105 protein-coding genes, 1 tRNA gene and 1 other RNA gene (2 of these 107 cut by a window edge) are annotated in these 115,343 nt (G+C 38.0%); 60 read left to right on the forward strand and 47 right to left on the reverse strand.

Annotated elements, in window-relative coordinates; all coding sequences use genetic code 11:
• Window positions 1-1,754, forward strand: partial view of a cation-translocating P-type ATPase gene (locus ACQ334_RS11845; protein WP_430988431.1) — the 3' portion only. It extends 748 nt beyond the left edge of the window; 1,754 of the gene's 2,502 nt are visible here — the last part of the coding sequence; its start codon lies off the left edge, out of view; its stop codon occupies window positions 1,752-1,754.
• 33 nt (window positions 1,755-1,787) lie between these two features.
• On the opposite strand, the gene ACQ334_RS11850 is transcribed toward ACQ334_RS11845, so the two are convergent.
• The 4 genes from ACQ334_RS11850 to ACQ334_RS11865 all read right to left on the reverse strand — a co-directional run bounded on the left by ACQ334_RS11850 (window position 1,788) and on the right by ACQ334_RS11865 (window position 6,072).
• Window positions 1,788-2,231: a cold-shock protein gene (locus tag ACQ334_RS11850; protein ID WP_430988432.1), complete on the reverse strand. Its 444-nt coding sequence runs from the start codon at window positions 2,229-2,231 to the stop codon at window positions 1,788-1,790.
• Window positions 2,232-2,754: 523 nt separating this feature from the next.
• Complete coding sequence (purT, locus tag ACQ334_RS11855; protein WP_430988433.1) at window positions 2,755-3,915, reverse strand: formate-dependent phosphoribosylglycinamide formyltransferase; 1,161 nt, start codon at window positions 3,913-3,915, stop codon at window positions 2,755-2,757.
• A gap of 437 nt (window positions 3,916-4,352) precedes the next feature.
• Window positions 4,353-5,345 carry a hypothetical protein gene (locus tag ACQ334_RS11860; protein WP_430988434.1) on the reverse strand — a complete coding sequence of 331 codons (993 nt, stop codon included), beginning with the start codon at window positions 5,343-5,345 and terminating at the stop codon, window positions 4,353-4,355.
• Window positions 5,346-5,568: 223 nt separating this feature from the next.
• Complete coding sequence (locus ACQ334_RS11865; protein ID WP_430988435.1) at window positions 5,569-6,072, reverse strand: hypothetical protein; 504 nt, start codon at window positions 6,070-6,072, stop codon at window positions 5,569-5,571.
• A gap of 277 nt (window positions 6,073-6,349) precedes the next feature.
• On the opposite strand from ACQ334_RS11865, the gene lepA reads away from it, so the two are divergent.
• The 3 genes from lepA (at window position 6,350) to ACQ334_RS11880 (ending at window position 9,447) form a co-directional block, all read left to right on the forward strand.
• Entirely contained in the window at window positions 6,350-8,140 is a 1,791-nt protein-coding gene (lepA, locus tag ACQ334_RS11870) for a translation elongation factor 4 (RefSeq protein WP_430988436.1), read from the forward strand.
• A gap of 204 nt (window positions 8,141-8,344) precedes the next feature.
• Window positions 8,345-8,911 (forward strand): hypothetical protein, encoded by a 567-nt coding sequence (locus ACQ334_RS11875; RefSeq protein WP_430988437.1) that lies wholly within the window; start codon window positions 8,345-8,347, stop codon window positions 8,909-8,911.
• A 2-nt stretch (window positions 8,912-8,913) separates the two neighbouring features.
• On the forward strand, window positions 8,914-9,447 hold the full coding sequence (locus ACQ334_RS11880) for a hypothetical protein (protein WP_430988438.1): 534 nt from the start codon (window positions 8,914-8,916) through the stop codon (window positions 9,445-9,447).
• Here ACQ334_RS11880 and ACQ334_RS11885 read toward each other — a convergent pair.
• From ACQ334_RS11885 to ACQ334_RS11935, 11 genes are all read right to left on the reverse strand, one after another.
• On the reverse strand, window positions 9,441-10,109 hold the full coding sequence (locus ACQ334_RS11885; protein WP_430988439.1) for a hypothetical protein: 669 nt from the start codon (window positions 10,107-10,109) through the stop codon (window positions 9,441-9,443). The two genes, ACQ334_RS11880 and ACQ334_RS11885, sit on opposite strands and share 7 nt — an antisense overlap.
• Window positions 10,110-10,156: 47 nt before the next feature.
• Entirely contained in the window at window positions 10,157-10,855 is a 699-nt protein-coding gene (locus tag ACQ334_RS11890) for a hypothetical protein (protein WP_430988440.1), read from the reverse strand.
• Window positions 10,856-10,891: 36 nt separating this feature from the next.
• Complete coding sequence (locus ACQ334_RS11895; protein WP_430988441.1) at window positions 10,892-11,905, reverse strand: hypothetical protein; 1,014 nt, start codon at window positions 11,903-11,905, stop codon at window positions 10,892-10,894.
• A gap of 127 nt (window positions 11,906-12,032) precedes the next feature.
• Window positions 12,033-12,575, reverse strand: coding sequence for a D-glycero-alpha-D-manno-heptose-1,7-bisphosphate 7-phosphatase (locus ACQ334_RS11900; protein WP_430988442.1), 543 nt, complete (start codon window positions 12,573-12,575; stop codon window positions 12,033-12,035).
• Between the two features lie 4 nt (window positions 12,576-12,579).
• Window positions 12,580-13,362, reverse strand: coding sequence for a nucleotidyltransferase family protein (locus ACQ334_RS11905; protein WP_430988443.1), 783 nt, complete (start codon window positions 13,360-13,362; stop codon window positions 12,580-12,582).
• Complete coding sequence (gene gmhA, locus ACQ334_RS11910; RefSeq protein ID WP_430988444.1) at window positions 13,359-13,934, reverse strand: D-sedoheptulose 7-phosphate isomerase; 576 nt, start codon at window positions 13,932-13,934, stop codon at window positions 13,359-13,361. Before gmhA ends, ACQ334_RS11905 begins: the two co-directional genes overlap by 4 nt.
• 308 nt (window positions 13,935-14,242) lie before the next feature.
• Window positions 14,243-15,265, reverse strand: coding sequence for a dehydrogenase (locus ACQ334_RS11915; protein WP_430988445.1), 1,023 nt, complete (start codon window positions 15,263-15,265; stop codon window positions 14,243-14,245).
• A 36-nt stretch (window positions 15,266-15,301) separates the two neighbouring features.
• Window positions 15,302-16,441: a glycosyltransferase gene (locus ACQ334_RS11920; protein WP_430988446.1), complete on the reverse strand. Its 1,140-nt coding sequence runs from the start codon at window positions 16,439-16,441 to the stop codon at window positions 15,302-15,304.
• A gap of 2 nt (window positions 16,442-16,443) precedes the next feature.
• A complete protein-coding gene (locus tag ACQ334_RS11925) occupies window positions 16,444-17,388 on the reverse strand; it encodes a glycosyltransferase family 2 protein (protein WP_430988447.1) in 945 nt (314 codons plus the stop codon).
• Between the two features lie 22 nt (window positions 17,389-17,410).
• Window positions 17,411-17,908, reverse strand: a complete 498-nt coding sequence (locus ACQ334_RS11930) for a DUF4199 domain-containing protein (RefSeq protein ID WP_430988448.1) — start codon at window positions 17,906-17,908, stop codon at window positions 17,411-17,413.
• On the reverse strand, window positions 17,905-19,167 hold the full coding sequence (locus ACQ334_RS11935; RefSeq protein ID WP_430988449.1) for a dihydroorotase: 1,263 nt from the start codon (window positions 19,165-19,167) through the stop codon (window positions 17,905-17,907). Before ACQ334_RS11935 ends, ACQ334_RS11930 begins: the two co-directional genes overlap by 4 nt.
• A gap of 137 nt (window positions 19,168-19,304) precedes the next feature.
• Here ACQ334_RS11935 and ACQ334_RS11940 point away from each other — a divergent pair.
• Window positions 19,305-19,378 (forward strand) — tRNA-Pro (locus tag ACQ334_RS11940).
• 117 nt (window positions 19,379-19,495) lie between these two features.
• On the opposite strand, the gene ACQ334_RS11945 is transcribed toward ACQ334_RS11940, so the two are convergent.
• The 3 genes from ACQ334_RS11945 to ACQ334_RS11955 all read right to left on the reverse strand — a co-directional run bounded on the left by ACQ334_RS11945 (window position 19,496) and on the right by ACQ334_RS11955 (window position 23,649).
• Window positions 19,496-20,548, reverse strand: coding sequence for a hypothetical protein (locus ACQ334_RS11945; protein WP_430988450.1), 1,053 nt, complete (start codon window positions 20,546-20,548; stop codon window positions 19,496-19,498).
• A gap of 543 nt (window positions 20,549-21,091) precedes the next feature.
• Window positions 21,092-21,706, reverse strand: a complete 615-nt coding sequence (locus ACQ334_RS11950; protein WP_430988451.1) for a response regulator — start codon at window positions 21,704-21,706, stop codon at window positions 21,092-21,094.
• A complete protein-coding gene (locus ACQ334_RS11955) occupies window positions 21,706-23,649 on the reverse strand; it encodes an ATP-binding protein (protein ID WP_430988452.1) in 1,944 nt (647 codons plus the stop codon). The genes ACQ334_RS11950 and ACQ334_RS11955 overlap by 1 nt, the downstream gene beginning before the upstream one ends.
• 160 nt (window positions 23,650-23,809) lie before the next feature.
• Between ACQ334_RS11955 and ACQ334_RS11960 the strand changes: the two genes are divergently transcribed.
• From ACQ334_RS11960 to ACQ334_RS11975, 4 genes are read left to right on the forward strand one after another with little or no spacing between them, the layout of a single operon-like run.
• Entirely contained in the window at window positions 23,810-24,787 is a 978-nt protein-coding gene (locus ACQ334_RS11960) for a CARDB domain-containing protein (RefSeq protein ID WP_430988453.1), read from the forward strand.
• 42 nt (window positions 24,788-24,829) lie between these two features.
• Window positions 24,830-26,197 (forward strand): hypothetical protein, encoded by a 1,368-nt coding sequence (locus tag ACQ334_RS11965; protein WP_430988454.1) that lies wholly within the window; start codon window positions 24,830-24,832, stop codon window positions 26,195-26,197.
• 34 nt (window positions 26,198-26,231) lie between these two features.
• Window positions 26,232-28,310 carry a tetratricopeptide repeat protein gene (locus ACQ334_RS11970; RefSeq protein ID WP_430988455.1) on the forward strand — a complete coding sequence of 693 codons (2,079 nt, stop codon included), beginning with the start codon at window positions 26,232-26,234 and terminating at the stop codon, window positions 28,308-28,310.
• Between the two features lie 14 nt (window positions 28,311-28,324).
• Window positions 28,325-29,626, forward strand: a complete 1,302-nt coding sequence (locus ACQ334_RS11975; RefSeq protein WP_430988456.1) for a hypothetical protein — start codon at window positions 28,325-28,327, stop codon at window positions 29,624-29,626.
• A gap of 50 nt (window positions 29,627-29,676) precedes the next feature.
• Here ACQ334_RS11975 and ACQ334_RS11980 read toward each other — a convergent pair whose 3' ends face one another.
• Window positions 29,677-29,847: a hypothetical protein gene (locus ACQ334_RS11980; protein ID WP_430988457.1), complete on the reverse strand. Its 171-nt coding sequence runs from the start codon at window positions 29,845-29,847 to the stop codon at window positions 29,677-29,679.
• 326 nt (window positions 29,848-30,173) lie between these two features.
• On the opposite strand from ACQ334_RS11980, the gene ACQ334_RS11985 reads away from it, so the two are divergent.
• The gene (locus ACQ334_RS11985; RefSeq protein ID WP_430988458.1) at window positions 30,174-31,352 is read left to right on the forward strand and encodes a Gfo/Idh/MocA family protein; all 1,179 of its coding nucleotides are present in this window, start codon (window positions 30,174-30,176) and stop codon (window positions 31,350-31,352) included.
• 155 nt (window positions 31,353-31,507) lie between these two features.
• Here ACQ334_RS11985 and ACQ334_RS11990 read toward each other — a convergent pair whose 3' ends face one another.
• From ACQ334_RS11990 to ACQ334_RS12000, 3 genes are all read right to left on the reverse strand, one after another.
• Window positions 31,508-32,380: an OmpA family protein gene (locus ACQ334_RS11990; RefSeq protein WP_430988459.1), complete on the reverse strand. Its 873-nt coding sequence runs from the start codon at window positions 32,378-32,380 to the stop codon at window positions 31,508-31,510.
• 182 nt (window positions 32,381-32,562) lie between these two features.
• Entirely contained in the window at window positions 32,563-33,075 is a 513-nt protein-coding gene (locus tag ACQ334_RS11995) for a hypothetical protein (protein ID WP_430988460.1), read from the reverse strand.
• An 80-nt stretch (window positions 33,076-33,155) separates the two neighbouring features.
• Window positions 33,156-33,512, reverse strand: a complete 357-nt coding sequence (locus ACQ334_RS12000; protein ID WP_430988461.1) for a hypothetical protein — start codon at window positions 33,510-33,512, stop codon at window positions 33,156-33,158.
• Window positions 33,513-33,739: 227 nt separating this feature from the next.
• Between ACQ334_RS12000 and ACQ334_RS12005 the strand changes: the two genes are divergently transcribed.
• From ACQ334_RS12005 to ACQ334_RS12070, 14 genes are all read left to right on the forward strand, one after another.
• On the forward strand, window positions 33,740-34,312 hold the full coding sequence (locus tag ACQ334_RS12005; RefSeq protein WP_430988462.1) for an RNA polymerase sigma-70 factor: 573 nt from the start codon (window positions 33,740-33,742) through the stop codon (window positions 34,310-34,312).
• 67 nt (window positions 34,313-34,379) lie between these two features.
• The gene (locus ACQ334_RS12010) at window positions 34,380-35,423 is read left to right on the forward strand and encodes a FecR family protein (RefSeq protein WP_430988463.1); all 1,044 of its coding nucleotides are present in this window, start codon (window positions 34,380-34,382) and stop codon (window positions 35,421-35,423) included.
• Window positions 35,424-35,601: 178 nt separating this feature from the next.
• The gene (locus tag ACQ334_RS12015) at window positions 35,602-39,060 is read left to right on the forward strand and encodes a SusC/RagA family TonB-linked outer membrane protein (protein ID WP_430988464.1); all 3,459 of its coding nucleotides are present in this window, start codon (window positions 35,602-35,604) and stop codon (window positions 39,058-39,060) included.
• A gap of 13 nt (window positions 39,061-39,073) precedes the next feature.
• The gene (locus ACQ334_RS12020) at window positions 39,074-40,732 is read left to right on the forward strand and encodes a RagB/SusD family nutrient uptake outer membrane protein (protein ID WP_430988465.1); all 1,659 of its coding nucleotides are present in this window, start codon (window positions 39,074-39,076) and stop codon (window positions 40,730-40,732) included.
• A 21-nt stretch (window positions 40,733-40,753) separates the two neighbouring features.
• Window positions 40,754-41,260, forward strand: coding sequence for a hypothetical protein (locus ACQ334_RS12025; protein ID WP_430988466.1), 507 nt, complete (start codon window positions 40,754-40,756; stop codon window positions 41,258-41,260).
• 179 nt (window positions 41,261-41,439) lie between these two features.
• The gene (locus tag ACQ334_RS12030) at window positions 41,440-43,911 is read left to right on the forward strand and encodes a glycoside hydrolase family 2 TIM barrel-domain containing protein (RefSeq protein WP_430988467.1); all 2,472 of its coding nucleotides are present in this window, start codon (window positions 41,440-41,442) and stop codon (window positions 43,909-43,911) included.
• Between the two features lie 11 nt (window positions 43,912-43,922).
• Window positions 43,923-45,116, forward strand: coding sequence for an alginate lyase family protein (locus tag ACQ334_RS12035; protein ID WP_430988468.1), 1,194 nt, complete (start codon window positions 43,923-43,925; stop codon window positions 45,114-45,116).
• 131 nt (window positions 45,117-45,247) lie between these two features.
• Window positions 45,248-46,306, forward strand: coding sequence for a glycoside hydrolase family 88 protein (locus ACQ334_RS12040; RefSeq protein ID WP_430988469.1), 1,059 nt, complete (start codon window positions 45,248-45,250; stop codon window positions 46,304-46,306).
• 21 nt (window positions 46,307-46,327) lie between these two features.
• On the forward strand, window positions 46,328-47,845 hold the full coding sequence (locus tag ACQ334_RS12045; protein ID WP_430988470.1) for a hypothetical protein: 1,518 nt from the start codon (window positions 46,328-46,330) through the stop codon (window positions 47,843-47,845).
• A gap of 198 nt (window positions 47,846-48,043) precedes the next feature.
• Window positions 48,044-49,753, forward strand: a complete 1,710-nt coding sequence (locus tag ACQ334_RS12050; protein ID WP_430988471.1) for a hypothetical protein — start codon at window positions 48,044-48,046, stop codon at window positions 49,751-49,753.
• Between the two features lie 224 nt (window positions 49,754-49,977).
• Entirely contained in the window at window positions 49,978-51,009 is a 1,032-nt protein-coding gene (locus tag ACQ334_RS12055; protein WP_430988472.1) for a PmoA family protein, read from the forward strand.
• A gap of 150 nt (window positions 51,010-51,159) precedes the next feature.
• Window positions 51,160-51,783 carry a hypothetical protein gene (locus tag ACQ334_RS12060; protein WP_430988473.1) on the forward strand — a complete coding sequence of 208 codons (624 nt, stop codon included), beginning with the start codon at window positions 51,160-51,162 and terminating at the stop codon, window positions 51,781-51,783.
• Window positions 51,784-51,866: 83 nt separating this feature from the next.
• Complete coding sequence (locus tag ACQ334_RS12065) at window positions 51,867-53,450, forward strand: aldehyde dehydrogenase (NADP(+)) (RefSeq protein WP_430988474.1); 1,584 nt, start codon at window positions 51,867-51,869, stop codon at window positions 53,448-53,450.
• A gap of 44 nt (window positions 53,451-53,494) precedes the next feature.
• Entirely contained in the window at window positions 53,495-54,532 is a 1,038-nt protein-coding gene (locus ACQ334_RS12070; RefSeq protein WP_430988475.1) for a phosphotransferase enzyme family protein, read from the forward strand.
• Between the two features lie 4 nt (window positions 54,533-54,536).
• Here ACQ334_RS12070 and ACQ334_RS12075 read toward each other — a convergent pair whose 3' ends face one another.
• Window positions 54,537-55,229 carry a DUF4846 domain-containing protein gene (locus ACQ334_RS12075; RefSeq protein ID WP_430988476.1) on the reverse strand — a complete coding sequence of 231 codons (693 nt, stop codon included), beginning with the start codon at window positions 55,227-55,229 and terminating at the stop codon, window positions 54,537-54,539.
• 174 nt (window positions 55,230-55,403) lie between these two features.
• On the opposite strand from ACQ334_RS12075, the gene ACQ334_RS12080 reads away from it, so the two are divergent.
• The 4 genes from ACQ334_RS12080 to ACQ334_RS12095 all read left to right on the forward strand — a co-directional run bounded on the left by ACQ334_RS12080 (window position 55,404) and on the right by ACQ334_RS12095 (window position 60,632).
• Window positions 55,404-56,567 carry a sigma-54-dependent transcriptional regulator gene (locus ACQ334_RS12080; protein ID WP_430988477.1) on the forward strand — a complete coding sequence of 388 codons (1,164 nt, stop codon included), beginning with the start codon at window positions 55,404-55,406 and terminating at the stop codon, window positions 56,565-56,567.
• 187 nt (window positions 56,568-56,754) lie between these two features.
• Window positions 56,755-58,260, forward strand: coding sequence for a S26 family signal peptidase (locus ACQ334_RS12085; RefSeq protein ID WP_430988478.1), 1,506 nt, complete (start codon window positions 56,755-56,757; stop codon window positions 58,258-58,260).
• Window positions 58,261-58,461: 201 nt separating this feature from the next.
• A complete protein-coding gene (gene lepB / locus ACQ334_RS12090) occupies window positions 58,462-59,961 on the forward strand; it encodes a signal peptidase I (protein WP_430988479.1) in 1,500 nt (499 codons plus the stop codon).
• A 185-nt stretch (window positions 59,962-60,146) separates the two neighbouring features.
• Window positions 60,147-60,632 carry a cytidine deaminase gene (locus ACQ334_RS12095; protein ID WP_430988480.1) on the forward strand — a complete coding sequence of 162 codons (486 nt, stop codon included), beginning with the start codon at window positions 60,147-60,149 and terminating at the stop codon, window positions 60,630-60,632.
• Window positions 60,633-61,436: 804 nt separating this feature from the next.
• Here ACQ334_RS12095 and ACQ334_RS12100 read toward each other — a convergent pair.
• Both ACQ334_RS12100 and ACQ334_RS12105 read right to left on the reverse strand, forming a co-directional pair.
• Entirely contained in the window at window positions 61,437-61,949 is a 513-nt protein-coding gene (locus ACQ334_RS12100) for a methylated-DNA--[protein]-cysteine S-methyltransferase (RefSeq protein ID WP_430988481.1), read from the reverse strand.
• 146 nt (window positions 61,950-62,095) lie between these two features.
• Entirely contained in the window at window positions 62,096-62,425 is a 330-nt protein-coding gene (locus tag ACQ334_RS12105; RefSeq protein ID WP_430988482.1) for a tRNA-binding protein, read from the reverse strand.
• A 55-nt stretch (window positions 62,426-62,480) separates the two neighbouring features.
• Between ACQ334_RS12105 and ACQ334_RS12110 the strand changes: the two genes are divergently transcribed.
• A complete protein-coding gene (locus ACQ334_RS12110) occupies window positions 62,481-62,927 on the forward strand; it encodes a GNAT family N-acetyltransferase (protein WP_430988483.1) in 447 nt (148 codons plus the stop codon).
• 25 nt (window positions 62,928-62,952) lie between these two features.
• On the opposite strand, the gene ACQ334_RS12115 is transcribed toward ACQ334_RS12110, so the two are convergent.
• The 5 genes from ACQ334_RS12115 to lon all read right to left on the reverse strand — a co-directional run bounded on the left by ACQ334_RS12115 (window position 62,953) and on the right by lon (window position 68,011).
• Window positions 62,953-63,273 (reverse strand): hypothetical protein, encoded by a 321-nt coding sequence (locus ACQ334_RS12115; protein ID WP_430988484.1) that lies wholly within the window; start codon window positions 63,271-63,273, stop codon window positions 62,953-62,955.
• 82 nt (window positions 63,274-63,355) lie between these two features.
• Window positions 63,356-64,036, reverse strand: coding sequence for a DUF6000 family protein (locus ACQ334_RS12120; protein ID WP_430988485.1), 681 nt, complete (start codon window positions 64,034-64,036; stop codon window positions 63,356-63,358).
• Window positions 64,037-64,055: 19 nt separating this feature from the next.
• Complete coding sequence (locus ACQ334_RS12125) at window positions 64,056-64,349, reverse strand: DUF952 domain-containing protein (protein WP_430988486.1); 294 nt, start codon at window positions 64,347-64,349, stop codon at window positions 64,056-64,058.
• Window positions 64,330-65,214 (reverse strand): transglutaminase-like domain-containing protein, encoded by an 885-nt coding sequence (locus ACQ334_RS12130; RefSeq protein ID WP_430988487.1) that lies wholly within the window; start codon window positions 65,212-65,214, stop codon window positions 64,330-64,332. The genes ACQ334_RS12125 and ACQ334_RS12130 overlap by 20 nt, the downstream gene beginning before the upstream one ends.
• Window positions 65,215-65,611: 397 nt before the next feature.
• A complete protein-coding gene (lon, locus tag ACQ334_RS12135) occupies window positions 65,612-68,011 on the reverse strand; it encodes an endopeptidase La (RefSeq protein ID WP_430988488.1) in 2,400 nt (799 codons plus the stop codon).
• Between the two features lie 252 nt (window positions 68,012-68,263).
• On the opposite strand from lon, the gene ACQ334_RS12140 reads away from it, so the two are divergent.
• From ACQ334_RS12140 to miaA, 4 genes are read left to right on the forward strand one after another with little or no spacing between them, the layout of a single operon-like run.
• Window positions 68,264-69,679, forward strand: coding sequence for a CCA tRNA nucleotidyltransferase (locus tag ACQ334_RS12140; RefSeq protein ID WP_430988489.1), 1,416 nt, complete (start codon window positions 68,264-68,266; stop codon window positions 69,677-69,679).
• A 27-nt stretch (window positions 69,680-69,706) separates the two neighbouring features.
• Window positions 69,707-70,285, forward strand: a complete 579-nt coding sequence (locus ACQ334_RS12145; RefSeq protein WP_430988490.1) for an IS1096 element passenger TnpR family protein — start codon at window positions 69,707-69,709, stop codon at window positions 70,283-70,285.
• 51 nt (window positions 70,286-70,336) lie between these two features.
• Window positions 70,337-70,843, forward strand: coding sequence for a DUF2846 domain-containing protein (locus ACQ334_RS12150; protein WP_430988491.1), 507 nt, complete (start codon window positions 70,337-70,339; stop codon window positions 70,841-70,843).
• A 54-nt stretch (window positions 70,844-70,897) separates the two neighbouring features.
• Entirely contained in the window at window positions 70,898-71,797 is a 900-nt protein-coding gene (gene miaA / locus ACQ334_RS12155) for a tRNA (adenosine(37)-N6)-dimethylallyltransferase MiaA (RefSeq protein WP_430988492.1), read from the forward strand.
• On the opposite strand, the gene ACQ334_RS12160 is transcribed toward miaA, so the two are convergent.
• The 3 genes from ACQ334_RS12160 to ACQ334_RS12170 all read right to left on the reverse strand — a co-directional run bounded on the left by ACQ334_RS12160 (window position 71,745) and on the right by ACQ334_RS12170 (window position 74,598).
• Window positions 71,745-72,155 carry a hypothetical protein gene (locus tag ACQ334_RS12160; RefSeq protein WP_430988493.1) on the reverse strand — a complete coding sequence of 137 codons (411 nt, stop codon included), beginning with the start codon at window positions 72,153-72,155 and terminating at the stop codon, window positions 71,745-71,747. The two genes, miaA and ACQ334_RS12160, sit on opposite strands and share 53 nt — an antisense overlap.
• A 69-nt stretch (window positions 72,156-72,224) precedes the next feature.
• Window positions 72,225-73,805 carry a hypothetical protein gene (locus ACQ334_RS12165; protein ID WP_430988494.1) on the reverse strand — a complete coding sequence of 527 codons (1,581 nt, stop codon included), beginning with the start codon at window positions 73,803-73,805 and terminating at the stop codon, window positions 72,225-72,227.
• Window positions 73,806-73,902: 97 nt separating this feature from the next.
• Window positions 73,903-74,598, reverse strand: coding sequence for a hypothetical protein (locus ACQ334_RS12170; protein ID WP_430988495.1), 696 nt, complete (start codon window positions 74,596-74,598; stop codon window positions 73,903-73,905).
• Window positions 74,599-74,802: 204 nt separating this feature from the next.
• Here ACQ334_RS12170 and proS point away from each other — a divergent pair, with 204 nt between their 5' ends.
• On the forward strand, window positions 74,803-76,281 hold the full coding sequence (gene proS / locus ACQ334_RS12175) for a proline--tRNA ligase (RefSeq protein ID WP_430988496.1): 1,479 nt from the start codon (window positions 74,803-74,805) through the stop codon (window positions 76,279-76,281).
• 100 nt (window positions 76,282-76,381) lie between these two features.
• Here proS and ACQ334_RS12180 read toward each other — a convergent pair whose 3' ends face one another.
• Window positions 76,382-77,395, reverse strand: a complete 1,014-nt coding sequence (locus ACQ334_RS12180) for a hypothetical protein (protein WP_430988497.1) — start codon at window positions 77,393-77,395, stop codon at window positions 76,382-76,384.
• Window positions 77,396-77,468: 73 nt separating this feature from the next.
• Here ACQ334_RS12180 and ACQ334_RS12185 point away from each other — a divergent pair, with 73 nt between their 5' ends.
• From ACQ334_RS12185 to ACQ334_RS12210, 6 genes are all read left to right on the forward strand, one after another.
• A complete protein-coding gene (locus ACQ334_RS12185) occupies window positions 77,469-78,614 on the forward strand; it encodes an IS1595 family transposase (protein WP_430988498.1) in 1,146 nt (381 codons plus the stop codon).
• 9 nt (window positions 78,615-78,623) lie between these two features.
• Entirely contained in the window at window positions 78,624-78,749 is a 126-nt protein-coding gene (locus ACQ334_RS12190; RefSeq protein ID WP_430988499.1) for a hypothetical protein, read from the forward strand.
• Window positions 78,750-78,781: 32 nt separating this feature from the next.
• Window positions 78,782-79,240: a hypothetical protein gene (locus ACQ334_RS12195; RefSeq protein ID WP_430988500.1), complete on the forward strand. Its 459-nt coding sequence runs from the start codon at window positions 78,782-78,784 to the stop codon at window positions 79,238-79,240.
• 104 nt (window positions 79,241-79,344) lie between these two features.
• Window positions 79,345-79,920 carry a hypothetical protein gene (locus tag ACQ334_RS12200; RefSeq protein ID WP_430988501.1) on the forward strand — a complete coding sequence of 192 codons (576 nt, stop codon included), beginning with the start codon at window positions 79,345-79,347 and terminating at the stop codon, window positions 79,918-79,920.
• Window positions 79,921-80,103: 183 nt separating this feature from the next.
• Window positions 80,104-80,544 (forward strand): hypothetical protein, encoded by a 441-nt coding sequence (locus ACQ334_RS12205; RefSeq protein ID WP_430988502.1) that lies wholly within the window; start codon window positions 80,104-80,106, stop codon window positions 80,542-80,544.
• Window positions 80,545-80,555: 11 nt separating this feature from the next.
• Window positions 80,556-80,996, forward strand: coding sequence for a hypothetical protein (locus tag ACQ334_RS12210; RefSeq protein WP_430988503.1), 441 nt, complete (start codon window positions 80,556-80,558; stop codon window positions 80,994-80,996).
• A gap of 21 nt (window positions 80,997-81,017) precedes the next feature.
• Here ACQ334_RS12210 and ACQ334_RS12215 read toward each other — a convergent pair whose 3' ends face one another.
• On the reverse strand, window positions 81,018-81,791 hold the full coding sequence (locus ACQ334_RS12215) for an RDD family protein (RefSeq protein WP_430988504.1): 774 nt from the start codon (window positions 81,789-81,791) through the stop codon (window positions 81,018-81,020).
• Between the two features lie 111 nt (window positions 81,792-81,902).
• Between ACQ334_RS12215 and ACQ334_RS12220 the strand changes: the two genes are divergently transcribed.
• From ACQ334_RS12220 to truB, 7 genes are all read left to right on the forward strand, one after another.
• A complete protein-coding gene (locus ACQ334_RS12220) occupies window positions 81,903-82,925 on the forward strand; it encodes a stage II sporulation protein M (RefSeq protein ID WP_430988505.1) in 1,023 nt (340 codons plus the stop codon).
• 22 nt (window positions 82,926-82,947) lie between these two features.
• Window positions 82,948-83,715: a DUF4129 domain-containing protein gene (locus tag ACQ334_RS12225; RefSeq protein ID WP_430988506.1), complete on the forward strand. Its 768-nt coding sequence runs from the start codon at window positions 82,948-82,950 to the stop codon at window positions 83,713-83,715.
• Between the two features lie 8 nt (window positions 83,716-83,723).
• Entirely contained in the window at window positions 83,724-84,920 is a 1,197-nt protein-coding gene (locus ACQ334_RS12230) for a DUF4350 domain-containing protein (protein WP_430988507.1), read from the forward strand.
• A gap of 2 nt (window positions 84,921-84,922) precedes the next feature.
• Window positions 84,923-85,900, forward strand: a complete 978-nt coding sequence (locus ACQ334_RS12235; protein ID WP_430988508.1) for an AAA family ATPase — start codon at window positions 84,923-84,925, stop codon at window positions 85,898-85,900.
• Window positions 85,901-85,939: 39 nt separating this feature from the next.
• Window positions 85,940-87,283: a DUF58 domain-containing protein gene (locus ACQ334_RS12240; protein WP_430988509.1), complete on the forward strand. Its 1,344-nt coding sequence runs from the start codon at window positions 85,940-85,942 to the stop codon at window positions 87,281-87,283.
• 32 nt (window positions 87,284-87,315) lie between these two features.
• Complete coding sequence (locus ACQ334_RS12245) at window positions 87,316-87,873, forward strand: GNAT family N-acetyltransferase (RefSeq protein ID WP_430988510.1); 558 nt, start codon at window positions 87,316-87,318, stop codon at window positions 87,871-87,873.
• A gap of 61 nt (window positions 87,874-87,934) precedes the next feature.
• Window positions 87,935-88,750 (forward strand): tRNA pseudouridine(55) synthase TruB, encoded by an 816-nt coding sequence (gene truB, locus ACQ334_RS12250; RefSeq protein ID WP_430988511.1) that lies wholly within the window; start codon window positions 87,935-87,937, stop codon window positions 88,748-88,750.
• Here truB and ACQ334_RS12255 read toward each other — a convergent pair.
• Window positions 88,728-91,223, reverse strand: a complete 2,496-nt coding sequence (locus ACQ334_RS12255) for a BamA/TamA family outer membrane protein (protein ID WP_430988512.1) — start codon at window positions 91,221-91,223, stop codon at window positions 88,728-88,730. The two genes, truB and ACQ334_RS12255, sit on opposite strands and share 23 nt — an antisense overlap.
• Window positions 91,224-91,241: 18 nt before the next feature.
• On the opposite strand from ACQ334_RS12255, the gene ACQ334_RS12260 reads away from it, so the two are divergent.
• On the forward strand, window positions 91,242-91,985 hold the full coding sequence (locus ACQ334_RS12260; protein ID WP_430988513.1) for a TrmH family RNA methyltransferase: 744 nt from the start codon (window positions 91,242-91,244) through the stop codon (window positions 91,983-91,985).
• A gap of 27 nt (window positions 91,986-92,012) precedes the next feature.
• Here the strand turns inward: ACQ334_RS12260 and ACQ334_RS12265 are convergent, their stop codons facing one another.
• Both ACQ334_RS12265 and ACQ334_RS12270 read right to left on the reverse strand, forming a co-directional pair.
• Window positions 92,013-92,693 (reverse strand): hypothetical protein, encoded by a 681-nt coding sequence (locus ACQ334_RS12265; protein ID WP_430988514.1) that lies wholly within the window; start codon window positions 92,691-92,693, stop codon window positions 92,013-92,015.
• 58 nt (window positions 92,694-92,751) lie between these two features.
• Window positions 92,752-93,999 carry an ABC transporter permease gene (locus ACQ334_RS12270; protein WP_430988515.1) on the reverse strand — a complete coding sequence of 416 codons (1,248 nt, stop codon included), beginning with the start codon at window positions 93,997-93,999 and terminating at the stop codon, window positions 92,752-92,754.
• A gap of 126 nt (window positions 94,000-94,125) precedes the next feature.
• On the opposite strand from ACQ334_RS12270, the gene ACQ334_RS12275 reads away from it, so the two are divergent.
• From ACQ334_RS12275 to fsa, 3 genes are all read left to right on the forward strand, one after another.
• Entirely contained in the window at window positions 94,126-95,412 is a 1,287-nt protein-coding gene (locus ACQ334_RS12275; RefSeq protein WP_430988516.1) for a DUF5103 domain-containing protein, read from the forward strand.
• A 388-nt stretch (window positions 95,413-95,800) separates the two neighbouring features.
• An RNA gene (gene ffs / locus ACQ334_RS12280) (signal recognition particle sRNA small type) lies at window positions 95,801-95,899 on the forward strand.
• A 35-nt stretch (window positions 95,900-95,934) separates the two neighbouring features.
• Window positions 95,935-96,588, forward strand: a complete 654-nt coding sequence (gene fsa / locus ACQ334_RS12285) for a fructose-6-phosphate aldolase (protein ID WP_430988517.1) — start codon at window positions 95,935-95,937, stop codon at window positions 96,586-96,588.
• Between the two features lie 133 nt (window positions 96,589-96,721).
• Here the strand turns inward: fsa and ACQ334_RS12290 are convergent, their stop codons facing one another.
• From ACQ334_RS12290 to ACQ334_RS12305, 4 genes are all read right to left on the reverse strand, one after another.
• Window positions 96,722-97,126 carry a hypothetical protein gene (locus ACQ334_RS12290; RefSeq protein ID WP_430988518.1) on the reverse strand — a complete coding sequence of 135 codons (405 nt, stop codon included), beginning with the start codon at window positions 97,124-97,126 and terminating at the stop codon, window positions 96,722-96,724.
• Between the two features lie 132 nt (window positions 97,127-97,258).
• Window positions 97,259-97,723, reverse strand: coding sequence for an HAD domain-containing protein (locus ACQ334_RS12295; protein WP_430988519.1), 465 nt, complete (start codon window positions 97,721-97,723; stop codon window positions 97,259-97,261).
• Window positions 97,724-97,758: 35 nt separating this feature from the next.
• Window positions 97,759-98,115, reverse strand: a complete 357-nt coding sequence (locus ACQ334_RS12300) for a hypothetical protein (RefSeq protein WP_430988520.1) — start codon at window positions 98,113-98,115, stop codon at window positions 97,759-97,761.
• Between the two features lie 63 nt (window positions 98,116-98,178).
• Entirely contained in the window at window positions 98,179-98,760 is a 582-nt protein-coding gene (locus tag ACQ334_RS12305; RefSeq protein WP_430988521.1) for a Crp/Fnr family transcriptional regulator, read from the reverse strand.
• 107 nt (window positions 98,761-98,867) lie between these two features.
• Between ACQ334_RS12305 and ACQ334_RS12310 the strand changes: the two genes are divergently transcribed.
• Complete coding sequence (locus tag ACQ334_RS12310) at window positions 98,868-99,875, forward strand: acyl-ACP desaturase (RefSeq protein ID WP_430988522.1); 1,008 nt, start codon at window positions 98,868-98,870, stop codon at window positions 99,873-99,875.
• An 8-nt stretch (window positions 99,876-99,883) separates the two neighbouring features.
• Here ACQ334_RS12310 and ACQ334_RS12315 read toward each other — a convergent pair whose 3' ends face one another.
• Genes ACQ334_RS12315 through ACQ334_RS12325 form a run of 3 tightly spaced genes read right to left on the reverse strand, consistent with a single transcriptional unit; the run spans window position 99,884 to window position 101,776 of the window.
• Entirely contained in the window at window positions 99,884-100,297 is a 414-nt protein-coding gene (locus ACQ334_RS12315) for a DUF1801 domain-containing protein (RefSeq protein ID WP_430988523.1), read from the reverse strand.
• A gap of 52 nt (window positions 100,298-100,349) precedes the next feature.
• Entirely contained in the window at window positions 100,350-100,577 is a 228-nt protein-coding gene (locus tag ACQ334_RS12320) for a 4Fe-4S binding protein (protein ID WP_430988524.1), read from the reverse strand.
• A gap of 2 nt (window positions 100,578-100,579) precedes the next feature.
• Window positions 100,580-101,776 carry a geranylgeranyl reductase family protein gene (locus tag ACQ334_RS12325; RefSeq protein WP_430988525.1) on the reverse strand — a complete coding sequence of 399 codons (1,197 nt, stop codon included), beginning with the start codon at window positions 101,774-101,776 and terminating at the stop codon, window positions 100,580-100,582.
• 344 nt (window positions 101,777-102,120) lie between these two features.
• Here ACQ334_RS12325 and ACQ334_RS12330 point away from each other — a divergent pair, with 344 nt between their 5' ends.
• The 3 genes from ACQ334_RS12330 to ACQ334_RS12340 all read left to right on the forward strand — a co-directional run bounded on the left by ACQ334_RS12330 (window position 102,121) and on the right by ACQ334_RS12340 (window position 106,298).
• Complete coding sequence (locus ACQ334_RS12330; protein ID WP_430988526.1) at window positions 102,121-102,999, forward strand: DUF4382 domain-containing protein; 879 nt, start codon at window positions 102,121-102,123, stop codon at window positions 102,997-102,999.
• A 140-nt stretch (window positions 103,000-103,139) separates the two neighbouring features.
• Window positions 103,140-105,455: a GH92 family glycosyl hydrolase gene (locus ACQ334_RS12335; RefSeq protein ID WP_430988527.1), complete on the forward strand. Its 2,316-nt coding sequence runs from the start codon at window positions 103,140-103,142 to the stop codon at window positions 105,453-105,455.
• 3 nt (window positions 105,456-105,458) lie between these two features.
• Window positions 105,459-106,298 carry a ThuA domain-containing protein gene (locus tag ACQ334_RS12340; RefSeq protein WP_430988528.1) on the forward strand — a complete coding sequence of 280 codons (840 nt, stop codon included), beginning with the start codon at window positions 105,459-105,461 and terminating at the stop codon, window positions 106,296-106,298.
• A gap of 2 nt (window positions 106,299-106,300) precedes the next feature.
• Here the strand turns inward: ACQ334_RS12340 and ACQ334_RS12345 are convergent, their stop codons facing one another.
• Window positions 106,301-107,116 carry a VOC family protein gene (locus tag ACQ334_RS12345; RefSeq protein WP_430988529.1) on the reverse strand — a complete coding sequence of 272 codons (816 nt, stop codon included), beginning with the start codon at window positions 107,114-107,116 and terminating at the stop codon, window positions 106,301-106,303.
• A gap of 159 nt (window positions 107,117-107,275) precedes the next feature.
• Here ACQ334_RS12345 and ACQ334_RS12350 point away from each other — a divergent pair, with 159 nt between their 5' ends.
• The 5 genes from ACQ334_RS12350 (at window position 107,276) to ACQ334_RS12370 (ending at window position 114,988) form a co-directional block, all read left to right on the forward strand.
• Window positions 107,276-107,551, forward strand: coding sequence for an ArsR/SmtB family transcription factor (locus ACQ334_RS12350; protein ID WP_430988530.1), 276 nt, complete (start codon window positions 107,276-107,278; stop codon window positions 107,549-107,551).
• Window positions 107,552-107,651: 100 nt separating this feature from the next.
• Complete coding sequence (locus ACQ334_RS12355; protein WP_430988531.1) at window positions 107,652-108,992, forward strand: TolC family protein; 1,341 nt, start codon at window positions 107,652-107,654, stop codon at window positions 108,990-108,992.
• Window positions 108,993-109,036: 44 nt separating this feature from the next.
• Window positions 109,037-110,173, forward strand: coding sequence for an efflux RND transporter periplasmic adaptor subunit (locus ACQ334_RS12360; protein WP_430988532.1), 1,137 nt, complete (start codon window positions 109,037-109,039; stop codon window positions 110,171-110,173).
• Window positions 110,174-110,221: 48 nt separating this feature from the next.
• The gene (locus ACQ334_RS12365; RefSeq protein WP_430988533.1) at window positions 110,222-113,416 is read left to right on the forward strand and encodes an efflux RND transporter permease subunit; all 3,195 of its coding nucleotides are present in this window, start codon (window positions 110,222-110,224) and stop codon (window positions 113,414-113,416) included.
• Between the two features lie 126 nt (window positions 113,417-113,542).
• Window positions 113,543-114,988: a gliding motility-associated C-terminal domain-containing protein gene (locus tag ACQ334_RS12370; protein ID WP_430988534.1), complete on the forward strand. Its 1,446-nt coding sequence runs from the start codon at window positions 113,543-113,545 to the stop codon at window positions 114,986-114,988.
• A gap of 8 nt (window positions 114,989-114,996) precedes the next feature.
• Here ACQ334_RS12370 and ACQ334_RS12375 read toward each other — a convergent pair whose 3' ends face one another.
• Window positions 114,997-115,343: the 3' portion of a pentapeptide repeat-containing protein gene (locus ACQ334_RS12375; protein WP_430988535.1), read on the reverse strand. It continues 226 nt past the right edge of the window; 347 of the gene's 573 nt are visible here — the last part of the coding sequence; the start codon falls outside the window, past its right edge — the gene reads right to left on this strand; its stop codon occupies window positions 114,997-114,999.

A 115,343-nucleotide genomic window follows, 5' to 3' on the forward strand; every position in this document is an offset into this window, starting at 1 on the left:
GGCTTACTTTAGCGATGAGTATTTTACCCGAAGAGATTCCTGTTGCATTCAGTACTTTTCAAGCGTTGGGTGCATTTCGTTTGCTGAAGAATAATATCATTGTAAAACAACCGCAGTATGTTGAAACATTAGGCTCTGCAACCGTAATTTGTTGTGATAAAACCGGAACACTTACGCAAAATAAAATGAGCATTGCTTACCTGTACGATGCGGCTTCAAAATTATCTGTTCCTGTTAAAGACAATGCTGCATTGCCTTTAACGCTTATCGAATATGCCATGTGGAGCAGCGAAACCAATCCGTTTGATCCGATGGAAAAAGCTATTCATCAATTGTATGAAAAAACGGCCACTACAGATAAACGACAATCATTTGAACAAATACATGAATATCCCATTGGTGGTAAGCCGCCCATGATGACGCATATTTTTAAAAACGAAACCGGCGAAATTATCATTGCAGCAAAAGGTGGCCCCGAAGGTATTTTAAGGCAAAGTAATTTACCGGTAGCAGCATTAAAACATATTGAAGAACAATCACTGGCTTATGCAAAATCGGGCTATCGTGTATTAGGTGTAGGTAAAGGAAAATGGAGTGAGAAGAAATGGCCTGTATCACAGGAAGAATTTGAATTTAAATTTTTAGGATTGATCGCTTTCCAGGATCCTCCAAAAGAAAATATTATTCAAACGATACAAACATTTCGTGAAGCCGGCATCCCTGTAAAAATGATCACGGGTGATTATGCCGAAACGGCGCTGGCTATAGCCGGACAAATTAAATTAGATCATAACAACGAGGTACTGACGGGGCAGGAGGTATTGCACCTGGGCAAAGAAGCACTGCAACAAAAAGTACAACAGGTAAATATTTATGCCAGAATGTTTCCCGAAGCAAAATTAAAAGTGATTGATGCGTTAAAAGAAAATGGCGAAGTGGTGGCTATGACAGGAGACGGTGTTAATGATGGCCCTGCATTAAAAGCAGCGCACATAGGCATTGCCATGGGCTTGCGTGGCAGCGAAGTGGCAAAGAGTGCTGCCTCATTAATTCTTACCGATGATGACCTGGCGCATATGACCGATGCAGTGGCATTAGGCAGAAAGATCTACGATAATCTTAAAAAAGCTATTCAGTACATTGTGTCTATTCATATCCCCATCATATTAATTGTAACATTGCCCTTGTTATTGTTGTGGAAGTTCACCGATTTTTTCTCACCGGTGCATGTTATCTTTTTAGAATTAATTATGGGGCCTACCTGTTCTATCATTTACGAAAATGAACCGATGGAGCCGGGCACTATGCAACGTAAGCCATTGCGTTTAGGCACTTCGTTCTTATCCTTCAAACAATTATTGCTGAGTATTATACAGGGATTGATGATCACCGCAGGTTGTTTAGGTATTGGTTATTATTACATGCAGCTTGGTAGTGATGAAACCACTATACGTACCGTTATTTTTATCACGCTTTTATTCAGTAATATTTTTCTTACGCTGGTCAACCGTTCTTTTGTGTATTCAGTATTTAAAACCATACGCTATAAAAATAACCTGGTGCCATTGATCACGGGTATCACATTGGCTTTTATTGCCGTGTTATTGTATGTGCCCTTTGTACAAAATTTATTCCGCTTAAACACATTGCCGCTGGCAACTGTTGGTACATGCGCAGGCGTTGCGCTGGTGAGTACATTATGGATTGATCTGTGGAAGTTATTGAAAACAAAAAAGGCTGATAGTATCAACTAATCAACCTTTCAATAAAATATGTTGCAGAAAATATTAAGGCGCTTTTCTAACATTGATAGCGTTGGCACCTTTAGGCCCCATTTCCACTTCAAATGTTACTTTGCTGCCTTCATTCACTTCGTCTTTTAATGCATTGATGTGCACAAAAACACTTTCTCCTGTTTCAATATCTTTTATAAAACCGTATCCTTTTGCACCATTAAAAAAGGTTACTGTTCCTGTTCTGATTAAATCTGCAGGATCCATTTCACCTTGTCTTGGTACGCCAATTTCAATATCTTCCAGTTTTATCTTCCGCATTTTTTTAGGATCGGGTGGGGTGGCAGATATGTTGCCATTCTCATCAATGTAGGCCATCATATCATCCATGCTTTTTGCCTTAGGATTCTCCTTGCGTTCCTGCATTCTTTCTTTCTTCTCTCTTTTACTTTGTTGTTTTTTCTTTTCTCTTTCTTTTTTATTCCATGTTTCCGCCATATTGTACTGTTGTTTAGTGATAAAATGAGCTGCTAAGCTGAAGGATAGTAGAGTTAATATCTGGGGAAAAAGTGTTGAGGGATTTCGGCAGATTTACATAAAGGTAAAACTTTTTAGGCGGTCTTTCTAATCTTTCTGATTTATGGAATAGTTAAGCCTTTGTTTATGGGGAATACTGCAGAGAAAGCTTGTGCAAAATGCCCTGGAACTATAGCATGTACTTAAAGTGAATAAATTTTTGAGGGCAATCAACGGGTAATATTTTGACCATAGAGGCATATCAGGGCATTTAAGAAAACATTTTAGCGCTACCTGTATGTCTTCATATGCCTATATGGTTTAATTACAGCAAGAATGGGATAGCAAAATAAATTTTTGAGGGCAATCAACAGGTAATATTTTAACCATTTAGGCATATAGAGCATTTAAGAAAACATTTTAGCACCCCCTATATGTCCTTATATGACTATATGGTTTAACTATAAACCTGGTGCTTAATAAGGTTGTTTTAGAAAGTGCGAACCTACTGTACAGTTACTTCCTTTGCAATTGCAATAGCTTTCTGTTTCACTTCCTGCACATCGCTGCCCAAGGCATCATAAGCCAATGCCACAGCCATTCTCCTGTACGGACGGGTAACGGGTTTACCAAAAATGCGGATATCAGATTGTGCATAGGCCATTGCTTTTTCGAGCCCGATGTATTCGGGGGCAGTACCATCTTTATCAGCCAGTATCACAGCACTGGCGCCCACACGTTCCAGCGTAATGGTAGGTATAGGTAAGCCCAGTATTGCCCTGGCATGCAATTCAAATTCAGAAAAATTCTGTGTGCCTGCAAGGGTTACCATGCCGGTATCATGCGGCCTTGGTGATAATTCTGAAAAATAAACCCCATCATCAGCCAGAAAAAATTCAACACCCCAGATGCCGGCGCCAGTTAATGCAGCCGTAACTTTTGCTGCCATTTGTTGTGCGGTTGCTAACTGGTTGGATGCAATGGCGGCGGGCTGCCAGCTTTCCTGGTAATCGCCACGTTCCTGGCGGTGGCCGATAGGCGGGCAAAATAAAGTAGGGCCATTTTTTTGAGTGACTGTCAACAAAGTAATTTCGCTATTGAATTGTACAAATGCTTCTACGATCACTTCTGTCTGATCGCCACGTTTGCCCGATTGTGCATATTGCCATGCTTTTTCAATATCTGCAGTGGTTTTAATTACGCTTTGCCCTTTGCCCGATGAACTCATCAATGGTTTTACCACACAGGGAATGCCCACTTTGCCGGTTGCCGCTATCAATTCTTCCAGGCTGTTGGCATATTCATATTGCGCTGTTTTTAATCCCAGTTCTTTTGCTGCCAGGTCACGGATGGCTTTACGGTTCATGGTAAAATTGGCAGCTTTGGCGCTGGGCACCACAGTAATGCCCTGTTGTTCATAATCATAAAACCGTTCGGTGCGGATGGCTTCTATTTCGGGCACAATAATATTGGGTTGGTGTTTGGCCACAATGTTGTCCAGCGCTGCGCCATCCAGCATATTGATCACTTCTCTTTCATCAGCCACCTGTTGTGCCGGTGCATCATTGTAACTATCTACGGCTATAACGTATTGGCCTAAACGTTTTAAAGCAATCACCAGTTCTTTCCCTAATTCGCCGGAGCCGAGGAGCATAATTTTTTTCATAGCAAAGAGTTTTGAAACGGGGCAAAATTAAGGAATTGGGCTGAGAATATTTTTAGTGGGAAGTTGGAGAGTGGACAGGCATTGAAATTGCTTTATTTTTTTTGACTTTCGCTTGAATCTTCGCCGCCTTCTTTGCTTTGACAAACGACGTTTATCGCTTCGCATTTATAATGCGCTAACAAAGTAAGAAGAGGTATCATAACGCTCTATTGCAACAAGCTAATAGATATCTTTTCTGTAACAGTAATTAGCTTTAGCTGGCATCGACAAAGTATAATGGTACAAATGGTGACCGTTTTTATTTTGCGATACTTTGCGCTTTATTGCAATAGCATATGCCGTTTGTCGAAGTCAAAGCGGTGACTAAGGTTGGAGAGGAGTGGTGTTACCTAAGTGATGAAAAGCTCAACTTGAATAAAACCCCATATTGCTTACAATTATGCCTCTAGAATAAAATCAATAAACTCTCTTGGCTTCATTACTTCAGTAACAATGTTTTCACTTTGGAATACTGCCTTAGTCTTTTTATACATTTTCTTGTCAGAAGTTATGAAATAGTCGCAGTGAGCTGCATAAAAGCAATGCAACGCATCATTAAATAAATTATCATATTGATTTTTATCGGTTAGCTTATCCGAGCTATAACCTACAAAGTCTAACTGCATAAAAATTCCTGTCAACTTTGAATAATCATTATTATTTAATGCTTTTGATTTATTGTTTTCGTCGTAAAATTCAGTAAACGATTTATTTAACATTGTCTTTGACATAGTTTTATCAAGCATTTCAATGACGTTGTCTGAATTATGAATTCCGCCGTCTATTGGTATTGCATTTCTAAATAAAGCTCTTAATTCATTGTATACAGTTGGATTAGTTTTTAAGTCGTTAAAGAGCGATATAAAGTCCTCCATTACCGCATACATTGAATTATCGGATCTTGATTTTCTAAATAACAATGAAAGGGTAGAATTATAATTATCTAATTGTGTGAAGTCAATATTATGCTGAAAAGTTTTAAAAATATCAAATAGATTTCCCAGACCATATTCCTTTAAAGGTTCTAAAATTGCTTCAAGACTAGAGGCGTCAACTCCATCGCCATTTTCAAGAATATCTTGAAAGTATTCTTTGGGATCACGATAATGCCATTTTGCAGTCTCTTCATTCCAGTATTGTATTAAAGATACGTTTTGAGTCAACTCAGAAATAAAGTTTAATGATTCTTCAACTCTTAACCTTTCGCCCTTATTGTAACTTTTTAATAGGTCATTTAAATGCGCATTAGAATATGGAATAAGTAAGTTTTGACTAGATGAATTTATAATTCTTTTTAAAGTGTCAAAGGTGAAAATATCTTCTTCTGTGACAAGATTTTCTGGTTGTCGCAAATTTGTAATTATATTCCAATCAAGATATAGTTTAGTCATACTGAAGGATGCTCAATAGCATTATAGGCAACGAACAGGTATTTATGCAGGTTGGGAATTAGCATTCCGTCCGCCTGGACCGCTGCTGATTGAAAATATTTTGATGAAGTTAAAACTAATGCTCAACTATGTTAGTCCAGCCCCGAACCAATGACTGGATTTGCAATTGGTTGAACTTAGTTTGTAAACCCCGACTTACATAAACCCCATGTTATACGTAGCTTTATAAACGTTTCGTGCTTAAATATTGGTCAAGTTTTATTCTGATGTCTCCAGATTCAGAATCGGTCATTTTTTTTGATTTGCCAATTATGCACTGTAGTACAATAGCAATTTGCTGAACTATTTTCAATTTATCTGAACCGCTAGCGGAGATGGCAATATTGTATTTGTCATAAATATCGCTTTGGAATTTTATTAAGATAGATTTATTAGCCCACTTTTCCGCCCAACTTTCAACTAATTTATAGTCATTGAGTTCATATATACCTGGTAATTTATTAACTGAGTTAAAATTTGAATCCAATAATTCGTAAAAGTTGTAATCATATTTTTTTGAAACTCCTGATTGGCTATGATCATGACCTACACAGATAACAAATTGGCAATTGCTTTCTCTGATTCTGAAAAACTGTTTCAATGTTGAATAAAATTCTTTGTCTACTGTAGTTAGTTCTTTGGCAATAAAACTATCTGAGATTGAAAAGAGGGAAATTTTTGATTCCATAAAGAAAATAAAATTTGTTTTAGAAGGCTCTTAAAAGTTGCGTACAGCGTTAGTATTTATGTTACAACATCCAATGAAGCCAAATAAAATTACATTGAGCGTCAATCATCTAACGTTACTCATTTCGCACTTATCGTTGCACCAATGCAATTTATCAAATATAATAATACGATTAAGATTTGAAGGGTAATTCCCCGTTTATTCCCCATTTCCCACACCCGCTCAAAATCCACCTTTTTAAACTACTTTTGCGCTCTAAATATAGAGGAGAATTTACATGAAGAACATCAGAAACTTTTGCATCATTGCCCATATTGATCACGGAAAAAGTACCCTTGCCGACCGTTTGTTAGAATTTACCCATACCATTGGCGAAAGGGATATGCAGGCCCAGGTATTGGATGATATGGACCTGGAAAGGGAAAAAGGGATCACCATTAAAAGCCATGCTATACAGATCAACTATAAGTGGAAGGGCGTGGAATATGTGTTCAACCTGATTGATACACCCGGCCATGTGGATTTTAGTTATGAAGTGAGCCGTGCCCTTGCCGCCTGCGAAGGCGCCCTGCTTTTGGTGGATGCTTCACAAGGCATTCAGGCGCAGACAATCAGCAACTTGTACCTTGCCATTGAAAATAACCTGGAGATCATTCCTGTCATCAATAAAATTGATATGGATGGAGCCATGATACCGGAAGTGACCGACCAGATCGTTGAACTGATTGGTTGCAAACCCGAAGATATTTTACTGGCCAGCGGTAAAAGTGGTATTGGTATCGAAGAGATATTAACCGCCATCATTGAACGTATTCCTGCGCCAAAAGGCGATCCGGAAGCTCCTTTACAGGCCTTGATTTTTGATAGTGTGTACAATTCCTTCAGGGGAATTATTGTGTATTACAGAATTTTTAATGGTACACTTAAGAAGAACGATAAAATTAAATTCAGCAATACCGGCCTGGAATATGGTGCCGATGAAGTGGGTATTTTAAAACTGGGGATGGAAGCCAAGAATGAAGTGAGGGCAGGGGATGTGGGCTACATTATCACCGGAATAAAAAATGCTAAGGAAGTAAAAGTGGGTGATACCATTACCACTACGGTAAATGGATCTACCGAAGCGATACAGGGTTTTGAAGATGTGAAGCCAATGGTATTTGCCGGTATCTTCCCTGTAGAAACAGATGCTTTTGAAGAGTTGAGGGATTGTATGGATAAACTGCAGTTGAATGATGCTTCGCTCACTTTTGAATTAGAAACCTCACAGGCATTAGGCTTTGGTTTCCGTTGCGGATTTTTAGGCATGCTGCACATGGAAATTATCCAGGAGCGTTTGGAAAGAGAATTTAACCAAACGGTAATTACCACGGTACCCAACGTAAGTTTTATTGCCACCACGGTTAAAAAAGAAGTGATCAAGATAAATAATCCCACCGAAATGCCCGACCCCACAAGGATCGATCATATTGATGAGCCGTTTATCAAAGCACAGATCATTACCAAGCCGGAATACATCGGCAATATCATGACCTTGTGTATTACCAAACGTGGTATTCTTACACACCAGAATTATTTAACACCAACAAGGGTAGAGCTAAGTTTTGAAATGCCGCTGACAGAAATTGTATTCGACTTTTATGATAAATTAAAAAGCATGACGAGAGGTTATGCCTCATTTGATTATCACCCGATAGAATACCGTGCCAGTGATATTGTGAAGATGGATATTTTATTGAACGGCGAAAAAGTGGATGCCTTAAGTGCATTGATCCATCGTGGACGTGCACACGAATTTGGCCGCAAGCTCTGCGAAAAATTAAAAGAATTATTACCTAAACAGCAATTCCAGATTGCGATACAGGCTGCCATTGGCGCCAAAGTGGTAGCGAGAGAAAACATCAGCGCCATGCGTAAAGATGTAACTGCTAAATGTTATGGTGGTGATATCAGCCGTAAACGTAAATTGTTAGAAAAACAGAAAGAAGGTAAAAAAAGAATGAAGCAGATAGGCAATGTGGAAGTACCGCAGGAAGCGTTTTTGGCGGTGTTGAAGCTGAATGATTAAGGACTTTAATATTGACATTTGATTATAGAGGAGGAAAATGTTCAATAAGCAATGTTCAATGCTCAAGTTTCAAAGAAGACAAGAGTTTTCAAATTGTAACATTCAGAAACAATGCAGAAAAATAATGCTCTGCATTTTATTGAACATTGAACATTGAGTGTTGAACATTGAATATTTGTAATTCTTTACCTTAGTAACTAACTCATGAAAAAGCCTTTTGCCATTATCGCCATTATTTTCAGTCTTACTTTAACCATCTTTCGTGTGTCAAGATGCATGCAAAGATTAGATGCTTCGCAAAGAGCCGGTGCCAAACGGGATTATTATGAAGCCTGCCAGAAAAAACTGGATACAGCCTGGATCTATTTTAAACCTGTTGCTGAAGCATTGCAAAATAACCAGCCGGTAAGCGATGCCGTACTCACCACTACCACTTCTAATTTATATGATGTTTCTCATGATGTGGTGCAGATCTCAGAATATGATGATGAGGGCGGTTACTATAAAAAATATGTGACGGAGTTTATAGAATTTGAGCGTGGCTTAACCTGCTGCTACCTTCGAAAATACCAGGAAGAAATATCGAAAAATAAAAAACTAAGCAAGGGTACTTACGCTAATCTTATGAGCTGGCTGGACAGGTTTCCAACCTACAGTACTATTTATGGTGAGGTGACATTCAACTTATATAACCGCATCGATTTTTCGCAATTCCGTGATGCTGTAATGGCTGCCGCTCCACAGGAAACAGGTAATAAGACTACACCATAAAAATGAATTGGACAAAATATTTGCCTGTTGAAAATTATACTTTAGCAACAAAACTTTCCGTACAGGAAGTGCGTAACCGCATTGAAGATAATATTGGAGCAAAGGAACAATACAGTTTGTTTTCTTTTAAAAATAATATTACAAAACCTTATGTAGGCCAACTGAAGGGTAATACTTTTACCATCAACAGGGTTATTAATTACAGAAATTCATTTTTACCAATAATAAAAGGTGAAATATCAGAATTTACCGGGCAGCCAAGAATACATATAAAAATGCGGCCTGCCACTATGGTACTGGTATTTATTTCTGCCTGGTTAGGGATAGCAGGTATAACATGCCTTATAATGTTGTTTACTGTTGTTGTACAGAGCAGGGAAATTATGCAACATGGTATATCGCCTGTTATGTTGGGGCCCTTTGCAATGTTTTGTTTTGGTTACCTGCTTACTTATTTTGCATTTAAGTTGGAAAGTAAAAAATCAAAAGAATTTTTACAAAATTTATTCGTTGCCGAAGAAGTAAATGATCAATAAAAAATTGAGTGATTGCAGGTGTCGGCAAAAGCTTTAACGGAATCTGTTTTTATCATCATCACTTCTCCTGTTTTTGATTGCAATTTATCAATAACAGAAGTATCTGTTTGTGCAACAGGCACTTCTTCAATAATTCCAATTTCTTCTTTAGGAGGTTCGGGGGCAATACTAATATCACCTTGTGTTATATCTTCAACTATTATTGGTGGAGTAAATCCTATTGTAGTAACAATTGGTGGCGGAGCTGTAAAAGTATCACACGATAATTTAGTAGCAGAGGGAGGTCCCATTGTTCTTGTACTGGTTGTTACAACCGGCAGACTATTATCTGTTATATCCCCTTTTACTTTTGTGTCACAAGAAAATAAGGTAGTGCTGAATACTAATAAACAGGCTGCTAAAAATTTCTTCCAAACCGGCATGGCAATATAAAAAATATTCTGAGGTAACTCAATGGTAATGCGGAGCAGTTGTTCATTGCGAAAACGGCCGCAAACTTTTTCTTCTTTTTTATTAAGAAAGAAATATTTCACTTCTTCATCATTCATGTTGGTAAAATCAACCACCGTTTTTACACAGGCATTGCAGTGGCGCCCTTGTGCATTGGGTGTCATGGCATTCCAATCTTCATGGCAGGGAGTGGGTATAGATATTTTAAGCATACCAGCAGTTTATGTAAAGATGCAGGTGCTGCACATTTTCATAAAGGCTAAGCTTTTTTCTTTTTTGAAAAAGGATTTCTTGCTGCTAAAGCAGTGGGTAAAATAAATGCAGTGGCTGGGTAAGGATCTTCAGGAAGAGGTTCTTTATTATTCTTTTTTGTGGGGTCTGTATTTTTTACTGTAATACTGGTATCCTCATTTTGTTTAAGTACTTTATAATTTGTGGAATCAAAAGGGAAAACCGGAAGTGAAGGAGGCTGCCACCCCATATTTCCCATTACCATATCTTCAAAAACTAAAATATCCTGATTTGATTTTCTTCTATGTTTTTTCTTCCTAAAATTTTTATGCTTTTTCTTATCAGCTTTGACTTCAGTTGTTTTCTTATAGGAAGAAATAGTATCTCCTTGCCTGAATGAAGTACCAGCCATTGTAGTATCAATCGATAAAAAACTTCCTCCAAAACAAATTAAAAACGCCACTAAAAATTTTTTCCAGAAGGGGAGTTGAAGGCGGAAAATGTTTTGGGGCAGTTCAATTACAATTCTCTGTAATTGTATGTTCTTAAAACGGCCGCAAATTTTTTGTTCGTAATTGCTGATGAAATATTGTTGTATAGCTTCATCACTCATCACAGAAAAATCAACCACTGTTTTTGCACAGCTGGTACAAAACCGCCCTTGTTCATTGGGCGTCATATTATCCCAGCCTTCAAAGCAGGGTTTTGGTATGGAGATTTTGAACATTAATTTCAGGAGCAGATTTTTCTGCTGAATGCTGCACTATCCTTTCACCTTTTTTTTAGGCGGAACAGTCTTTGGCTTTACTGCTTTGGGTTTTTCTTCTACCGGTTTCTCTGTACTGTCAGCCTCATTACCTTTTAATTTACTTTCATCAAGATTGCCGTTGGTATCTCTTACAGGGTTAGGCACAGGCTCTTTGCCTAATGGCGTTACCTGGTCAAATATTTTTTCTACATGAATCCATTTGCCGTTTTTCCATTTAAAACCTTCATAATCGCCATCACCAACCAAGGTCCATTTTTTTGTGGGCTCATTACTTTCCGAGATCAGGTGTTCCACTATTATCATATCCATTTCAGGATCGTAATTCAATTTAGGCCCATCAGTTTTTTTATACTCCATAATGTAGCGCCCGATAGAAGTTTTAAAAACTGTGTCTTCTTCAAAACTGAAATAACGGCCACCAAAAGTGGGTTCGCCATTAATAAAGTTCAGTACTTCAATGATCTTCCTGTTACTACGGATATTATTTTCATCAAAGCCTAACAACGTATAGTAATCATTGTTAGCACTTCTTTTTTGTACAATGTTATAATATACGGCACCTATCCAGCCATTGTTATTACCAACGGTATCCACCTGGTTTTTTGTTACTGCCGATTTATCAATCAGGCCATACAATTTTAATGAGCCATCATCGGTACGCATTTGTATAGCGCCGTGGTGACGGATCACATTATCATTGACCACCATTTGCCAGGTAAAAATTTTAAACGTACTATCCGGCGCATACAGTTTTGAAATTGTTTCTAAAGAATCAAATGCGTAATAGAATGAGTTAGGTATTTTTAATGCCCTTACCAGCATCCTGGTAAGCATACTATCAGCCGCAAACCGGTCGGTAGACGTGATGCCATTGATCAATTTGGCAGAATATTTTTTTAAAGAGTCTTCTTTAATCCGTAAAATTTTTGCATCAGCTTTAGTGATATGCTGTGCAAATGAAAAATGATATACCAATACAAAAACCAGTAAGGCCAGGAATTTCTTCATGCAATAAATTTACTTAATCCTTTTAACAACAGGGGTACAAAATTATTGTATTGGAATTAAATTTAACTAAAACTTGGCAGGAAGACGGAACAGAGATGACAGTAATTGAATGGATTTACACCAATTTTTACAGGTCAAGTGCAAAGGCGATCAATGATGGATACACTTCGTCAATGCGTTCGTCATTCGTATCCACTTCGGGTCTTGTAGTAGTAAGGAAAACGGTTTTTATGCCAAGGTTACGGCCAAACTCCATATCGCTTAAAGTGTTACCTACCATTAAAGATTTTGAAAGATCAATATCGGCAAAATCTTTTGCGGCCTGTAAACCCATGCCGGGATTAGGTTTGCGGTTAGGGCTTTCCAGCTCGGGGCAATAATAAATCGCATCAATCTTTCCACCCACCGCTTCAATATCACGGATCATATTCTGGTGAATGATCTTCAGGTCTTCTTCTTTGGTTACACCTTTACCAACACCACGTTGGTTAGTAACAATAATAATACGGTTGAATTTTTGAGTGAATATCTGTATGGCCACTTTAGCACCATCATAAAATTTAAACTCATCCCAGGTATGGATATAGTCTAAATGTTTTTCGTGGTTGATCACACCATCACGGTCTAAAAATAAGGTCCAGGTTTTGTCTATGTCAGAAAGGTTCAGCATGTTTTTAATGTAATAAGTCAAAAAAAGTTCCTATAGCTTCTATAATGGTTGTAATGTTGTCATCAGAAGAATTGCTTTTAACTGCCTTTGGCGAATCACTGTATTTTTTTTGAAAGGCTTCGTAATCTTCCGGAACGCCAATATCTGTAAAATAGCTATAGAAAACAACACCTATAAAAGTTTGTTCTGCCACATATTTTTCGAGATAATCTTTTTCAAATGAAAATTTTTCAGGCAGATCTTTTTTCAAGAACTCTGAAACATTTAAAATATAAATACCTCCGTTGATATAGCCTTTTGAACAGATTTTTTTTTCATGAAATGCTGTTATGATACCATCTTTATTAAATTCTGCCGTTCCATAACGTTCAAAATCATACATATGATTTAGTGCAATAGTACAAGCTGCATTTTTAGAATGATGTGCCTGTAACAAATCGGGCAGGCTGATGTTAAAAATAGTATCGCCATTTACAATTACCACATCCTGGGCGGTTACAGCTTCGCAGGCTTTTTTTACAGCGCCACCAGTGCCCAGCTGTTCTTTTTCTATCACATACACTTTTTCCAGTTCGTTAAAATGTACATCCAGGTAATCTGTAACGATCTCACTTTTGTAACCTAATGAAAAAATAAACCGGGTAACGCCTTCATTTTTAAGATAGGCAATAATGAAATTAATGAACGGAATGCCATTAACAGGCGCCAGGCATTTAGGTACATCACTCACCACAGTTTGCAATCTTGTACCCGGTCCTCCCGCCAATATTATCGCTTCCTTTATCATGCGAAATACTGAGCTTCCACCAGTTCGCAAATAATATGGCCCAGCATGATATGGCTTTCCTGGATTCTCGGTGTGTCCGAAGAAGGTACATTCAATAAATAATCTGAAATAGCTTTCAATTTACCCCCGCTTTCGCCGGTAAAACCAATAGTGATCATACCTTTTTCTTTAGCTACTTCAAAAGCTGCAACAATATTTTTGCTGTTGCCCGAAGTAGATAAGCCTATCAAAACATCGCCTTTAATACCTATCCCTTTTACCAGGCGGCTGTAAATAACATCATAACTATAATCATTGGCCACAGCCGTCATGTAAGAGGTGTTGCAATGCAAAGCCTCTGCAGGTAATGCATCACGGTCTAAATAAAAGCGGCCGCTGAATTCAGCCGCTAAATGCTGTGCATCGGCAGCACTGCCGCCATTGCCACAAAATAAAACCTTGTTACCATTTTTAAAGGCAGCTACAATTTCAGTTACACAGGTATTTACTGTTTCAAGCAAGGCGTCATTTTGTAAGAGCTCTTGTTTTACTTTGATGGATGCGGCTATGATATCTTTTATCTTATTCAACATGTTTTGTAATAAAATGTAATTAATAAATGGGTCTGTAATGATGAGCAAAGGTATGCAGTAAAAGTGAGTGACACAACGATGATGAGCAGAATTACTAAAGTTGGTTTCCAAAGCAATACTCAATATTCAATGTTCAACAATCAACCTTCAATAAAATACATGGGCCTTTATTACCGTAGTTTTATTCTCAGGAAAGAACTTCGAAGTCAAAAATTATGCGTTTTCATTGAACATTGAACATTGAACATTGAGCATTGAATATTGGGTATTTGTCTCTTCTATAATTCAGCTCTCCAGGCTTAAGGCTGTCAAATACTCCATGTTGTTAATCCATTATCTACAAACGAATATTTTTTTACGTCGCCACCAAAACTATTTAAGGTTTCAATTACATTATTGCGGCTGTTGCCGGGGCAATAAAATGTCATAAAGCCACCACCTCCGGCACCACTGATCTTTCCGCCTGTAGCACCTGCATTTTTTGCAGCATCGTAAATGGCTTCAATAGCATTATTGCTGATATTTTTTGCCATCAGGCGTTTTTGTTTAAAACCGTAATCCAGTATTTCCCCCAATTCGTCAAGCTTACCGGCAAGTAATACTTCTTTCATCATTTTTGCCTGCTCTTTTAAATGATGCATGGCATTGATACTTGTTTCGTTTTTAGTGAGTACATTATTTACCTGCTCAGGAATAATACTGGTGCTATCCCGTGAAATAGCGGTGAAATATAACACCAGGTTATTTTCAAGCGTACGTAAATATTCAGATGGAATAGTCAATGGGTTTACAATTACTTTGTCGGCATCATAAAACTCCATAAAATTGATACCACCAAATGTTGCAGCATACTGATCTTGTTTGCCACCTGTTAATTGCAGGTCATTTCTTTCTATATCGTAGGCATATTGAGCAACCTGGTATTTGGTTAATGGCAATTGCAGCATTTCCATAAAGGCGCCCAATACCGCCACAACAAGGGTGGAAGAAGTGCCAAGGCCCGAGCCGGCAGGAGCATCTACAAAAGTGGATAGCCTTAAACCTGCGCTGGGTAATGAATGATCTTTTTGAATACGGTTGTAAACACCTTTTAGCAGATCCAGTGTGCCATTTGTGGGCAAAGGAATGCCAGTGGCAAATTCCTGTTTTTCATTTCTGTCGAGTGCTTCAATAATTATTTTGTTTTCGGTGATAAGCTCGATCGACGCATGGGCAGCAAGTGAAATTGCTGCATTGAGTACAGCGCCGCCAAAGAGATCGCTATAAGGACTTACATCGGTGCCACCACCGGCAAGGCCAATACGAAGAGGTGCTTTACTGAAGAATATCATGGATACTGAAAATTAATTTTGCAATAAAATGCACGATTATTGTTTGGATAATGTTAGAATTGCGTACACCATTTTGGACCAGCTATATTTTTGTTTTTCTTGAAGTAAAGCAGGTAGGAACAGTTTTCCCTGGTTTAACGAGTAATAATTTTCGATTTTTTCTGCAATGGAATCTGCATTAGGTTCTGCAACCAGACCTACAGTTTCATTGGCAAGCATTGCCGGTAAAGCTCCAACATTTGTAACAATCATCGGAATTTCAAAATGAAAGGCCAAAGGCGTTACTCCGCTTTGAGTTGCATTTCGGTATGGTTGTATTACCATATCTGCTGAGCAGAAATAGTATTTTACCTCACTGTCTGAAATAAACTGAGTATGTAAAATAAGATTTTCTTTGATACCTAGTTTTTCAATCTGGAGGTCGTATTTTTTTTTGTCCTCGTAAAATTCACCGGCAACTAAAACTTTAAAATTAAAATTTGAATATCTTTTATCTTTCAGGAGTTTTACAGCATCAAAGAGAATGTCTAATCCTTTATAATTTCTAATAAAACCAAAGAATAGTATTATAAATTCATTGCTGTCAATTCCCAATTGAGTTCTGGCAATTTCTTTTGAAACCTTCTCTCCAAAATTATCATACAAAGGATGCAATACAAGTTGTGCAGGTTTATCTTTTGTAAATAGCCTCAGATCAGACAATACCTTTTCACTCATGACCACAAATGCATCCACCGGCTTTATAAAGTATTTCGTAAATGGCTTATCACCAAAACGTTTTTCGTGGGGGATAACATTGTCGGCAATACAAACTATTTTACTATGTTTGTTTTTCTTAGCAATACGTAAGATGGTTCCAAAGCAGGGGCCCATCAATGGCAGCCAATAACGCACTACAATAAGATCCGGCTTTTCTTTTTTTAATCTTAGGCCAACTTTTATCCAGTTAAACGGATTTACAGAATTGATGCAGACTTTTATATCCAGATCTTTTGGGGCAGGTTCTTCAGAATATTGTGATGTGCCGGGAAAAATAAATGAAGGGTATTGAAGAGAAAAAGTATAAATGATCGTCTGGAAGCCCTGCTGTTGAAATTGTCTTGCCAGCCTTTCATTAAAAGTTGCCATGCCACCGCCCCGTAATGGATGAGCCGGGCCAATGATGATTACTTTCATGATTATTGCAGGCCTTTTTTATCTTCAATTAGGTAGCTGTTACGTTCCGTTGAATTTCTTGCGATGAGTTCGCCGATAAAGCCTGCTAAAAATAACTGCGAGCCAATTATCATTACTGCTAATGCAATATAGAATATAGGACGGTTGGTAATGGTAAAATCAAAATTTATCAACTTGCAAATAATAAGGTATGCACTGAAGCATACGCCGATAAAAAAACAGATGGTGCCCCACAATCCAAAAAAATGCATGGGCCTTTTACCAAACTTACCTACAAATGTTATGGAGAACAGATCGAGAAAACCATTTACAAAACGTTCCCAGCCAAACTTGGTAACACCATATTTTCTTGCACGGTGTTCTACCACTTTTTCGCCAATTTTTTTAAAGCCGGCCCACTTGGCAAGCACCGGAATGTAGCGGTGCATTTCACCATACACTTCAATACTCTTAACCACTTTCTTTTTATATGCTTTAAGGCCGCAATTAAAATCATGCAGCTTTATGCCGGAACTTCTTCTTGCCGCAGCATTAAATAATTTAGAAGGAATGTTTTTGGTGAGGGTGTTATCATAACGTTTTTTCTTCCATCCGCTTACAATATCAAAGCCACCTTCAATAATCATTTTTCTCAGTTCAGGAATTTCATCAGGACTATCCTGCATATCGGCATCCATGGTAATGATAACATCACCCTGTGCTGCTTTAAAACCTTCATTCAATGCGGCACTTTTTCCGTAGTTGCGTTGAAATTTTATGCCTTTGATATTATTATTACCGCTGCGTAAATTTTCAATTACCTGCCACGAGGTATCGGTACTGCCATCGTCAATCATAATTATTTCGTACACATAATTGTTGGCCAGCATAACCCTCTCTATCCAGGCGCAAAGCTCGGGTAAAGATTCTTCTTCGTTAAACAGTGGTATTACAATTGATAAATCCATCGAATACTTTTAAAATTAAAAATCAATTTTTATGTTGTGATATTAAAAAACCAGCTGTAACTACTGTTATCAACACTCCGATAATAAGATTTTTAAACAGATGAATACCAACCATCATTGGTAAAAAAATGCTTTTCAGTTGCCTGGCATTCTCTGCAATCTCTGCAGGCATGTGGTTCCCTTCTTTCAGCAACATCTGGCTGTTATTATTTACCCATTCATCTCTTATGCCTGTGTTGATCTTATAAAAAACAAAACAGTAAATTACCATTAATAACGTAACTACAATAAATGTTTTAAAACCGGCCTGAAAATACGCTTTAAATTTTTTCTCTTCTGTATTGTCTTTGTCAAAAGCTACAATACTCCAAACTATACCAATAGCATAAATGGTCAGTACAGCAAATTGTTCTTTACTGTTAAACGGTATTTTTAATCCGTAATAGCAAATCACACAAGCAACAATCATCAATGCTCCTGTTAATAAACCTTTATACGCAGCGGTAATATTTTTCATCATGCTTGATTCAATTCCACTTTACCCTTATTAATAATGCCGATCACTTTTCCTTTTAGTTTTTTACCCACAAAAGGAGAATTCTTCGATTTTGATTGTATCATTTGCGCTTCAAAAATATATTCGGTTGTGGCATTAAACAATGTAAGGCAGGCCACTGCACCTTCTTTTATTTCAGGTATAGCTATGCCAAATATTTTTCGTGGGTTCACACTTAAAAGTTCTATAAGCTTTTCTGTGCCCAATTCAAAATTACCCATTACGCCAAACAGGGTTTCCAAACCGATCATGCCTTCTTTGGCATATTCAAACTCACAGGTCTTACCATCCCAGTTTTGCGGAAAGTGATGCGATGCAATACAGTCTACGGTTCCGTCAGCCACGGCTTTCAATAAAGCTTCTTTGTCTTTAGTTGTTCTTAGCGGTGGATTTACCTTTAAATTGGTATCGTATTCCTGCATATCAGTATCGGTAAAATACAAATGATATGGTGTAACAGAACAACTTACAGTAGTGCCACCTTCTTTAGCTCTTTTAATGTATTCTAAACTTTTGGCAGAAGATACGCCGGTAAAATGTAGTTTGCTTTCGGCATACCTGGCCAGTTTTAAATCTCTTGCAATTAATATTTCTTCCGCAATAACAGGCTTACCGGGCAAACCCAATTGGGTGGAGATGATGCCTTCATTCATTAACCCGTTGGCGCCAATACTTTTGTCTTCGGGAATTTGTATCACCGTACCATCAAAACTTTTTACGTATTGCAATGCTTTAAGTACAATGCCGGCCGATTGTATAGGATTAGTACCATCGCCAAAGGCAGCGGCACCTGATTGATGCATGTCGTACATTTCTGCCAGTTCTTTGCCTTCTGCATTTTTTGTAACTGCGCCAATAGGACGAATATTTACCGCCAGCGTTCTTGACTTTTGAATGACATATTCCACCTGCGACTTATTATGTACCACCGGGCTGGTATTGGGTAGCACCAATACATCTGTAAAGCCTCCTGCGGCTGCAGCCCTGGCTCCGGTTTCCAAAGTTTCTTTATACTCGTGGCCGGGATCGCCAAAGTTGGCAAAAATGTCCATCCAGCCAATGCTGGCACATAAGCCCGGTTGGTCAATTACCTGGTCGGCAGGCTCATTAATAGCGTCGCTTATCTTTAAGATAGAGCCTTCATGTATTAAAATATCCTTGGTTTGTCCGTTAAAAGGAGAAGCGGGGGAAATGATTCTGGCTTGCTTAATTAAAACCTTCATGTAAAAAAAAGTTGCGCAAAGATAATAAGATAAGTTGAAGTTTTTAAAGTTGAAATTTTCGATTACTTTTGCCCTCCGGTAAAATTTAAAGTAATATTTCTATTCAATATAGAAAGATGCTGCAATTTTCAGGAATTCGGGATGTAGCGCAGCCCGGTAGCGCACACGTCTGGGGGGCGTGGGGTCGCAAGTTCGAATCTTGTCATCCCGACAAGTAATTGATGTATCACAAAACCCGCTATCAAAGCGGGTTTTGTAGTTCTGAAAAATGTTATTTGACTACTTTTTGGTTAGAACTTTATTCATTCAGATACCTACGGCAACAAAATCAGTAAATACTCACTCCGGTATTCCAAAAAACAACGTCAGCCTCATTTCCTGCTTCTTCCACCTGTTCTTTAAATACTTTTATAATAAATAATACTTTGCCCTGTGCATTTTTTTTGGTGTAGGTGGTTATCTCTGTATCAGTATTTAATTTGCGATCGCCGGTTTCTGTTTTTTTAACGTCAGTAACATTGTAACCTTTCAGCCAATCCGTTATCTTTTTGTTCCATTCGGCATTGATAATGTCTGCGGCTTTGCCTGTTGGTAGCTTTTTGCCCGTGTATTGAGTAACATGGGTATTGAAAGCGATCCTTTCTGCCGGCAGTGGTGCGAATAGCCCTGTGGGATACTCGATATTATCGGGCTCTCCAAATTTGTCGTTGCGGATATTTGTAAACTGGTTAGGCGCAAGCTCCAGCATTTTGTCAAAAACAATTTCTGGTTTTTGGCCGGCATAACTATAGGCGGCCGTGTCACCAATGCTCCATTCGCAATGAAAATGTGCTTTATCATTTTCGGGAGGGTGGGCTACAAAAACTATAGCAACAGTGTCGGTAGAGTTCAATGAAATATTGATTGTTTTTTTGCCCTGCTCCAATTCATTAAGATATACCGTTTTACCACTCTTTACTTGTAAATAAAAAGGGACATAGGCAGGGCTGAAAGTATTACTGGAAAAAAGAGAACCGGTAATATTGAGGTGCAATATTTTTGCCTGCCGTGGTGCAATAATAAAACCATCATAATGGTCGGCATTAAACAGAGGAGATGCTGTGGTAACAAACACATCTGTATTGTTTCTTTGCGCCTTCCAGCTCAGGGACACATCTAAAAACGAATCCAATGCTGCCAAAAAATCATTCGAGTTAATAAAACTTGCGGAATCATTTTTTTTAACGTCGCTTGTTTTTGAAAAAAAATCATATTCGTCCGTTAGTTTAAATGGTTTTGTTTTTAATGTATCAGCCTTTGCTTTGGCGGGTGTTATTTGAGCTGATGCAGTAAACATTGTAAAACACACAAAAGCAATTGCAATACCGGCAGGTAATTTCATAAATAATATTTGGTTAAAGCTAATGGTATTTTTTTACTACAGCCTACCCAACAGTGGGTAGTTTTTGTAACCCCCCCCGTTGGGATATGTTGTAAAAACTATATGAAAGAGACTTTGTGCAACTTAAGAGATATTACCTTTTGTAAACCCCCTGGCCATGAGAATTTAAAGTTTAATTGGTATGGCAGCGTGGGGTAATGTTACCGGATTTTTCAATATGCCAATAATTGTGCTATATCATTCAATAGTAAGTTTGAACTGTAGATAGTCACCCGGCAAGTTTTTACAAATGCCCAAACCCATTCTCTGAGAACGAGTTTTTTAGTTCGAAATTTTTGCCTCTTTTAACTCTGTAATTCATAAAGTGAAGAGGTAGACTAATTTACGGAGTCCGGATTTTGCCCGGATCTTAATATTATCGGGCACTTCCCAACTATGCAGTGCTTACTTTCGGATAATTTGTAAGTCTCATTGCTGATATTGCGGCTGAAAAACCTGCAAGAAGAAATTTCATTCAGCGATTATTGATAAAGCCCCGGACATTTAAATCAACCCCTGTTTTGTAGCTTTTCCAATAAGGATCGCAGTATTCTTGGCATCAAATTTCTCCAAAAGACTTTTGCGGTGGGTATTAATTGTAGCAACACTAATAAAAAGTTTTGTTGCCATTTCTGTATTGGTAAAACCTTCAGCGATCAGCCGTAACACTTCTTTTTCTCTACGGGTTATCATGGGCATTTCATTGCTGCTCTTCCGCAATGAAAGTGCCACCTCTATACTCAAATAATTTTTACCCGTCAATACAACAGCAATGGCTTCAAGTAATTCTTCTTTTGTTGCATTTTTTAAAATATAACCTGATGCTCCGTTATCTGTCATATTACGGATAATGGCCTGCTGGTTAAAAGTGCTCAACCCTAATATAAAAACAGAAGGATACAGTTGTTTTACTTGTTTGCATAATTCAATACCACTAATATCAGGCAGGTTAACATCCATCAAAATAATGTCTGGTAACTGCTGTTTTAAAAATGCAAGACAGGAAGCGCCATTGGTTGCATGACCCATCAATTCGATATCGTTTTCATTTTGTAATAATGAACGGATACCCTCAATTACCATATAATGGTCATCAACTACAAATATGCTTGTTTTCACTAAATATTTATTTCTATTAATACAGAAGTACCTTTTCCCGGTTCTGAATTGATGTCTATTTTACCTTTCAAAAAATCAATACGATGTTGAATATTGCTCCACCCGATCCCCGGTGATTGTTGCAACAGGGCAATGTCGAATCCCTTACCGTCATCTTCAACTGTAACCGCTAACTGTTTTTCCTGCTCCGATGCATGAACCTGCACCAGCACATTTTTTGCAGCAGCATGTTTGATGACATTATTTACCAGTTCCTGTACAACACGGTAAATAGTAACTGCCGTTGTTTGATCAATTACAGTTTTATCCATACTGATAGAGTGATAGCTCAAATGAATTACGCCGCTATAGTCAATTTCGTTGCAAAATTCTTTCAGGGCAATATCCAGCCCGTATTTTAAAAGTATTTCGGGCATCATATTATGTGCCACCCGGCGCATTTCCTTTATGGAACTGTCCAGCATATCTATGCTGCGTTCAAAAGCCTGGGTGTTATCCGGCGTCATTATTAAATTCCCTTTCATATTACTTAATGAAAATTTTATACCGCTTAGCATTCCACCCAATCCATCGTGCAGGTCTTTTGCAAGACGGGTACGTTCCTGTTCTTCGCCTTTTAGTACTGCTTCTGTGGCAGTGAGTTGTCTTTCTTTTTCCAGTTCATCAATTTTTACCTGTTGTAATTTTTGGCGGTTTCGATAATTTCGGAAGCCGAGTAAAAGGATCAGTAATAAAGCAGCAGCACCCGCAATAAGAAAATAGTTAAATATATTTTTTTGCCTGAGTTCTGCCTGTTGCAATTTTATCTGCGCTTCTTTTTTTTCTGTTTCAAATTTTACTTCTTCGTTGGCATGTTTTTGAGCCATTGATTCAGTAAAAATATCTTCTTTAATTTTTGTGGCTTCTCTTTGATATTGAGACGCTAAAGCATAGTCATGATCTGCATACAGCACATTAGAGAGACTTAGTGATATTGTTCCTCTTGCTTCTTTATAATCATTGGCCTTACTAATAGCAAGCGCCTTAAAAAGTAATTCTTTGGCTTTAGCGTGTTGATTTGTTTTTAAATAATAGACAGACAAATTTTGATAGCAAGACATAATATTAAAGCTGTCAGCTATTTTAATGGCTGTTGCCAAACCTTTTTCTGCATAATATTTTACCTGCTCTAAATTGTTTTGCCTGTCCATAATTTCTACCATCCCTTCACAATTCATAGCAACAAAACTTGGAAAGTTGTATTGATCACAGAGCGATAAACTTTCTTTATATACTTCAATTGCTTTTGTATCCTGTCCTGATGCATCATAGGCATTACCCAGATTTAGTAATGTACAAGTCAGACTTTTATAGTTCTTGTTTTTTCTATCGAGGATTTCTGTCTTTTCGCCAAATTCAATCGATTTCTTATAGTCTTTTATCATCAGGTAGTTTGCAGCCATACTGGCATTTAAAGTGGCTCTTGTTTTGGATGAAGTGTCTAACCGTTCTATAATACGTACCCCTTTTAAACTATATTCTATCCCTGTTTCATAATCCGATTTAAAATTGTAGCGTTCTCCCAACGTAATGTAAGCAATACCAATGTTTAAAGAATCCTTCGTTTCGGTGGCAATTTTAAGAATCTGCTTGCCGTACCATATAGCCGAATCGTGTTGCATAATCGTAGCATATAAGTACATCATTCTTTTATTATACTTCATACTACCGGCTGTATAGTGCAATTGTTCGCTCAATCGTCCTCCTTGTTTTGCATATTGCATTGCTTCCTGCATGTCATGATCTTCATATTCGAGGGTAAGAGCGTATAATAGTTTCACTTTATTGGTATCATCTTTTGCAACCTTCAACAGTCTTTTGAGACTATCTATCTTTCCCTGATCCTGGCTATAGCTATATTGAAAACATAAAAGAATCAGAATAATACATAGTAATTTTTTCATTCCAGATTATTTCTATTTAATAATACAAAAGAAAGTTAAACGCTGCTGCTTTAACATCATCTTTTTTAATGATTTTTCGCTGCCTTTTGCAAAAATCATCTTTTTTAATGATTGTGTTGCCTGCCCCGCTCAATTATTTTTACAGCATAAAATTTAATAAATGAAAAGATATTTTTTTTTAGCTTTTCTTGTTATAAATGCAATAGAAGCTAAAACACAGAATAAGAGTTTACCTATTAGTCCTAAACAGGTGTTGCCGGCATCGGGAGTAGTAAAGCCGTCCATTTCTAAAACAGGTCTCAATCCGGCAAAAGATTTAACAGTAATAATTGACAGTGTTGTTGACAATTCAACAAGTACCAACCCTGATGTGAAAGTTTATTTTTCAGTTGCTAATTCAGGCGTAGCTGATATAGACATAAAGAATATTAATGTTCAATGCTATTTAGACGGGGCTCCTGCAGGCGGATATGGGCTACCATCATCTTTATTCAATAATACTTCGTCAATACTCCACTCAGGGCAAAAGTGGAATGACAGGATTTATTCAACAGGGCTTTTATTTAAAGTAACCCAAGTGAATGTAACCAATCCATTACAGCCTTTATTTGTCAACCATACCTACACTTATTCTATTAAAGCAGATGCGAATAATTTGATTGCAGAAACAGATGAAGGCAATAACACTGCCAGTATATCAATTGCCGGTCGCTTTGTTCCTAAGAACAAAGATTTAGCCATATCCGGTTTAAAAGTGGAGTATAATGCTGTTAGTAAAGAATACAATGTTAGCTGTTCCATTGGCAATATCGGGGCTACCAATATTGATTTGAATACACTTAAATATTGGGATTGTGTTAACGGTGGTGGATACGTTGGTTATGTGGTGCCTATAATATTAGGAAATGTAACCCAGGCTAGTTGCGGGGCTTCAGTATGCGGCTTTTCTGTACGTCTTACTATAAATGCTCCGGGAAATATTATTAGCCCGGGACAGGTTGTTACTGCATCGGGGGTGGCTTACGGTTATCACGGGGCTTGCGGCGGCCCACTAGTATTTACTTATGTTCTTGATCCGGATAATAAAACGGGCGATCAGGATTTGAGCAATAACAGCGTTACACTCTCCATACTCTAACCGTTTTACCATTACTCAAGGTTTTATAAACACATCTATTATATGAAAAAAATATTTTCCGTTTTATTTGTTGCATTCATTTCCATTTCCACATTTGCCCAAAAACAAACCTTTGATGTATTAAATTATACTATACCTAAAGGCTGGGATAAAATAGAAATGGAGAAAGGTATACAACTGTCTGCCAAAAGCGATGGCAAAGGAAACTATGCTACTGTTATTATTTTGCAGTCGGCTGCAACCACGGCAACGGCAAACGAAAACTTTAATAACAGTTGGGAAACATTGGTAAAAGGCACGGTGACTGTTTCCGGAGAACCAACCATGCAAGCACCTGCTATCGAAAAAGGATGGAACGTCATCTCGGGGCAAGCCAACTATACAGATGGCGGCAATAAAGGATGGGTAACACTCATAACCGCTACAGGAAATAGCAAAATGGCCAATGTGGTAGTTATGACCAACACAGATAAATATCAAAACGACATATTGGGTTTTATAAAAAGCCTGGACTTAAACGAAATAGCAGCTGCAAAAAACAATACTACCAAATCGTCACCACCAATAAACACTACAACCGGTTCAGGAAGTAAAAATATTTATGCCATTACTGTTCCGCCTACATGGAGTTTAAATGCCGGGGCAAATAGTTTAACGGTAGAAAAAAATACCACTACAGGAAAAAGAATTATTGAGTTTATGAGTATGGTTAAGTCATCGGGCAGTTTAGAAAAAGATATGGAGCATATCTTCTTTGAAGTGTTTGATGGCTGGAGTTTGTATAACGCTTCTGATAACCAGTTATTCGAAAAAGGTGATCATGAAAAAGGAGTTACCAGCCAGGGGTTACCCTATTATATGTTAAGCAATAGCATAACTAAAAAAGGGGGTGATGTTGTAAAAGGCACCGTGTTGCTTATACAGGTAGGAACAAATGTAGCCATTATTAATTCAGCTGATAACATACTGGGCAGCGAGATGGAAATGAGCTTGAATTTTCTTTTATTCACTTTAAAAATAAATGGCACTGCCGAAAAAAATGTAGATTATAAAACACAACTAACAGGTACATGGGTGTCAGGCAGTGGGGTATATGGCAATAGTTTAAGTGTTGCTACCAGTTACACTGCAGAGGGAAAATACTATGTGTTAACACAATCTTCTTATACAGTGGGCTATGACTATTACAATGACCTAATTAAAAGCAAACAATTTAAAGGCGCAGGTGTATTTGCTTTTAAAGGAAATGTATTGGAAAGAAAGACTGCTTCAGGCCCGGTAACAAAATACTTTATAAGATTTTATTCAAGAAAATCTGGAAATAATGAATGGAGAAATTTAATGGGTTTATATCAGTGTGATTATGATAAGAACAGAATTGAAACGGTTGTTCCTTTTCAGAAGATTTAAAAAATGACTTACATCCAGATCAAACATTTATACAATGAGAAAAATATTCTTACTTATCACTGCAACATTTTTTACTGTATTTGCCTTTGCGCAAAAACCTTCCAAAGAACAAATGGAAGCTGATAAAAAGCGAATGGCAGAAGCTATGAAAAAATTGAATGAGAAAACATCCGGCATGAGCCCGGATGCAAAAAGAGGGTATGACAGTCTGCTCAATAGCATGGGAGTGGGGCAAAAAATGAATAATGCTATGAGCCAGGTAAACAGCAACCAGTCTGCTCCAAAGGGTAATGTTGTAAAAAATACCAAAGCCATTGCTGCCACACTTTCCAATGCAAATATGAGTGCATTCATTGGCAACACAGGTAATACAACTTTTGCTGCTGTATTGCCTGCTGCAAAAAATAAGGCCAACGATATTTATAAAGATCTTAAACAAAAAGGAGTAACGATTGATGAAATGGGCAATGCCGCTACTGCATTATGGGCAGGTGGCCGTACGCAGATCGCATTGAGCTTAATGGCGCAAGTGTGTAATGATGATGCCAGTAACACTGACAACTTAAATAATTATGCATCGATGTTAACGATGATGGGCGCACCTGAAATGGCGATCCCTATTCTTAATAACCTGAATGACAGGTTTAAAAAAAATAGTACGGTACTTAACAATCTTGGCCAGGCATGGTTTGCCTTAGGCGATGCAGATAAAGCAAAAAAATATTTAGATACCACGCTTACCATTTCAGCAACGCATGCACAAGCCAACGAAACCATGTGTATGATCGCTGAAGGCAAAGGCAATAAAACAGCAGCCACTGCCGCAGCAAAAACTGCTTTTAAACAAGGGTATAGTAATACAAGAGCAGACCTGTTGAAAAGTTTAGGCTACATCCCGGGTACTGGTGATTACAACAATTTTCCACCATCAAATAAAAGCGATGATTTACTAAATCTCGGAGGCTTTGCTATGCCATCCTTTCCAAAATCAGTAGCAGAGTGCAGAGCAATGGATCCGGTATGGAAACAATTTCGTGCAGATATTGAGCAACGTTTAAAACCATTACAGAAAGCTGCCGAACAATCCAATAAAGAAACGCTGAAGCAATTGGAACAACAACAAAAACAATTTATGGATGTCATGAATAAAACCCTGGCAAATCCCAATTCTGTAAGTCAGAGCGAAGCGATGAAAATTGTAGCAGCGCCTATGTATTCCAATAAAATGAATGCCAGGGAAAATATAGTGTTACAAAATCTGCAACAAAAAAAACAAGCTGCTGCTCAAAGTATCAAAGAGTATATGAATGGAGAAGGCGGTGCGTTAAAGAAAGAATACGACGATGCAATGGTGGTTATCAATAAAAAAATCAGCGATGTGGGAGAAGGCGGACATACCACATTGGACATGATCTGCAGGGAATCTGTAAAAGCATCGGATGCATTTTTAAAACTATACAATACTAAATTAGAAGGCCTGTATAATAATTACCTCGCTGCAGAGAAACAACTGCTCAATGAAATGTCTTACTCAGCATTGTATACCACATACCCTAAATTATTGCCCGGCATCAATGCAGGCTTGCAGGCGCAATGGTTGAAAGATCTTAGCCTGACACAGAATGGGTTCAACTTTGCCAACATAATAAAATATGATTGTGTGAATGATGCAGGAGGAAAAAGCGGTAGGTTAACACAATTCAAAGACCCTAATTGTACCATCAACAGCGAATTTGGAAGTGCAAGGCTCGGTTTTACGATGACGCTTACCTGCAGTGGATTAACTACGACCTTTAACGCAGGTGTGATCAGCGGTACTTTAAATCAAGACCTAGATCACGCCGGTTTTGGTGATTCTTTTAAAAATTGTACCGTTAGCATTGGGCCTAAAGTAACTGCCGGTGGTAAATTGGGGCCTCTACAGGCAAGTGTAAGCGCTGGCGCAGGTGCAGATATTGAAATTGACAGAACTGGTGTAACAGATGTAGTGGTGAGTGCCGGTGTAGAAGCTACCGCTGGTGTAGGCGGTGCCGGAGCAAGTGCTGGTATGGAAGGAAGAATGAGCCTTAATAGCGGCGCAGGTTCATTAAATGGTACGGGTATCTTTAAATAAATAAATCATAAACCATGAAACATCTTTTGACCTTTTCAATAATAGTGTTTGGAAGCATTACCGGGTTTTCGCAAGGAATAAAAAAAATAACTGACCCGTTAACACCATGTGGTTCACGTGCAGACGTTGACGCTATGCCCGGTATTTATACTGACCATAACAATACAAAATATGGATTTGCTTTAAAAGGCACAACCGCCGAAAAAGCGGCGATGATGAAAAATCTCATCACTGTAGAAAAATCAGAAGAAGCCAGCCGCAAAGATTTTACATTGACAGGATGTGTTGCCAGGGTAAGTTTTACCAGGTGGGGCAGCAGCAATTACGGCAAAAATGTTTATGCCTACTACGGGTACAGCATGAGCGTATACGCTTTAGTTTGCAATATTGTCCAACACGCCAGCAAAATAGTAGATGAATACAGAACGACTTTCAGGGTTGACTTCAATCCATCTATAATGCCGGGTGGCGTGCATGCAGTGGGCACGGGGGAGTTCAATATGAAAAATGGAAATCCGTTGTATCAAATTCCTGTAGAAGCGAAAGTGGGCCCCAATTTTGAAAAAGACAAAGCAAACAATCCCAGTCGTGTATCGCAATATATTTCAGAGGCAACGCTGATGGTTGCCCGCTCTGATAACTATAAAGATTTTCATGGCGACTTTTTAAAGCTCAACAATGGTAATGGCTATGTTGAGCATTGGGAAGGTGGGGCAAGGTATGATAATCACGGGCCTGATTCCTATCAATGGATAGACCGACGTTATTTCCTTGCCAGGCCGGGAGTGCATTTACTGGTTCCCGTTAGTCGTAAACAATACCTGCAGGATATGCTGGAATATTTTGAAATAGAAAAAGCCAATTTTGAATATGACAATGCAGAAAGAATTAAATCAATCGGAAATAATACGGCTGACTATGCAAAAAGAAACCTGGCCGCTTTGGAAGCAGATAAACTGGCTTACCCTAAGATATATGAAGCAAAAAAAGCAAAAGTGAATGATCTGCTTGCCAGACAAACACCAGAATGGTTACAGAAGCCGGCAGTGGTAGACCAGGATAAATTGCTAAAAGATGCAAATAAAATCCTGGATGCTTTGGGTAGGTTTTATGATCAGGAAGGAGAATATAAATGTGCGCTGTATGTTTTAAACCCGGCTTATTTTGTATCCAACAACGGCCAGTCTGCAAAACCTTTGTTTATGGAAGTACAGTTTCGATATGAGATCACTAAAGATTATGGTTACTCTTCAAGGCTGTTCAACAATTGGGAGCAGCATTTTGATATTAACGCATTGCGAAAGATGCTTGAATAACTTTAAAAAAACTTCAGGCACCTGAAGTAAAATGAAATATTTACATATACTCATAATTGCTGTATGCATTTAAATACACGACAGAAATGATACGTTGAGCCAATTACAAAGTAGGTTGAATACGCTTCTGCAAATAGTCTTATCTTTTTAAAGTTACCGGGTGAAAACCCTTTTAAACCTGCTAATTCTTTTTGCTGGTCTGCCAAAATCTGGTCAGGCATCTTAACTCCGTATTTTTGAGCCTTAATCTTATAAGAAATTATCTTCCCGGTGCTGAAATAATGTAGAAGTTGCTCCCAATTTGTGTCTTAATGGATGGGATGAACTCCATATAGTATTTGTCTGTTTTCATATTCGCCATTTTTAATTGCGTAATGGTAAAAAACTAAAGCGTTGCTTGTTAAGCAACAATGCTTGCCAATCGCTTTAGATCCATTATAAATAAGTTCGAAAATTGTTTAGGGAGGACTACAAAACTAAATATCTGCATTTGCAGGGATTTTTTTATGCCCCATTTTGCTTATATTGAACCATTAAAACTATCACCATGAACCAATCCAATTCAAATCGTCGTAAATTTTTAAAAAATGCTTCTGTATTGTCTGGAATGTATTTATTATCTGGATTTAAAAACGAGCTCAGATCAGAAACTATCCCACAAACCAATACCAAACCAATTATTACCAACAGAATAAAATTTGCGGTTATTAATATCGATCATCCTCATATTTATGGAATGACAGACGCCATAAAAAGAGGGGGTGGTGAACTGGTGGCTTTGTATGCAAAGCAACCCGATCTTGTTGCTGCATTTTTAAAATTATATCCCGAAGCAAAACTGGCAAAAAACGAAAATGAGATTTTAGAAGATCCGGCTATTCATTTAGTATTAAGTTCGGGCATTCCTGACGAAAGAGCGCCATTAGGTATTCGTGTGATGAAACATGGTAAAGATTACCTGACTGATAAACCGGGCATTATTACATTAGAACAATTAGCGGCGGTTAAAAAAGTACAGCAGGAAACAAAGCGAATTTACTCCATCATGTATAGTGAGCGTTTCGAAAATAAAGCGACCGAAAAAGCAAGTAAACTGGTTGCTGCAGGTGCTATCGGGCAGGTAATTCAAACCGTAAATTTAGCACCACACAGAATTAATAATGGTATCGGCAAAACTGGTTTGGCCGTAAGGCCCGATTGGTTTTGGGATAAAAAAAGATTTGGGGGCATTCTTACCGATATAGGCTCTCATCAATTTGATCAGTATTTACATTTTACCGGTTCTACTGAGGCAGAAGTATTAATGTCGCAGGTAGGTAATGTGCATCATCCCGATAAACCTTTATTTGAAGATTTTGGTGATGTAATGTTAAGTGGAAACGGAGGAACCGGTTATATACGGGTTGACTGGTTTACACCTGATGGTTTAGATACCTGGGGAGATGGGAGGTTAACTATTTTAGGAACGGATGGTTTTATTGAAGTAAGAAAAAATACAGATATCGCATCAGGGCTTAAAGGCGGCAATCATTTATATATGGCCAATAAAACCGAAATGGTTCACATTGATTGTAATAACGAGGTGTTACCATTTGGTCCTTTATTGGTTGACGATGTTTTAAACAGAACCGAAACTGCAATGTCACAAAAACATTGCTTCCTGGCTACTGAATTAGCTTTAAAAGCACAAAAAAAAGCGAAAGCACTTAAATTAAAAAAGCCATAATAAGTTTTAGGTAATTTATTTTATCTGTGGTAGAAAATCCCGGTAAAATAGTTATTGCGCAAATTAAAAAAGCCCGTAAATAATAGTTACGGGCTTTTTTAATTTCTCTGTTTGGCTCAGAATTTTGATATAAACAAATCAGGTTAATGGTACAGTTATTTTTGCACCGGTTCCAGCAATTTAAAGAATTGATCAAGCTGCGGTAATATTACAATTCTTGTTCTGCGGTTAGATGCTTTTCCTTCCGTAGTGGAATTATCTGTAACAGGTTTATATTCACCACGCCCTGCAGCAGCCATTTTAGAAGGATCAAGTCCATATTGTTTTTGCAATATCCTCACTACCGATGTAGCTCTTTTCACACTTAGGTCCCAGTTGTCAAGTAAAACATTATTACCACGGTAAGCTACATTGTCTGTATGACCTTCTACCATAAATTCAATATCAGGCTGATTTTTTAATACCTGGGCCACTTTACCCAAAACTGTTTTGGCATTATCTGTTACATCATAACTGCCACTCTTAAAAAGTAGTTTATCCGAAATGTCGATATACACCACACCTTTCTCTACTTTAATATTAATATCATCATCGTTCATATTGCCAACAGCACCCTTAAGGTTCATCACCAATGCCATATTCAGCGAATCTTTATGTGCCATTTGTTGCTGTAAAGTCTGAATGTAATTATCCTTAGCGCCAATATTTTCCATCGATTTTTTTATGCTTTCGGCTTGTTTGGCTGATATTACTGAAAAATCTTCCAGCTGCTTTAATGCCTGGTTATTATTGGCTTTCAGGTATTCTATCTGTGCATTCAGGTCGGTGATCCTTGTATTTAATGATGCTTTTTCGGTTTCTAAAACTTCCGTTTTTTTATTGCAATCGGTAAGGTTGCCTTCTATTGTTTTATAGCGGGTTTCCAGCAATACATAATCAGCTTTTGATGCTTTAAATTTTTTACTGCTAACGCAGGAAAATAATGCTACAGATGACAGCGCAGTCATCATTACTAATGTAAGTTTCATGAGATTTTTTTTAATTGGAAATAGAATGAGGTTTATAAAATATGTTGTGAGAATAATTTATCACCGGTAAAGGTAAAAACCAACCCTTAGCCGGCGATAATAAAACTGTTAATTTTTCTTTTTTGATAAATAAATACTAACTCCCGATAAATTCAGTGGAGTAATTATTTATGTAGCCTGTATTACACTTTTACTGCAACAGATTTAGGAATCATTTTTGAGATCACAGTTTGCCATTCCCTGGCTTTTGTTTCCATGTCTGCCATAAGATAGATGCTATCACTTTGATTGTTATAAAATAAAACATCAATGGGCTCGCTGTTATTCCGTAAATGGAATACTAACCTGATCTCCTTTAATATTTTTTCTTTGTCGGCAGCGGTATCGCCATGGGTGTAATATTCTTTATCAATTTTGCATTGTGCCAGTTCTTTTACAGGAATACAGGTGATATCATAATCATTATCCAGTTCAGCAATCATCAATACCTGTTGTATACCATCAAAGCCAATAAATTTATTTTGAATGATCTCCTGCCGGGAAAAAGAAAGGTCACGATCGGAACCGGCAGAACTAAACCTGCGGAAATTTTCATATTCCTTTTTTTTTAAAGTTTTTCTATGACGTGCAATAAAGATCCAGGGTAGTATTATAGTAAAGGCAAGTATGAGTATTGCCATAAGTATGGTTGACATAATTAAGTTTTTTTGAAATAAATAAATAACCGGCTATTGAATCAGCCGGCAGAATTGCGATAGCAATAAGGTGTCAACCATTACCAATGATAATGCTGTGGAAAGATCAGTTTGATCCTGAAAGTTTTGGCATAATTGCCTGAAGAATGTATGCGGCTGTTTTGAAAGCTGTCATTTGGAATATAAGCCCTGATATTTTTAGCCGTATTGCCCGTGAAAAAACCGGAAACTTCTTTAGATACGGAATGGTGAGCTGCAACATGTGCAGTTGCAGCAACCTGGTAATAATCATTTAATGCATCATCCGGAACAGCCTGTTCAACAGCCCTGTATTCAGTTGGTGCCTGCTGTTGTTTTATGGGTATATCAATAGCATTGCTTTGCAAACTGGCTGCAAGGCAACATAATGACAACAATAAAACAGACAAAAACCGCATTTGGCAAAAGTAATTCAGGAGCTTGTTAAATAAAGCCTATAATTATATTCTTTCATTGCTAAATTCTTTCAGTCATTATTGTAAGCACTGTAATGCTTCAAAAAATTGATGTCTTTAATTTTTATTATATCTGCTAACCAGGCAACAGGTAAAATAATTTTGGTGGAAAACCTCTTGATCAATCAATTGCAAAATTTGTACTTTTACTTCAGCGAAAGCTACCTGCTATGTATTACCAACTGCAAAAAGATGAGACCTTACTGGAAATGCTGGGCCGGTCAGATACCGGGGCATTTGATGAAATTTACCGCCGCTATTGGGTTGTAGTATTTCGTTATGCTGTGGGTAAAGTACATACCCAACAAATTGCGGAAGACCTTTGCCAGGATGTTTTTGTTTCTTTATGGCAGAGAAGAAATGCGGTTTCTATACAAAATTTAGAAGCTTACCTGGTGCAGGCCGCAAAGTTTGGTGTGTTAAATTATATCCGTGCTAAAATAAAAGATAAAAAATACCAGAATCTTGCTGTTGCGCTTCCAAACAATGATAATGAAACAGAGAACAACCTCTTTCTGCGTAATGTAATGGAGGCCTGGGAAAAAGCTGTAGCCGAACTGCCCGAAAAAACACAGGAAGTCTTTCGGCTGAGCAAAGTGGGTAATTACAGCAACAAAGAGATCGCATTACAACTTCATTTAACTGAAAAAGCTGTGGAATATCATATTACCAAATCATTCAAATTTCTCCGCATACAGCTTAAAGATTTTTTGTTTTTGTTACTCCTGTTTTTAGCCAGCTAAAAAAATATTTACCAGTCTTTAGGGTTACAGGCCTTTTGCGTTACTGCTTGTATATACCTATTGCTATATGAGTAAAACAGCGTTGTACAACCTGCTTGGCAGATACCTTAACAATACCTGCACCACCGAAGAAAGGCAGATGATTGATAACCTGCTGGAATTATCTGAGGATAATAATATTTTTGCATCCTACACCGAAAGCGACCTGAATGCTATACACAGCAGGATCTGGGAAAAGATACAGGAAAAAACTTTACTTACAGAACAACCCTCAATACAACCTGCACGCCCGTTCTATAAAATGGCTATTGTTAAATGGGCAGTGGCAGCTTCGGTAATTGGAGCGATTGTTTTTTTTGCTGTCCGGTTCAATAGTAATAATGGTTTATCCGATCGTAATAACCTTACCGCTGCTATGCCTCAATCGGGCATGATCAATAAAACCAACAATACAGGTAAAGCCATTAGTATATTATTGGAGGATAGTACATCGGTAGTAATTGAACCCGGTACCGCCTTAAACTATCCCGAACATTTTTCTGCCGATAAACGAGAAGTGTATTTAGAAGGTAAAGCTTTTTTTGAAGTATCTAAAAATGCAAAACGCCCCTTTTATATTTATCACAATAATTTAATCACTCACGTAATTGGTACCAGTTTCACCATCAATACCAAAAAGGCCAATAAAGAAGTAGAAGTAGCAGTGCTTACAGGCAGGGTAGAAGTATCGGAAAACCAGGCGTTGCTGAAAAATCAAAAAAATAAATCCGAGAACGGCGTTGTGTTAACCCCTAATCAAAAAGTTATTTATTCGGTTAATACAAGAATGTTTGTGGCTTCGCTTGTAGAAAAGCCAATGCCGCTGATGAATAAAAAACCGGAAAATTTCAATTTCGAAAATGAAGAAATGGCGAAAGTATTAACAGCAATTTCTAAAGAATATGCTATTGATATTATTGCTGAAAATGAAAATATCAATAAGTGCACTTTTACAGGAAACATTATTCGCCAGGACCTGTATTCAAAATTGGATTTTATATGTAAAGCCATCAACGCTTCTTACGAAATAAAAGGCACTACCATTTTAATAAAAGGTGCCGGCTGCGAATAGAAAAATATTTTAAACTGATTGTAAAACCAAATACTGCTGTATGATAAGATAAAAAATCAACTCTTTTTCTTACAAAAAAAGCCGTCAATGTTCGAGCATTGACAGCTTTCAAATCCTTAAAAAGGATTTATTGTAAGGTCCGCCACTATTAATTAACGAACTCAAACTTTGCTAAAGTATGAAAAAAAAACAAGCTGCTGCTTTAATTCTTAAGCTGATGAAATTAACGTTTGCCCAGATTGTACTTACTGCCATTTTCGCCTTTTCTTTATACGCTAAAGATGTAAAAGGCCAGGATTATTTAAACAAGCCCGTTTCTATAACTGCCAGGCAGGTGGAAATCAAAAAGATCATTGCCGAACTGGAAAGCCAGGCCAATGTAAAATTTGTGTACAGCCCTAAAGCTATACAGGCCAGCAGAAAAATTTCCTGTACAATCAGCTCCAAAAAATTAGGTGAATTTTTAGAAGAGATTTTTAAATCGCTTGACATTGGCTACAAAGCCGCCGATGACCAGATCATTTTATTTAAAGTATCCCGTGAAAAAGGATTGGTGGTTACTACCGGTTTGGATAATCCATCTCCAGGTAATCTGAATGTATCTGATATCATTGTTTCGGGAACCGTAAGAGATGATAAAGGTGCGCCGATTGTGGGTGTTACGGTTACTGAAAAAGGAACTGGTAACCGGACTGTTACCAATGCAAAGGGCGACTTCAGGATAGTATTAAAAAATGAAAAACCGGTTTTGGTATTTAGTTCAGTAGGTTATGAAACTAATGAAATAGCAGTTAATGCCAATAACAATACTGTGGATGTTGTGCTTAAATTAGCCAACAAAGGTTTGGACGAAGTAGTGGTAGTGGGTTATGGCAGCCAGAAAAAAGTAAACCTTAGTGGTGCAGTAGCACAGGTGGGCGGCAAAGATTTAGTAAACCGTCCGGTGCCAAATGTAACCGGCGCATTGCAAGGTGTTTTACCCGGTGTAACTGTATTAAGAGGTAGTGGTAAACCCGGTGCAGAAGGTTATGGTATCCGTGTTCGTGGTTTTACTTCTTCCAACTCTGCTAATGCATTGGTACTGGTGGATGGAATTGAACAGGATATTAATTTACTGGATCCGAATGACGTGGAATCTATCACTGTATTAAAAGATGCTTCTGCTTCTGCTATCTATGGCGCAAGAGCTGCCGCCGGTGTTATATTGGTGACTACCAAACAAGGAGCCCCGGGAAAAACAAGAGTGAATTTCAATACGTATTACGGAATAAATATTACCGCAAGGCAACCACAACGCCTTGACTCATGGGATGAACAAACATTGATTGACGAAGCCCGTTTTAATGCCACCGGTGCAAGAGAATTTAGTGCTGAACAGATTGAATGGTTGCAAAATCCAAATTTTTCTTATCGTCCTAACCCCACATCCGACCGCTGGGAATATTATGGCAACAATAACTGGATAAAAGAAGGGATGGATAAAATTAATCACCAGCAAAATCATTCGTTGTCAATTGGCGGAGGAGATCAGAAAGTGAATTATCTCGTATCTGGAAGTTTTTACCAGAGAGATGGTATATTACGGTTTGGGCCAGACGATAATAAAAGGTATAATTTTAAACTGAACCTGAATGCAGAACTGAATAAATATGTAAGCCTGAAAGTAACGGCTGGCTATATCGGATCATTCACAAGAGAAAATTCTTATGGTACCGATCAGATCATTAACAGGCTGTACCGCAGCCGTACCAGGCAATCATTGTATGTACCTGCAGAAGATGTAACAGGCAACAAATACAATGGCGACCTGCAGGTAAATGCCGTGGATATTGAAAAAAATGCCGGGTTAGAAACAAGGGATTATGAAACCTTTACCAGCAAATTGAATTTTCAGGTGAAGAATGTAATAAAAGGGCTTACACTTGATGTGATAGGCTGGAGAAACCAGAATGCTTATAACATGGAGAACAATAGTAAAACATTATACTGGTACGGCCGCAGCACTAACACAGTTCGTTTTAGTATTAATACACCTAACACCATGTCGTTGGTAAAAAATAAAGCCTACCAGAATAACCTGCAGGGATTTTTAACGTACAACTATAAAATAAAAGATCATGCCTTTACGCTATTACAAGGTGGGTCGTATGAAGAATACAGGAAAGATGAAGTAACCGCAACTGGGCAGAGTATGATCAGCAATGATTTTTTTAGTTTGAATTTTGCAGATCCGCTTACTAAAACAAGTAAAGACCTGGTGCAAACATGGGCATTGGCTTCAGCATTCGGCCGTTTGAATTATAGTTTTAAAGGAAGATATTTATTAGAGGCTTCTTACAGGTATGATGGCAGCTCAAGACTGGCACCATCAAACCGCTGGCAGTTATTCCCTTCTTTTTCTGCTGCATGGAGAATCAGTGAAGAAAATTTTATGAAGGACCTGTCTTTTATAAACAATTTAAAACTACGTCTTTCATGGGGGCAGCTGGGTAATAGTGCAGCCATAGGTTTGTATGATTACATTCCGTTACTCACCAGTGGTTTAACTACCAATAATAATTTAGTGTTTAACGGAACCCGTACTCAATATTTTTACCAGAGTGTGCTTTCATCTCCGGACATTACCTGGGAAACCGTACAGCAATCAAATATCGGTATCGACCTGGGTGTTTTAAGAAACAGGTTGACCATAACAGCAGATTACTATGTAAAACGTAATAAGGATATGCTGGCAACTTTAAATGTACCCAACATTATTGGTGTAGCTACCGGCTTTACTAACGTAGGTGAATTAAAAAGCTGGGGTAGTGAATTAGATATTAAATGGAGAGATAAGATAAGAAAATTTGATTACCATGTTGGTTTCAATATTTCTGATAACCAGAATAAACTGGTGCATTACGATGGTAAAAATTCTATCGGGGCAGGCGGTGTAATAGCATTGATGGAAGGATATGCAATCAATACAGTTTGGGGATATAAAACAGATGGTTTTTTTCAAACTGATGCAGAAGCCGCAGCCTATAAAACAAAAGTTAACTATCCGTTCTTTGCTAACCCCAAAGCAGGCGACATGAAATACCTTGACCTTAATGGTGATGGTGTAATTAATTCAGGGGATGGTACGCCACAAAATCCCGGTGACCTGGTTTATCTCGGTACAACCAATGCAAGATATACCTACGGTTTTGACCTGGGTTTGTCATGGAAGGGATTTGATTTTTCTGTTTTCTTACAAGGTGCTATGCAAAGAAAATTCCTGATCAGTGAAGAAACATTGTCACCAATGCTGGGTACTGCAGATATGCCATGGACCATTCATATGGACAGGTGGACACCCGATAATCCCAATGCATTTTTTCCAAGGATGTATCAAACCAGTGCACACAATTACAAGCCTTCCGATCGTTGGGCACAGAATGGTAATTACCTGCGCCTGAAAAATATACAGATCGGTTACACATTACCTGTTAAAAAGAAATATGCAAGAGAAATTAAATTGTATGTATCTGGCCAGGACTTGTGGGAAACGACAAAAGTGTTAAGTGTATTCGATCCTGAAGTGGGTAACAATGTAAGCGCCACCGCTTATCCGTTTTACCGCAGTGTTGCCTTTGGCCTTAATATTTCACTTTAATCAATTTAGTAAAATGAAAAAGTTACAACAACTATCACTATATATACTTGCCATTGGTCTATTGATCAGTGGATGTAAAAAAATAGAACGTTTGCCCGAAACAGAATTTACTGATGCTAACTTCTGGAATACGGAAACAGATCTGATGAATGCCGCTAACCGCCTGTACCAGCAATTGCCCGGCGACTGGATCGATAACAGGGCAGATGATGCATTGAACACAACACCCAATGCAGTAAGCACCGGCAACAGGTCGGTACCCAACCAGAGTGGTGATTGGAATGATCGCTATGCAGAAATTTTTACTGCTAATAATATTTTGGAAAAAGGTGTAAAAGCACAGGTTACTGATGCTATTAAAAACCGCTATTTCGCAGAAGCCCGTTTTTTCAGGGCCTACTCTTATTTTAAATTATTAAAAATTTATGGCGATGTGCCATTGTTGTTAAAAACACTGCAGATCACTTCACCTGAACTAACGATGCCCCGTACACCAAGAGCAGATGTAGTGAAAGCGATTTACGATGATCTTGATTTTGCTGCACTATGGTTACCTAAAAGAGCAGACCTTGCAGCAGCACAATGGGGCAGGGTAACTAAAAGTACAGCATGGGCTTTAAAAGCAAGAGTGGGATTATACGAAGGTACAAGAGGGAAATTTCATGGTAACCTTACTGACTGGCAAAGTCATTTGAATATTGCCGTTACCGCAGCCACTAACGTAATGGGCGAAGGGCATACTTTATTTCCTAACTATGGCGGCTTATTTATACAGGCCGGCGAAGGGCAGGCTAACACGGAAAATATTTTTGTAAAAATTTACGGCGTAAGTAATGCAAATCTTTTGGTGGGCCATAATCAATCCAGGAATTTAGAGAATGGCCAGTTGGCTCCAACACGTAACCTGGTTCGTGAATATTTATACAGCGATGGGCTTCCTGCATTTAATGTAGATGGCACCACAGCATCCGCTACACGTTCGCCTTTATTTGTTCCTGAGAACAATGAAACCAGTTACAACACTATTTTAGATAACAGGGATCCACGTGTTGGGTTCACTTATTTCAGGGCAAGTGAAGTGGCTTACCAGGGGCCATGGATTCCTAAAACTTCATTAGGTATCAGAACAGCTATCGCACCTAAAAAAATGTTCAACACTATTGATCAAACTATCACCAACGCCGCAACAGTAGACAGAATACTGATTCGCTACGCTGAAGTATTATTAACTTATGCGGAGGCAAAATTTGAATTGAATGGTACTATCAGTGATGCAGATCTTAATCTTACTGTTAATGCATTAAGAGCAAGAGTTGGCTTTGCTCCAAAACTGACCAATGCATTTGTTACGGCAAATAACCTGAGCATGAGAGAAGAGATCAGGAGAGAAAGAACTGTGGAATTAGCATTGGAAGGATTCCGCTATGATGACATCATCAGGTGGAAGACTGCCGAAACTATTTTACCACAAACATTATTGGGCGCAAAGTTTATTGCGGCAGAATGGGTAGGTACCAATCAATCGAGTTTAAACCTGAACAGCGATAATGTATTAATAGTAGAACCTGCAAGTACCAGAACTTTCAGGATCAACAGGGATTACCTGTATCCCATTCCCATTAATGAAATATCATTGAGTGGCGGTAACGTAGTGCAAAATCCAAACTGGTAATAACATTTAAATATTAACAACATGAAATCATTACTATATATTTTTATTGCAGCAGGCATCATTACATTTACTGCTTGCGAAAAAAAAGATGTTGCCGCTGGTTTACCCGAGCTGGAACATCATTACTATGCGATATTCGTTCCTAATAATAACACTGGTGTTACTGTTACCAGGAACCAGGCCACATTGCTGAAATTTCCGGTACAGTTTTATTCTACTTTCACCCGCAGTTATGATGCAGTAGCAAAGTATGCGGTTACTACAGCAGGCATTACCACACCAGCAGTACGGGGCACTGATTATAATATTGTAGATAAAAACGGAGCAGTGATACAATCGGCAGATACCACGTATTCAATTATATTTCCACAAGCCAAACAGGCCATGGATACTATCTACATCAAATTATTGAACAACACAGCCCCGGGTGTTAGAAAATTTGAAGTGCAGATGCTGGATAATATCACCGGCCAGTTTGATGTAGATATATTTTCAACTGCTTTCAGAAGGCCGGTGCAGATCAACTAAAATTATTGCATAATTAAATTGTCTGAAGATGTAGGAAACTACGTGGTAGTTTTTGTTGCCACGAATAGCACGGATTTTCACTAATGGGTTTTATTCGTGTTAATTAGTGTTATTCGTGGCAACTTTTATTCACGAAGTGAATAAAAAAAACATCCTGATCGGTCTTATAAATTAGCAGCATGAAGAAAATATTTATACAGGCAATTATTTTTTGCATTTTGTTGCTGGTACAAGCAGGTACACTGGCTCAAAAAACAATCCGGCTCATTAATAATTGGGATTACCTGCGGCAGGATGTTGGAAGTATTTATGAAGTTATTCGTCCTGCTGAAAAAGGCGCTCCTGAAACGCTTCCTTTGTGGCAACAGGTTAGTTTACCACATTGTGTAAATGCAACCGATGCCGTTGATCCCGATATAAATTATTACCAGGGCGCCGCATGGTATCGTACGCAATTGGACATACAAAATCCTTATGCCAATGGCAGAACCTTATTGCATTTTGAAGGTGCAGGACAAAAAACGAAAGTATATGTTTACGATCAGTTGGTAGCAGAACATGTTGGAGGTTACGATGAATGGACAGTGGATATTACTGATGCAGTGATGGCTTTTAAAAAAACAGCAGTATTTCAAAAACAATTCAACAACAAAATTCCTATTGCTATACGTACAGATAATTCACGTGATGTTGAAATGATCCCCTCCAATCTTTCTGACTTTAATTTGTATGGAGGGATTTACCGGTATCTTAATCTGGTGTATACACCTGCTGTGTCTGTTGAAAAATTATTTGCCCTGGCAACAGTAGATAAAGAAGGAAAAAATGCAAAGCTACACGTTACTGCAAAATTGTATAACCCTGCCACATTAAATGATGCCGTGATCAAAGTAAATTTAATTGATCCATCAGGAAAAATAATTCAGCATGCAGAAAAAAAACTCAACGACTTACAGGGTACAATCGACATCTGCAACTTCGAAATAAAGTCACCGCAATTATGGTCGGTTGAAAAACCAACACTATATAAAGTAGCACTTACTATAACCACAACAGAAGGAACCTTTACACAAACAGAAAATACCGGCTTCAGGAATTTTGAATTTTTAAAGCAAGGGCCATTCATGTTAAATGGAAAACGATTGTTGTTGCAAGGCACTCACCGTCACGAAGACCATGCAGGTGTTGGTGCGGCAATGACGGAAGAAATGATGCGTAGCGAAATGCTGCAAATGAAAGACATGGGCGTAAATTTTATTCGCCTTGGTCATTACCAGCAATCAAGGATCATACTAAACCTCTGTGATAGTCTTGGTATTTTAGTTTGGGAAGAAATTCCCTGGTGCCGTGGAGGATTAGGCGGAGACGGATATAAAGCACAGGCAAAAAGAATGCTCACCAATGTGATCGGACAGCATTACAATCATCCTGCAATAATTGTATGGGGATTAGGAAATGAAAATGACTGGCCCGGTGATTTTCCGGAGTTTGATAAAGAAAAGATCAGGGCATTCATGACCACACTTAATCAGCTGGCGCATCAATTGGACAGCTCAAGAAAAACTGCTATCCGCCGTTGCGATTTTTGTAAAGATATTGTAGATGTGTATTCGCCTTCTATATGGGCAGGTTGGTATCGGGGCATTTATACCGATTACAAAGATGTTTCAAAAACAGAATTTGATAAAGTAGATCGTTTTCTGCACGTGGAGTGGGGCGGTGACAGTCACGCCGGCCGTCATTCAGAAAACCCGGATAATGCATTGCTAAATATTAAAGGAGGGCAGTCTGCAGATGAACGTGCCGGAGATGCGTCATTGATCGGCGGGGCAGCAAGAGTTTCTAAAGATGGAGACTGGAGTGAATCCTATATCTGCAATTTAATGGACTGGCATTTGAAAGAACAGGAAACAATGCCATGGTTAACCGGCACAGCACAATGGGCATTCAAAGATTTTTCCACGCCGATCCGTCCCGATAACCCTGTTCCTTACATGAATCAGAAAGGTGTTGTAACAAGAGACGGCAAGCCTAAAGAAGCTTTTTATGTTTTTCAATCGTACTGGTCTGCTAAACCAATGGCGCATATTTACGGGCATACCTGGCCGGTACGTTGGGGTAATGAAAGCGAAGCCAAAATGATAAAAGTATATTCCAATTGTGATGAAGCAGAATTATTTGTAAATGGAAAAAGTGTGGGTGTAAAAAAACGCAACAGCCAGGATTTTCCTGCTGCAGGATTGCGTTGGCAGGTGGTATTGAATAAAGGGATGAATCATGTAAAGGTGATGGCCAAAAAAGAGAAGATAATTGTTGAAGATGCTATCGATTTTCAATATCAAACAGAAAAATGGGATAAGCCTGCAAAACTGGTATTTGAGAAATTGAGTGAAGCAAATGGAATTGTTGTTTTACAGGTAAAATTATTCGATAATAAAAACATACAATGTCTTGATGCTGCCAATTGGGTTCGCTTTGGTTTAGTTGGTGATGGCAAACTGATCGATAATATGGGTACACCGGATGGTTCAAGGTATGTGCAAATGTATAATGGCAGAGCCATCATTAAAGTGCAAACGGCTGGAGGAAAAAATGTAGTAAGTGTACAATCAACAGGATTACCAACAGCATTTATTAATTGTAACGAGTAAATAAGAACTAATTGAAATTAAGATATATCATAAAATTTTTATTCCTCATTATTTGTATTGGATGTTATAGTAGCGGACAAGCACAAAAAATAAATGTCGCTCTTAATGTACGGCAGGAGGTAATAAAAATCTCAAAACAGCAAATACTAAAAGATGCCGCATGGGCATTAACGCAAACGCCTGTAACTGTTACTGCAAACAATGCAATAAGAAGCATGGGAGGTAAACATGATTTTTATTCAGAAGGTGATTACTGGTGGCCTGATCCTGCAAACGCCGACAGTCCTTACATACAAAAGGATGGCATGACCAACCCGGATAATTTTACAGCACACCGAATAGCAATGATACGTTTTAGTAAGATCGTTGGAGTATTGGCAGCAGCTTATAAAATTACCGGCAATGAAAAATATGCATGTCATGCCATTACACATTGCAAAGCATGGTTTACTGATACCGCAACTTTGATGAATCCCTCGCTTTTATATGCACAAGCAATAAAAGGCCGTGCCACAGGCCGGGGCATTGGTATTATTGATGCCATACAATTGATAGAAGTGGCGCAGGGTTTGCAGATACTGCAGCATTCAAAATGTATTGACAACAAAACAGCACAAGGTTTTCAAAACTGGTTTACACAATACCTGCAATGGGTTACTACACATCAATATGGTAAAGATGAAATGGCCGCAGTAAATAATCATGGCACCTGCTGGGTAATGCAGGTTGCAGTATTTGCAAAATTTACGGGCAATGATTCTTTAATAAATTTTTGCAAAGAACGATTTAAAAATAAATTATTGCCGCAACAATTAGCTGATGACGGAAGTTTTCCTTTAGAATTAAAACGAACCAAACCTTATGGGTATTCTATTTTTAATTTAGATGCCATGGCTACTATTTGCCAGGTGCTGTCAACACCGCATGATGACCTGTGGACATACAAAACTGCAAGCGGTAAATCAATTGAGAATGCAGTTAACTTTTTATATCCTTTTATAAAAGATAAAAACAGCTGGCCTTACAAGAAGGATGTGATGTATTGGGATAACTGGCCTGTAGCACAACCATTTTTAGTTTTTGCAGCACAACGTTTTTCTGATAACAATTGGTTGCAAACCTGGAAATCATTAGATCATGCGCCAACTGAAAATGAAGTGATCAGGAATCTCCCGGTGAGAAATCCAATCATCTGGCTTAAATAAAAACAAATTAAAATACCATGGTAATAAGATCAATAGTAACATTTCTATTTATAATAACAACTGTAATTACCACTGCGCAAAAAATTAATGTTTCAAAAATAATTGAGTCAGCAGAACAGCAAACAACAGTAATGTTGCAAAATATTCTGTTAGCTAAAGATGAAAAAGCAGAGTTGATCTCACCACGTACTATAGAAAATGGCAAACTGAAATTAGTTCCATCTAAAGATTGGACAAGTGGTTTTTTTGCAGGCCAGCTTTGGTACCTGTATGAATTTACAAGAGATAAAAAATGGAAAGCAAAAGCCGATAGTTTTACACTGTTGCTGGAGAAAGAACAATTTAATGCCAGCACACATGACATGGGTTTTAAAATGTACAATAGTTATGGCATTGGCTACCGCCTTACAAAAAATGCACATTACAAAGCAGTCATCATCCAATCTGCTAAAACACTAGCTACAAGGTTTAATAAAAAAACAGGTACTATACGTTCATGGGATCATCATGCGGATGTATGGGATTTTCCGGTTATTATTGATAACATGATGAACCTGGAATTATTATTTGCTGCTACCCGTTTAACAGGCGATTCACTTTACTATAATATTGCAGTCAGCCATGCTAACGCCACTTTAAAAAATCATTTCAGAAAAGATTATAGTTCTTACCATGTAGTTGATTACGATACTATAACCGGCAACGTAAAAAAGAAAATGACACACCAGGGGTTTGCAGATGAATCAGCATGGGCGAGGGGACAAGGATGGGCTTTGTATGGCTTTACCATGTGTTACCGGGAGACGAAGGATAAAAAATATTTACATCAGGCAGATAGTATTGCTGCTTTTATTTTGCATCATCCCAATTTACCTGCCGATGGTGTGCCTTACTGGGATTTTAACGATACCGCTATTCCAGCTGTACCAAGGGATGCATCGGCAGCTGCTGTTATCGCATCAGGTTTATATCAGTTAAGTAAGTTTAGCAAACAAAGTAAAGAATATAAAATTGCTGCGGATAAAATATTGACATCACTTACCAATAATTACCGTTCTGCTATCGGCGAAAATTTTGGTTTTATTTTATTGCACAGCACGGGCAATAAACCGGCAAAGAGTGAAATTGATGTGCCAATTAATTACGCTGATTACTATTATTTAGAAGCATTATTGCGATCAAAAAAATAAAATAATTTTAAACAGAAGAATATGCTGCCTATTCATAGGAAAAGAATTTTATTGTTTGTTGTATTATCCTTTTGCATTACAACTTTGTTTGCACAACAAAACTGGCAATCAGCTTTAGTTAAATTACAGGCTGATGGAAAGCTGCAATATATAGCCGATGCACAGGGCAATATCATCCCTGATTTCAGCAGGGTAGGATATTACAGGGGAGATGCTGCAATACCGCATATTGCTGTAGTAAAAACAATTGTTCCTTCAGGTAATAGCGATGGTGCTATAATTCAGGCCGCTATTGATGCATTAGCTAATACAAAACCTGGTAAAGATGGATTCAGAGGTGCCATATTGTTAACCAAAGGTGTTTATAAAATACAAGGCACTATCAAAATAAGTGCATCGGGTATTATTTTACGGGGAGAAGGCGATGCAACGAAACTTATTGCAACAGGCAATGAAAAACATAGTCTTATTGAAGTGTCTGGAACCGGCAGCGTTAAAGAATTACCGGGTACAAGAAAAAAGATCCTTGATGCTTACGTTCCTGTTGGAACAAAATCGTTTACAGTAAACACTGTGGATGGATTGCAGGCAGGCGATAATATTATTGTACTAAGGCCTGGTACTGAAAAATGGATCACAGATCTTAAAATGGATAAAATAGAGCCGAAGTCAGACACTAAACAATGGATAGCTGCAGACTATGATCTAAAGTTTGAAAGAATCATCACAAAGATATCGGGCAACACTATTACCATCGATAACCCGATTGTAATGGCAATGGAGACACAATATGGTGGTGGCGAAATATTCAAATACAATTTTGACGGCAGGATTTCAAAATGCGGAATAGAAAATCTATATATGGAATCTGAATTTGAAACTGACACTGCAGAAAATCATGGCTGGGATGCAATCAGTTTTAACAGGATAGAAAACGGATGGATCACTAATGTTACTTCAAAATATTTTGGTTATTCCTGTGTAAACCTGGGCTATCAAAGTAAATGGATCACGGTTGATTCCTGCAAATGCCTCGACGCAAAATCGCAGATAATTGGTGGACGGCGTTATTCTTTTAATAACGACGGCCAAATGAATTTATTTATGAATTGTTTTGCCAGCGAAGGACGGCACGATTATGTGACCGGAGCAAAAGTAGCAGGGCCAAATGTTTTTTATAAGTGCACCGCACAAAATACACATGCTGATATTGGTCCGCATCATCGCTGGGCAATGGGTACATTGTATGATAATATTATTACGGATGGGGAAATAAATGCGCAAGACAGGGGCAACTGGGGCACAGGCCATGGATGGTCCGGCGTTACGCAGGTTTTCTGGAATTGCACTGCCGCAAAAGCTGCTATACAAGATCCATGGGTATCAGGAAAAAATTATGTTATCGGCTTACAGGCAATACCATACGAAGGCAGATTTAAAGGAAGGCCAATGACTGAGTGGGAAGGAAAAAATAAAACAGGATTGCAGCCGGGTTCTTTATTTATAGCGCAATTGAACGAACGCTTACAAAAAAAATAAGAATAGCTGAAAAAACATAACCGCTTTTCACAAAGAGTCTTTGAAATAACTCCCTCATTTATTTACTTTAGCAACTATTGCAAAGTTTAACAGTTACTCAAACTAATATGTTTAACTTACCAACAGTTTTTTGGGAACTGCCTCTGCAAATATGTAACAAATGGTTGCCTGTAGTATATAATTCAAAATAAACAGCACATGAAATTCAGCATAAAAACATTTGCCTTCTTTTTGTTTTCAGTAACAGGTGCAATGGCACAGGTTAAACAGCAAGCCATTCCAAGAGTTGATGCTATGCCTGACCTTCCATCACCTTTGCAGATTATTGATTACAAAAAAATGTCGCAGAATTTTGATAAGACTGTATATGATTTTAATGCAACCGGTAAATTCTGGCCCATGGTGTGGATAGACAGCAGCAAGAAAAACTTTGCTCAGAATGTAGTGGGTTTATATACCGCTGTTGCAGATGTTAGGCAGGGCGTTAATAACAAAGGCATGTTTCATGAGGCGCTGGCAACAATGGGCGCTACACTGGGCGCCAGCCTGGTAGGTATTGATAAAAGCAAACAGCAGTATAATTATGTAGGCATGCTGAAAAATTATTTTAATAAAGAAACGGGCTGGAATATTATGATGAATAATACCTGCCCCGAAGTAGCATTGCTTGGTGGGGGTTATGGCCGTGACTGGTGGTACGATGTTTACCCTAATGTATTGTTTTATGCTATCTGCGATAAATATCCTGAGGAACCTGGTTTTACTGCAATTGCAAAAAGCATTGCAGAAAAATTTTATGCTGCGGATTCTATATTAAATGGCAACTACGAATGGTCTTATTTTGACTACGGAAAAATGACCCCCATGAAAAACCAGATCTGCGCCCAGCCCGATGTGGCAGCAGGGCATGCATGGGTACTATATGCAGCCTATAAAAAATTTGGTGATGCAAAATATTTAAAAGGGGCGATCAGCGCTTTAAATGCATTGCAATCACAATCGCATAATCCAACTTACGAAGTGTTGATGCCTTTTGGCGCTTACCTGGCTGCAAGGATAAATGCAGAGCAGGAAAAAAATTACGACCTGAATAAATTACTGCACTGGAGTTTCGACGGCACAGCTATCTGTCGTGAGGGATGGGGAGTGCTGGTGGGCAAATGGAATGATATTGATATTTCTGGTATTGTGGGCAGCACGGTAGATCATGGCGGTTACGGTTTTTTAATGAATACTTACGATGCCGCATGGCCGCTGGTTCCTATGGTGCGTTATGATCAGTCTTATGCAACTGCTATTGGTAAATGGATGCTGAATGCAGCAAATGCGGCAAGGTTCTTTTATCCGCAGTACATGCCCGATGATCATGAAACCATTCCGCAACTGGCAGCAGTTACCAAAGGTGTAATTGGCTATGAAGGCATTATCAAAACTTCTTCGCACAAAGGAAATGAAAATTTAAAAGGGCCGGTAGCCCAGGGAGATGGGCCGCTTTGGGTACCTGGTAAAAATCCGGATGAATCTCAGTTCAGTGTGTATGGTAGCGGCCATGTGGGAATTTTTGGCAGCATCATTCGTAATACAAATGTGAATGGAATTTTGCAATTAAATTTATTAGCTACAGATTTTTATCATGATAAAGCATATCCTTCATTTTTGTATTACAATCCTTATACAATCAACAAAATAATTATCGTAAAACCGGAACCTGGTAAAAAAATAGATTTGTATAATACCGTTACCGGAAAATTTGTTGCCCGTAATATTTCTTCCACTGCTTCAATACAATTGGCGCCACAAAACGCAGCAGTAATTATTTGTGTTCCTGCCAATGGTAAAATAACTTATGCAGGAAAAAAAATGCTGGTGAATGGGATTGTGGTGGATTATATGTTCAGCAAAAAATAAAATAAGAAAGATAGCATTATACTTACAATTGTATTGCTAAAAGCAATTCCGGATGGTAGTAATTACTTCCTGCAAATCCGCTATTGACCGCTCCTGCATGCATTTCATTAATACCTCCGGTTAAAATTCATTTATACCAACTGATTAAATCTTTACATTTGTAAAGGAATATATTGCTTTGCCATGCAACACCCGTTCAATCATCTTACTATAACGCTTCAGATATGAAAAAAATATTACCACTTTTATTTTTTATGACTGTAAACTTTTCTGCGATGTCTCAAAAAGGTTTTACAATAACAGAGAAAAAAGAGGCGAAAGAAGTGGCCATTATATTCAATGGTAAATTACTTACGGCTTATTGTTACTACGATTCCAGTAGAAAGCCTATCCTTTTTCCTGTAAATACAATTGATGGGATCACTGTCACAAGGCAGTACCCGTTTCATATTATACCCGGCGAAAGAACAGATCATCCGCATCATACCGGTATCTGGCTAAATTACGAATCGGTTAATGGTCTCGACTTCTGGAATAACTCTACCGCTATAGCACCAGAAAAAAGAAGCCAGTACGGTACTATACGCCATCAGAAAATTATCAGCAAAAGCACAGCAAATAATGCAGCCTCACTTGTGGTAAGTGCTGTATGGGTAAGGCCCGACGAAAAAATTTTATTGAACGAAACCACCACTTTTAATTTCACTGCAAATGGAAATGATTTTGTAATTGACCGTATCTCCAGGTTAACCGCTACTGATACCAATGTTATTTTTAAAGATGTAAAAGATGGTATGTTAGGTATAAGGGTGGCAAGAGAACTGGAATTGCCTTCTAAAGAAAAAAGCAGTTTTATAGATGATAAGAACAATATTACTACTGTGCCACCCTCTGGTGCAGATGTTACCGGCATGTACTATGGCAGTAATGGATTAAAAGGCGATTCGCTTTGGGGAACCACCGGTAAGTGGGCAATGCTTACGGGTATAAAAGAAGGCAAAAATATTACTATCGGCATCATCGATCATCCGGCAAATATTGGCTACCCCACTTACTGGCATGCCAGGGGCTATGGATTATTTGCAGCCAATCCTTTGGGCAGAAAAGTATTCAGCAATGGAAAGGAAGAGCTTAATTTTTCTTTACAACCCCATCAGTCTGTTACTTTCAGGTACAGGATAATTATACATTCAGGCAATATTTTAACCCGGGAGGAAATGGATAGACAAGCCGATATATTTGGAAAAATTAAATAGAAGCAACTTTTTGTTTAAAGGATATGCCATTTATACACTAAATTTTTAAAAGCTGCCCCTACAGGCGAATTCTTTTGTTAAAAACAGAACTTAAACTTCAAACCAAAACAAATTCACCCATTTTCCCTTAGGTTTGCAAAAAAAATACAAATGAAGAAAATAGCTGGTTTAGTTGTGATTATGTTTTGCAGCTTTGCTGTAACAGCACAAACTGATTTAAAGAAAAAAATTGTTGACAGCACCTGCGCCTGCCTGAGTGAATTGCCCGACATCAGCAAGAAATCGCAGGAAGAATTGCAAATGGCCATCGGACAGTGTATGATGAAAAAATCCCTGGAAGATTTTATGGCACTTGCGCAGGAACGGAATATCGAAATGACTGATGCCGAAGCCATGCAGAAACTGGGTGCAGAAATTGGCATGGACCTGATGAAAGCAGATTGTAAGGCAATGACCGAGATAATGATGAAAATGGCACAGACCCAGATGAAATCTCCCAGCCCCGAAAAATCGGAAGTAGTTAGAGATACCCGTATGGTAAGCGGAAAGGTTACCAATGTGGAAGTAAAAGACTTCATTTATATCACTGTATTGTCTGGTGCTAAATCAACCCAGCTGGTGTGGAGCGATTATGTAACCAATGGCAATAACTACGCAAAAAATCTTTTGTCTCTTAAAAACAAATCAGTTGAGTTTTCTTATATCGAAAAGGAAGTGTACAGCACAAAGGCAAAAGCTTATGTCAGCGTAAAAATGATCGCAGGGATAGAATAATTCTTCTTTTGAAACTAATAAAAAAATAGCCCGTTTAAAAAATGGGCTATTTTTATGATAGCTAAACCTACAATAATAATATTATGACAATAACCGGTAATAATTTAATCGGCAATACCTTATCTGCAACAGGTAGTGAAATATTTGCAGCCGTTAATCCTTCAACAGGTGCATTACTGCCCGGCCAGTTTCACTTGGTTACTGTAGCAGAAGCAACAGCAGTTACTGCAAAAGCAACGGCAGCATTTAAATTATACAATAAAAAATCTATAGAAGACAGAGCTGTTTTTTTAGAAACCATTGCTGAAGAGATTTTAGCTGCCGGGGACGAATTATTAGACCGTGCCATGGCCGAAAGTGGCCTGCCTGCAGCAAGACTAACAGGAGAGCGTGGCCGCACTATGATGCAGCTGAAAATGTTTGCACAACTATTAAGAGAAGGGTCGTGGGTAGATGCAAGAATTGATACAGCCATTCCCGACAGGCAGCCATTACCAAAACCGGATTTACGCAGCATGCTTACGCCGCTTGGCCCCGTGATGGTTTTTGGAGCCAGCAATTTTCCTTTTGCTTATTCTGCCGCCGGTGGCGATACGGCTTCTGCATTGGCTGCCGGTTGCCCGGTAATTGTAAAAGCACATCCTTTACATCCCGGCACCGATGAAATGGTAGGCCAGGCCATCATCAGTGCAGCAAAGAAAACCAATATGCCCGATGGTGTTTTTTCGCTGGTATTTAGTAATGAAACCACGGCAATACAATTAGTAAAAGATCCTGCCATTAAAGCAATTGGTTTTACAGGTTCAAGAAAAGGCGGTATGGCTATTTTTGATGCCGCTGTTAATCGTGCCGAACCTATTCCTGTGTATGCAGAAATGAGTGCGGTAAATCCTGTTATTTTATTGCCCGGTGCCGTGGCTGCCAATGCTGCCGGTATTGCACAAGGTTTTGCCGCTTCGGTATGTATGGGTGTAGGGCAGTTTTGTACCAACCCCGGCCTGGTGTTTATGGTAGATGACGATAATACAAAAATATTTTTACGATCCTTATCAGAAAATATTGAAAAGATCACTCCGGCAACAATGCTCAGCAAAGGAATTTACACCGCCTGCAATAACGGTGTGGAGCAATTAAAAGCAGCCGCTACTTTAGCAACAGAAAGCAAAGCAATACCTGATACAGGTAAGACAGAAGCTGTGCCACATATTTTCAGTGTTGCACAAAAAGATTTTATGGCCAATAAAAGTTTATCGCAGGAAGTATTTGGCCCGGTAAGCCTGGTGGTGTTATGCAAAAATACTGATGAAATATGCGAAGCATTGCAAGGCCTGGAAGGACAGTTAACAGCTACCGTTCATGCCAATGCTGATGATGAAGCTTATCTGTCACCTGTTATTGACCTGATGAAGGAAAAAGCAGGAAGAGTTTTATTCGGAGGTTTTCCTACAGGTGTGGAAGTGTGTGATGCGATGGTACACGGCGGGCCTTTTCCTGCCACTACCGATTCCCGGACTACATCAGTGGGAACGGCTGCTATATTACGTTTTGTAAGGCCTGTGGCTTACCAGAATTTTCCGCAACCATTATTGCCCGAGGCGTTGAAAGATAATAATCCGCTTAAGATATTACGCATTGTTAATGGTAGTTACTCAAGGGAAACAGTATAAAAATAGACCTGCCTTTCTCTTATCAAAAACAATAATTGATTATAATGATCGCAACGGTTTTAAAAGAATATGGTTTTGAAAGTGATGCCTGTATGGTGCAATCTTTTGGCAGCGGCCTGATCAATAGCACCTGGAAAATAATAAACGGGGATAAAGCGTATATCCTGCAACGTATCAACCACAAAATTTTTAAACAACCGGAACATATTGCGGAAAATATTAGCATGGTAGCTGAATTTTTACAGCAGTATTACCCGGATTATTTATTTGTAGCACCGCTTAAAACAGTAACAGCACAAGAAACACTGTTTTGTTTTGATGATGATTATTTCAGGATGTTTCCGTTTGTACAACAATCGCATACTATTGACGTGGTTACCAAACCGGGGCAGGCTTATGAAGCTGCCGTTCAATTCGGGGCTTTTACAAAAAAACTAGCTGGCTTTAATGCTGCCAATTTAAAAATTACATTGCCCGATTTTCATAATCTTACGTTGAGGTACCGGCAATTTGAAAATGTATTGGTTAATGGTAACGCACAAAGGATAAAAGACGCTGCCGGAGCTATAGCAACAATTAAAAGTTATAAAACAATTGTTGACGATTTTGAAAAGATAAAACTCGATAATGATTTTAAGATACGTGCCACACACCACGATACCAAGATCAGTAATGTATTGTTTGATGAGCAGGATAAAGGGTTGTGTGTAATTGACCTTGATACAATAATGCCCGGCTATTTTATAAGTGATGTGGGAGATATGTTGCGTACTTATTTATCACCAGCAAATGAGGAAGAAAAAGATTTTTCTAAAATTGACATACGGGACGACTATTTTACTGCTGTTAAAAAAGGTTATTTACTGGAAATGAATGATGAATTAACTGCAAAAGAAAAACAGTCTTTTGTTTATGCAGGTAAATTCATGATCTATATGCAAGCCCTTCGTTTTCTTACTGATTATTTTAATGACGATGCGTATTATGGCGAAAAATATGCCGGGCATAATTTAATAAGGGCAAAAAATCAGTTGGTGCTATTGGAAAAATTATCTGCAAAAGAAAGATCAGGTAACATATGATACGTTACCAGCGTTTTAATTCATTCTGATAAAACCAAAACTCCGGCGTTATAATTTTTTTCACCTCATTCACGGCATACCAGGGAGAAGTAGTTTCACTTAGCGGATTAACCAGGATATGAATATCCTGTGCAGGCATATAACTCTGCGCCAGCATAAAAATCTTTTTTCCTGTAGTGTTTTGGGCAACATCCATTACAATTACTGCATGGCCAGGAAAGCCACCCCGTATCAATACATCACCAGGCTGTATGGTTGAAAAATCAGTAACTGCATTTAATTGTTTGGCTAAAGATGCAGAGCCGCACATACCAAAAACCTTTTCCATATACGCCATAAAATTTGCTTTGGTATAGGGAGCATGAAAGTCATATGCAGTTAACTCATTGTCCGTAAAATGTATCGCATCATATTTTTTTTGTGCAAAAAGGTACTCCGCCCTTAACCGCATTACGGCGTCGGCACATTGCTGCAGGTCTTTAGTGGGAACAGAAATGTCAAGTACCGCAAACTGCGCCAGCTGATTCAGTTTAGGCCTGCCATCAAACAGGTACACTGTCTTATCTGCTTTTAGTGGCACATTTCTTAACCACCCTGCAAAAGAGTTGCTATCAGCATGTATTCTTGTAAAACTGTCGGGTAAAGGAATGGCATCAATTGTATGAAACGGATTTTTACTTGTTGTTTTTACTATCACCGGCTTATTTGTGCTTACTATATTGCCAGATGAACTCGCTGTATTATTACAGGACAGCGAAAGCAACAAACAAAAAAATAACAGCGGTTTAAAGGGCATAAAATGCTAATTTTGACGTTAACGGGTACAGATGCTAAAACGCATCAACTCCACATAAAAATTTTGTTAAAGCGTATGGCAACTATTTTAATTATTGATGATGAAAAGGCGATCAGGAAAACTTTAACCGAGATCCTCAGCTACGAAGGTTATAAAATTGATGAAGCCAGTGATGGCGAAGAAGGTTTAAAAAGGTTTAGTGAAAAAGCCTATGATATTGTTTTGTGCGATATCAAAATGCCCAAACTGGATGGTATTGAATTTTTAGAAAAAGCCAAAGAGATCAATGGTGATGTACCGGTGATTATGATCAGTGGCCATGGTAATATTGACACGGCTGTAGAAGCAGTAAAAAAAGGGGCATTTGATTATATCAGCAAACCACCGGATTTAAATCGCCTGTTGATCACCCTGCGTAATGCGGTAGATAAACAAAGCCTGGTTACGGAAACCAAAGTACTCAAGCGCAAAGTGAGCAGAGTGCAGGAGATGATCGGCGAAAGCGATCCCATTAAAAGAATAAAAGAAACCATTGAAAAAGTTGCGCCAACCGATGCCCGTGTTTTGATCACCGGTGAAAATGGTGTGGGTAAAGAATTAGTGGCCAGGTGGATTCATGAAAAAAGTAACCGCAATACCGGCCCGATGGTGGAAGTAAATTGTGCGGCTATTCCTTCTGAATTGATAGAAAGCGAATTATTCGGTCATGAGAAAGGGTCTTTTACATCTGCAGTAAAACAACGTATCGGTAAATTTGAAACTGCTAATGGAGGTACATTATTCCTGGATGAAATCGGGGATATGAGTTTAACAGCGCAGGCAAAAGTATTACGTGCCTTGCAGGAAGGGAAGATAACAAGAGTGGGTGCCGAAAAAGATATTAATGTAGATGTAAGGGTGATCACTGCTACCAATAAAGATCTGTTGAAAGAAGTGGATGATAAGAATTTCAGGCTGGATCTGTATCACCGACTTGGAGTGATCATTATACACGTACCATCACTTAACGAAAGAAGGGCAGATGTGCCTTTGCTGGTAGATTATTTCCTGGATATTATAGCCACAGAATATGGACAACCTAAAAAAGGTATCGACCAAAAAGCCATGGATGCGTTGCAACAGCACAACTGGACGGGCAATATAAGAGAACTGCGAAATGTGGTAGAGCGCCTGATCATTTTATCGGCCAAAACAATTTCTGTAGAAGACGTGGAGAATTATGTGTTACCTAAGAAGTAGTTTAAAGTTCCGGGTGTAAAAGTTTACGAGTTTCGGGTTACGAGGGCGAACCAGGGGCTCTGTTCTTAAACCCCAAACCCGTAAACCATAACTTTCCTGTTAACGATCTCCCAACAAATTATGAACGGTTTTAGCCTTTAAAATATATTATGGTAATTTTGGCACTCAAAAAATATAAAAAAGAACTATGGGTTGGATAATTTTTATTGTTGCTACATTAGGTTGGCATATTGGCTTATACGGGATGTTTAAAAAAGCAGGCATAGAAGGCTGGAAGGCCTTTATTCCTTTTTACAATACCTGGTGCATGTTACAAAAAATGGAATTGCCTAAATACTGGTTCTTCCTTCAGCTAATACCTATTGCAGGCCAGTTTATCACCATCTGGATAGCAATAAAATTTGTAGAACATTTTGGCCGTTTTGGTTTCTGGCATCATGCGGCTACAGTACTGTTACCCTTTATCTATTTTCCGTACCTGGGGTTTTCCAAAGGAGAAAGATATGCCGGTATACCTGTAGTGAAGAATTACAAAAAATCTGTTGCAAGAGAATGGATAGATGCAGCAGCTTTTGCAGTAGTAGCAGCTACCTTAATACGAACATTTGTTTTTGAAGCCTATGTTATTCCCACACCTTCAGAAGAAAAAACATTATTGGTAAATGATTACCTGTTTGTGAGTAAATGGGCTTATGGCCCACGCATTCCCAATACACCGGTTGCAATGCCTTTTGTTCATCATACCATTCCAGGCTTAAATGTAAAATCTTATGTAGAGTGGATTCATATTCCTTATACAAGATGGTTTCCATCTCCTGTAAAAAGAAATGATGCGATGGTGTTTAATTTTCCTGTTAATGATACCTTGATAAATGACCCTGAGCAAAGATTTGGTTCCCAAAGAACCTATTACGAAGAATGCAGGGCATCGGGCAGGGAAAAGGTTTGGGAAGAATATGGAAGTATGATCATTACCAGGCCGGTTGATAAAAGAGAAAATTTTATCAAACGTTGTGTTGGTATAGCAGGTGATACCATTGAAATTGTAAAGGGAAATCTATTGGTGAATGGTAAACCACAGGATTATTTTCCGAATGCGCAAAGACATTATAAAGTGGTTGATCCCCAAAAAACCCTTACTGATGCAGAGAGTTTAGCTAAGATTGGTATTCATATCAGGGAATCGCAGGACGATGTGCCACCAACAGGAGGACCGGATGTTTTAGTGAATATCACTAATGAAGAATGGAAAAATTTATCGCCTGAAAATGCGGCAAGGTTTGTTCATTATGATGAAGGGCCTGATGGAAGATTATTTCCTTACTATAATCATCCTGACTCTGCTCACATATGGAGTGCGGATAATTATGGTAAACTCTGGATACCTAAAAAAGGCGCTACCATACAATTAACTGCTGATAATATTATCCGTTACCGCCGTTGTATTGAAACCTATGAGGGGAATGAGTTTGAACAACGTGGTGAAAAGGTATTGCTGAATGGAAACGAAGCTACTACCTACACTTTTAAAATGGATTATTTCTGGTTGATGGGGGATAACCGCCACAACTCATTAGATAGCCGTTTCTGGGGTTTTGTACCCGAAGACCATGTTGTAGGTAAAGCATCATTGATCTGGTTTAGCTGGGAAGGTGGCCCGAGATGGAAACGTATTTTCACATGGATAAAATAATCGCCAGTTGTGAATGGCGAGTCGTGAGTTGATTCGTCTCAAAAATCATTGCACATTTAACAAATCAAGTCCTTACTACAGCAATGCAGTAAGGACTTTTTTTATGCAAGTAAAATTGCAATCACTGTTAATTTACGAACGGTCTTACTTATTGACATTTAATATGGTACTTTTGGCACTCAAGAAACTTTAAATATAAATATGGGTTGGATCATTTTTATCGTAGCAACTCTTGGCTGGCATATTGGTATGTACGGCATGTTTAAAAAGGCCGGCATAGAAGGCTGGAAAGCATTGGTACCTTTTTATAATACCTGGTGTATGGTGCAAAAGATGGAATTGCCGAAGTACTGGTTCTTCCTGCAATTAATACCTGTAGCAGGACAGTTTATTACCATATGGATAACTATAAAATTTGTAGAACATTTTGGCCGCTTTGGCTTCTGGCATCATGCTGCTACTGTATTGCTGCCATTCCTTTATTTTCCTTACTTAGGTTTTTCTAAAAGCGAACGCTATGCCGGTATACCCGTTGTAAAAAATTACAAAAAATCTGTTGCAAGAGAATGGATCGACGCAGCTGCATTTGCAGTAGTAGCTGCTACATTGATACGAACTTTTGTTTTTGAAGCCTACGTAATTCCCAGTAGCTCCATGGAAAAAACCTTACTGATAAACGATTACCTCTTTGTAAGTAAGTTTGCTTATGGCCCCCGCATTCCCAATACACCCATTGCCATGCCATTTGTACATCATACCATTCCCGGCATTGAAACAAAATCTTATGTAGAGTGGATCCATATTCCTTATACAAGGTGGTTTGCATCGCCTGTTAAAAGAAATGATGTTGTAGTATTCAACTTTCCTGCAGGTGATACACTTACCCGGGAATTTGATTCCAAAGATCCCTACTATGATATTGTACGAAGAGAAGGAAGAGATGTTGCATGGGAAAAATATACTATTGCCACACGCCCTGTTGATAAAAGAGAGAATTATGTAAAACGTTGTGTAGCTGTTGCAGGCGATGTAATTAAAGTGGTGGATGGTACTTTATTTGTAAATGGTAAACCTTCTGAGTTTACCAATATTTCTACTTTCTACATTGTTAAAACAAAAAATGTATTTCTCGACGAGGATATACTGAAAGAAAAAGGTATTCATATCAACATGGCTGAAGATGAAGGTGCCAGTGGTGATTATGCAGCATTGAACAACAGCAATTACCGTCTTAACCTGAGCAACAACGAATTGGAAAAACTGAAAACTATTCCTGGTGTTGATTCAATTGTAAGAGAAAAAAGTACTATCAGTGATGTGTACCCTTATTGTTACAATAATACGCCTTTTAAATGGACTGTAGATGATTTTGGCGGCGAAGGTTTGTGGGTGCCTAAAAAAGGAGTAAATATAAAACTGACAGAAGATAATAAAGTACTTTATAAAAGAGTGATCAGTGTGTATGAAGGCAACACATGGGAAGAGCATGATGGCAGAGTTTTTATCAATGGCAAAGAAACAGATAACTACACTTTTAAAATGGATTATTACTGGATGATGGGGGATAACCGTCATAAATCGCAGGACAGCCGTTTCTGGGGATTTGTTCCGGAAGATCATATCGTGGGTAAAGCTTCATTGGTATGGTTTAGCTGGGAAGGTGGCCCGAGATGGAAACGTATTTTTCGTTGGATAAAGTAAACGTTAGTCGTGAAGCGTGAGTGGTGAGTTATACTCCATTTTTTTCAGACTCTTCACCACTCACGCTTCACGACTGACGCTTCACGATTGGGCCAAATACAAAAAAATATCGTATATTTATTACATCAAGTCCTTACTGGCAGCAATGCAGTAAGGATTTTTTATCTGTAGTAAAATTTAAGATTATGAACCAGGAACAATATAATTTTTCATTTGAAGTGTACAATTCCATCGCTGAATTGTCGCCCGAAGATGCAAAGCTGGTAACCGAAGCCAGGAAGGTTACGGCCAATGCTTATGCACCATACTCTCATTTTAATGTGGGAGCTGTTGCACAATTAAAAAACGGGCAAACTGTAACCGGCACTAACCAGGAAAATGCTGCATACCCGGTTGGTATTTGTGCAGAAAGAGTGTTATTGTCTGCTGCCGCCACTTTATTTCCCGGTATTGCTATTGATACATTAGCCATCAGCTACGATAATAAAAACGGAAAAAGTGATCATCCCATTTCGCCTTGCGGTATTTGCCGTCAGACCTTAGCCGAATATGAAGAAAGGGTAAAACAACCTATACGCCTTGTCTTAAGCGGGCAGGAAGGGAAAATTTATATCATTAAAAAAGCAAGTCAGCTATTGCCATTGTCCTTTGGCGGAGAAGATATGAAGTAACAGGAGTGATTTTTTTAAGATATTCTCTTGAAAAAATACTCAATGCTCAATTTTCAATGTTCAATACTCAATATAAAATGCAGTTGTATTTTCATTGAACATTGTATGTTGAGCATTGAATATTGAACATTTCCCTTCGCTAATATCTCCGCTATTCAACATAAAACGCAGGTGTATTTTCATTGCACATTGTATGTTGAGCATTGAATATTGAACATTTCCCTTCGCAAAATATCTCCGCTATTCAACATAAAACGCAGGTGTATTTTCATTGCACATTGTATGTTGAGCATTGAATATTGAACATTTTCCTTCGCAAAATATCTCCGCTATTCAACATAAAACGCAGGTGTATCTTCATTGCACATTGTATGTTGAGCATTGAGTATGAACATTTCCCTTCGCAAAATATCTTTGCTATTCAACATAAAACGCAGGTGTATTTTCATTGCACATTGTATGTTGAGTATTGAGTATTGAACATTTCCCTTCGCAAAATATCTCCGCTATTCAACATAAAACGCAGGTGTATTTTCATTGCACATTGTATGTTGAGCATTAAATATTGAACATTTCCCTTCGCAAAATATCTCCGCTATTCAACATAAAACGCAGGTGTATTTTCATTGAACATTGTATGTTGAGCATTGAGTATTGAACATTTCCCTTCGCAAAATATCTCCGCTATTCAATATTAAAACGCAGGAGTATTTTCATTGCACATTGTATGTTGAGCATTGAGTATTGAACATTTCCCTTCGCTAATATCTCCGCATAGGTTCGCCCTTTAGGTGTAGAAGGGGCTCAAAAAAGTTTCTGCACTCCAAACGCATATTTCGCTTCATGCTCCAGCAGCCATTTCTTTCGCCACAGGTCTCCGCCATATCCAACAAGGCTACCATTACTGCCAATAACCCGATGGCAAGGCACAATAATCGACACATGATTAGTACCATTGGCAGTACCTACAGCCCTTATTGCTTTTACATTTCCTATACGTTTGCTCAATTCTAAATAACTGATCGTTTTACCATAAGGAATATTGCATAATTCCTTCCATACCGTTTGTTGAAATGCCGTCCCTTCCTGTACAATATCCATCGAAAATTCCATGCGCTTGCCGGCAAAATATTCATCCAATTGCGTGATACAATTTTGTATTGCAGTTGATGAAGGTACAGTAAAATTGATATCAGCCTCATTGATAGCATTGCCTTTCCAGCTATTGCAGAATAATAAATGCGACAGCGTATCGCCATTGCTTCTCAGCTCTAATACACCTACCGGCGATTGATAATATGCAATAGTGATACTCATTTGTAATTTTTAATTGTTTTATGGTGTCAGGACAGCTCTAAGCCGTCAGACCGCTAATGGTGTCAAGACGGTTGCAACCGTCAGACACCTAGAATAAAGTAGCTACATTAAGACAAAGGGTCTGACGGCCTGGAGCCGTCTTGACCCTAACCAATCTTACAACCATTCTTTACCTGTAACGATGGTTGCAACAACACCACATCATTGTTTTCGTTATATACACCCAGCACCAGGCATTCGCTGAAAAAATTAGCGATCTGCTTTACAGGAAAATTCACCACGGCAATTACCTGTTTGCCCGCAAGTTTTTCCTTTTCGTATAAGGCAGTTATTTGTGCCGATGATTTTTTAATACCCAGTTCACCAAAATCAATCGTTAATTGAAAAGACGGTTTCCTGGCAGTAGGAAAATCATGCACCTCCAGGATAGTGCCCACTCTTATATCTACTTTTTCAAAATCACTCCAGCTGATCATTGTATTTTTGTTATTATAAAGAAATGAAGTAGTATTGAAAACTAAATTAAGTAAAATGCCGGTAGTAATAAAAAAAGCAGGTCTTGAAGATGTTAAACTGGTAGCGCCATTATTTGATGCCTATCGTATATTTTACAAACAACCTTCCAATGAGGAAGCGGCCGCTGATTTTTTATGGCAAAGATTATTGAATAAAGAGTCTGTAATTTTTATTGCATTTGATGATGATATCGCTGTTGGCTTCTGCCAGTTGTTTCCCATTTTTTCTTCCGTAGGTTTAAAGCGTACCTGGTTGCTGAATGATTTGTATGTAAGTGAAACCGCAAGAGGCAAAGGTGTTGCAGCCGCTTTATTGCAACAGGCAAAGGAATTTGGTGTCGCAACGGACTCCAGGTGGTTGATGTTGCAAACCGGTGCCAATAATCTTACAGCACAATCAGTGTATGAAAAGAATGGCTGGAAGAGGGTGGAGGACTATTTTTATGAGTTGGCGTTAGAGTGAAATTATTTAGATAAAGGGGCTCTATTTAATTTGTAGTTTTAATAACCTCATATATTTTATCAAATCTACCAGCAAGTTCAAGATATTCATCCGACCAGCCATTTGCTATTGAATGTTCCTGGTATGCTGCGGTAGGAGCGAAGTGCATGTATATCTTATCTAAAAACATGGTACTGCCTTTTTCTAATTCCAAAATATACTTATCAATCTCACTACGCATTTGTTCGGGTGTTTCGTAATAAGTCCAAATGCAATCTGAATTATCCCTGATATTATTTTTTACTTTTACAAGAATTTGAATTACTTCTGTAACGAGTTGTTCATATGATTTCGTTAATAAATTCATTATAAAAATTACTCTTAAAATATTTTGAACTGTATTTATTCGTGGCTTGTTAAGAAATCAAGCTACGGTTAATACGAGCACATTATTTCAAATCAGTTAACATCTTTCGAATACGTAAAATGTTTTCAATACTTGCCAGGAATCTTTTCCGACTTCCTTCTAAATTCCAGTTCCCCTTGTCAGCAATAAATTCATCCCAGCTATTTAAAAATAGTTTTGCTTCATTCTTATCTATATATTCTAGTGCACAAAATGCTTCTGCTTGATCAAACCAAAGATCTTTTCTCGATAAATAATATTGCAAATATTGTTTTAAATAATCTTTAGATTTTGCTGTTCCAAAAATTGCCAGAGCAATACTATATCCTGTCCCTGCGTAACAAACTTCACTTTTTAGCAACAGTTTTCCTATTATATCTTCTAATTCCTGATGGTTGTTAATAGCAGCGAAGTAAGCGGCAGTTAATTTGGCTCTCCAGTCGAAATACCCCAAAAGTTTTTTGGTAATAGCTACTGTAAAGTCACCAGCTCCACTAACAAAAACATTTATGGTTTCTGGGTTCGATTTAAATATGTGCTTTAGATAATAAGGAGCAATCCATATTTCGGAAAATTCCCTTGTTAATTCATCTTCATTTCTAGGAACAACTAAATCTTCAAATGGGTTTCTATGCCTGACCGTTGCCCCTGCTACATGTAGCGCCAATGCCTCAGCTTGAGTCTTTGGAAAAAAAAGCTTATTCCAGATTTTCTTAAATTCCATGATACAAATTTTATGTAACTCACCACTTTGTTACATCCACCACCGCATCCAGGTTAATCCTGCCATAAATATGCGGAAACTCTTCATTTATGGATGGTGCCAGTTCAAAAATATGTGGCGACTCTAATTTGCCTTCATCAATATGTAAAATTAAAAGATCGTCCTGTCCCGCATAATATCTTTCAATTACGCCCTGCACCTGTTCTTTCATGCTGGCATGTATAAAACCTTCTTTAGCTAAGGAAGGATGCTCGTAAAAGCCCTGTGCAACAGCTTCCTGCCATTGCGGGTAATTAACTACGTGGTATATCATTATCTAATAAATAAGCCAGTGAAAGCAGTTCATCCATTTTGTAACGATTGCGGTCGTTGTCAAAGCATTTACTCAGTTCCTCTAATAAAAACTGGATAATTCTTTTATTGCTCAGTTGACGGAAATAAGAGTTGGTTGGCGGTACAGAAATGCGTTTAAAATAATTCTCTACATCTTTATGGCTGTACATTTGTCCGTTCAACGGATCAATATAAAAATTTATTTTTTCAGAAGAATGGCCAACAGGGTTTAACAGGTCATGCTGCTGATCAAAATACGCCATAATAAATTGCCTGGGAATATTGATAGCTTTTACCGGTACATCCAGCATTTCGCAAAGCACTAAATAAATAATGCCATTGTTTACGGCATTCCCTTTTTTACTTTCCAGTCCTTTGTTAATTAAATAATCATCAGGATTATTATAAGCAAATTCAACACCTTTTTGTTTGTAATAATTGTACAGAATACTGGTGATAACGTTGATCTGTTCTAATGGTGTCAGGTAACTGTTCAGTTCCAACCAGATATTACGCTTCAGTTTTTCTATTTCCTGGTAAACCGTATTATTATTTAAATCGGGATAATGATATTTTGCAACGAGTAAAGCGCCCTGCAACAGATCTGCATCACCTTCAGCCCAGGCAGTAAAATCATTGGTAAGATCACGAAAATGTAAACGGTGAATCAGTAATTCAATCCTTTCCTGTAATTCTTCGTTAGTAGTATTCTCCCAAAGGTTTTCCAGGTTGGGGATAATAGCTTTGCCAAATGAAATAATTTTATCGCTTACGGTGCTGTAAACAAATTCATCCGGGTCATCAATCAAATGGAGTAAGGCTGATATTTCTTTGTTTTCCTTCATTGGTAATTGAAATTCGGAAAAGGAAACTAAATAAAGAAGTTAAAATTTTCCACAACCGTTATTAACTTTTATAGAACACGGATTGAACGGGTGAAACGGATGATAACGGATTTTTTCTGCTATACAGAAAAAAATCTATTATGATCCTTTTGAAAGTGCTGTGAGTTTAAGCAAAGGGTTTTAAGAAAATCATTTTTTATCCATCCAATCTGTGTCATCCGTATTCCCTCAAAAAAAAATTCCCCCCGAAGAATCGGCGGGAATTTCTTTAACCCTTAAAACAACCAACATGAAACATGCTGATAATTGTAAAACATCAGATACGAGGTTTTGTTTACAAGGGTTTTATATTTTAAAAAATACTTTGTTAATGTAATAAATGTTTAATGTTACAACATTATACCAGTGCCAGTTCCAGTACCTGCTGCATAGTTTTTACATAATGAAATTTAATGCCCTTAATATACTGGCTGTTAATTTCTTCCACATCCTTTTCATTTTGCCAGCACATGATAATTTCTTTTAATCCTGCACGCTTTGCTGCCAGTACTTTTTCTTTAATGCCACCCACAGGCAATACCTGGCCACGTAAAGTAATTTCACCCGTCATGGCTAAATACGGTTTAATCTTACGTCCTGTAAATGCGCTTGCCAATGCAGATAGCATGGTGATACCTGCGCTGGGCCCGTCTTTAGGCACTGCACCTTCGGGTACATGTATATGAATATCTTTTTTATTGAATGTCGCAGGATCGATATTTACCTTTTTGCAATTTGCTTCAAGGTAAGTTAATGCGGTGCTGGCACTTTCCTTCATTACATTACCCAGGTTACCGGTTAATTTTAATTCGCCTTTGCCCTCGCTTAATTGTGTTTCAATAAAAAGAATATCACCGCCAACATAGGTCCATGCCAGCCCTACAGCTACACCGGGCATGTTAGCAATTTTATACAGGTCATTGCTGTATCTTGGCTTACCCAATATCTTTTCAATATCGTTATTAGTAATGGTAGCTTTTAGTTTTCCTTTTATCACCAGTTCTTTTGCCTGGTAACGCATTACGCTGGCTAACTGGCGATCAAGTTCTCTTACACCACTTTCTCTTGTGTAATCTTCTATAATTTTCTGCAGTACGCTATCGCTTAATTTAAAACTGCTTTCAGTTAAGCCGTGCATTTCTTTTTGCTTGGGCATTAAATGCCTTTTAGCAATTTCAATTTTTTCTTCTACAGCATAACCGCTCAGGTCAATAATTTCCAAACGGTCTCTTAATGCCGGCTGAATATTGCTGATATTATTTGCCGTAGCAATAAACAATACTTTGCTCAGATCATATTCTAATTCTAAATAGTTATCGTAAAAACTATTGTTTTGTTCAGGGTCTAAAACTTCCAGCAATGCAGAAGAAGGATCACCATGAACAGTGTTGCCTACTTTATCAATTTCATCCAGTATCATTACCGGGTTACTTGATTTTATTTTGCGTATCGATTGAATGATCCTGCCGGGCATAGCACCAATATAAGTTTTTCGATGGCCACGTATTTCGCTTTCATCATGCAAACCTCCTAAACTTACCCTTACATATTTTCTGTTGATAGCCGCTGCAATACTTTTTCCCAAACTGGTTTTCCCAATACCGGGAGGGCCTAAAAAACAAAGTATCGGCGATTTCATATCACCTTTTAATTTCAGTACAGCTAAATATTCTAAAATCCTTTCTTTAATTTTTTGCATGCCATAATGATCATGATCCAGGATCTTTTTTGATTTCTTAAGATCATACTGGTCTTCTGTATATTCTGCCCAGGGCAGATCAAGCATTAAATCAAGATGATTATAAGTAACCGAATAATCAGGCGTAGATGGATGCATGCGCTCCAGTTTTTCTACACCCTTGGTAAACATTTCTTTTGCAGCTTTAGGCCATTTTTTTGTTTCCGCTTTCTTTTGCATATCTTTTACTTCAGCTACATTATCGCCACCCAATTCTTCTTTGATGGCTTTCATCTGTTGTTGTAAAAAATATTCACGCTGCTGTTTATCTAACTCGTTCCTTGTTTTATTGGTTACTTTATTTTTTAATTCTGCATACTGCAATTCAGTCTGCATTAAGTTCATCAGCAATTCAGCCCTTGCTTTTATATTACTGATCTCTAAAAGTTTTTGCTTTTCTTTTATATCACTGTTTAAATTGCTGCTTACAAAGTGAATTAAAAAAGAAGGATTTTCTATATTCTTTAAAATGATAGCTGCTTCGCTGGGCAGGTTAGGGGAGAGGCCTACAATTTGCCCGGCAAGGTCCTTAATACTGCCTACCATCGCTTCAAAATCAGCATCTCCTTTCAGGTTCTCTTCTGGTAATACTTTTATTTTGGCTTTGAAATAGGGGTCGTCGGTAGTTATTTCCTCAATCTTAAAACGTTTGCGGCCTTGTATAATAATGGTAGTGCCGCCATCAGGCATTTTTATCAGTTTTACAATTTTCGCCACGGTGCCAATATCTTCCAGGTCGCTAACCACAGGTTCTTCCACATTACTGTCTTTTTGCGCTACCACACCTATCAATTTGTCAGCCTTATAAGCATCATTTACCGCCTTTATGCTTTTATCTCTGCCTACTGTTATAGGTATAACCACGCCGGGAAAAAGTACGGTATTTCTTAAAGGAAGAATGGGTAATTCCGCTGGAATAGCCTGTTCATCAGCATTTGCCTCTTCTTCTTCATTCAGGGGAATGATCGGCATAAACTCCATTTCATCTTCCGGCCCCTGTAAATAAAATTTCTTATCCATAATTAATTAAATATAAAGTCAATTTGTCAAACCACACAGTTAAATACTTGTTTTTTGTGCGGACGTGTATATAGTCAATATTGATGCCAAGCCCCAAACTCCAGAGGGGTTTACTACAACTAAACGAATTTGCGGGACATTTTAATTTTTGAAGATTATAAAAAATATTGCGCTAATAAGATTGATAGCATAAAAGAATAAAGTAACTGTTTAAGTTCCCCTTTAGGGGACAGGGGTTTATCTTTGCACTCCATGTATATCAACTGCACAGATAAAGAACTTATAATTTTAGAAAAAATTGCGGCTGCCGCAAAAACAATGCAGGTGCCTTGCTATTTAATTGGTGGTTTTGTAAGAGATAAAATCTTAGGCAGAAATACCAAAGATATGGATGTGGTTTGTGTAGGTGATGGCATTGAACTGGCAAGTAAAGTGGCGGATCAGTTTAAACCCACTCCTGAAGTACATTTCTTTAGAAACTTTGGCACCGCACAAATAAAAATTGACGGGCTGGAAATTGAATTTGTGGGAGCAAGAAAAGAAAGCTACCGTAGCGATAGCCGCAAACCGGAAGTTGAAAAAGGCACGATTGAAGATGATCAGAACAGGCGTGATTTTACTATCAATGCAATGGCAATAAGTTTAAACAAAAACGACTATGGCCAATTGGTAGACCCTTTCAATGGCATTGCGGATTTAGAAGCAAAAAATATTCAAACACCATTAGCTCCGGGTATCACTTTTAGTGATGATCCTTTGCGTATGATGAGGGCTATCCGTTTTGCTACCCAATTAAATTTTACTATTGAAGAAAAAACTTTTGCAGCCATTGGTGAAAATGCAGAACGTATAAAAATTGTAAGCGGCGAAAGAATTGCTGATGAACTGAATAAGATTGTATTGGCATCAAAGCCTTCTGTTGGTTTTGATCTGCTGTACAAAAGCGGGTTGCTTAAGATCATTTTTCCGCAAATGGTAGCTTTGGCAGGTGCGGAATATGTGGATGGCATGGGGCACAAGGATAATTTTTACCACACTTTACAGGTGCTGGATAATATATCCGAAAATACAAATGACCTGTGGTTGCGATGGGCTGCTATATTGCACGATATTGCCAAGCCGGCTACAAAACGATTTGAAGAGGGCCACGGCTGGACCTTTCACGGGCACGAAGCATTGGGTGGCAAATGGGTGCCTAAGATATTTGCCCAGTTAAAACTGCCTCAAAATGAAAAGATGAAGTTTGTGCGTAAACTGGTGGAAATGCATTTAAGGCCTATCAGCCTTACCAAAGAAAATATTACCGATAGCGCTATAAGAAGATTGCTGGTGGATGCAGGTGAAGATTTTGAGGCATTAATGACTTTATGTGCAGCTGATATCACTTCTAAAAACAAACAAAAAGTACAGCGCTACCTGAATAATTTCGACATGGTACGTAAGCGCTGTGCCGAAGTGGAAGAAAGTGATCACCTCCGCAACTGGCAGCCGCCCATTACCGGCGAAATTATTATGGCTACTTTTAATTTACCTCCATCCCGCCGGGTAGGTGATATTAAAACTGCTATAAGAGAAGCAATTTTAGATGGTATTATTCCAAACGAATATGATGCTGCTTTTGCTTATATGTTGCAGAAGGCGCAGGAATTTGGAATTATTAAGTCTTAATTATTAATTATTAATTATTTTTACAGCATGGCTATTTTACGTTTCAGAGTTTATTGGGAAGATGACGACAGTATTTACCGTGATATTGCGATCCGTCATACACAAAATTTTTCGGACCTGCATGGTTGTATTTTAAAAAGCTACGAGTTCGACAGCAAACATAAAGCAACTTTTTACCGCAGTAATGATAACTGGCTTCGTGGCCGGGAAATTTCATTGGAGAAATATGATAAAGCCTATAAGGCAGAGCCTTTGATCATGTCGGAAACGCCAATCAGCTCTGAGATCAGCAATCCCAATCAGAAATTTATTTACGAATACGATTTTAACAAGTTCTGGCATTTTATGGTGGAACTGATCAATGTTGATAAGGAAGAAAATAAAAAATTGACTTATCCTGTTTGTGTAAGAACAGAAGGTATTGCACCTTCGCAATATGGCACCAAAGGTTTGGTGGATAGCCGCCTGGCTGAAATGGAAGAAAAATACGACCTGCAACCGGATGCATTAAGAGAAGGCTTTAGTGAGGAAGGCGACGATGATGGTATTGAAGGAGGAGAGGAGGAAGAAACAGCAAGTGCAGATGAAGGTAACGACGGATTTTAATTGCAATTGATCTTTTGCTGGCGTTAGCGTTTAAAATGGCTCAACTATAATATGAAGCAATTTTTCTTTACATCGCTGTTTATTGCTGTGGGTAGTATTTCATTTGCACAATATGTGATACCTGAAAAAAAGGTAACCCCTAAAAAAATAACTGTAAAGAAAAAAGAACCTTCAAAAACAGTAAATGCAGAGAGTTATATTATCATTTTCAGGGGCAGCCAGTTTGCAGCTTCACTCAGCAATTACAATATTTTTATAGATGGCAGGCAGGTTTGCAAATTAAGCAATGGCAGGTACCTGAAATATCCTGTAAGCCCGGGCAAGCATGAAATTGAAGCTAAAAAATCAGGTGTGGATATTGGAAAGAAAGAAACTTTTGCCAGCGTAATTACAAAAGCAGGTAAAAATAATTATGTTGCCTGCAATATTAAAACAGGGTTGCTTAAAGAAAAATTAGAAATGATGGAAGTAGTGGAAAGTGCCGGCAAGCAATCTGTAAATGATTTAAAAGTAGATAATTGCCAGGGCGATATACAAGAGAAGAAAGGCAAAAACTAACTATACTTACCAGCTATATTTTAAAAGAGTTCTTTACAAACTCAATTATTTAAAATGACCAAGACTTGCATTGTTATTGCAGGGCCAACAGCGGTTGGCAAAACTGCCTTTGCCATTCAACTGGCGCAACATTTACACACATCAATAATTTCTGCCGATAGCCGCCAATGTTTTAAGGAGTTAAACATCGGGGTTGCCAAACCTGCTGCAGAAGAATTACAATTAGTACCGCATTATTTTATTAATTCTCATTCCATACAGGAAGATGTAAATGCAGTGGTGTTTGAACAATATGCTTTACAAAAGATCGATGACATTTTTAAGGAACATGATACTGCTATAATGGTTGGAGGTACAGGTTTGTATATCAAAGCATTTTGCGAAGGCATTGATGAAGTTCCTGTTGTTAATGCAGCAATCAGGGAAAGTATGATTACTAACTACGAACAGAATGGATTGATATGGCTACAAAATGAAGTGAAAAAAAATGATCCGGCCTATTTTTCACAGGGCGAAATAAAAAATCCGCAACGCCTGATGAGAGCACTTGAAGTAAAATTATCGAGCGGCAGGTCAATTCTTGATTTTCAGACTAAACAGAAAAAGCAACGTGAGTTTAATATTGTAAAAATTGGCCTTGAGTTACCTAAAGAACAGTTGGTACAAAATATTAACAGCCGTGTAGAGATAATGATGCAGCAAGGTTTGCTGGATGAAGTTAAACTACTGGAGCCATATAAAAACCTGAATGCACTACAAACCGTAGGGTACAGGGAACTCTTCGATTATTTTAACGGTGACTTATCGTTGAATAATGCAGTAGAAAGAATTAAGATCAACACCCGCCAATATGCAAAACGGCAAATGACATGGTTTAAAAAAGACCAGGAAATAAAATGGTTTAGTCCCCATCACCTTCCAGCATTGCCGGCAGATTTTTTATCGGGAATGTAGATTTATAAACAGGTGATACATCAATATCTGTATCTTTTTCTTCCTTGTTGCCTTCAATTGAAATATTCTGAACAGCAAACTTAATTCCTGTTATTTTCTTTCCTTCATTCCTTAAAAAAGTTACGGTGCCGCTGTTAGCCGGCATATAAAATTTATCATCACCGGTTGTTTCTAAAGAAGTAGTCCCCAGCGAAGAATTCAGGTGTAATACACCATTTTCAAAAACAACATTCACTTCACTGATAGCACTTCCTTGCGGAAATTTATATTTAGCAGCGTATTGTCCTAAAGATTCTTCTGCTTTTATAGTTAAGCAGGAAGCAATAAAAACGGTAAATAAAATGGTGAATTTTTTCATGGCAGGTGAGTTTACTATAAAAATACGCCATACTTGGCAAAATAGTTACACATGTCAAAAAAAAATATTTTAGAATTTAAATCCTAATGTAGCCACTACATTACCTCGCTGCTGTTTAAGGCTGGCAAAAGTATTGGCCCTGTCTTCCAGGCGGTAAGGCAGGTCAATGTCTTTGGCAATATTATGTACATAGGTAAGATCGAAGAACATACCCTTGTTCCTGTAACCCAGGCCGCCACTCAATAACATCTTATTCACCTTGGCAGGAGCATCTTTATAAGGATTGCTGTAATAAGCAAAGCCTAATCTTCCCATGATGGTATTGAATTTTAATTCGCCACCCACCCTGAAATTGAAGTTGCCTTTATACTCACTTTTTACTACTGAATTCAGTTGTTTGTAATACAATTTTTCATCATCAGTAGGGCTTTCATTATTACTGCCAAATCTTGACCCGCTGTAACTAACGTACTCAATATCTGCACTTATAAAAGCTCTCTGTTTTTTTACATTGCTCACTTCACGAAAAACATAAGAGGCGCTTAAAATAGCTTTAAAAGGAGTGGTTTGTGTGTATTTACTTTCACCGGGCTGGCTGTTGGTAAAGGTTTTTGAAGTTTCAATTACAGTAGTATCCAGGCTGTAATTACTTCTCCAGAAAGGGCTTTCTGTTTGTGTATTTAAACTGGTTACCCTGGTATCGGTAAGTAACATATAAGTTGGGGTATGAATTGCTAAACCAATGCGGACATACTCCTGTGGTTTGTAAATGGCGCCCAGTTTAAGATTAAAACCCACTCCTTTAGTGGTAAAGTCGTCGGTATATTCAAATTGCTTAAATCCATTCCTGTTATTGGCCGATGTATCAAATTCTTTAAAGTTGGTATAACTTTTATAATTTACCAGGGGTATTCCAAACGTGCCACCGAAAAACCATTTGTCTTCATGATTATGTGCAAAGCCTAATGCCAGTTCTGTAATACCACCGCTTGTGGTATGCAGCATTTCCTGCCTTATTGCATTACCTGCATCTAAAATAAATTCCGGCGCTGCTTTTACCTTGTATACTCTTTGTCCGTTTACAACAGTAGAAAAAGTATCGATCAGGTAGGTATTCAATGCAATTGCTGAACCATAAGGCAGGGGTGAATTAGTGGTGAGCACTTCATTAATTGTACGGCCACTTTTTGCAAATTCTTCTGCAAATTGTTCTCCAAAGGAACTATAATTATTCAATCCTTTATATTGAATGCTGTTGTTGAAATTAGCAGTTTGTGTTACTACTAAACTAATGGCATTACTCACTTTGGGTTTGTACCTATCGCCAAAACCCCAAACCCATCCACTGGTACCAAATCCAAAACTGTTTTTTTTACTTTGATTAGCTGTTTCCCTGAAATTGATTTTGTTATTATTTAATACAAAGCCCGGCGTTAAAACAAATTCTCCGGTTTTATAAAAACCAAGACCGGCAGGATTGACAAAAGTAGCGTTGATATCCCCACCTAAAGATCCCATGGCACCACCAATAGCGATATTGCGTGCCGTACCATTTTGAGGATAATAAGAATAGCGCAAAGCATCTTCGGGTGTTTGTGCAAAAATTGCTGAGCTGATACAAAGATTTATGAGGAGTAAATATTTTTTCATGGCGTATGAGTTTTACAGTCCAATAATTTAGTTTGGATAATTAAGTGGTACAATTGCTCTTGCTGAACAATTGTGTTGTTATAGTCAATAGTTACTATCAACCTCTTCCCGGCCTTGGAACACTGGTTCCGGAACTGCTGCCACCTGATGAAGAGCCGCTGCTACTGCTGCTGGAACTGTTGTTGGTAGATGGGGTGTAGGTTCTGGTATTGTTATTATTAGATGAGGAATTGCTATTACTATTATTGCCACTTGGTGTAAATACTTCTCTTATAATATTACCAAATTTACTACCTCCATTATTGCTGTTGTTATATTGCCTTGATGAAGATTGAGTAGTAGTAGCGCCGGTTTTAGGATTGGTTACAATAGCGCTGGAATAATTTTTATAAGTATTTAAATTCACCATTCTTGGTGTGCTGTTAACAGCAACAGCGGGTACTACTCTGGGATAGTACAATGGTTTTGAATAATAGTAAGGGTTGTAATAGTAACCATAATTATTGCAATTACAATTACAGTAATGGTAAGGGCTATTGTTATAACTGTAATCGTAATCGTTATCCAGCTCTCTCCACCTGCGGTCACGTATGGTCATTCTTATCCTGTTATTATCAGCCGTATTTTCAGCAGGTTTTGCTTCTTCTCTGTTACGGTCATTATCTTTTCTTTCTTCTGCAGGTCTTACCGGGCTATAATAAACATCATCGGGTGTTTGGCCACTTTTATAGGCAGTGCTGCAACTGGTAAAAGCTGCTGCAGATAAGGCAATGAGTAAAATTTTAGCATTCATGGCAATAGTTTTAATGATTTAAAAATGAAGTTACTACTTTTGTGCTGGTTTTAAAAGCACTTTATGGTTAATATGTATCAAACTGTTTGCCATAAGACAGCCGGGTTTAATGTTTTGCTGTTAAAGATGTGCTAAATGGTTTTGCAATAATGATTTATAATTACTGAACATAAAAATAACTGCCACAAGGCAGTATGAAGGAAAATGGCAAAAGAACTAACATCAAGGGCAGAAGATTATTCGCAATGGTATAACGACCTGGTTATAAAAAGTGGCCTGGCCGATCATTCGGCCGTACGTGGTTGTATGGTGATAAAACCTTATGGTTTTGCCCTTTGGGAAAACATGCGGGACCAGTTGGACAGAATGTTTAAAGACACCGGGCATGTAAACGCCTACTTTCCGTTATTTGTACCCAAAAGTTTATTTGAAGCGGAGGAAAAAAATGCAGAAGGGTTTGCAAAGGAATGTGCTATTGTAACACATTACCGTTTAAAAAATGATCCTGATAATAAAGGAAAATTAATGGTTGATCCCGAAGCAAAATTAGAAGAGGAACTGATCATTCGCCCAACAAGTGAAGCCATCATCTGGAATACCTATAAAGGCTGGATACAATCTTATCGTGACCTGCCTTTGCTCATTAACCAATGGGCAAACGTGGTGCGTTGGGAAATGCGTACCCGTTTATTTTTACGCACAGCCGAATTTTTATGGCAGGAAGGCCATACTGCTCACGCCACAAAAGAAGAAGCGATAGAAGAAACTACAAAGATGCTGGATGTATACGCCGATTTTGTAGAGCAATATATGGCGGTGCCGGTTATTAAAGGAGTGAAAACGCCTAACGAACGTTTTGCTGGTGCAGAAGACACTTATTGCATAGAAGCATTAATGCAGGATGGTAAAGCGTTGCAGGCAGGTACATCTCACTTTTTAGGACAAAATTTTGCCAAAGCATTTGATGTAAAGTTCAGTGATAAGAATAACAAGCTGGACTATGTATGGGCAACATCATGGGGTGTTTCTACAAGGTTGATTGGTGCTTTAATAATGGCACATAGTGATGACCAGGGATTAATAATGCCACCACGAATTGCGCCTACTCAAGTGGTGATTGTGCCTGTATACAAGGGCGAAGAAAGTAAAGCCGTAATTGATGCCAGGGCAAATACAATAGTAAGTCAGTTAAAGGCATTAGGCATAAGAGTAAAGTTTGATAACAATGATAACAGCCGCCCGGGTTGGAAATTTGCAGAGTACGAATTAAAAGGTGTGCCTGTAAGAATTGCTATGGGGTTACGTGATATTGAAAATAATGTGGTGGAATTAGCAAGAAGAGATACAAAAGAAAAAAGCAGTGTTAGTATTGATGGAATTGCTGATTATGTATTGCAATTGCTGGATACCATTCAGCAGAATATTTACGACAGAGCACTTGCTTTCAGAGACGAACACATCACTAAAGCCAATACATGGGATGAATTTGTAAAATTACTGGATGAGAAAGGTGGTTTTATAGCTGCACACTGGGATGGTACCGGGGAGACAGAAGATAAAATTAAAGAACAAGCAAAGGCAACTATCCGTTGTATTCCATTGAATAATGAACAGGAAGCCGGTGTTTGTATTTTAACAGGTAAACCAAGTACGCAAAGGGTATTATTTGCAAGAGCATACTAAAGTTGTTTATTCAATTAATTTTAAAGGCATTGAAAATTCGGCTATAACAACTAAAGAGGTACAGGAATTTAAGGGTGAAGCGGCGTCGTTTTGTCCTTTTTTATTTTCTGTACCTTTTATTGTCCTCATAATTTTCTTCATCAATAATTACAACATCGGTATTGGGGAATATATTTATTGCTGCTCTTATTTCACAATATGCAACTTTATTTGTAATAAGATTTATGTACGTAATCTTTTCAAACACAGCAGCAACATAAGTTCCATTTCTTACCTTATTAATATCATCCGAGGGAATCTTTTCCTGCAAATCCGAATTAAATTTTCTGAAAGATTGAGAAGCTACATAAGCCTTCAAAGGGCCTGGAACAGATTTTCTTGTGAAACGAATATTCCTTATAATACTATCTGTTACAAAAGGGTCTTTTGGCTCGGTAAATATAGAAATAACAGCATTGTGTTCTATCAATTTTATAGGCTGTTTGCCTACATTAAATGCTTCCTGAACAAGAGAACAGTTCCCAATACTATCAACCTCTATACTGATATGCAGCATATCCAAGTATGGTTTATTTTCTTTTTCAAATTGGGTTTGGCTTTGTTGAAGCGAATTAATTTGCGCTTCAACAGATTGTCTTGTCAAATCAAGATTATCATCATCTCTTTTGCTCCTTTCCTCAATATCTCTTTTATTCAAATTATAAGTAGCGGTATCTCTTTCATAAGAAATACTATCTTTTCTTCTGTTAAGAGAATCAAGGAATCTTTCTCTTTCGGATTGGGCAATATCTTTTTTTCTTGCGTCTATCAATCCCCACCAAGTAAAACCCAAAGCTCCCAACGTACACAACAAAAGAAAAGCATTTACAAACAATCCTATTTTACTAAACTTATTTGCCCTTCTCGCCTCTATAATTGGTCTATCATCGTTATCTCTCTCAACCTTACAAGTGATGATTGGATGGGTATGGCAACCTTTCTTCTCATCTTTTTTAGTTTCGGTTTTGGAATCATCGCTTTGGCTTTTGGAATGGAGCAACTCACCTCCAAAACTGGCATTATCAGAGCTATCGGGGAAATCGTTACTGGTATCGGGTTGTTGTGGTTCAGCCATTTTTTATTCAAGTTTTCAGTAACCTATTTTTTTCATTACTAAGTTGTTTTGACTTTACTAAAATACTAAATATATGTTTAAGAATCTTAGAGAATTAATTACTTCAATGCCTGACGAAACTACTTGCAGGAACTACTTAATTAAAGAACGTTGGGATGGGGTTATAGTATGCCCTTATTGCTCTTGTGAGAGGGTAACTGTTATAGAAGGTGGTAAACGTTTTAAATGTAACCATAAAGACTGTAGAAAGAACTTTAGTGTACAGGTAGGAACTATCATGGAAGCATCTAAAATACCCTTGTGCAAATGGCTTACAGCTATCTATTTAGTTACTGCACATAAAAAAGGGATTAGTTCTTATCAGTTGGGAAGGGATTTAGGGATAAGCCAAAAGACAAGTTGGTTTATGTTACACCGTATAAGAGAAATGTTAAGGATAAAGGACAATGTTAAGTTAGATAACATTGTAGAAGTGGACGAGGTTTACATTGGTGGAAAAGTTCGCAATATGAGCAAAACAAAACGTGCCAAATTAAGAGAAGAAGGCAATACTTATAATACCAAAACAATGGTAATGGGATTGCTTGAAAGAGGCGGCAACTTAAAACTAATAACTATTGGTAATTCAAATAATTCAATGGCTATACAGCCTACAGTAAAAGACAATGTAAATACCGATGCAGTTGTAATTACTGACAGCTTAGGAAGCTATACCGGATTAAATAAGAGTTTTGCAGCCCATGAGATTGTAAACCATTCCGAACAGGAATATGTAAGGGAAGGGAATATACACACCAACTCCATTGAAGGGGCTTTTAGCCTGCTTAAAAGGTCTATAATTGGTATTTACCATCAAGTAACTCCAAAGCATTTAAGTCGTTATTGCGATGAAACCATGTTTCGATATAACCTTAGAAAAATGAAAGATGCTGACAGGTTCACATTTTCACTAAATTACATGACTGGGAGATTAACCTACAAAGATTTAATACAAGAAGGTAAAAAAGCTGAAAAAACTGAATACGTGCCCTTAAATACCCCTTTGAATATAAGAGGTAAAAAACAGTCTGTTGTTCAAATTAAAGATGGGGAAGTTATTGCTACCTATAAGAGTATTGCGGCAGCAGCTAAGATTAACGGATTAAGCCCTAAAAACATTAGGAGAGTATTATTAGGAGTGCAAGTAACCTGTGGTGGATGCCATTGGAATTATGCCTAAATTTGGTACATGGCAAAAGCTACAAAACCAAAAAAGAAAGCAGTTCCCAACATTACAGTTAAGACAAACTTAACGGCAGACCAATTACTAAAACTGGCTTTAAATACTCCAATTAAGAAAGCTAAAAAGAAGTAGTTGTTTTGACAAAACTTTGTTAGTTTAGGCTAATGAATGAACAATTAGCTTTAGAAATACTCAAAACTATACAAAAAGGCGAGAGTAATGGTTACCAAACCATTAAGAATGATGTGCTTAATATGCCATCTTTTCACGAATTAACAGAAAATGACTTCAAGGTAGTTTTTGATAAATTACTGGAAAATCAATGTATTGTTACATTCAGAGATATAAACACAAATAATTTAAGAAGTTTTAAACTTAATAATACAAAAGATTGTATCTCAATTTATCAAAATAAAGCTACAGCCGCCTTAAATGAATTAGAAAAAACAAAAGAAAAGGATAATCTTACTGTACAGCAATTACGAACGCAGGTAATGCTACTAACTGAGCAATTAGCTGATTTTCCCCGAATGAAAAGACAAAGAAGAAATGCAATTATTGTTGCAATTTTTGCCATATCAGCAACAATAATATTAGGAGTATTAAACTATTCAAAAAAGTAATCAACCTCCAATAAAATATTTCTTTTTTCATTTACAATATTCTGTTACACAAAAGTAGTAAAGATATTAGTTGCTTTGACGATACTTTTAAAATGCATTAAAGAATGGATATAAAATTATTTAAGGATTTACCACAAGAGGAACAAGACAGATGGGAACTTGATTATATGCAATCTACAGTAATTGTCAGAGGGAATATATTAAATGCTGTTACATCTTTAGAAATGGTAATAGACCTGTATATTACTAGCTATTTTACTGATGATGTAGATAAAAGTGAGGAGTTAATGAACTTGATAATAGCCCCTAGAATGAGCTTCGAAAATAAAGTGCAGGTATTAATGGTTTTAATTGAAAAATATAGACCTGAAATATTAGCAAGCAATAAGACAATGACAAGCGATTTAATTGCTATAATTCAAGAGAGGAATATATTAGCCCATTATCCATTAGATACAACACCTTGGGGATTACAAACTTATTACGAAACACACGACCTTACATTTTTTAAGTTTAAAAACGTAAGAGAAGGAGATGGTAAGGGAGCAAAAAAGGAGATAAAACTAACTACAAACGTGCTTTATAATGTAAAGAAATCGGAAAACCTCCTTACCCTTATAAATAAATACCATTTGCTTATTGCTACAACGATAAAAACTGCGCCGCCCCCTACAAATTAGCAATTTGCGCAAACTGGTAAAATGGTAATAACGGGGGAGGAACTATTTAAGAGAAGTTTTTGCCTAAAAGTAACTAACCTGTCTTATCCTGTACCTTTATGTTAGTTGAGACCGAAAATTCAATGCCTTTTCTTTTGTACTTTAAAGAAAGTTATACATATTCGCAATGCTTAAATATTATTTATGGATCAACTACAGGAAGATTTCCTTTCTTCAGAAGCAGAACTTACAATCGATAATGAAGCTTCGGGTTACTTAATTGAAACCTCAGGCTGGGCAAAATTTATTGCGATCACTTTTTTCAGCATTGTTGGCCTGATCATTTTGTTTTTTGTGTTTTACAGCAATGACTTAATTAAAAGCTATACCGGTCGTTACGAAAATCCTGATGATTTTAAAACGGCTTTTATTGTAGGGCTTGTAGTAGCATTGGTTGTTATTACAGCTGTGGTAGGCGTAATGTATTATTTTCTTTTAGCCTTTGCCAATTACACACGTAAGGGGCTTGCAACTGAAAATATAAATACAGTCAACAATGGGCTGAAAGCATTAAAAGTACATTTTATTATTGTAGCAATTGTTAGCATGATCAGTATCCTCATCAGTATTTATAATCTTTTTTAAAATCATTTTCAATGACAGAAGAAGTACAACAACAAACGATATTCAGCTTTAATTTTGATGATAAAAGTAAAGAACATATTAAAAGCATTGGCCAGTGGGCTGTTTATAACGCAATTCTTTCTTTTATTGCTTTAGGCATAAGTATATTTCAATTTATGATGGCCTCATCTGAAGTATACAACAGTCCTGCATTTACCATGGGCATTAAAGCAAATAACGGGCTCACACTTTTTTTCCAGGTTGTATTTTCTGTATTGCTCAATGTTTATTTATACAATACATCAGTAAAATTAAAAAAGGGCATTGATGCAATGGATAGCCGTACGTTAACAAAGGGCTTTGGCCTTTTACGCACTTATTATAAAATTTACGGCATATTGCTCATCATTGTTTTAATAATTTGTAGTCTTGGTCTTGTTTACCTGTATTCGATGAGGGGAGCAGGATTTTAATAATGGATAGAAAATTAGCCTTTATTCTTTTGTAGCTAAATAATTGTAATCTTCTAAAAGTTTTTCTAAGAACATATCGGGGTGCATTTCGGTATTTATTTTTAAAACGTCTTTTACCTTCATGGCCACCCGGTTGCACATATCGTAATTGCCGGTTTTATTGGCTTGCGTTACCACGCCTTTAATAGTATTGATATCCCTGTCGCTGAGCCGCATTACATCAGGAAAAGTTACTTTATAATCCGTTTTATTGATCTCCATAAAAATGGTATCATCAACCGATAATTTTGTTTTGGTATTCACCACCACAGTTTCGGCAGCAAGGTCGCCAAGGCGCTGCCCTTTAGCTGTAACCGCTATTACAATCACACAAACAATACCGCCAATGAATAATACCATTAAACCGGCACCACTGCGCCAAAATACTACCAGGATGATAGAACCCCATTCGTAAAAGCGTATAAATGCCCTCAACAGGTATTGCCCCAGGGTAGGTTCTCCACCGTCTAAACTCACCACTTTTATCTTTAAGATCTTCTTCCCCAATGTTTGGCCATTAAAGAAAAGTTCTGTGAGGAGTGTATACAAGAGCATAGGTAATAGTATAACAACGTACGCAAATCCAACTTCGCCGTAACCAATCTCAATACCGTCTAAAAAAAGCGACCTCATACTTAAATAGTAAATACCCAGGATGGCGAAGTCTATCATATACGCCAATAGCCGTTTGTGGAATTCGGCTTGCTCAAATTCAATATCAATATTAAACGGAGTGGCTATTTGAATGATTGACATAAGTATTTCAAATATCGGAATAAAATAACAGAGTTTTTTACGGATACAATTTTTTTATTCAAATAAAAAGTGAGAATTTCAATAATTATAAATAAAGTTTATTTTTAGCCCATGAGAGAGGCGATGTTTATTAAGAAGAATGCGGCAAAATGGAAAGAATACCAGCATTCTGAAACCGATAACCCTGATGAAACTGCTGAACGCTTTATCACACTTATCGACGATCTTTCTTATGCCAAGACTTTTTACCCTAAAAGTAAGGTTACCCGTTGGATCAATGGGATAGCGGCAGGTATCTATCAAAGTATTTATAAAAACAAAAAAGAAAAATATACCAGGATATTCACTTTCTGGAAATTTGAACTACCCTTATTATTCAAAAGATACCATCGCATTTTATTATTCACCTTTTTACTGGAAGTATTTATTGTATGTATAGGATGGTGGGGATCGGCTACCAACGACGAATTTATGCGAAATGCATTACCACCCGGATATGTGGATATGACGGAAGAAAATATTGCCAAAGGAGATCCGTTTGGCGTTTATAAGGACGATAATATGTTTACCACTTTTGTACGCATTGCTATGAACAATACGTTTGTGGCACTGTTAATGGTTATCGGTGGTGTTGCGCTGGGAATATGGACGCTCATTTCGGTATGGCAAAACGATATTATGCTCGGTGCTTTTCAGTATATGTTCTTTAAAAATAACCTGGGCTGGCAATCTATTTTAGTGATTTGGATACACGGTACGTTGGAAATATTATCGTTTATCATTGCTGCAACAGCGGGTCTTATCATTACCCAGTCCATACTTTTTCCCGGTACTTATTCAAGAATGCTGAGTTTTAAAAGAGGTATTAAAGATGCAATGAAAATAATGATCGTACTGGTACCGCTTTTTATTTTGGCCTCTTTTTTAGAAACCTATGTTACACACCTGATGAGCCAGTCATTCGACAAGGAAAAAAACTTTGGCTTACCAATCTGGGCAGGTGTTTTAATTTTGGCGGCTTCCCTCAGTTTTTTAGTGTGGTATTTTGTTATCCTTCCTATACGTTTACATAAAAAAGGTTATTATCTTCAGTCCGATGGTATCATTGGCAGGCTGAAACAACAAAATGCGTAAACATATTTTCATATCATTTTTCATGTTGTTATTTTTTGCTGCAGCCGATGCCCAGCAAAACAAGGGCGATGAAGATTCTGTTGTGGAAGCACCGGTGACAGATGACCAGGTAATGGAAGAGAAAGCCAGTGATACGCTATTTGTAGATACAACATTGAATTATAATAAACCTTTTGTTGCTGCTGACTCCGTAAAAGCATGGAAAGAATTAAAAGAGTTTGCGTATGTAAAGAATATGGACAGTTTACTGGCCGCTGCAAAAAGAAATAAACCGCAAAAACAAGAAACCACAGAGCAGCCAAGGGATACCAGCGGCAACTGGTTAGAAAGATTGTTCTCTTCCAAAGGCCTCCAGTTTTTTTTCTGGGCATTAGCCATACTTTTTGTACTCTTCATTCTGTATAAATTGTTTTTAACAGAAGGCGTATTTAGAAAAAAATCTACTTCAGTAAAACCTAATACACCGGAAGCTGAAGAAGAAATTATAAGTAATGAAAGCGACCTTGCTATAATGATAAGGCAGGCTGTGCAAAGTGGCAATTACAGGTTAGCTATTCGCTACCAGTATTTGCAAACCCTGTTTAAACTGTCTGCAAAAAATCTTATTGAAATGGCAGCGGATAAAACCAACAACCAATATGTAAGAGAAATTACCAATGCTAATTACCAAAATGATTTTGCAGCACTCACTTTAAATTACGAGTATGTATGGTATGGCGAATTTGCCATTGACGAAAATGTTTACAGGCGATTGGAGGCGGGGTTTTCACAATTCAACAATAAATTATAACTTTTAATTTGAGTAATAAGTTCCTACATATTTTTTTAATGCTGGTTATTGCAGGCTGGCTGACAGGTTGTAGCCGGGATGACGGTGGCAAAAGATTGCCCAGCCTGGAAGAGACGTATTCAAGAACCGACAAAAATCCTTTTGGTACTTATGTCGCTTACCAGCAGATGGAAAATATGTTCAGCCGTAATACAATAAGGGAAAAAAGACAACCATTTGATAAAACATGGGCAGCGATATCTGACACAGGTTCATTATATATCAGCTTTTCCAAATTCTTATTTGTAAATGAAGATGAAGCCAAAGCAATGATGGATTATGTATATGCAGGCAATACGCTTTTCATTGCAGCCAATTATTTTGATACCGTATTGCTGAGCAAAATAAAATGTAAAGAAAATTACTCGGCGCTCCCTTATTTACAATACGATTTTTTTGATTCAGTACGCACTACTAATACTTCCTCCAATGACAGTGCGTTTTCTTATTACTACCATCCTTTTAAAAGTAATTTTGAATATAGGGATAGTGTTTTTACAAAAGTGCTTGGCGTAAATGACGAAAATAAACCTAATTATATCCTGTATTTTCATGGAAAAGGAAAACTTTTTTTGCATTGCGACCCTAAAGCATTCAGCAATTATTTTTTGCTGAAGAATGATAATTACAAATACCTGCAAAACAGTTTTGCATACACGGCTAATTATCCCGATCATTTATACTGGGATGATTATTACAGGAAGATAGGCTCACGCAGAAGCAGCGAAAGTTCATTATCCGCTATATTAAATAATCCGCCATTGGCCTGGGCATTCTGGCTGATATTGCTTTTAGGATTGCTCTACGTTTTATTTGGCGGTAAACGCAGGCAGCGGATCATTGATAAAATCAAGCCCAACGAAAACACCACTGTTACCTTTACTGAAACTATTGGCCGCCTGTACCTGCAACAAAAGGACAATAAGAATATTGCAGAAAAAATGAGTACTTATTTTAACGAGTATGTTCGCAATAATTACTTTTTAAATACTAATCTTGTGAATGATGATTTTATAACTTCTTTGAGCAGGAAAAGCGGGGTGGACAGGAATAAAGTAGAATCGCTGTACCGTGCCATACATCATGTGCAGAGTAATGCTGCGGTGGATGACTATCAATTATTATCTTTAAATGAGCAAATACAAAACTTTTATAAACAGAAGTAATTATGGAAGAAAATATTTTTGAACAAAGGATTGATCTTAGTGGACTGAGCAGGTCGGTATACGAAATAAGAAATGAGATTGGCCGAGTAATTATTGGTCAGCATAAAATGGTGGACCTGTTGCTCATCGGTTTACTTTGCGATGGCCATATCTTAATTGAAGGTGTACCCGGCGTGGCAAAAACATTAACCGCAAAATTGATCGCCAAGATCATTGATGTGGATTTTTCCCGCCTTCAGTTTACGCCCGATCTGATGCCCAGTGATGTGGTGGGTACTTCTGTATTCAATCCTAAAGAAGGTGACTTCCGTTTTAAATCGGGCCCCATCTTCAGCAATATTGTTTTGATAGATGAGATCAACAGGGCACCTGCAAAAACGCAGGCCGCTTTATTTGAGGTAATGGAAGAGCGCCAGGTTACCGTTGACGGATATACGCATATTATGCAAACGCCGTTTATTGTATTGGCAACACAAAATCCCATTGAACAGGAAGGAACCTATCGTTTGCCTGAAGCACAGTTAGATCGTTTTCTTTTTAAAATAGAGGTAGAGTACCCAACGCTGGCAGAAGAAATAAGCATACTTACAAAGCAACAGGGAAAAACACAGGGGCAGATGCTGGAAGATGTAAGAAAGATATTATCGCCGGTGGATATTCAGCATTACCGCAACCAGATACAATCAATAATTATTGAGCCTAAGCTGATAGAATTTATTGCCCGTATTGTAAATGAAACCAGGAACAATCCTGCATTGTACTTAGGCGCATCACCAAGGGCATCGCTGGCAATCTTAAAATCTGCTAAAGCAAATGCGGCTGTAAAAGGAAGAGATTTTGTAACCCCGGAAGATATTGTGGAAATGGCGCCTCATGTGTTGCGCCACCGCATTATACTTACACCCGAAAAAGAAATGGAAGGTATTACAGCGGATGACCTGATTGAAATTATTTTAAAAGCGATTGAAGTACCACGTTAATAAAACGGAATTATCAATCAATATAATAATTTACAGTAATTGAGTTTCATAAAAAAATATATCGGCAATTTATACCTTACCACCAGGTTTTACCTGGCTACAGGTTTATGTATAGTATTGTTTATTGTTTCGTTTTTTTATAAACCTATTGCACAGTTTCCAAAAATATTTTTAGCAATTACTGCTGCGTTGGTTTTAATTGATTACGTATTTTTATTCGTTATCAGCAAAAGCCCTGCAGCAAAACGCTTAATGGCCGATCGGTTAAGTAATGGTGATGAGAATAAAATTGAATTGCAGGTAACTAACCGTATGCCATTTACAGTGGTAATGGAAATTATTGATGAATTGCCGGTACAGTTTCAAAAAAGAGATTGGATAATTACCCATCGTTTTGCTGCCAACGAACAAAAAAATATCATCTACAAATTAAGACCGGTAAACAGAGGCGAATATAATTTTGGCAATATCATTTTATATGTGCAATCGCAATTAGGATTAATAATGCGCCGCCATGATATGGATGCAACTGTAACGGTGCCGGTGTATCCTTCTTTTTTGCAATTGCGTAAATATGAACTGCTTTCTCAAACCACTATACAAACCGAACATGGCAATAAGCGCATGCGCAAGATCGGTCATAGCATGGAGTTTGAGCAAATAAAAGAATATGTTCGTGGGGATGATATCAGAACAATTAACTGGAAAGCTACTGCACGTAAAGGCAGTATCATGGTTAATAATTATACTGATGAAAAATCGCAGCAGGTATATTGTATCATAGATAAAGGCCGTTTAATGAAAATGCCTTTTAATGAACTTACATTGCTTGATTATGCTATCAACAGTACATTGGTATTAAGCAATGTGTGCCTGCAAAAACAAGACAGGGTGGGAGTATTAACCTTCTCCAATAAAATGGGCTCTTTAATTGCTGCTGATAAAAAGCCCGTGCAGCGGGAAAATATTTTACAATTACTCTATAACCAGGATACTGCCTTTTTAGAAAGCGATTACGAAATGCTGTACCTGCAGATACGCAGCCGAATTAAGCACCGGAGCCTGCTGGTGTTGTATACCAATTTCGAATCGCTTTCGGGTTTGCGCAGGCAATTGAATTATTTGCGCAGCATTGCACGTCATCATTTACTGATGGTAGTATTTTTTGAGAATACAGAGTTGAAACAGCTAACGCATTTGGATGCCAATAATGTGGAAGAGGTTTATATCAAAACTATTGCTGAAAAATTTGAGTTTGAAAAAAGACTGATTGTAAAAGAATTGCAAAATCACGGGATATTAGCTGTACTAACTTCTCCGGAGCAGCTTACAGTAAATGCGGTAAATAAATACCTGGAACTTAAAGCCAGGCAGGCAATTTAAATTGTATTCATTACTTTTAAAGCTCCATTTAAATGACATCTTTGGTGTATACTGCGGCCAATTCTCACAACGACCTGGCGGGCATCATTGCACTGCAAAAAAATAATCTCCAGCTCAATTTAACCAGGGAAGAAATAATGGAACAGGGTTTTGTAACCGTGGTGCACAGTTACGAAGCATTGAAAAAAATGAACGATATGGAACAACATATTGTTTGTAAAGATGGAGATACAGTAGTGGCTTATTTGCTGGCGATGACGGCAGCATCTGAAAATGACATCCCTGTATTGAAGCCCATGTTTGAAATATTTGATTCAATTGAATATCGTGGCAAACCAGTTTCGGCGTATAAATATATTGTAGTGGGACAGGTTTGTGTTGATAAAAACTACAGGGGCAAGGGCATATTGGATAAATGTTATGCGGCCTACAGAGAATCCTTTCATAAAAAATATGATTTTGCTATTACTGAAATTGCCACCAGGAATCTACGATCGGTAAGGGCACATCAGAGAATAGGGTTTATAGAAATTCATCAGTACACATCGCCTGACGAAGAAGAATGGAGTATTGTTGCCTGGCAATGGTAAAATTGAATTGTAGTATAAGAGTAGTTTATGCTTTAAGTTTGCAGAAAAATAACCATACATTTTGGCGAGAAAAAAAACATACCGGTTAAGATATACCAATCAACTTATTGAAGCAGGAGAGGCACCGGTTAAAACGGAACGTGTAAAAAGGCCACCCATCAACCCCGCAATACAGGAACCCTACCTTGAAGGGAAAGTTATATTAATTGATAAACCTGTTCACTGGACGTCTTTTGATATTATAAGAAAACTGAGGAGTATTTTACAGATAAAAAAAATAGGACATGCCGGCACACTCGATCCTTTAGCCACTGGTTTATTAATTGTGTGTACCGGAAAGTTTACCAAAAAAATAAACGATTATATGGCAGCCGAAAAAGAATATACCGGCTCCATAACACTAGGCGCTGTAACGCCCACATACGATATGGAGAGTACACCTGAGCAGCAAAAGGATTATTTGTTTGTAACCAACGAAATGATGCAGGAAGCCACCCAAAAATTCATTGGCGATATTGAACAAATGCCGCCCATTTATTCTGCTATAAAAAAAGATGGTGTGGCTTTATATGAGCTGGCAAGAAGAGGTGTGGATGTGGAATTAAAGGCGAGGCTGATCAACATTACTTCATTTGAATTAACCGCAATTGAATTGCCTGTGGTGCATTTTAAAGTGGTATGTTCTACCGGTACTTATATCCGCAGCCTGGCACATGATTTTGGTGCAGCATTGGGGTGTGGTGCTTATCTCAGCAGCTTGCGCCGCACAAAAATTGGTGAATTTAAGGTAGAAGATGCGGTTACTATGGAAGCGTTTGATCAATTAATTGAACCAACAATAAACACTCAAAATTCTAAAACTGAAAAGGATAATTAATACCAATAGTAAAATTAAAATTCTCGTAGCGCCATCTCCTGTATTCCTCATTTGGCCCTTTGGCAAAAATTTTTGGCAATACATCACTAAAGCTTAATGCAGGTATTTTCCACCCATCATTAACATAGCTTATTTCAGGCCGTTTAAACCTGAAACCAAAATCAAGACGCACTACAAAATAATTAAAATCAAGTCTTAACCCTGTGCCGGCATTAATGCCCATTTCTCTCCAGAAATTTTTAAATTTAAACTGTGCACTATCCGTTCCACCGCCAGGTTTGGAATTACGAAGGTTCCATACATTGCCTGCGTCAATAAATAATGCTCCTTTAAGCACCAGCGTATTGGGAATTATCTGGGCAATATTAAAACGGTATTCCGGGTTTACTTCAAATTGAATGTCACCGGTTCGGTCATTAAATTTATTAGTGCCGTAAGGTGCCAATGGTTGTGAGCCACGGCCAATGCCCCGTATTGGCCAGCCTCTCATACTATTACTTCCTCCGCCATAGTATTGTTTAAAAAAGGGTAGTGTGGTGTCTTGTCTGGAAGCAAGGCCAACACCACCGAATACACGAAAAATGAATGCGGATTTCGGCCTGCTTTTAGAATAAATATATTCAACATCCAGCTTTGCATATTGGCGGAGATATTTGCTAAGTACATTCATCGATCTTAAAGGAACAGGTATAGGCAAAACTGAAATAAACGGAACCGGAATTGGTAACAGTGGCACTCCTGATTCCTCAAAATCTATTTTAAAGTTATGCTGCCTGTTTGGATGCTTAACATTAACATGCGAAATAGAGTAAATGGTAGATACCCCTGCAACCAAAGCCGTATTAAAAGAATATCTTAAGAATGGATTATCCATTAAGGTAGTATCAAAAGTCTTACTTTGGTTATACAATTTGGTAAACTCAATATTTAATGGTTTAACTATTACCTGCCCACCTTTCCTGGTATGCCAGCTATACCCAATGCTAAGGTTAGTAGATTGCAGATCGAACAAATTAATACGGTTGATATAAGAAAGGTTGGTATTGATAAAGGTTTCAGGAGCAATGAATCTTTTATCGGTATTCCATTTTTTTAAAGGAAAAATAAACCGTGGAAATAATATGCTGTTAGACAGACTGAGTTCATTAGAGTTGATGATGTTCCTGGTGTTACTACTATCAGGTTTAATATTTAATTCAACACCTGCTCTTACAGCTGTGGTCATCTTAATACCTTCTTTCAACCAGTTTCTGTTGGTAAATGATACATTGCCTGAAAGCCCCAGCAGGTTACCTGCATTGGCTGCTGTAACACTGTTGGTATTACTTGTTGCTGAATAACTGGCTTCAATAGATGTTTCAAAAGCATATTGTTTTGCAGGCAATAACTGCACCACAAGATTGATCTTATTAACGCTGTCTTTTTCTTTAACTTCCACCACTTCAATATTGGTATTTTGCCATACCCCTGCCCTGGAAAAATTATTTAAAGTTTTGTAAAATTCGTTCTGGCTGTATAGATCTCCTTTTTTAAGCGTCATTTTACGCACCAAAAATCCGGTGCGGAACAATCTTTTATGATAACGGATAGTGTAGTGGCTTCTGGTAACCCGTTCAGTAAGTGAAGGGTCATTTAATGTATCCAATGGAATATAATCGGGAAGAATATAAATATTATTGATATAGTATTGTTTCAGCCGGTTGCTATCTGCAGGTGGATTTAATACCAGGGCTAATTTTATCTTGGGGGAATCCTTTTTTTGCTGAGCTTCTGCAAGTAAGCGTAATTGTTCAAAAGGGTCATCATTGATATTGGTTAATACATCCAACGTTGTATCGCCTCTCATTTTTAATTCTTCACTGCTGAATTTATAATAGCCGTTGTTCCTGTAAATATCAACCAGGCGGCTTATCTCACCCAGAACAGCGGCTTTGGTTACGGGCTTATTTTCTTCTACCAGGCTTTTATCAATGTTTACCTGGGCTATTTGCTGCAGGTCGGGCTTTTTAAGACTATAGCTGAAAGTATCTATCAGTGTGGGTTTGCCCGGTTCAACAACGTATTGCACATGTATCCGCTGCTGGCTGCCTGCATGTATAGTGTCCACTTTATAGCTGGCTTGCGCCCTGTAATAACCAAGGTGCAACATAGAGGCCTGCATGTTTTTAGCCGATTTTGAAGCATAGCTGGTATCAAATGCAGGAGGGTTAGTATAAAAATGCCAGAAAAAAAGCTTGTCCACCACATTTATTTTTGAGCTGTCATCCAATTGTGCATTCAACCGGGATTTTAAAGCAATCAGTTCATCTTTAGTAAATTTTCCTCCCTTAACTTCGATGCTGTTTTTAGTAACAAAAGGTTTACCTTTTTGATGCTTTTTTAAGATAGTGCAGGAAGACAGCACCAATGAAAGAAAAAATATATTCCTTAACTGCTGGAAAAACCTTGTTTTAAGAGGGGTGCTTATCGGCATAAATTGTATTAGTCTGTGATGTTAAACAAAACACATACCAAATATATCCAAACTTTACACCATAAAAAATTCAGGGATGAAAATGGAGTGTTTATTGCTGAAGGGCCAAAGGTGGTACTGGAACTTTTAGACAGCCGTGAATTTGTGTGCCTGCAATTATTTGCTGTTGAGGAATGGCTGATCAGTAATGCAAAAACATTGCAACAATATTCCGGTACAGAAATTTTTACAGTCAAAGATTTTGAACTTGAAAAAATTTCACTGCTCACCACCGCCAATAATGTACTGGCCATCTTTAAAAAGAAAGAGCAGCGCCGCCCCGCTCAGTTAAAAGAAAAAATTACACTGGTACTGGATACCATACAGGATCCGGGAAATTTAGGCACTATCATCCGTACTGCCGATTGGTTTGGTGTTGAAAATATCATCTGTTCTCCGGCCTGTGCCGATATGTACAATCCTAAAGTGGTACAAAGCACCATGGGCAGTTTAGCAAGGGTAAATATTTTTTATACCAATCTGCAGGAATGGTTACAGGAAAATGAAACGATCAAAAAATATGCTGCCGCTTTAGAGGGAAAGAATATCAAAACCTTAAAAGATACCAGAGAAGCAATAATAATAATCGGCAATGAAGGAAAAGGTATCAGCGATGCAGTGATGAGTACAGTGGATGAAAAAATTACCATTCCCAAAACCGGGGAGGCGGAATCTTTAAATGCTGCTGTGGCAACCGGGATAATTTTGGCGGCGTTCAGTTAACACCCGGATACTGATGTTTATATACAGTTATTTTAAGAGTATTCGGGCAATTTCATAATTTCTTCTGTACAATTGATTGTCCGGATTATGCTCGAAATATGACCATGGGCTTGTCATATGAACGGAATTATATATTGTGTCAACTTTGTATTGCAATCTAAAAACCGCACCGTCGGCAACATCGCCTATGTGAGTAGCGCCTTTTAAACCTTTTTTGGTTAAACTTTTAATCTCTTTAAAATATTCAGATATGTTATTGCTTTCCGTTAAGCTAAAAACCCCATTTTCAATAAGCTTACTAAATATTGAGTCGGCGTTATAATTTATTGGGATATCGAAATTATTTTTTGATGTGTCATTTTTATGACCGACCCGTCTAATTGTAAATAAGGAATCCCATGTAAGAATTGTACAATAAACTGTGTCTGACCAAGATAAAGTAGGATAGAACCTAATTTCAAGTAAATGATTTGAATTTATTATAGGCGGCAGGCTAAAACTTGAATCAACTTCTGATGTATTTTCCTTTATGAATTGTTCCGGGCTTTTTCCTATAACTCTCCCTAAATATAAACTTGAATCAAAATCATAATGGACATAATGAGGTTTGTTGTATTTAGAGCTGTTTTCTTTTTCTTGCTTTTGATTTCTGCAAGAAAAGAAAAGAACTAAAAGAATTGTCGGTATATATACTTTAGGGTTTAGCATTTTATGAAGTGCTTAATTGCATATAACAAAATGGTTGATTGGTTAACTAATAAACCATTTAACGAAACTGTATGGCTTTTACCGGTTTTATTTTATTGATCAAAAATGTTGGGATCAATAAAGTGGCAAAACAAATCAGCAATGTTCCTCCGCAGATAAGTAATACCTGCCACCACACTACATCAGCATGTGCCTGGCTCATGTAGTACGCATCTTCATCCAATTTTATAAAACCATACTTTTCCTGCAGCCAGCAAATAGCCAGGCCAAATGCGGCGCCAATGATAATGCCAGCAACAGCTATAAAGGAAGTGTTGAATAAAAATATCTGTTGCAGACTCCAGTTGCTGGCTCCAACAGCTTTTAAAACACCGGTCATTCTTGTTCTTTCTAAAACTAAAATAAGCAGGCAGGTAATCAGGTTTACAACGGCAATCACTACCATTATCACCAGTAATACATTTTTGTTTTTTTGTTGCAGGTCTAACCAGTCGAATATATTAGGATTGATTTCTTTGATGGTTTTACTATACCAGGTTTGTGGTAATATATCGGGCCCTTTATCATGAATAAATTTATTAACCGCATCGGTTTCACTGTAATCTTTTAAAAATATTTCATAGCCGCCAATTTGGTCTGGCCCCCAGTCATTCAACCGCCTTATCAGGTTAATATCACAAATACCAAAATGCTTATCATAATCTTCTATTGATGTTTTAAAAATACCCGAGACTCTGAGCTTTCTTTTCCTTGCTTTTTCAATCCCTCTGCTGTCAATAAATACCACAAATATGGTATCGCTTATTGTAAGCCCCAATTGGTTGGCAGTATAGGCAGACAACACCACTTCGTTACTATAACTGCTGTCGTTGGTGTTCATCCACCGGCCTTGTTTTAAAAGGCTGTTCATCCTGCTGAAATCAAAAGAAGAATCAATACCTTTTAAAAGCACGCTTTCAATTTCGCCTTTGTATTTTAAAATGGCCGATTTGGTGGCAAATCGTTCTACCGTTTTTACCTGTGGTAATTTTTTAAGGTTATATTCTACTGTATCATTTTTTGAAATGGGAAATTCCTCTGCTGTGCTCACTTTATTTTCAAGGTCCTGCTGCACCCGGATGTGCCCCCAAAAGCTGAATACTTTATCACTGATCACATGCTGAAAACCGTTTACAAAACTCATAGCCACAATCATTACCGCAACACTTATTGCAGTAGCGGCAACAGCAAGCCGTATGATGAAACGGGAAAATGTTTTTTGCCTGTTAAAAGCTATTCTTTTTGCTATGAAAACGGATATGTTCAAATGGCATACTTTTGGTATCTTACAAATGTATTTTATTTAAACGTAAAGATTACCAATAACATGATAAAAGTTCGGTCTTGCTATCCGTTACTTCACAGTAACAAAAAAAATACCACCATTGCGAAAATGCTAATTATAAAAAAATACCTGCTGCTTACCTTATTTGCTTTATTTACCTTGTCTTCTTTTGCCCAGCTACCCGACATGGTGTACAAACCCAACATACAGTGTGTGCGTTTTCACATGTATGGTGATCAGTTGTCATTACCCATTTTTAATCTCAACAGCAGTGATCAGCTCGAATTAAATTTTGATGATCTTGACGGGAATGTAAAAAGTTATTACTACAGTTTTCAATTATGCGATTATAACTGGAAGCCGGTTGATATCAGCCCGTTCATGTACATCAAAGGATTTACCCAACAGCGCATCACTACCAACCGTTATTCGTCCATTGCTTTTACTAGATATACACACTACCAGGCGATGGTACCCGATAGAAATACCACCATCACCTTATCCGGAAATTATTTGCTGAAAGTTTTTTTAGATGGCGACACTTCCAAGCTTGCATTCACACGCAGGTTACTGGTACTGGATGCCAAAGCTGCTATTACTGCAAAAGTGATCCAGCCATTTACCCCGCAGTTTTTTAGTACACACCAGAAAGTGCAGTTCAATGCCAATATTACCGGGGTAAATACTTTTAGCGCTGCACAACAGGTTAAAGTGGTAATACTGCAAAACAACCGCTGGGATAATTCATTAAAAGATATTACACCCACATTTGTACGTGGCAATACCTTAGAATACAGTTCAGAAAACAATTGCATTTTTCCCGGTGGTAAAGAATGGCGCTGGCTTGATCTGAGGAGTTTTCGTTTACAAAGTGATAGGGTAGACAGTGCACATTATACCAAAACCACCACAGCTATTTTTGTAAAACCAGATAAAGACAGATCAGGGGAGCGGTACACCTACTTCCGGGATCTTGATGGTATGTTTTCTGTAGAAACCTACGAAACCATAAATCCGTATTGGCAAGGTGATTTTGCAACGGTGCATTTTACATTGGCCACACCCAATGCACAACCCATTGCTGGTAAAGACATTTATCTTGGCGGACAATTAACTGATTATGCTATTAACGATAAAACAAAAATGATCTTCAATAGCGAAAGAGGAGCGTATGAAGTAACTGCTTTTTTAAAGCAAGGGTATTATAATTATACTTACATAGCAGTTGACAAAACTAATCCCCAACAAAAAACTGATTTAGAAGGCAATTACTGGGAAACAGAAAATACTTATACTATCCTGATGTATTACAAAGGTTTTACCGACCGTGCCGATCAATTGATTGGTGTTGGAAAAATTAATTCCCGTACAGACAGGCCGGGAGTGAGTTTTTAGATGCAGGAAGCTTGTAGCTTAAAAAAGCTGCAAGGGGAATAGCTTCAAGGGAGAAGTAAGCTGCATCAAACATAATGTTTATCCCTTGTAGGTTGTGGCTAAAAAAGCTGCAAGGGCAATAGTTGCAAGGGACAAGCAGGCTGCATTAACAGCGTGCTTGTCCCTTGAAGCTTGTAGCTAAAAAAGCTGTAAGAAGACAAGCAGGTTACATCAAACAGCATGCTTATCCCTTGAAGCTTGTAGCTTGAAGCTTAATTTCATCTTGCGGCTTGCAACTTAAATACGCTATATTATCAGCTTTGTATGTTATCTGTTATTCATTCTCCACTTTTGATATTTTATATTAAAAAATGGATAAGATATTTGTCAGTAAGCTGTATATTTGCGGCGGCAAGTCTTATACGGCCAGCTCCTGTTGAACTCCCCCAGGGCTGGAAGGCAGCAAGGGTAGATGGTTGAGCGGTGCGATGTAAGTAACTTGCCATTTTTTATTTATACTCTTACTTAAATATACTGATTGCAATGAAATTTTTTATCGACACAGCCAACCTGGCTCAGATTAAAGAAGCCAATGATTTAGGAATTTTAGATGGTGTTACCACCAATCCTTCATTAATGGCTAAAGAAGGTATTAAAGGTACTGAAGCCGTAATGGCACATTACAAAGCCATTTGCGAAATGGTTGATGGTGATATCAGTGCCGAAGTAGTGTCTACCGATTTTGACGGCATTGTGGAAGAAGGTAAAAAACTGGCTGCTATTCATCCTAATATTGTGGTGAAAGTACCCATGATAAAAGAAGGCATCAAAGCTATTAAATGGTTTACTGATAATGGTATCAGAACCAATTGCACTTTGATCTTCTCTGCCGGCCAGGCTATACTTGCTGCAAAAGCAGGAGCTACTTATGTTTCTCCATTTATCGGCAGGATAGATGACACTGGATGGGATGGGATGGACCTGATCCACCAGTTGCGCCAGATATTTTCTATACAAGGTTATAAAACAGAAATTTTAGCCGCATCAATACGCAACCCTAATCACATCATCAAATGTGCAGAAGCCGGAGCTGATGTGTGCACCTGTCCTTTGGCATCAATTTTAGGTTTATTAAAACATCCATTAACAGATAGCGGATTAGCAACTTTTTTAGAAGATGCTAAGAAGTTTGCATAATTATTTTCAGGGTGAGTCACCTTCTTGAGGTGACTCACCCTGAAAATAATTAAAAATGCCCGGTAAATCTTTTTGAAGAGCCGGGCATTTTTACGTTTAAGATAAATGTACAGGCGGATAGAACCGCAAACACTTAGCCTTTTTTGCGTTTTGATCTGGGAGACTGCATATCATTCATCAGCTCATCCACCGTTTTTAAGTTTTCGTCATCGGGTTTTTTCTTTATGTACAATACAAATTCTTTATGCAAAGCAGGGTTGCTTTTCAGTACCACTTTAATAGCAATTTTTTCTTCTTTTGTATCCTTATCAACTAATAAGGTATTACCATAAAATTTACCTGCAGATGCGGTAAAAATAATATCGTTGCTATCCAACGGTAAATACCTGCCATTACTTAAAAGCCCGTCGATATTAATATAGTTGTAAGTGCCTTTTTTAAGGCTGTCGGTGTATAAATGCACGTAAATACTATCTATTTTTTGTGCAGTTGCTTTGCAGGAGAGAAACAATAAAAAAGCTGGTAAAAATCTTTTCAATCTTTTTGGTTTTATACAAAGATTGAAAAAATTATGCCAGCGTTGCAAAAAACGGAAATATTAAATGTTAAAATATCTCATTCTCTGTTTAACAACGAGATGCTTCAGGTCATTTTTTAACCTAAGCAACTATTACGTAGAAGGTGAATTTTTCTGAAAAATAGATTTTATAGTTTCCAGATGTTCTTCTGTAAGACCTATATACGAACTGGTTTGTATGAAGTTTCTCTTTATGAAATCGGGGAGCTCATTTAAGGATTTGTCATCGTCAATAATAATGAAATTTTCTCTGATATTATTTACATTAAACCAATTGACAATCTCATCCTTACGACTAAGATTATTAGAATTCTCTGGCAGCAATTTTACCTTTTCAATGTTAACACCTCTATTCTTAAAAATAGTTTTCCATTCTTCAATACTAAAGTTTGACTTATGAGATGTTGTAAGTATAATCGTAACCTCTTCAGAAATTAAACTTTGAAGTATGCTGGTTGCCTTACTACTAAATGCAGGAAATCCATCATTCAAGAATTCAGGGCTTTTCCAGCTTTTGGCAAGAACCATAACACCATCTATGTCTAAAAATAATAGCATAAGACGCAAATTTATACCTTATTCCAACATCGAAACTATTCCGCCCGAGGTACATCTTCAATGTGATAATAAATCTTTAACCCTCTTTCTGTAGCGATGCGTACATCTTCATCAGCGCCTTTGGAAGCACCTTCCAGCCTTAATACAGCATCGCATTTTAATAATAAACGGTGAGCAACGGGATATAATATTTCTTCATAAGCTGCATCACCGGGTTTGGTAGAGCCGGCAAGATGCAAAAGTGGTAAAGCCACCCATTCGCCAATCATTGGGATGTGGCCCAGGCGAAACAGCGGCAATGCTGCTGCTTCTAAACGGTTTAGGTTTTCCTGCATCAGCTTGGGATCGTCGTTAGTGCCGCTGCGGTAAGGGCCTGCAATAAGTATGAGCATAATTTTTTGTTTTCACAAAGAAAAACAATCGCAGGGAGTATAAAATTAAGGTAGCTTAAGAAATTATTTCTTCGCTTTATTGGCCCTGATGGCGCTTAAAAACTCCGGCGTAATACCTAAATAAGACGCAATTTGTTTTTGCGTAACCTGTTGTACCACCTGCGGATACTTATTAATAAAACTGTGGTAACGCTCTTCTGCAGATAGCGACAGATTTTGTATTACTCTCAATTGTTCCCTGGTATAAGCGTTCTGCATAATGATCCTGAAAAAGCGTTCAAATTTGGGCACTTCATTACAAAGGGTATCAAAATTATTTTTTGATAATTGGAGAATACTGCTGTTTTCAATAGCTTCAATATACAACATGGCGGGTTGCTGATTGATAAAACAAAACATATCTGTTACCCACCAATCTGCAATAGCAAACATAATAGTAGATTCTTTTCCTTCTTTATCCAGGTAGTAAGCCCTTAAGGTTCCGGAATGAACATAATTAAAATTTTTACATAACTGTCCTTCCTTTAAAATAAATTCTTTTTTAGCTACATCCTGTTGTTGTAACAATGAAACAAAAAAAGCATTTTCTACGTCTGTAAGAGTAATGTGTTTAGCAATATTTTTTAAAATAAGCTCATACGGCATTGCAATTGTATTTGATTGAAATGGTAAGGTATAAAATTTTTAACAGTGAAAGCTTGTCAACATAGACTACCTTTAGTGCTTAATTTTTTTTTAACAGCAAACATCCTATGGAAACAGACGATAGAAATGAAGTAGCAAAGAACATGGAAGTAATTGGAATGTTACAGGGTTTTGTTGGTGAAACCGTTGACCACTCACTCTTAGATCCTGATGATTGCTGGCAGCCTACCGATTTTTTACCAGACCTTACACAGAAAGATGCAATGGACGAAGTGGTACTGTTAAGAGAACGTTGTTCAACTATTCCTGACAGTGTGATCAGTTCTTTAGTGGGTAACATGATCACTGAAGAAGCATTGCCAAGTTACCAGACTTATTTTAACCTGATAGTAAATGAAGAAAAAGATCTTACCAGTACAAATGGCTGGGTAAGATGGTCGAGGGCATGGACTGCAGAAGAAAACAGGCACGGAGACTTATTGAATAAGTATTTGTATTTATCCGGAAGGTGCGACATGAAAAAAGTAGAGGAAACTATCCATCGTTTAATTTACAATGGCTTTAACCCAAATACTAATCATGATCCTTACCAGGCAATTGTGTACACTTCCTTCCAGGAAAGAGCAACAAAAATTTCTCACGTAAATACAGGTAAGCTTGCAGGTAAAGCAGGAGATGAGACGTTATCAAAAATTTGTAAAACTATTGCAGGTGATGAAGCAAGGCATGAAAAAGCCTACAAATCTTTCATGACAAAAATATTAGAAATTGATCCTAACGGCGGATTAAAATCATTTGAACAAATGATGCGTAAACAAATTGCGATGCCGGCTGTATTGATGGTAGATGGAGGTAAAGACCCCAATATTTTCTCTGATTTTTCTGCTATCACACAAAAGATAGGTGTGTATACTACATGGGATTATGCCAATATTATTGAGCACCTGGTATCACTCTGGAAAATTGAAACTTTAACCGGTTTAAAAGATGGCGTTGCAAAAGCACAGGATTATTTATGTACATTGGCTGACCGGTACAGAAGAATTGCAGAGCGCATGAAAATTCCTGAGGATATTAATTTAAACTGGTTGAGTAATAAAAAACTGGCTTTTTAAAATAAGATTTATTTTCTTAAAGGCTTTTTAAATTGATTGTCTAACTGTACAGCTTCTTTCAGCAATTTTACAATGGCTTTGTCATCGATCTCATCTGCGGAATAATATATTTTATAAAAGATCTGTTTATTAGTACCATGAATAAGATAGTGATCAGCATCTTTTAATTTATTACCGTACCAGAATCCCAGCAGCACCCCTTTTTTTATTCCTCCCCGTGGAATTGTGGATGGCCACACAATACAAATTCCTTTATTACCATAGAAGAAAGGCACATTATAAGCAATTTTTTCTTTGCCATTAGCAGGTAAATGCACAATAATTATTTGTCTTAAAACATCAACAATTATTCTTTCTTCATCGGGAAGTACTTCATACAAGTGAAGTAATGATTTTATTTTTAATGGAGAAGAAAGTTTCATCTTGCAAAAGAAATGTAATGCAGTTTACTTTCTTTTAAGCAGGGTACAAAATTTATGAGGGTTGATTTACAGAAGCAGATACAAAAAGAGAATGAGTGATAGTACTTACCGGGCATACCGCTTCGCAAAACATGCAGGCGATATCACAAGCAGTGTTTACTGCAATGGTATCAAAATCACTTGTAAAGCCGGCTTCCTGCGGACAAACTGCTACACAGGCACCGCATTTAATGCAGGCATTCCAGCCTATTTCAAAAACCACCGCTTGTTTTGTCTTCATGCTTATATTTTTTTATACTCCGAATCCGGGCTGAAATAATTTGACATGGTTGCGTACAGTTGTTCATCTCTTTGCAATACATCTGCTGTGTCAAATATTTTACGTTTAACCCGGTACAATTTCCACATATTATTGCCCATTGCTTTTAACCAGTTATCATGGTATCCCTTAAGGTTATCAGCAGTAGGGGCGTCGCCATTTAAAATTAATGCGGATAAAAATTCGCCTGCAATTTTTCCACCGCTTAATGCAGTATGTATGCCACCGCCGGTAATAGAATTTACATGCCTTGCTGCATCACCCACCAATATTAAATTATCGGCATACTGTGTTTTTAATGGTGCCGCAAGAGGAACACCACCGCCCTGAATTTCCAGTATTTTACAATTTTTAAAACGGTCTTTAAAAAAAGAATCTTTCAAAAAATGATCCAGGTATTGCTGTGCGTTATTGGTACACATGGTTTTGGTAATACCTAAACCTATCTCTGCATAACCATGCCCTTTTGGAAAAACCCAGGCATAACCACCAGGCGCCCATTCGTGGCCGGTAACAATTTCTAAAAGTCCGCTGGTTTCTACACCATCCACTACAAATTGTAAACAACTGGCTAGTTCACTCAGTTTTATATGCGTTTTTATACCTGCCCATTTACCCACCTGCGATTGCACCCCATCTGCACCCACTACAACTTTTGCTTTAACTGTGATTGGCTCATTAAATTTAATAAGGTCAACTTCGCAACTACCGTTTTCCAATACACGATACCCGGAGGCTTCAGTTTTTAACCAGATAGTTACTCCGGCACGCTCTGCCTGTGTGGCCAGGTAGCGGTCGAAGCGGCGCCTGTCTACCACATAGCCTAAAGGTTTACACCCTTCAGCACTACCGTATTCATCAGGTTTTATTTTTCTGTAATCAATTACTTTTTTTTCACCGGTGGCATTATAAATAGCAAAGCCATAGATCGCTTCCTGAATAAATTCCGGAGAAGGAAATACATCCGCATTTTCTAATGCATTATGGCTTACTGCTCCTGAACACTGAATGGGGGCACCCAGTTCCTGTTTTTTATCTGCCAATAAAACTTTCAGGCCATTCTTTGCTGCAAACAAAGCTGTAGTTGCACCTGCCGGGCCTGAGCCAATTACTACAATATCATATTCCTGTATTATTCCTGAACCGGTATTATCGGGCATATTTTATCTATTCATTTTAAACAGTGGTATAATAAGTATATACGAAAGCTTTTACTACTTAGTTGCCCATATCAGCAATAAGGTAACAGTAAACACCTGTAAATGTTTAAATAATTGTCTTTGACGAGCTGTTTTACTAAAGATACAGCTTCTGCGGCCTGCAGAGGAGGAGGAGCCGGGTAGAAATTATACAACACGGATGCTGTGTAATGAATTTGTTATGCACATTTTTACAGACTGGCACTTTTTTTGGACTCTCATTTCAAATCCATAGTATACGATTTATAACTCTACTCGTTTTTCTTACGGTTCATTTAATTAAACAAATTTTAAAAAGAAGACTTATGAAATCTACTACATCCCGTCTATGGGTTGCTGGCATTGCCATGCTTACACTCAGTTTATTTTTTTATTCCTGTCAAAAAGAAACATCTGATAGCGGAGGTAATATCCCTCCCGGCAGTACAAAGTATTCCATTTACCTTACAGATGGGCCTACAGATTATCAAAAAGTATTGATCGATATAAAAAGTATAGCCATTAAAATTGATACCTGCCATCGTAATCATGATGATGATCATAATGGGCCGGGTTGCGATGATGACCATGATCAGATCAACAGCCATTGCGAAATCTGGGATACGTTAAGCATAAGGCCGGGTGTATATGACCTGCTTACTTTAAGAAATGGTTTGGATACCTTGCTGGCTACAGGTTTTGTATTGAACGGAAAAGTGGAAAGAATAAAATTTACATTGGGTGACAGCAACAGTGTAATGGTAGACAGCATCTATCATCCTTTACAATTGGTGGGCAACCAGCATTATGTTTTTGTAAATGTGGGAAGAGAACATCTGGATTCTATTTCTTCTAATAATTTTCAACTTTATCTCGATTTTAACCTGTCCCGTTCAATCTGGTATCTTGGCGGAAAATACTGGTTGAAACCTTTCTTAAAACCATTCGGCCGTCATAGCAGTGGAGAAATAGAAGGTAAGGTTAGGCCACCACATTCATTTGGATTAATAAAAGCCTATAATGCAACAGACACAGCTTATGCAATGCCATGGAGCGAAGGTGAATTTAAAATACGTGGATTGAAAGAAGGCACTTACAGTCTTTTCATAGATGGCATTAATGGTTACCAGGATTCCACAATAACCAATATAAATGTGATACGGAATAAAGAGACTGATGTGAACACCATCGTACTACATAAATAAATACAGATAAAAACCAAAAAAGCTATCTTCCAAATGGGGGTAGCTTTTTTATTTGATAAAAGTATGCAGTTGATAGTGCGATAATTAGTTTTTGCAGCATAAATTTGCCGCTCACTACTTATCCATTTTAAAAGCAACCAATGATCAGTCAATTCAGGCCACTGCAAAAAAAATATCTCCTCCTTTCTTTTTTAGTGCTCTCATTACAGGCTGAAAGCCAATCTCAACCTGATCTGATACAATATGCCAAACCAATTATCGGTACCGAAAAAATGGGCCATACCTTCCCCGGTGCAACGGTTCCTTTTGGTGCAGTGCAACTAAGTCCTGATACGGATACCATTCCTTACGAATCCAATAATAAATACAATCCTGATGTATATAAATATTGTGCAGGTTATCAATATACCGATAAAACGATTGTTGGTTTCAGTCACACCCATTTCAGTGGTACGGGCCATTCTGATTTAGGCGATTTTTTAATTATGCCAAGCACGGGTGTGTTGCAATTAAACCCGGGTACAGCCGATCATCCTGAAAATGGCTACCGCTCTGCTTTTTCTCATGATAATGAAATTGCTGAACCGGGTTATTACAAAGTAAAACTGGATGATAATAATATTACTGCAGAATTAACAACAACTGCACGTACAGGTTTTCATCAATATACTTTTCCAAAATCAGATCAGTCGCATATCATACTCGATCTTATTGCCGGCATTTATAATTATGAAGATAAAGATGTGTGGACCTTTGTTCGGATTGAAAACGATACATTGGTTACAGGTTATCGCCAGACCAATGGGTGGGGGCGAACAAGAACGGTATATTTTGCTATGTCGTTTTCAAAGCCAATGTTGAGTTATGGCTGTAAAGATTATTCGAAGAAACAACCTTACAGAGGTTTTTGGGGCAAGTTCAATCAAAGCAAAAACTTTCCCGACCTGGCAGGAAAACAACTGCGTTTGTACTTTGATTTTAAAACAGAAGAGAACGAAAAGATAAAAATAAAATTTGCGCTATCGCCGGTAAGTACAAAAAATGCATTGGAAAATATGCAGGCAGAAATTCCGCATTGGGATTTTGAAAAAACAAAACAGGAAGCACAGCAGGCATGGAATAAAGAGTTGAATAAAATTACAATCACTGCAGATAATAAAGAAGAGCTCATCAATTTTTATACTGCCATGTATCATGCCGCATTAATGCCAACGGTTTATATGGATGTTAATGGCGAATACAAGGGGCTTGATCAGAACGTACATAAGGCGGACGGTTTTACTAATTACACTTCTTTTTCTTTATGGGATACGTACCGTGCTTTTCATCCATACCAGAATATTATTAACCCAAAAAGGAATGGAGATATAGTGCAATCCATGATGGCACACTACAATCAGAGTGCATTGCATATGTTGCCGATATGGTCACATTATGCCAATGATAACTGGTGTATGAGTGGTTATCATAGTGTTTCAGTTGTTGCAGAAGCTTATTTAAAAGGGACGCTAGTTACCGGGGCAGACAAAGCATTGGATGCCTGTGTAACTACTGCACGCCAACGCAATTACGAAGGCATTGGATTGTATATTGATAAAGGCTATATACCACAGGATAAAAATGGCGTATCCGTTTCTACAACTTTAGAATATGCTTATGATGATTGGGCTATTGCACAACTGGCAAAAAAATTAAACCGGCAGGATATTTATGAAGAGTTTAGTAAACGTTCGCAAAACTGGAGCAATGTATACGATGCATCCATTGGTTTTATGCGGCCACGTTTAAGCGATGGCAGTTTTAAAAAAGACTTTGATGTGTTGAAAACAGATGGGCAGGGATTTATTGAAGGTAATGCATGGAACTTTAGTTTATATGTGCCGCAGGATCCTGCAGCAATGATAGCAGCAATGGGAGGTAAGAAAAAATTCACCACACATCTGGATTCTTTATTCACCATGCATTTGCCCGATGCTTTTTTTGCAGAAACAGAAGATATTACCCGTGATGGTATCATCGGTAATTACATTCACGGTAACGAACCTGCACACCATGTTGCCTATTTATACAACTGGACAGATGCTGCCTGGAAAACACAGGAGAGAGTGCGAATGATATTAAAAAATCAATACCACAATGGTGCTGCAGGTTTAGGTGGCAACGACGATTGCGGGCAAATGAGTGCCTGGTACATTTTCAGTGCATTGGGTTTTTATCCTGTTGCACCTGCATCTGATCAATATTGGTTTGGCAGCCCTGCAATAAAAACTGCCACTATAAATTTAGAAAGCGGAAAAACTTTTTCTGTAGAAGCCATTGACCAAAGTGATAAAAATGTGTACGTAAAAAAAGTGATGCTGAACGGACAGTTATTAAACAGAAGGTACATTACACATGATGAAATTATGAATGGAGGGAAGCTGGTTTTTTATATGTCGGCAAAACCTGCTAAATAAAATATGATAGTCAACAGATCAATAGTATTAAGATGCTTTGTTGCGATGACATTCTTCTTGTGTTGTTTTTTTGTAACGGCTCAAAAAAATAAAGTATCATTTAAAGTAATTGGATTTTACACTGCTAAAAACGACCTGGCACATATCAGTTTTGTACACGAGGCTAATCAATGGTTTAGTAAAATGGGAGCGGAGTATCATTTTACATACGACTCTACCAACAACTGGAATAATCTTAATGCTGCATTTCTTGCTGATTATAAACTCGTGATATTCTTAGATACAAGGCCCGATTCTTTACCACAACGACAGGCTTTTGAAAACTATATGAAGAATGGTGGTGCATGGATGGGATTTCATTTTTCAGCATTTGCATTGACGCCTTCTGCCTTTCCACAAAACTGGGATTGGTACCACAATGAATTTTTAGGTTCGGGTGAATATGGCAGTAATACCTGGAGGCCGACCAAAGCCATTCTTCGGGTGGAAAGTAAAAAACACCCCGTTACAAAACATTTACCAAAAACTTTTACCGCAGCCCTCAATGAATGGTATCGCTGGCAAAATGATCTGCAAAAAAATCCTGCAATAAAAATCTTAGCAGCAATTGATACCAGCAGTTTTCCTTTAGGTACCGGCCCCAAACCAAATGAAATATGGCATAGTGGTTATTATCCTGTGGTATGGACAAATACCCAATACAAGATGGTGTATTTTAACATGGGCCATAATGATATGGATTACGAAGGAAGAACTAATGCAACATTGTCTTCAACATTCAGTGAGCCGGAACAAAATAAAATGATCATTAATGCACTGCTTTGGTTAGGCAGCAAAAAATAATTTTACATTCCCAAAGAAAAAATAAAGAAATGCTGACCTTCCCATGTTTTCAGCGCTACATTATTTTTACCCTGCACCTCACTGAAATTGTTTAAGCCTTTTGTTTTTAAGTCTTGTATTCTTTTATTGGTGTTCAATCCAAAATAGGTTACTGCAGGATAGTCAAAATGTTTGGTCTGGTGCAGGCCAATGATCATTAAGCCATCAGAAAGTATAGTATAAGGATAGGGTTCTTTCATCACCATCTTTGTTGTAAATCCTAATTTTTTCCAAAACGCAACTGACACATTGATATCAGTTACCGGTTGTGCAAATTCTCCAAAAGCACCGCATTGTTTATTAGGGAATTTATCTGCATTGGTATAATCAGCTTGCGGCATAGTAAGTAGTGTAAGGCCAGCAGGTTGTTTAAAACCTCCGAGGTTAGAGGCCAGCATAATATTAAATCCATCAGGGCTTTTAAAATAATATCGTTTTATCAGGTCGCCGGCTTTGGGTTTTTGAGTAAATACGATGCTGTCTTTTTCTAATTCCGCCACCAGTTTTTCCACGTCTGCAGCATAGTAGGTGAGACCGATGTATGGTGTGGCATCTTTACGCATCATAATCAACAGGCTGCCATCACTTAACTGCATCCATGGAGTTGGAAAATCGTTAGCACCGGTTTTTGCAAATCCTAATTTTTCATACACGGCGAAAGATGAATCAAGATTTGGAGTGGTGACATATACACAGGCAACATCTCCCAGCCTGGATTGCGCATGCACGTGCAGAGAAAACAAAAAAGCAATCGCAAATAATAATGGTGAACGTTTCATAAAAAAAATTTACAAGTACATATAATAAAAATTCAATGGTGCAGCTTTGAAGTTTGAACATTAATTAAGCTGCCGGTATTAAATTGCAATTAAAATTATAAAAAATAAAGCATCCTCTTTAAAATAATTGATACATTTGCATCCATCAATGTATTTTAGGTGAATTTAAAACAATTAGAAAAAATTTCGAAGGCATTGGCCGACACTACACGGTTGCAGATTTTACTGGATATGTCCAAGCGCAAAGGCTGCATACAATGTTCGGAGATCATGAACATTACCAAACTGGCACAACCCTCTGTAAGCCATCACATAAAAACATTAACTGAAGCAGGATTGATTGAGGCCGAAAAAGAAGGCCGCAACCACTCTTACAATCTTAACCAGGAATTGCTGCAGCAGTATGCAGGCTGGATTGGTAAAGTTGCCGGATAATTCCTGCACTGCTCATTACGATTCTTGCCGATTTATCACCAGGGTTTATTGCATTTTTTATGCAGTAAGCGTATTTTTAGTACAGGAACAAACCAACAATATGACCGATTTTATTAAGCAAGGCAGGCCAGGCATAACAATAGTTATTTTATTACTGCTTGCTCCGTTTTTTACTACAGCACAAACAGCTGTACAGGATACATTACTCAAAGAAGTGACATTAAAAGCTGCTATTGATTATGCCATCAGGCATCAGCCAAAAATTCAGCAGGCTTTGATTGATGAACAGATCACATCATCAACAATTAAAAGTAAATTGGCAGATTGGTATCCGCAGGTGAATTTTAATTATAACCTGCAGCATAATTTTCTTTTACAATCTACCGTAATAGGTGGCAATACTATTAAGTTAGGTGTGGATAATACTTCGGCTGGTCAATTCACGGTTTCGCAAACTATATTTAATAAAGATGTATTGCTGGCAAGGCGTAGCAAAGATGATGTGTTACAACAAACCAAACAAACCACATCAAGTAATAAAATTGATCTTGCTGCAAATGTGTCAAAAGCCTTTTATGATGTGCTTACAACATTACAACAAATTAAAGTAGCTGCAGAAAATATTGTACGTACAGAAAGAAGTCTGAAAGATGCAACCAGTCAATATAAAGCTGGTGTTGCAGACAAGATAGATTATAAAAGAGCTACCATCAGCCTCAACAATATTAAAGCTGCAAAAAGAAGCAATGAAGAATTGGTAAAGGCAAAAGTCGAATACCTGAAATCGTTGATGGGTTATCCTGATTCTTTGAGTTTGAATATTGTGTATGACAGCACTGCAATGGAAAACGAAATTTTTATTGATACCACCCAGCGCCCGGATTATAAAACAAGGATTGAATATAAATTATTAGAAACTCAAAGGAATTTATTACAGTCAAATGTATTATACAACAGGTGGAGTTACCTGCCTTCGGTTGCTGCCAATGGTGCTTATAATCTTAATTTTCAAAATAACCAGTTTAGTAAATTATATGCCACAAATTATCCTAACTCATTTGCGGCGCTTACTTTATCATTACCCATTTTCCAGGGGGGCAAAAGAAAGGCTAATCTGTATACAGCAGAGTTGCAGTTAAAAAGAAGTGAGCAGGATATTGTTACTTTAAAAAATGCAGTGAATGCCCAGTACGCACAGGCATTGGCCAACTACAAAAGCAGTATGGAAAATTATTTAGCATTAAAAGATAATGTAACCATTGCTAAGGAAGTGTATGATGTAATACAATTACAATATCGCTCCGGTATTAAAACTTACCTGGAAGTGATCACATCAGAAACCGATCTCCGCACTTCGCAGATCAATTATTTTAATGCATTAAACCAGGTACTGTCAGCCAAAGTAGATGTACAAAAGGCATTGGGGCAGATCATTTATTAAAACAAATTCATTTACATTTTATATCAGTATTATAACCAACCAATATGTACAGCGCATTTAAAAAACAAATCACAAAATATACAAGCATTACTGCAATAGTATTGTTGGCAGCATGCAATAATAAGCAGTCAGCGCCCCCGCCACCCCCGCCACCAAAAGTTACAGTGCAGGAAGTAACCGTTACAGATGCAGTTTACTTTGATGAATATCCTGCAACAGTAACCGCATTAAACCAGGTGGAGCTAAGGCCGCAGGTAAGTGGTTTTATCACCGGGGTACATTTTGCTGATGGTGCAAGAGTAAGAAAAGGCCAGTTGTTGTATTCAATAGACCAGCAATTGTATGCGGCTAATTATGAACAGGCAGTTGCCAATTTAAGAGTACAGGAAGCTAACTTAAACAAAGCACAAAAAGATGCTAACCGTTATCATGAGTTGGATAAGAATGATGCGATTGCCAAACAGTTAGTGGATAATGCAGATGCTGCAGTTGAAGTAACCAAAAAACAAGCTGATGCAGCAAGGGCAAATATACAGGCGGTACAAACAAGCGTACGGTACACCAAAGTGTTTGCGCCCTTTGATGGGGTGATTGGTATTTCAGCAGTAAAAACAGGCGCTGCTGTAACTGCCGGACAAACCATTTTAAATACGGTATCAACTGATGGTGACCTTGCTGTAGATATTAATATTGAGCAAAAAGATATCTTTCGTTTTTCAACATTATTAAATGAAAAAGCAAAGCCGGCAGATTCAACTTTTACTTTAGCTTTTGGTTCTGATATCTATCCTTATCCCGGTAGAATTGTTTTATTAGACAGGGCTGTAAATCCACAAACCGGTACGCTTAAAGCAAGGCTTAGTTTTCCTAATAAAAACAGTTTATTAAAAGCAGGAATGAACGGAACCATACGCATAAAAAACGGATCAGCGGCACAAGCTGTTGTTATTCCTAATAAAGCAGTGGTGGAACAACTGGGTGAATTCTTTGTATACATTCCGGGTGATAGCAATAAAGTATCCCAACGTAAAGTAACCTTAGGTACTGTATTGGGTAAAAATATCATTGTAAAAAATGGTTTACAGCAAGGTGATAAAATTGTAACCGAAGGGGTACAGAATTTAAGAGAAGGCGTTAAAGTTACTATTGTAACGCCAGGTGCTGCACCAGAAAAAAAATAGCTTAATAAATTATTGCTGTATTCAATTGCAGCATAAAGTGATCAAATAATGATAGCAGAAACTTTTATAAAAAAACCGGTAACGGCAATTGTAATATCGGTGGTGATAGTGCTGGTGGGTATTATTGCCATGTTAACTTTACCTGTTGCACAATACCCGAATATTACACCACCTACTGTAACAGTGAGCGGAAATTTTATTGGTGCCGATGCACAAACGGTAGAACAAACTACTACTACGGCTATTGAAACACAGATCAATGGTACACCTGGTATGACTTACATGTCCAGCAATAGTACAGGTAGTGGTCAAAGTTCTATCAACGTGAATTTTGATATTGGTACCGATGTTAATATTGCTGCGCTTGACGTACAGAACCGGGTAAGTGTGGCACAGCCGACATTGCCGGATGCGGTAAAGCGTTTAGGCCTTACTGTACGTAAACGCAACCCCAGCATCATGGTGGCGCTGGCATTGTATTCACCCAACGGAACGCATGATGCAACTTTTATAGGCAACTATGCTAATATCTATTTGAAAGATGCTTTGCAGCGTGTAAAAGGGGTAGGGGATATTGTTTCCCGTGCCGACGATTTTGGTATGCGTATCTGGCTCAATCCTTCTAAATTAGCTGCCCTTGAAATGACTACATCAGATGTGCTGGCAGCACTTACAGAACAAAACCTGCAGGTAGCAGCGGGTACGATCGGTGGTAATCCACAACCCAATACACAGAGCTTTGAGTATAGTGTATTAACCAACAGCCGCATTAATACAAAAGACCAGTTTGAAAATATTATAGTGCGTACACAACCTTCAACAGGAACGATAGTGTATTTAAAAGATATCGCAAGAGTAGAGTTGGGGAAATTTGACTACGGTAGTAATGCTTATGTAAATGGCAAGCCTGCTGCTTTTATTTTAATCTACCAGGCACCCGGTGCAAATGCATTGGAAACTTTTGATGGCCTGAATGTTGCATTAGCTGAATTAAAAAAATCATTTCCTAAAGATATTGATTACTTAATGCCTTTAGAAACGGTGACCGTTGTAAAAGTATCTATCAGGGAAGTAATACATACATTGATAGAAGCATTGTTACTGGTTGTATTGGTGGTATTTTTATTTTTACAGAACTGGAGGGCCACATTAATACCGGTTCTTGCAATTCCGGTTTCATTGATCGGTACCTTCATCTTATTTATTCCTTTTGGCTTTACTATTAATACGCTCACCTTGTTTGCATTTGTATTAGCTATAGGAATTGTGGTGGATGATGCGATTGTGGTTGTGGAAGCAGTGCAGCATTATATTGATCATGGAAAATTATCTCCCAAAGAAGCTACTAAAAAAGCAATGAGAGATATCTCCGGGCCTGTAATAGCTATTGCATTGATATTGGCGGCAGTATTTGTTCCCGTTGGTTTTATACCCGGTATTGTAGGGCGTTTGTATCAACAGTTTGCTATCACAATTGCAGTGTCTGTGATCATCTCTGCGTTTGTTGCCTTATCACTTACACCTGCATTGTGCAGTATCATGCTTAAACCCTCTAAGGATGCATCAGCAAAGAAAAACTTATTGGAAAAATTCTTTGCCTGGTTTAATAAAGGGTTTGGAAAACTCAACCGTTCTTATACCAGTGGTGTGGCTAAATGGATAAAAGCAACGCCGGTTGTATTGGTAATGCTGGTTTGTTTATTTGTGGGATTGATATTCATGTTTAAAGCTAAACCATCAGGTTTTATTCCTTCAGAAGACGAAGGCCGTTTATATGTTACTTACGAAATGCCTGAAGCAACATCAACCGCAAGGAGTAAAGAGATGCTGGTGAATATTATGCAGCGTGTGCAATCTGTACCCGGTGTAAAAACGGTGGGAGGATTAGCAGGTCTGAATATCATTACGTTCTCCAATAAATCCAATGCAGGCACCATGTTTGTTCAGTTAAAACCATGGGATGACAGGGAAACTAAAGAAACACAATTGCAAAATATTATTGCCGAAGTACAGAAAAGAACAAGCGATATAAAAGAAGCCAGGATATTAGCTATTGGCCCGCCGGCAATACCGGGCCTGGGTGCAACGGCGGGTTTTACTTTTGAACTGCAGCAAACTACCAGTACTGATAACATACAACAGTTTGAAGCCGTAACAAGAAAGTTTTTGGCGGAAGTAAACCAACGGCGTGAAATTGCGATGGCCTATACTTTTTTTAGCTCTCATACTCCCAGTTACCAGGTAGATGTTGATAAAGAGAAAGCAAAAAAACTGGGTGTGTCTGTTGCAGATGTGTACAGCACGATGTCTACTTTATTGGGTAGTAGTTATATCAATGATTTTAATTTATACGGCAGAAACTTCCGTGTAATGGCACAGGCTGATAGCAATTTCCGTTCTTCTATAGCAGAGCTGGGTAAATATTATGTACGCAACAGCCAGGGTAGTATGGTGCCGCTGAGTTCGTTGGTTACTTCTAAATTAGTGGAAAGCCCTTCACTGATTTCGCATTACAATATTTACCGCTCAATAGAAATTAACGGTTCACCTAAACCGGGCTTCAGTAGCGGACAAGCCATCGATGCATTAAAAGAAGTAGCGGCAAAATTGCCTGTTGGTTATGGCTATGAATTCTCTGGCCTTAGCCGGGAAGAAATTTCAGCCGGCAGCAGCTCAACGATCATATTTGGTATCTCTATTGTGTTTGTATTTTTATTCCTGGCTGCATTATACGAAAGCTGGTCCATACCATTTTCTGTATTGTTTGCAGTGCCTATTGGTGCATTCGGATCTATCCTTACTCTGTTACTATTGCCTAACATCACTAATAATATCTATGCACAGATCGGTTTAATTACATTGATAGGCCTGGCTGCAAAAAATGCCATACTTATTGTAGAGTTTGCCAAAGAACGTGTGGATCATGGTGTTGAGATTATAACTGCCACACTGGAAGCTGTGAATCTTCGTTTACGCCCTATTGTGATGACTTCGCTGGCATTTATTTTAGGTGTATTGCCATTGGCATTTGCAGCAGGTGCAGCAGCAGAATCACGTAAAACAATCGGCTGGACGGTATTTGGAGGTATGTTAGCCGCTACCACGCTGGCCATATTTGTGGTGCCGGTGTTGTTTGTACTCATCACCAAAATATCTTACGGTAAAAAAATAAAACGCCTGAAAGAGGAGCATCAGCAAATTGAAGCTGTTGACAAAGCTATAATTGACGAAGGAAGAGAATAAAACTTTGATCGCTGCAGCATACGGTTGCTGCGGCGATTAAAATACAACGGTATTCAGCTAAAATATTATCGCTGTGCTGAGTGAAAAAGTGATAAATTTGTTGTTCAATAATGCTTGCCGTTGCTTATGAACAGAGCTTTTTATTTCAGGACGATATGTATTGTTGCTGTTTTATGCATGGCATTTAATGTACAGGCACAATTATGCAATGGCAGCTTAGGCGACCCTGTTGTAAATATTACTTTCGGCTCGGGCGGCGGCAGCACAGGTTTTACGCCTACCAACGCTTACACCTACACCAGTTCTCAATGCCCCAATGACGGTTATTATACCATAACCAATTCTACAGCCAGTTGTTTTGGTAATTCCTGGCACACGGTTATGGCAGATCATACAGGTAATGGTGCATTTATGTTAGTGAATGCATCTGTGGAACCGGGAGATTTTTTTCTTACTACTGTAACCGATCTTTGTCCTAACACTACCTATGAGTTTGCGGCCTGGATCATGAATGTGTTGAACAAAAGCGGTATCAGGCCCAATATTACTTTTACCATCGAAACTGTTGGCGGAACGATATTACAACAATATTCCACCGGCGATATTCCCGAAACTTTTCAACCCACATGGAAGCAGTACGGATTCTTTTTCAGCACACCTGTAAATAATGCGGTGATTGTTTTGCGTATGCGCAACAATGCACCCGGTGGTTTAGGTAACGACCTTGCGATGGATGATATCACATTCAGGCCGTGCGGCGCTGCAAAGATCAGTTCGGCCATACAGGGAAACAGCAACGATACCGTTAATGTGTGCGAAGGCAATACTACCAACTATACATTTGCTGCAACAGTTACAACGGGTTACATTTCTCCTGTGTACCAATGGCAGGTAAGTACAGATTCAGGAACTAAATGGAAAGATATTGCAGGTGCTACTTCGCTTAGCTACCTGCGCAAGCCCACTGTTGCCGGAGCATTTTGGTACAGAATGACAATAACGGAAGCCAGCGCTGCTGCTAACCTGGCCTGCAGGATTGCTTCCAACTATGTGGTGATTAATGTACATGCAAAGCCACTGGTAAATGCAGGGCCTGACCTGGTGATGCTTTCAGGAAATAATGTCACCATTAATGGAGTAGTGGATGGAGAAAGCCCTGTTTTTTATTGGGACCCGCCGGATCATCTGAGTGATATAAAAATAATGACACCCGTTGCATCGCCCACTGCAGATATCACTTATACCCTTTATGCAGCTTCTTCATTTGGATGTACCAACCAGGATGCGATGGCAGTAAAAGTAGTGGCAGGTATTTTTGTTCCCAATGCGTTTACTCCTAATAATGATGGTTTTAATGATCATTGGCGGATACCTTTTCTTGACCCGTTATTCGGCGCTACGGTAAGTGTTTATAACCGGTTGGGGCAACAGGTTTATTATACTTCTGCAGCCACAGTAGACTGGGATGGAAATTTTAAAGGATTGCCGCAGCCTTCAGGAGCTTATGTTTATTATATCCGTTTTAAAAGCGGCTACCACGATATTAAAGGCAGTATTTTACTGATAAGATAAAATTGTTTTTAGCAGATCTCAATATCGTATTTACTTAATAGTCCTGCAATTCCTGACGAGGAAAATTTAGCTTTCTTAATTCTGTTTAATTCAGGATCGATAGTATAATTATATGCAGTGCTAAGGTCAGCCTTCTCTAAAATTGTTCTGTCGAAAATGGCACCAGCCAAATTGCAATTATCAAAAACGCAGGCGGTCAGATCAGCTTCTGTAAAATCAGTTTCCGTAAGTGTGGAATTTTTGAAGCTGGTATTTTTTAGTTTGAGCTGATAAAAAGAAGCCATATCCAGGATACAATGGTCAAAATGAACAGTAAGGCCAATAGGGTTGCAATGTTCAAAATGCAGGCCCAGTA

The organism is Ferruginibacter sp. SUN106 (assembly GCF_050611765.1).
GTDB lineage: Bacteria > Bacteroidota > Bacteroidia > Chitinophagales > Chitinophagaceae > Ferruginibacter.

Bases quoted from the DNA above. Each gene is read 5' to 3' on its own strand.
- ACQ334_RS12275 (WP_430988516.1), top strand. From the start codon at position 94,126: ATGCTAATTATAAAAAAATACCTGCTGCTTACCTTATTTGCTTTATTT.
- ACQ334_RS12105 (WP_430988482.1), bottom strand. From the start codon at position 62,425: ATGATCAGCTGGAGTGATTTTGAAAAAGTAGATATAAGAGTGGGCACT.
- ACQ334_RS12180 (WP_430988497.1), bottom strand. From the start codon at position 77,395: ATGGCTGAACCACAACAACCCGATACCAGTAACGATTTCCCCGATAGC.
- gmhA (WP_430988444.1), bottom strand. From the start codon at position 13,934: ATGTTGAATAAGATAAAAGATATCATAGCCGCATCCATCAAAGTAAAA.
- ACQ334_RS12050 (WP_430988471.1), top strand. From the start codon at position 48,044: ATGAAATTCAGCATAAAAACATTTGCCTTCTTTTTGTTTTCAGTAACA.
- ACQ334_RS12225 (WP_430988506.1), top strand. From the start codon at position 82,948: ATGTTGTTATTTTTTGCTGCAGCCGATGCCCAGCAAAACAAGGGCGAT.
- ACQ334_RS12085 (WP_430988478.1), top strand. From the start codon at position 56,755: ATGGGTTGGATAATTTTTATTGTTGCTACATTAGGTTGGCATATTGGC.
- ACQ334_RS12205 (WP_430988502.1), top strand. From the start codon at position 80,104: ATGGATCAACTACAGGAAGATTTCCTTTCTTCAGAAGCAGAACTTACA.
- ACQ334_RS11925 (WP_430988447.1), bottom strand. From the start codon at position 17,388: ATGGATTTATCAATTGTAATACCACTGTTTAACGAAGAAGAATCTTTA.
- ACQ334_RS11895 (WP_430988441.1), bottom strand. From the start codon at position 11,905: ATGAAGAAATTCCTGGCCTTACTGGTTTTTGTATTGGTATATCATTTT.
- ACQ334_RS11960 (WP_430988453.1), top strand. From the start codon at position 23,810: ATGAAAAGATATTTTTTTTTAGCTTTTCTTGTTATAAATGCAATAGAA.
- ACQ334_RS11885 (WP_430988439.1), bottom strand. From the start codon at position 10,109: ATGCTTAAAATATCTATACCCACTCCCTGCCATGAAGATTGGAATGCC.
- ACQ334_RS11985 (WP_430988458.1), top strand. From the start codon at position 30,174: ATGAACCAATCCAATTCAAATCGTCGTAAATTTTTAAAAAATGCTTCT.
- ACQ334_RS11890 (WP_430988440.1), bottom strand. From the start codon at position 10,855: ATGTTCAAAATCTCCATACCAAAACCCTGCTTTGAAGGCTGGGATAAT.
- ACQ334_RS12070 (WP_430988475.1), top strand. From the start codon at position 53,495: ATGATCGCAACGGTTTTAAAAGAATATGGTTTTGAAAGTGATGCCTGT.
- ACQ334_RS12000 (WP_430988461.1), bottom strand. From the start codon at position 33,512: ATGCGGTTTTTGTCTGTTTTATTGTTGTCATTATGTTGCCTTGCAGCC.
- ACQ334_RS12355 (WP_430988531.1), top strand. From the start codon at position 107,652: ATGACCGATTTTATTAAGCAAGGCAGGCCAGGCATAACAATAGTTATT.
- ACQ334_RS12110 (WP_430988483.1), top strand. From the start codon at position 62,481: ATGCCGGTAGTAATAAAAAAAGCAGGTCTTGAAGATGTTAAACTGGTA.
- ACQ334_RS11875 (WP_430988437.1), top strand. From the start codon at position 8,345: ATGAAAAAGCCTTTTGCCATTATCGCCATTATTTTCAGTCTTACTTTA.
- ACQ334_RS11935 (WP_430988449.1), bottom strand. From the start codon at position 19,167: ATGAAGGTTTTAATTAAGCAAGCCAGAATCATTTCCCCCGCTTCTCCT.
- ACQ334_RS12125 (WP_430988486.1), bottom strand. From the start codon at position 64,349: ATGATATACCACGTAGTTAATTACCCGCAATGGCAGGAAGCTGTTGCA.
- lepB (WP_430988479.1), top strand. From the start codon at position 58,462: ATGGGTTGGATCATTTTTATCGTAGCAACTCTTGGCTGGCATATTGGT.
- ACQ334_RS12130 (WP_430988487.1), bottom strand. From the start codon at position 65,214: ATGAAGGAAAACAAAGAAATATCAGCCTTACTCCATTTGATTGATGAC.
- ACQ334_RS12320 (WP_430988524.1), bottom strand. From the start codon at position 100,577: ATGAAGACAAAACAAGCGGTGGTTTTTGAAATAGGCTGGAATGCCTGC.
- ACQ334_RS12015 (WP_430988464.1), top strand. From the start codon at position 35,602: ATGAAAAAAAAACAAGCTGCTGCTTTAATTCTTAAGCTGATGAAATTA.
- ACQ334_RS12315 (WP_430988523.1), bottom strand. From the start codon at position 100,297: ATGAAACTTTCTTCTCCATTAAAAATAAAATCATTACTTCACTTGTAT.
- ACQ334_RS11930 (WP_430988448.1), bottom strand. From the start codon at position 17,908: ATGATGAAAAATATTACCGCTGCGTATAAAGGTTTATTAACAGGAGCA.
- ACQ334_RS12295 (WP_430988519.1), bottom strand. From the start codon at position 97,723: ATGCTATTATTTTTAGACATAGATGGTGTTATGGTTCTTGCCAAAAGC.
- lon (WP_430988488.1), bottom strand. From the start codon at position 68,011: ATGGATAAGAAATTTTATTTACAGGGGCCGGAAGATGAAATGGAGTTT.
- ACQ334_RS11955 (WP_430988452.1), bottom strand. From the start codon at position 23,649: ATGAAAAAATTACTATGTATTATTCTGATTCTTTTATGTTTTCAATAT.
- ACQ334_RS12325 (WP_430988525.1), bottom strand. From the start codon at position 101,776: ATGCCCGATAATACCGGTTCAGGAATAATACAGGAATATGATATTGTA.
- ACQ334_RS12150 (WP_430988491.1), top strand. From the start codon at position 70,337: ATGAAGCAATTTTTCTTTACATCGCTGTTTATTGCTGTGGGTAGTATT.
- purT (WP_430988433.1), bottom strand. From the start codon at position 3,915: ATGAAAAAAATTATGCTCCTCGGCTCCGGCGAATTAGGGAAAGAACTG.
- ACQ334_RS11920 (WP_430988446.1), bottom strand. From the start codon at position 16,441: ATGAAAGTAATCATCATTGGCCCGGCTCATCCATTACGGGGCGGTGGC.
- ACQ334_RS12335 (WP_430988527.1), top strand. From the start codon at position 103,140: ATGATCAGTCAATTCAGGCCACTGCAAAAAAAATATCTCCTCCTTTCT.
- ACQ334_RS12365 (WP_430988533.1), top strand. From the start codon at position 110,222: ATGATAGCAGAAACTTTTATAAAAAAACCGGTAACGGCAATTGTAATA.
- ACQ334_RS12185 (WP_430988498.1), top strand. From the start codon at position 77,469: ATGTTTAAGAATCTTAGAGAATTAATTACTTCAATGCCTGACGAAACT.
- ACQ334_RS12080 (WP_430988477.1), top strand. From the start codon at position 55,404: ATGGCAACTATTTTAATTATTGATGATGAAAAGGCGATCAGGAAAACT.
- ACQ334_RS12020 (WP_430988465.1), top strand. From the start codon at position 39,074: ATGAAAAAGTTACAACAACTATCACTATATATACTTGCCATTGGTCTA.
- miaA (WP_430988492.1), top strand. From the start codon at position 70,898: ATGACCAAGACTTGCATTGTTATTGCAGGGCCAACAGCGGTTGGCAAA.
- ACQ334_RS12215 (WP_430988504.1), bottom strand. From the start codon at position 81,791: ATGTCAATCATTCAAATAGCCACTCCGTTTAATATTGATATTGAATTT.
- ACQ334_RS12190 (WP_430988499.1), top strand. From the start codon at position 78,624: ATGGCAAAAGCTACAAAACCAAAAAAGAAAGCAGTTCCCAACATTACA.
- ACQ334_RS12265 (WP_430988514.1), bottom strand. From the start codon at position 92,693: ATGCTAAACCCTAAAGTATATATACCGACAATTCTTTTAGTTCTTTTC.
- ACQ334_RS12345 (WP_430988529.1), bottom strand. From the start codon at position 107,116: ATGAAACGTTCACCATTATTATTTGCGATTGCTTTTTTGTTTTCTCTG.
- ACQ334_RS12145 (WP_430988490.1), top strand. From the start codon at position 69,707: ATGGCTATTTTACGTTTCAGAGTTTATTGGGAAGATGACGACAGTATT.
- ACQ334_RS11900 (WP_430988442.1), bottom strand. From the start codon at position 12,575: ATGCTGAACCTTTCTGACATAGACAAAACCTGGACCTTATTTTTAGAC.
- ACQ334_RS12030 (WP_430988467.1), top strand. From the start codon at position 41,440: ATGAAGAAAATATTTATACAGGCAATTATTTTTTGCATTTTGTTGCTG.
- ACQ334_RS11970 (WP_430988455.1), top strand. From the start codon at position 26,232: ATGAGAAAAATATTCTTACTTATCACTGCAACATTTTTTACTGTATTT.
- lepA (WP_430988436.1), top strand. From the start codon at position 6,350: ATGAAGAACATCAGAAACTTTTGCATCATTGCCCATATTGATCACGGA.
- ACQ334_RS12310 (WP_430988522.1), top strand. From the start codon at position 98,868: ATGGAAACAGACGATAGAAATGAAGTAGCAAAGAACATGGAAGTAATT.
- ACQ334_RS12210 (WP_430988503.1), top strand. From the start codon at position 80,556: ATGACAGAAGAAGTACAACAACAAACGATATTCAGCTTTAATTTTGAT.
- ACQ334_RS12305 (WP_430988521.1), bottom strand. From the start codon at position 98,760: ATGCCGTATGAGCTTATTTTAAAAAATATTGCTAAACACATTACTCTT.
- ACQ334_RS11965 (WP_430988454.1), top strand. From the start codon at position 24,830: ATGAAAAAAATATTTTCCGTTTTATTTGTTGCATTCATTTCCATTTCC.
- ACQ334_RS11915 (WP_430988445.1), bottom strand. From the start codon at position 15,265: ATGATATTCTTCAGTAAAGCACCTCTTCGTATTGGCCTTGCCGGTGGT.
- ACQ334_RS11945 (WP_430988450.1), bottom strand. From the start codon at position 20,548: ATGAAATTACCTGCCGGTATTGCAATTGCTTTTGTGTGTTTTACAATG.
- ACQ334_RS11905 (WP_430988443.1), bottom strand. From the start codon at position 13,362: ATGATAAAGGAAGCGATAATATTGGCGGGAGGACCGGGTACAAGATTG.
- ACQ334_RS12060 (WP_430988473.1), top strand. From the start codon at position 51,160: ATGAAGAAAATAGCTGGTTTAGTTGTGATTATGTTTTGCAGCTTTGCT.
- ACQ334_RS12025 (WP_430988466.1), top strand. From the start codon at position 40,754: ATGAAATCATTACTATATATTTTTATTGCAGCAGGCATCATTACATTT.
- ACQ334_RS12330 (WP_430988526.1), top strand. From the start codon at position 102,121: ATGAAATCTACTACATCCCGTCTATGGGTTGCTGGCATTGCCATGCTT.
- ACQ334_RS12235 (WP_430988508.1), top strand. From the start codon at position 84,923: ATGGAAGAAAATATTTTTGAACAAAGGATTGATCTTAGTGGACTGAGC.
- ACQ334_RS12045 (WP_430988470.1), top strand. From the start codon at position 46,328: ATGCTGCCTATTCATAGGAAAAGAATTTTATTGTTTGTTGTATTATCC.
- ACQ334_RS11995 (WP_430988460.1), bottom strand. From the start codon at position 33,075: ATGTCAACCATACTTATGGCAATACTCATACTTGCCTTTACTATAATA.
- fsa (WP_430988517.1), top strand. From the start codon at position 95,935: ATGAAATTTTTTATCGACACAGCCAACCTGGCTCAGATTAAAGAAGCC.
- ACQ334_RS12220 (WP_430988505.1), top strand. From the start codon at position 81,903: ATGAGAGAGGCGATGTTTATTAAGAAGAATGCGGCAAAATGGAAAGAA.
- ACQ334_RS11980 (WP_430988457.1), bottom strand. From the start codon at position 29,847: ATGCCTGACCAGATTTTGGCAGACCAGCAAAAAGAATTAGCAGGTTTA.
- ACQ334_RS12055 (WP_430988472.1), top strand. From the start codon at position 49,978: ATGAAAAAAATATTACCACTTTTATTTTTTATGACTGTAAACTTTTCT.
- ACQ334_RS11850 (WP_430988432.1), bottom strand. From the start codon at position 2,231: ATGGCGGAAACATGGAATAAAAAAGAAAGAGAAAAGAAAAAACAACAA.
- ACQ334_RS12360 (WP_430988532.1), top strand. From the start codon at position 109,037: ATGTACAGCGCATTTAAAAAACAAATCACAAAATATACAAGCATTACT.
- ACQ334_RS12095 (WP_430988480.1), top strand. From the start codon at position 60,147: ATGAACCAGGAACAATATAATTTTTCATTTGAAGTGTACAATTCCATC.
- ACQ334_RS12170 (WP_430988495.1), bottom strand. From the start codon at position 74,598: ATGAATGCTAAAATTTTACTCATTGCCTTATCTGCAGCAGCTTTTACC.
- ACQ334_RS12115 (WP_430988484.1), bottom strand. From the start codon at position 63,273: ATGAATTTATTAACGAAATCATATGAACAACTCGTTACAGAAGTAATT.
- ACQ334_RS12040 (WP_430988469.1), top strand. From the start codon at position 45,248: ATGTTGCAAAATATTCTGTTAGCTAAAGATGAAAAAGCAGAGTTGATC.
- ACQ334_RS11990 (WP_430988459.1), bottom strand. From the start codon at position 32,380: ATGAAACTTACATTAGTAATGATGACTGCGCTGTCATCTGTAGCATTA.
- ACQ334_RS12065 (WP_430988474.1), top strand. From the start codon at position 51,867: ATGACAATAACCGGTAATAATTTAATCGGCAATACCTTATCTGCAACA.
- ACQ334_RS12195 (WP_430988500.1), top strand. From the start codon at position 78,782: ATGAATGAACAATTAGCTTTAGAAATACTCAAAACTATACAAAAAGGC.
- ACQ334_RS12160 (WP_430988493.1), bottom strand. From the start codon at position 72,155: ATGAAAAAATTCACCATTTTATTTACCGTTTTTATTGCTTCCTGCTTA.
- proS (WP_430988496.1), top strand. From the start codon at position 74,803: ATGGCAAAAGAACTAACATCAAGGGCAGAAGATTATTCGCAATGGTAT.
- ACQ334_RS12100 (WP_430988481.1), bottom strand. From the start codon at position 61,949: ATGAGTATCACTATTGCATATTATCAATCGCCGGTAGGTGTATTAGAG.
- ACQ334_RS12120 (WP_430988485.1), bottom strand. From the start codon at position 64,036: ATGGAATTTAAGAAAATCTGGAATAAGCTTTTTTTTCCAAAGACTCAA.
- ACQ334_RS12340 (WP_430988528.1), top strand. From the start codon at position 105,459: ATGATAGTCAACAGATCAATAGTATTAAGATGCTTTGTTGCGATGACA.
- ACQ334_RS11865 (WP_430988435.1), bottom strand. From the start codon at position 6,072: ATGGAATCAAAAATTTCCCTCTTTTCAATCTCAGATAGTTTTATTGCC.
- ACQ334_RS12245 (WP_430988510.1), top strand. From the start codon at position 87,316: ATGACATCTTTGGTGTATACTGCGGCCAATTCTCACAACGACCTGGCG.
- ACQ334_RS12010 (WP_430988463.1), top strand. From the start codon at position 34,380: ATGAGTAAAACAGCGTTGTACAACCTGCTTGGCAGATACCTTAACAAT.
- ACQ334_RS11860 (WP_430988434.1), bottom strand. From the start codon at position 5,345: ATGACTAAACTATATCTTGATTGGAATATAATTACAAATTTGCGACAA.
- ACQ334_RS12140 (WP_430988489.1), top strand. From the start codon at position 68,264: ATGTATATCAACTGCACAGATAAAGAACTTATAATTTTAGAAAAAATT.
- ACQ334_RS12370 (WP_430988534.1), top strand. From the start codon at position 113,543: ATGAACAGAGCTTTTTATTTCAGGACGATATGTATTGTTGCTGTTTTA.
- ACQ334_RS11975 (WP_430988456.1), top strand. From the start codon at position 28,325: ATGAAACATCTTTTGACCTTTTCAATAATAGTGTTTGGAAGCATTACC.
- ACQ334_RS12200 (WP_430988501.1), top strand. From the start codon at position 79,345: ATGGATATAAAATTATTTAAGGATTTACCACAAGAGGAACAAGACAGA.
- ACQ334_RS12260 (WP_430988513.1), top strand. From the start codon at position 91,242: ATGTTAAACAAAACACATACCAAATATATCCAAACTTTACACCATAAA.
- ACQ334_RS12165 (WP_430988494.1), bottom strand. From the start codon at position 73,805: ATGAAAAAATATTTACTCCTCATAAATCTTTGTATCAGCTCAGCAATT.
- ACQ334_RS12005 (WP_430988462.1), top strand. From the start codon at position 33,740: ATGTATTACCAACTGCAAAAAGATGAGACCTTACTGGAAATGCTGGGC.
- ACQ334_RS12255 (WP_430988512.1), bottom strand. From the start codon at position 91,223: ATGCCGATAAGCACCCCTCTTAAAACAAGGTTTTTCCAGCAGTTAAGG.
- ACQ334_RS12300 (WP_430988520.1), bottom strand. From the start codon at position 98,115: ATGCTCATACTTATTGCAGGCCCTTACCGCAGCGGCACTAACGACGAT.
- ACQ334_RS11880 (WP_430988438.1), top strand. From the start codon at position 8,914: ATGAATTGGACAAAATATTTGCCTGTTGAAAATTATACTTTAGCAACA.